The organism is Mesorhizobium sp. WSM4989, from assembly GCF_029625795.1.
GTDB lineage: Bacteria > Pseudomonadota > Alphaproteobacteria > Rhizobiales > Rhizobiaceae > Mesorhizobium.
In genome coordinates, this window is sequence record NZ_JARTVN010000001.1 from 2,329,329 (window position 1) to 2,441,496 (window position 112,168).

General features: G+C 64.4%; 108 protein-coding genes, 1 tRNA gene and 1 pseudogene (1 of these 110 running past the window's edge). 53 read left to right on the forward strand and 57 right to left on the reverse strand.

The annotated features are described in order from the left end of the window. Nucleotides 1–46: 46 nt before the first annotated feature. Both P9217_RS11245 and P9217_RS11250 read left to right on the forward strand, forming a co-directional pair. Nucleotides 47–1,732 carry a cyclic nucleotide-binding domain-containing thioredoxin-disulfide reductase gene (locus P9217_RS11245; protein WP_278086007.1) on the forward strand — a complete coding sequence of 562 codons (1,686 nt, stop codon included), beginning with the start codon at nt 47–49 and terminating at the stop codon, nt 1,730–1,732. Beyond that, the gene (locus tag P9217_RS11250) at nt 1,732–2,037 is read left to right on the forward strand and encodes a UBP-type zinc finger domain-containing protein (RefSeq protein ID WP_067003235.1); all 306 of its coding nucleotides are present in this window, start codon (nt 1,732–1,734) and stop codon (nt 2,035–2,037) included. Before P9217_RS11245 ends, P9217_RS11250 begins: the two co-directional genes overlap by 1 nt. A 36-nt stretch (nt 2,038–2,073) precedes the next feature. Here P9217_RS11250 and P9217_RS11255 read toward each other — a convergent pair whose 3' ends face one another. The 3 genes from P9217_RS11255 to P9217_RS11265 form a co-directional block, all read right to left on the reverse strand. Further along, nucleotides 2,074–2,256, reverse strand: a complete 183-nt coding sequence (locus tag P9217_RS11255) for a hypothetical protein (protein WP_278086975.1) — start codon at nt 2,254–2,256, stop codon at nt 2,074–2,076. Between the two features lie 101 nt (nt 2,257–2,357). Beyond that, a complete protein-coding gene (locus tag P9217_RS11260) occupies nt 2,358–3,179 on the reverse strand; it encodes an aspartate/glutamate racemase family protein (protein ID WP_278086006.1) in 822 nt (273 codons plus the stop codon). A gap of 38 nt (nt 3,180–3,217) precedes the next feature. Continuing rightward, complete coding sequence (locus P9217_RS11265; RefSeq protein WP_278086005.1) at nt 3,218–4,459, reverse strand: D-amino acid dehydrogenase; 1,242 nt, start codon at nt 4,457–4,459, stop codon at nt 3,218–3,220. Nucleotides 4,460–4,702: 243 nt separating this feature from the next. Here P9217_RS11265 and P9217_RS11270 point away from each other — a divergent pair, with 243 nt between their 5' ends. Further along, nucleotides 4,703–7,288 carry a TIR domain-containing protein gene (locus tag P9217_RS11270; RefSeq protein WP_278088281.1) on the forward strand — a complete coding sequence of 862 codons (2,586 nt, stop codon included), beginning with the start codon at nt 4,703–4,705 and terminating at the stop codon, nt 7,286–7,288. Between the two features lie 79 nt (nt 7,289–7,367). Here the strand turns inward: P9217_RS11270 and P9217_RS11275 are convergent, their stop codons facing one another. Together P9217_RS11275 and P9217_RS11280 are read right to left on the reverse strand one after the other, a co-directional pair. Next, nucleotides 7,368–8,546, reverse strand: a complete 1,179-nt coding sequence (locus P9217_RS11275; protein WP_278086003.1) for a PLP-dependent aspartate aminotransferase family protein — start codon at nt 8,544–8,546, stop codon at nt 7,368–7,370. Continuing rightward, nucleotides 8,543–9,979, reverse strand: a complete 1,437-nt coding sequence (locus P9217_RS11280) for a pyridoxal-phosphate dependent enzyme (RefSeq protein WP_278086002.1) — start codon at nt 9,977–9,979, stop codon at nt 8,543–8,545. The genes P9217_RS11275 and P9217_RS11280 overlap by 4 nt, the downstream gene beginning before the upstream one ends. Before the next feature lie 943 nt (nt 9,980–10,922). Between P9217_RS11280 and P9217_RS11285 the strand changes: the two genes are divergently transcribed. The 3 genes from P9217_RS11285 to P9217_RS11295 all read left to right on the forward strand — a co-directional run bounded on the left by P9217_RS11285 (nt 10,923) and on the right by P9217_RS11295 (nt 13,654). Beyond that, nucleotides 10,923–11,285 carry a septal ring lytic transglycosylase RlpA family protein gene (locus tag P9217_RS11285; protein WP_066991454.1) on the forward strand — a complete coding sequence of 121 codons (363 nt, stop codon included), beginning with the start codon at nt 10,923–10,925 and terminating at the stop codon, nt 11,283–11,285. Nucleotides 11,286–11,519: 234 nt separating this feature from the next. Then, complete coding sequence (locus tag P9217_RS11290; protein WP_066991457.1) at nt 11,520–12,797, forward strand: polyhydroxyalkanoate depolymerase; 1,278 nt, start codon at nt 11,520–11,522, stop codon at nt 12,795–12,797. 239 nt (nt 12,798–13,036) lie between these two features. Next, a complete protein-coding gene (locus P9217_RS11295; RefSeq protein WP_278086001.1) occupies nt 13,037–13,654 on the forward strand; it encodes a transglutaminase-like cysteine peptidase in 618 nt (205 codons plus the stop codon). Nucleotides 13,655–13,664: 10 nt separating this feature from the next. On the opposite strand, the gene P9217_RS11300 is transcribed toward P9217_RS11295, so the two are convergent. From P9217_RS11300 to P9217_RS11315, 4 genes are all read right to left on the reverse strand, one after another. Then, nucleotides 13,665–14,027 carry a helix-turn-helix transcriptional regulator gene (locus tag P9217_RS11300; protein WP_066991880.1) on the reverse strand — a complete coding sequence of 121 codons (363 nt, stop codon included), beginning with the start codon at nt 14,025–14,027 and terminating at the stop codon, nt 13,665–13,667. A gap of 25 nt (nt 14,028–14,052) precedes the next feature. Further along, complete coding sequence (locus P9217_RS11305) at nt 14,053–14,577, reverse strand: Smr/MutS family protein (protein ID WP_095799549.1); 525 nt, start codon at nt 14,575–14,577, stop codon at nt 14,053–14,055. Nucleotides 14,578–14,586: 9 nt separating this feature from the next. Beyond that, entirely contained in the window at nt 14,587–15,681 is a 1,095-nt protein-coding gene (locus P9217_RS11310; RefSeq protein ID WP_278086000.1) for a murein transglycosylase A, read from the reverse strand. Nucleotides 15,682–15,811: 130 nt separating this feature from the next. Further along, a complete protein-coding gene (locus P9217_RS11315) occupies nt 15,812–16,519 on the reverse strand; it encodes a Tim44/TimA family putative adaptor protein (protein WP_066991466.1) in 708 nt (235 codons plus the stop codon). Between the two features lie 203 nt (nt 16,520–16,722). Here P9217_RS11315 and P9217_RS11320 point away from each other — a divergent pair, with 203 nt between their 5' ends. Together P9217_RS11320 and secB are read left to right on the forward strand one after the other, a co-directional pair. Then, nucleotides 16,723–17,220 (forward strand): FxsA family protein, encoded by a 498-nt coding sequence (locus tag P9217_RS11320; protein ID WP_067323499.1) that lies wholly within the window; start codon nt 16,723–16,725, stop codon nt 17,218–17,220. Between the two features lie 167 nt (nt 17,221–17,387). Continuing rightward, the gene (gene secB / locus P9217_RS11325) at nt 17,388–17,888 is read left to right on the forward strand and encodes a protein-export chaperone SecB (protein ID WP_067323500.1); all 501 of its coding nucleotides are present in this window, start codon (nt 17,388–17,390) and stop codon (nt 17,886–17,888) included. Nucleotides 17,889–18,172: 284 nt separating this feature from the next. Here secB and dnaQ read toward each other — a convergent pair whose 3' ends face one another. The 5 genes from dnaQ to P9217_RS11350 form a co-directional block, all read right to left on the reverse strand. Continuing rightward, on the reverse strand, nt 18,173–18,880 hold the full coding sequence (dnaQ, locus tag P9217_RS11330) for a DNA polymerase III subunit epsilon (RefSeq protein ID WP_095825105.1): 708 nt from the start codon (nt 18,878–18,880) through the stop codon (nt 18,173–18,175). A gap of 74 nt (nt 18,881–18,954) precedes the next feature. Next, nucleotides 18,955–19,560, reverse strand: coding sequence for a dephospho-CoA kinase (coaE, locus tag P9217_RS11335; protein WP_127217282.1), 606 nt, complete (start codon nt 19,558–19,560; stop codon nt 18,955–18,957). A 1-nt stretch (nt 19,561) separates the two neighbouring features. Then, complete coding sequence (locus P9217_RS11340) at nt 19,562–20,395, reverse strand: shikimate dehydrogenase (protein WP_278085999.1); 834 nt, start codon at nt 20,393–20,395, stop codon at nt 19,562–19,564. Next, the gene (locus P9217_RS11345) at nt 20,388–20,987 is read right to left on the reverse strand and encodes a Maf-like protein (protein ID WP_278085998.1); all 600 of its coding nucleotides are present in this window, start codon (nt 20,985–20,987) and stop codon (nt 20,388–20,390) included. Before P9217_RS11345 ends, P9217_RS11340 begins: the two co-directional genes overlap by 8 nt. Nucleotides 20,988–21,093: 106 nt before the next feature. Then, nucleotides 21,094–21,915, reverse strand: a complete 822-nt coding sequence (locus P9217_RS11350; RefSeq protein ID WP_067323508.1) for a pyruvate, water dikinase regulatory protein — start codon at nt 21,913–21,915, stop codon at nt 21,094–21,096. A 402-nt stretch (nt 21,916–22,317) separates the two neighbouring features. On the opposite strand from P9217_RS11350, the gene hemE reads away from it, so the two are divergent. The 3 genes from hemE (at nt 22,318) to rho (ending at nt 25,312) form a co-directional block, all read left to right on the forward strand. Further along, complete coding sequence (hemE, locus tag P9217_RS11355) at nt 22,318–23,346, forward strand: uroporphyrinogen decarboxylase (RefSeq protein ID WP_278085997.1); 1,029 nt, start codon at nt 22,318–22,320, stop codon at nt 23,344–23,346. After that, nucleotides 23,343–23,879 carry a protoporphyrinogen oxidase HemJ gene (hemJ, locus tag P9217_RS11360; protein ID WP_066991492.1) on the forward strand — a complete coding sequence of 179 codons (537 nt, stop codon included), beginning with the start codon at nt 23,343–23,345 and terminating at the stop codon, nt 23,877–23,879. Before hemE ends, hemJ begins: the two co-directional genes overlap by 4 nt. A gap of 167 nt (nt 23,880–24,046) precedes the next feature. Further along, nucleotides 24,047–25,312: a transcription termination factor Rho gene (rho, locus tag P9217_RS11365; RefSeq protein WP_082953824.1), complete on the forward strand. Its 1,266-nt coding sequence runs from the start codon at nt 24,047–24,049 to the stop codon at nt 25,310–25,312. A 74-nt stretch (nt 25,313–25,386) separates the two neighbouring features. Here the strand turns inward: rho and P9217_RS11370 are convergent, their stop codons facing one another. Continuing rightward, complete coding sequence (locus P9217_RS11370; RefSeq protein WP_278085996.1) at nt 25,387–27,489, reverse strand: thioredoxin domain-containing protein; 2,103 nt, start codon at nt 27,487–27,489, stop codon at nt 25,387–25,389. A 110-nt stretch (nt 27,490–27,599) separates the two neighbouring features. On the opposite strand from P9217_RS11370, the gene mnmE reads away from it, so the two are divergent. The 5 genes from mnmE (at nt 27,600) to P9217_RS11395 (ending at nt 33,583) form a co-directional block, all read left to right on the forward strand. Beyond that, nucleotides 27,600–28,913, forward strand: coding sequence for a tRNA uridine-5-carboxymethylaminomethyl(34) synthesis GTPase MnmE (gene mnmE / locus P9217_RS11375; RefSeq protein WP_278085995.1), 1,314 nt, complete (start codon nt 27,600–27,602; stop codon nt 28,911–28,913). Nucleotides 28,914–29,300: 387 nt separating this feature from the next. Next, nucleotides 29,301–31,175, forward strand: coding sequence for a tRNA uridine-5-carboxymethylaminomethyl(34) synthesis enzyme MnmG (mnmG, locus tag P9217_RS11380; protein WP_278085994.1), 1,875 nt, complete (start codon nt 29,301–29,303; stop codon nt 31,173–31,175). After that, on the forward strand, nt 31,172–31,813 hold the full coding sequence (gene rsmG, locus P9217_RS11385) for a 16S rRNA (guanine(527)-N(7))-methyltransferase RsmG (protein ID WP_127240872.1): 642 nt from the start codon (nt 31,172–31,174) through the stop codon (nt 31,811–31,813). The genes mnmG and rsmG overlap by 4 nt, the downstream gene beginning before the upstream one ends. 17 nt (nt 31,814–31,830) lie before the next feature. Then, the gene (locus P9217_RS11390; RefSeq protein WP_278055172.1) at nt 31,831–32,628 is read left to right on the forward strand and encodes a ParA family protein; all 798 of its coding nucleotides are present in this window, start codon (nt 31,831–31,833) and stop codon (nt 32,626–32,628) included. 64 nt (nt 32,629–32,692) lie between these two features. Further along, nucleotides 32,693–33,583 carry a ParB/RepB/Spo0J family partition protein gene (locus P9217_RS11395; protein ID WP_278085993.1) on the forward strand — a complete coding sequence of 297 codons (891 nt, stop codon included), beginning with the start codon at nt 32,693–32,695 and terminating at the stop codon, nt 33,581–33,583. 184 nt (nt 33,584–33,767) lie between these two features. Here the strand turns inward: P9217_RS11395 and holA are convergent, their stop codons facing one another. Beyond that, the gene (gene holA, locus P9217_RS11400; RefSeq protein WP_127247390.1) at nt 33,768–34,811 is read right to left on the reverse strand and encodes a DNA polymerase III subunit delta; all 1,044 of its coding nucleotides are present in this window, start codon (nt 34,809–34,811) and stop codon (nt 33,768–33,770) included. A 528-nt stretch (nt 34,812–35,339) separates the two neighbouring features. On the opposite strand from holA, the gene P9217_RS11405 reads away from it, so the two are divergent. From P9217_RS11405 to P9217_RS11425, 5 genes and pseudogenes are all read left to right on the forward strand, one after another. Continuing rightward, the gene (locus P9217_RS11405) at nt 35,340–36,572 is read left to right on the forward strand and encodes a 3-methyl-2-oxobutanoate dehydrogenase (2-methylpropanoyl-transferring) subunit alpha (RefSeq protein WP_066991510.1); all 1,233 of its coding nucleotides are present in this window, start codon (nt 35,340–35,342) and stop codon (nt 36,570–36,572) included. A gap of 3 nt (nt 36,573–36,575) precedes the next feature. Beyond that, complete coding sequence (locus tag P9217_RS11410; RefSeq protein WP_127247389.1) at nt 36,576–37,589, forward strand: alpha-ketoacid dehydrogenase subunit beta; 1,014 nt, start codon at nt 36,576–36,578, stop codon at nt 37,587–37,589. Nucleotides 37,590–37,602: 13 nt separating this feature from the next. Then, the gene (locus tag P9217_RS11415; protein ID WP_278085992.1) at nt 37,603–38,916 is read left to right on the forward strand and encodes a dihydrolipoamide acetyltransferase family protein; all 1,314 of its coding nucleotides are present in this window, start codon (nt 37,603–37,605) and stop codon (nt 38,914–38,916) included. A gap of 276 nt (nt 38,917–39,192) precedes the next feature. Continuing rightward, nucleotides 39,193–40,590 (forward strand): dihydrolipoyl dehydrogenase, encoded by a 1,398-nt coding sequence (gene lpdA / locus P9217_RS11420; RefSeq protein ID WP_278085991.1) that lies wholly within the window; start codon nt 39,193–39,195, stop codon nt 40,588–40,590. A gap of 114 nt (nt 40,591–40,704) precedes the next feature. Beyond that, nucleotides 40,705–41,603, forward strand: a pseudogene (locus P9217_RS11425) (ISAs1 family transposase). 160 nt (nt 41,604–41,763) lie between these two features. On the opposite strand, the gene P9217_RS11430 reads toward P9217_RS11425, so the two are convergent. Further along, the gene (locus tag P9217_RS11430) at nt 41,764–42,867 is read right to left on the reverse strand and encodes a saccharopine dehydrogenase family protein (protein WP_127247386.1); all 1,104 of its coding nucleotides are present in this window, start codon (nt 42,865–42,867) and stop codon (nt 41,764–41,766) included. A 120-nt stretch (nt 42,868–42,987) separates the two neighbouring features. On the opposite strand from P9217_RS11430, the gene P9217_RS11435 reads away from it, so the two are divergent. Next, on the forward strand, nt 42,988–43,416 hold the full coding sequence (locus P9217_RS11435; RefSeq protein ID WP_066991894.1) for an Lrp/AsnC family transcriptional regulator: 429 nt from the start codon (nt 42,988–42,990) through the stop codon (nt 43,414–43,416). Between the two features lie 161 nt (nt 43,417–43,577). Here P9217_RS11435 and P9217_RS11440 read toward each other — a convergent pair whose 3' ends face one another. The 5 genes from P9217_RS11440 to P9217_RS11460 form a co-directional block, all read right to left on the reverse strand. Continuing rightward, nucleotides 43,578–45,605: an aldo/keto reductase gene (locus tag P9217_RS11440; RefSeq protein ID WP_278085990.1), complete on the reverse strand. Its 2,028-nt coding sequence runs from the start codon at nt 45,603–45,605 to the stop codon at nt 43,578–43,580. A 55-nt stretch (nt 45,606–45,660) separates the two neighbouring features. Next, nucleotides 45,661–46,746, reverse strand: a complete 1,086-nt coding sequence (ugpC, locus tag P9217_RS11445) for a sn-glycerol-3-phosphate ABC transporter ATP-binding protein UgpC (RefSeq protein ID WP_278085989.1) — start codon at nt 46,744–46,746, stop codon at nt 45,661–45,663. A gap of 12 nt (nt 46,747–46,758) precedes the next feature. Beyond that, nucleotides 46,759–47,595 carry a carbohydrate ABC transporter permease gene (locus P9217_RS11450; RefSeq protein WP_278085988.1) on the reverse strand — a complete coding sequence of 279 codons (837 nt, stop codon included), beginning with the start codon at nt 47,593–47,595 and terminating at the stop codon, nt 46,759–46,761. Beyond that, entirely contained in the window at nt 47,592–48,452 is an 861-nt protein-coding gene (locus P9217_RS11455) for a sugar ABC transporter permease (protein WP_067323545.1), read from the reverse strand. Before P9217_RS11455 ends, P9217_RS11450 begins: the two co-directional genes overlap by 4 nt. 267 nt (nt 48,453–48,719) lie before the next feature. Then, complete coding sequence (locus tag P9217_RS11460; protein WP_278085987.1) at nt 48,720–49,988, reverse strand: ABC transporter substrate-binding protein; 1,269 nt, start codon at nt 49,986–49,988, stop codon at nt 48,720–48,722. 106 nt (nt 49,989–50,094) lie between these two features. Here P9217_RS11460 and P9217_RS11465 point away from each other — a divergent pair, with 106 nt between their 5' ends. Next, the gene (locus tag P9217_RS11465) at nt 50,095–50,961 is read left to right on the forward strand and encodes a helix-turn-helix domain-containing protein (protein ID WP_067323547.1); all 867 of its coding nucleotides are present in this window, start codon (nt 50,095–50,097) and stop codon (nt 50,959–50,961) included. A gap of 10 nt (nt 50,962–50,971) precedes the next feature. Here P9217_RS11465 and P9217_RS11470 read toward each other — a convergent pair whose 3' ends face one another. The 3 genes from P9217_RS11470 to P9217_RS11480 are packed head-to-tail and all read right to left on the reverse strand — an operon-like array spanning nt 50,972 to nt 53,470. Continuing rightward, complete coding sequence (locus P9217_RS11470; protein ID WP_278085986.1) at nt 50,972–52,351, reverse strand: HAMP domain-containing sensor histidine kinase; 1,380 nt, start codon at nt 52,349–52,351, stop codon at nt 50,972–50,974. Between the two features lie 4 nt (nt 52,352–52,355). Continuing rightward, nucleotides 52,356–52,736 carry a YkvA family protein gene (locus tag P9217_RS11475; RefSeq protein WP_095799568.1) on the reverse strand — a complete coding sequence of 127 codons (381 nt, stop codon included), beginning with the start codon at nt 52,734–52,736 and terminating at the stop codon, nt 52,356–52,358. 56 nt (nt 52,737–52,792) lie between these two features. Next, nucleotides 52,793–53,470 carry a winged helix-turn-helix domain-containing protein gene (locus P9217_RS11480; RefSeq protein WP_278085985.1) on the reverse strand — a complete coding sequence of 226 codons (678 nt, stop codon included), beginning with the start codon at nt 53,468–53,470 and terminating at the stop codon, nt 52,793–52,795. 196 nt (nt 53,471–53,666) lie between these two features. Between P9217_RS11480 and P9217_RS11485 the strand changes: the two genes are divergently transcribed. Next, entirely contained in the window at nt 53,667–54,299 is a 633-nt protein-coding gene (locus P9217_RS11485) for an isoprenylcysteine carboxylmethyltransferase family protein (protein ID WP_095825125.1), read from the forward strand. Between the two features lie 131 nt (nt 54,300–54,430). Then, nucleotides 54,431–54,616, forward strand: coding sequence for a hypothetical protein (locus P9217_RS11490; RefSeq protein ID WP_278085984.1), 186 nt, complete (start codon nt 54,431–54,433; stop codon nt 54,614–54,616). A 43-nt stretch (nt 54,617–54,659) separates the two neighbouring features. Here P9217_RS11490 and P9217_RS11495 read toward each other — a convergent pair whose 3' ends face one another. Both P9217_RS11495 and P9217_RS11500 read right to left on the reverse strand, forming a co-directional pair. Further along, nucleotides 54,660–54,878, reverse strand: a complete 219-nt coding sequence (locus P9217_RS11495; RefSeq protein WP_278085983.1) for a hypothetical protein — start codon at nt 54,876–54,878, stop codon at nt 54,660–54,662. Between the two features lie 89 nt (nt 54,879–54,967). Next, a complete protein-coding gene (locus P9217_RS11500; protein WP_278085982.1) occupies nt 54,968–55,729 on the reverse strand; it encodes a COG4280 domain-containing protein in 762 nt (253 codons plus the stop codon). A gap of 204 nt (nt 55,730–55,933) precedes the next feature. On the opposite strand from P9217_RS11500, the gene P9217_RS11505 reads away from it, so the two are divergent. Then, complete coding sequence (locus P9217_RS11505) at nt 55,934–57,427, forward strand: aldehyde dehydrogenase family protein (RefSeq protein ID WP_278085981.1); 1,494 nt, start codon at nt 55,934–55,936, stop codon at nt 57,425–57,427. Between the two features lie 160 nt (nt 57,428–57,587). After that, nucleotides 57,588–58,607, forward strand: a complete 1,020-nt coding sequence (locus P9217_RS11510; RefSeq protein ID WP_067323561.1) for an LLM class flavin-dependent oxidoreductase — start codon at nt 57,588–57,590, stop codon at nt 58,605–58,607. Nucleotides 58,608–58,707: 100 nt separating this feature from the next. Here the strand turns inward: P9217_RS11510 and P9217_RS11515 are convergent, their stop codons facing one another. From P9217_RS11515 to P9217_RS11525, 3 genes are all read right to left on the reverse strand, one after another. Next, entirely contained in the window at nt 58,708–58,941 is a 234-nt protein-coding gene (locus tag P9217_RS11515) for a hypothetical protein (RefSeq protein ID WP_127403647.1), read from the reverse strand. 70 nt (nt 58,942–59,011) lie between these two features. Beyond that, complete coding sequence (locus tag P9217_RS11520; protein WP_067323564.1) at nt 59,012–59,455, reverse strand: carboxymuconolactone decarboxylase family protein; 444 nt, start codon at nt 59,453–59,455, stop codon at nt 59,012–59,014. Between the two features lie 114 nt (nt 59,456–59,569). Continuing rightward, nucleotides 59,570–60,646, reverse strand: a complete 1,077-nt coding sequence (locus tag P9217_RS11525) for a class I SAM-dependent methyltransferase (RefSeq protein WP_278085980.1) — start codon at nt 60,644–60,646, stop codon at nt 59,570–59,572. Between the two features lie 193 nt (nt 60,647–60,839). Here P9217_RS11525 and P9217_RS11530 point away from each other — a divergent pair, with 193 nt between their 5' ends. The 5 genes from P9217_RS11530 to P9217_RS11550 all read left to right on the forward strand — a co-directional run bounded on the left by P9217_RS11530 (nt 60,840) and on the right by P9217_RS11550 (nt 66,686). Continuing rightward, nucleotides 60,840–61,931 (forward strand): helix-turn-helix domain-containing protein, encoded by a 1,092-nt coding sequence (locus P9217_RS11530; protein ID WP_066991583.1) that lies wholly within the window; start codon nt 60,840–60,842, stop codon nt 61,929–61,931. Between the two features lie 144 nt (nt 61,932–62,075). Then, nucleotides 62,076–63,047: a sugar ABC transporter substrate-binding protein gene (locus tag P9217_RS11535; RefSeq protein ID WP_095799575.1), complete on the forward strand. Its 972-nt coding sequence runs from the start codon at nt 62,076–62,078 to the stop codon at nt 63,045–63,047. Between the two features lie 105 nt (nt 63,048–63,152). Further along, the gene (locus P9217_RS11540; RefSeq protein WP_278085979.1) at nt 63,153–64,655 is read left to right on the forward strand and encodes a sugar ABC transporter ATP-binding protein; all 1,503 of its coding nucleotides are present in this window, start codon (nt 63,153–63,155) and stop codon (nt 64,653–64,655) included. Further along, the gene (locus P9217_RS11545; RefSeq protein WP_095825133.1) at nt 64,652–65,668 is read left to right on the forward strand and encodes an ABC transporter permease; all 1,017 of its coding nucleotides are present in this window, start codon (nt 64,652–64,654) and stop codon (nt 65,666–65,668) included. Before P9217_RS11540 ends, P9217_RS11545 begins: the two co-directional genes overlap by 4 nt. A gap of 16 nt (nt 65,669–65,684) precedes the next feature. Further along, on the forward strand, nt 65,685–66,686 hold the full coding sequence (locus tag P9217_RS11550) for a substrate-binding domain-containing protein (protein WP_127239944.1): 1,002 nt from the start codon (nt 65,685–65,687) through the stop codon (nt 66,684–66,686). Nucleotides 66,687–66,855: 169 nt separating this feature from the next. Here the strand turns inward: P9217_RS11550 and P9217_RS11555 are convergent, their stop codons facing one another. Both P9217_RS11555 and rocF read right to left on the reverse strand, forming a co-directional pair. Further along, on the reverse strand, nt 66,856–67,914 hold the full coding sequence (locus P9217_RS11555; RefSeq protein ID WP_278085978.1) for an ornithine cyclodeaminase: 1,059 nt from the start codon (nt 67,912–67,914) through the stop codon (nt 66,856–66,858). A gap of 2 nt (nt 67,915–67,916) precedes the next feature. Further along, a complete protein-coding gene (rocF, locus tag P9217_RS11560) occupies nt 67,917–68,849 on the reverse strand; it encodes an arginase (protein ID WP_278085977.1) in 933 nt (310 codons plus the stop codon). Nucleotides 68,850–68,981: 132 nt separating this feature from the next. Between rocF and P9217_RS11565 the strand changes: the two genes are divergently transcribed. Further along, nucleotides 68,982–69,422, forward strand: coding sequence for an Lrp/AsnC family transcriptional regulator (locus tag P9217_RS11565; protein WP_066991897.1), 441 nt, complete (start codon nt 68,982–68,984; stop codon nt 69,420–69,422). Between the two features lie 228 nt (nt 69,423–69,650). Continuing rightward, complete coding sequence (locus tag P9217_RS11570; RefSeq protein ID WP_278085976.1) at nt 69,651–69,944, forward strand: hypothetical protein; 294 nt, start codon at nt 69,651–69,653, stop codon at nt 69,942–69,944. Nucleotides 69,945–70,011: 67 nt separating this feature from the next. Here the strand turns inward: P9217_RS11570 and P9217_RS11575 are convergent. Then, nucleotides 70,012–70,086 (reverse strand) — tRNA-Gly (locus P9217_RS11575). Between the two features lie 207 nt (nt 70,087–70,293). Between P9217_RS11575 and P9217_RS11580 the strand changes: the two genes are divergently transcribed. From P9217_RS11580 to P9217_RS11595, 4 genes are all read left to right on the forward strand, one after another. Continuing rightward, entirely contained in the window at nt 70,294–70,791 is a 498-nt protein-coding gene (locus P9217_RS11580) for a prolyl-tRNA synthetase associated domain-containing protein (protein WP_066991899.1), read from the forward strand. 86 nt (nt 70,792–70,877) lie between these two features. Next, on the forward strand, nt 70,878–71,873 hold the full coding sequence (gene trxA / locus P9217_RS11585) for a thioredoxin (protein ID WP_278085975.1): 996 nt from the start codon (nt 70,878–70,880) through the stop codon (nt 71,871–71,873). A 195-nt stretch (nt 71,874–72,068) separates the two neighbouring features. Continuing rightward, nucleotides 72,069–72,740: an LON peptidase substrate-binding domain-containing protein gene (locus tag P9217_RS11590; protein WP_067323587.1), complete on the forward strand. Its 672-nt coding sequence runs from the start codon at nt 72,069–72,071 to the stop codon at nt 72,738–72,740. A 79-nt stretch (nt 72,741–72,819) separates the two neighbouring features. Then, nucleotides 72,820–73,062 carry a Trm112 family protein gene (locus tag P9217_RS11595; protein WP_067323589.1) on the forward strand — a complete coding sequence of 81 codons (243 nt, stop codon included), beginning with the start codon at nt 72,820–72,822 and terminating at the stop codon, nt 73,060–73,062. Between the two features lie 23 nt (nt 73,063–73,085). On the opposite strand, the gene P9217_RS11600 is transcribed toward P9217_RS11595, so the two are convergent. Genes P9217_RS11600 through P9217_RS11610 form a run of 3 tightly spaced genes read right to left on the reverse strand, consistent with a single transcriptional unit; the run spans nt 73,086 to nt 78,932 of the window. Continuing rightward, the gene (locus P9217_RS11600) at nt 73,086–76,418 is read right to left on the reverse strand and encodes an error-prone DNA polymerase (protein WP_278085974.1); all 3,333 of its coding nucleotides are present in this window, start codon (nt 76,416–76,418) and stop codon (nt 73,086–73,088) included. Continuing rightward, complete coding sequence (locus P9217_RS11605) at nt 76,415–77,890, reverse strand: DUF6504 family protein (protein WP_095799585.1); 1,476 nt, start codon at nt 77,888–77,890, stop codon at nt 76,415–76,417. Before P9217_RS11605 ends, P9217_RS11600 begins: the two co-directional genes overlap by 4 nt. After that, nucleotides 77,832–78,932: a hypothetical protein gene (locus tag P9217_RS11610; RefSeq protein ID WP_278085973.1), complete on the reverse strand. Its 1,101-nt coding sequence runs from the start codon at nt 78,930–78,932 to the stop codon at nt 77,832–77,834. The genes P9217_RS11605 and P9217_RS11610 overlap by 59 nt, the downstream gene beginning before the upstream one ends. Nucleotides 78,933–79,115: 183 nt before the next feature. Here P9217_RS11610 and P9217_RS11615 point away from each other — a divergent pair, with 183 nt between their 5' ends. Continuing rightward, complete coding sequence (locus P9217_RS11615; protein WP_066991616.1) at nt 79,116–79,553, forward strand: metallopeptidase family protein; 438 nt, start codon at nt 79,116–79,118, stop codon at nt 79,551–79,553. A gap of 25 nt (nt 79,554–79,578) precedes the next feature. Here P9217_RS11615 and P9217_RS11620 read toward each other — a convergent pair whose 3' ends face one another. Together P9217_RS11620 and P9217_RS11625 are read right to left on the reverse strand one after the other, a co-directional pair. Next, a complete protein-coding gene (locus P9217_RS11620) occupies nt 79,579–79,785 on the reverse strand; it encodes a DUF1737 domain-containing protein (protein ID WP_095776719.1) in 207 nt (68 codons plus the stop codon). A gap of 56 nt (nt 79,786–79,841) precedes the next feature. Beyond that, nucleotides 79,842–80,723 (reverse strand): CoA ester lyase, encoded by an 882-nt coding sequence (locus P9217_RS11625; protein WP_164749198.1) that lies wholly within the window; start codon nt 80,721–80,723, stop codon nt 79,842–79,844. Nucleotides 80,724–81,361: 638 nt separating this feature from the next. Here P9217_RS11625 and P9217_RS11630 point away from each other — a divergent pair. From P9217_RS11630 to P9217_RS11640, 3 genes are read left to right on the forward strand one after another with little or no spacing between them, the layout of a single operon-like run. After that, the gene (locus tag P9217_RS11630; RefSeq protein WP_278085972.1) at nt 81,362–82,060 is read left to right on the forward strand and encodes a response regulator transcription factor; all 699 of its coding nucleotides are present in this window, start codon (nt 81,362–81,364) and stop codon (nt 82,058–82,060) included. Then, complete coding sequence (locus tag P9217_RS11635) at nt 82,048–83,619, forward strand: HAMP domain-containing sensor histidine kinase (RefSeq protein ID WP_127215298.1); 1,572 nt, start codon at nt 82,048–82,050, stop codon at nt 83,617–83,619. Before P9217_RS11630 ends, P9217_RS11635 begins: the two co-directional genes overlap by 13 nt. Nucleotides 83,620–83,642: 23 nt before the next feature. After that, a complete protein-coding gene (locus tag P9217_RS11640; RefSeq protein WP_127215299.1) occupies nt 83,643–84,809 on the forward strand; it encodes an FAD-binding oxidoreductase in 1,167 nt (388 codons plus the stop codon). On the opposite strand, the gene P9217_RS11645 is transcribed toward P9217_RS11640, so the two are convergent. The 5 genes from P9217_RS11645 to P9217_RS11665 form a co-directional block, all read right to left on the reverse strand. Next, on the reverse strand, nt 84,728–85,537 hold the full coding sequence (locus P9217_RS11645; protein WP_278085971.1) for a DUF72 domain-containing protein: 810 nt from the start codon (nt 85,535–85,537) through the stop codon (nt 84,728–84,730). The genes P9217_RS11640 and P9217_RS11645 overlap by 82 nt on opposite strands. Before the next feature lie 42 nt (nt 85,538–85,579). Beyond that, nucleotides 85,580–86,068 carry an SRPBCC domain-containing protein gene (locus P9217_RS11650; RefSeq protein WP_278051887.1) on the reverse strand — a complete coding sequence of 163 codons (489 nt, stop codon included), beginning with the start codon at nt 86,066–86,068 and terminating at the stop codon, nt 85,580–85,582. Nucleotides 86,069–86,102: 34 nt separating this feature from the next. Continuing rightward, the gene (locus P9217_RS11655; RefSeq protein WP_066991633.1) at nt 86,103–86,552 is read right to left on the reverse strand and encodes an SRPBCC family protein; all 450 of its coding nucleotides are present in this window, start codon (nt 86,550–86,552) and stop codon (nt 86,103–86,105) included. Next, nucleotides 86,549–86,869: a metalloregulator ArsR/SmtB family transcription factor gene (locus tag P9217_RS11660; RefSeq protein WP_095782759.1), complete on the reverse strand. Its 321-nt coding sequence runs from the start codon at nt 86,867–86,869 to the stop codon at nt 86,549–86,551. Before P9217_RS11660 ends, P9217_RS11655 begins: the two co-directional genes overlap by 4 nt. 75 nt (nt 86,870–86,944) lie before the next feature. After that, nucleotides 86,945–87,370, reverse strand: coding sequence for a GNAT family N-acetyltransferase (locus P9217_RS11665; RefSeq protein ID WP_067323604.1), 426 nt, complete (start codon nt 87,368–87,370; stop codon nt 86,945–86,947). Nucleotides 87,371–87,529: 159 nt separating this feature from the next. Here P9217_RS11665 and leuD point away from each other — a divergent pair, with 159 nt between their 5' ends. From leuD to P9217_RS11695, 6 genes are all read left to right on the forward strand, one after another. After that, complete coding sequence (leuD, locus tag P9217_RS11670; RefSeq protein WP_066991643.1) at nt 87,530–88,135, forward strand: 3-isopropylmalate dehydratase small subunit; 606 nt, start codon at nt 87,530–87,532, stop codon at nt 88,133–88,135. 73 nt (nt 88,136–88,208) lie between these two features. Next, a complete protein-coding gene (locus tag P9217_RS11675; protein ID WP_278051876.1) occupies nt 88,209–89,141 on the forward strand; it encodes a hypothetical protein in 933 nt (310 codons plus the stop codon). A 126-nt stretch (nt 89,142–89,267) separates the two neighbouring features. After that, the gene (locus tag P9217_RS11680; RefSeq protein ID WP_278085970.1) at nt 89,268–89,651 is read left to right on the forward strand and encodes a RidA family protein; all 384 of its coding nucleotides are present in this window, start codon (nt 89,268–89,270) and stop codon (nt 89,649–89,651) included. A gap of 62 nt (nt 89,652–89,713) precedes the next feature. Next, entirely contained in the window at nt 89,714–90,067 is a 354-nt protein-coding gene (locus P9217_RS11685) for a VOC family protein (RefSeq protein ID WP_278085969.1), read from the forward strand. Nucleotides 90,068–90,206: 139 nt separating this feature from the next. Then, on the forward strand, nt 90,207–91,310 hold the full coding sequence (gene leuB / locus P9217_RS11690) for a 3-isopropylmalate dehydrogenase (RefSeq protein WP_095799593.1): 1,104 nt from the start codon (nt 90,207–90,209) through the stop codon (nt 91,308–91,310). A 5-nt stretch (nt 91,311–91,315) separates the two neighbouring features. After that, nucleotides 91,316–91,813: a GNAT family N-acetyltransferase gene (locus P9217_RS11695; protein ID WP_127240947.1), complete on the forward strand. Its 498-nt coding sequence runs from the start codon at nt 91,316–91,318 to the stop codon at nt 91,811–91,813. Here the strand turns inward: P9217_RS11695 and P9217_RS11700 are convergent. Then, nucleotides 91,803–92,510, reverse strand: coding sequence for a DUF805 domain-containing protein (locus P9217_RS11700; RefSeq protein WP_278085968.1), 708 nt, complete (start codon nt 92,508–92,510; stop codon nt 91,803–91,805). The two genes, P9217_RS11695 and P9217_RS11700, sit on opposite strands and share 11 nt — an antisense overlap. Before the next feature lie 147 nt (nt 92,511–92,657). On the opposite strand from P9217_RS11700, the gene P9217_RS11705 reads away from it, so the two are divergent. Further along, the gene (locus tag P9217_RS11705) at nt 92,658–94,067 is read left to right on the forward strand and encodes a glycosyltransferase (protein ID WP_278085967.1); all 1,410 of its coding nucleotides are present in this window, start codon (nt 92,658–92,660) and stop codon (nt 94,065–94,067) included. Between the two features lie 285 nt (nt 94,068–94,352). Continuing rightward, nucleotides 94,353–95,387, forward strand: coding sequence for an aspartate-semialdehyde dehydrogenase (locus P9217_RS11710; protein ID WP_067323616.1), 1,035 nt, complete (start codon nt 94,353–94,355; stop codon nt 95,385–95,387). Nucleotides 95,388–95,733: 346 nt separating this feature from the next. Here the strand turns inward: P9217_RS11710 and P9217_RS11715 are convergent, their stop codons facing one another. Further along, nucleotides 95,734–96,141 carry an ACT domain-containing protein gene (locus tag P9217_RS11715; RefSeq protein ID WP_278085966.1) on the reverse strand — a complete coding sequence of 136 codons (408 nt, stop codon included), beginning with the start codon at nt 96,139–96,141 and terminating at the stop codon, nt 95,734–95,736. Nucleotides 96,142–96,282: 141 nt separating this feature from the next. Here P9217_RS11715 and P9217_RS11720 point away from each other — a divergent pair, with 141 nt between their 5' ends. Together P9217_RS11720 and P9217_RS11725 are read left to right on the forward strand one after the other, a co-directional pair. Further along, nucleotides 96,283–96,693, forward strand: coding sequence for a DoxX family protein (locus tag P9217_RS11720; protein WP_278085965.1), 411 nt, complete (start codon nt 96,283–96,285; stop codon nt 96,691–96,693). Between the two features lie 235 nt (nt 96,694–96,928). Further along, entirely contained in the window at nt 96,929–97,192 is a 264-nt protein-coding gene (locus P9217_RS11725; RefSeq protein WP_066991674.1) for a YMGG-like glycine zipper-containing protein, read from the forward strand. A 77-nt stretch (nt 97,193–97,269) separates the two neighbouring features. On the opposite strand, the gene rpsP is transcribed toward P9217_RS11725, so the two are convergent. The 5 genes from rpsP to P9217_RS11750 all read right to left on the reverse strand — a co-directional run bounded on the left by rpsP (nt 97,270) and on the right by P9217_RS11750 (nt 102,036). Then, the gene (gene rpsP, locus P9217_RS11730) at nt 97,270–97,671 is read right to left on the reverse strand and encodes a 30S ribosomal protein S16 (protein ID WP_278085964.1); all 402 of its coding nucleotides are present in this window, start codon (nt 97,669–97,671) and stop codon (nt 97,270–97,272) included. Between the two features lie 106 nt (nt 97,672–97,777). Further along, nucleotides 97,778–98,104: a chorismate mutase gene (locus tag P9217_RS11735; RefSeq protein ID WP_066991680.1), complete on the reverse strand. Its 327-nt coding sequence runs from the start codon at nt 98,102–98,104 to the stop codon at nt 97,778–97,780. Between the two features lie 6 nt (nt 98,105–98,110). Beyond that, nucleotides 98,111–99,700 carry a signal recognition particle protein gene (ffh, locus tag P9217_RS11740; protein WP_278085963.1) on the reverse strand — a complete coding sequence of 530 codons (1,590 nt, stop codon included), beginning with the start codon at nt 99,698–99,700 and terminating at the stop codon, nt 98,111–98,113. Between the two features lie 385 nt (nt 99,701–100,085). Beyond that, nucleotides 100,086–101,027, reverse strand: coding sequence for a glycosyltransferase (locus tag P9217_RS11745; RefSeq protein WP_127247365.1), 942 nt, complete (start codon nt 101,025–101,027; stop codon nt 100,086–100,088). 67 nt (nt 101,028–101,094) lie between these two features. Further along, a complete protein-coding gene (locus P9217_RS11750) occupies nt 101,095–102,036 on the reverse strand; it encodes a CPBP family intramembrane glutamic endopeptidase (protein ID WP_278085962.1) in 942 nt (313 codons plus the stop codon). Between the two features lie 258 nt (nt 102,037–102,294). Here P9217_RS11750 and P9217_RS11755 point away from each other — a divergent pair, with 258 nt between their 5' ends. After that, nucleotides 102,295–103,359: a TraB/GumN family protein gene (locus P9217_RS11755; RefSeq protein WP_067324628.1), complete on the forward strand. Its 1,065-nt coding sequence runs from the start codon at nt 102,295–102,297 to the stop codon at nt 103,357–103,359. Between the two features lie 545 nt (nt 103,360–103,904). On the opposite strand, the gene lpdA (P9217_RS11760) is transcribed toward P9217_RS11755, so the two are convergent. The 7 genes from lpdA (P9217_RS11760) to P9217_RS11790 all read right to left on the reverse strand — a co-directional run. Continuing rightward, complete coding sequence (lpdA, locus tag P9217_RS11760; protein WP_278085961.1) at nt 103,905–105,311, reverse strand: dihydrolipoyl dehydrogenase; 1,407 nt, start codon at nt 105,309–105,311, stop codon at nt 103,905–103,907. Nucleotides 105,312–105,335: 24 nt separating this feature from the next. Further along, nucleotides 105,336–106,091, reverse strand: coding sequence for an SDR family oxidoreductase (locus P9217_RS11765; RefSeq protein WP_278085960.1), 756 nt, complete (start codon nt 106,089–106,091; stop codon nt 105,336–105,338). After that, a complete protein-coding gene (locus tag P9217_RS11770; RefSeq protein ID WP_245307513.1) occupies nt 106,088–106,510 on the reverse strand; it encodes a hypothetical protein in 423 nt (140 codons plus the stop codon). The genes P9217_RS11765 and P9217_RS11770 overlap by 4 nt, the downstream gene beginning before the upstream one ends. A 124-nt stretch (nt 106,511–106,634) precedes the next feature. Beyond that, on the reverse strand, nt 106,635–107,921 hold the full coding sequence (gene odhB / locus P9217_RS11775; RefSeq protein WP_278085959.1) for a 2-oxoglutarate dehydrogenase complex dihydrolipoyllysine-residue succinyltransferase: 1,287 nt from the start codon (nt 107,919–107,921) through the stop codon (nt 106,635–106,637). A gap of 51 nt (nt 107,922–107,972) precedes the next feature. Further along, nucleotides 107,973–110,960 carry a 2-oxoglutarate dehydrogenase E1 component gene (locus P9217_RS11780; RefSeq protein ID WP_095782743.1) on the reverse strand — a complete coding sequence of 996 codons (2,988 nt, stop codon included), beginning with the start codon at nt 110,958–110,960 and terminating at the stop codon, nt 107,973–107,975. Between the two features lie 126 nt (nt 110,961–111,086). Then, entirely contained in the window at nt 111,087–111,989 is a 903-nt protein-coding gene (gene sucD, locus P9217_RS11785) for a succinate--CoA ligase subunit alpha (protein ID WP_067323640.1), read from the reverse strand. 12 nt (nt 111,990–112,001) lie between these two features. Next, nucleotides 112,002–112,168: the end of a DUF1579 family protein gene (locus tag P9217_RS11790; protein WP_278085958.1), read on the reverse strand. The gene runs 331 nt beyond the window's last position; only the last 167 of its 498 coding nucleotides appear in the window; the start codon falls outside the window, past its right edge; it ends in the stop codon at nt 112,002–112,004.

A 112,168-nucleotide genomic window follows, 5' to 3' on the forward strand; every position in this document is an offset into this window, starting at 1 on the left:
GAACAAACCGCTTCAAACCCGCTGCCGCGGACGCTACGGTCGGGTCATGGCCCCCTCCGTCAGCCCGACCATCGCCGCCCGCCGCGACCAGATGTTCCCCGTGCTCGCCAATGCGGACATCGAGCGCATGCGCCGCTTCGGCGTGCCAAGAGCCTACGGCGCCGGCGAGCATATCGTGACGGCCGGCACGGTCTCGCCCGGACTGGTCGTCATCCTGTCGGGCAAGGTCGACATCACGCAGGCCAGCGGTCTTGGCCCGCGCGAGGCGATCATCACCTATGGTCCGGGCAATTTCATCGGCGAGCTGGCGCAGCTTTCGAGCCGGCCGTCGCTGGTCAATGCCGAGGCGACCGAGCCGGTCGAAGCCATCGTCGTCCCCTCGCAGCGGCTGCGCGATCTGATGGTGCAGGAGGCGAATCTCGGCGAGCGCGTCATGCGCGCGCTGATCCTGCGCCGTGTCGGCCTGCTCGAGAGCGGCACCAGCGGGCCGATCGTCATCGGCCGTCCCAGCAATGGCGATGTGCTGCGGCTGCAGGGTTTCCTCACCCGCAGCGGCCTGCCGCACCGCGCGCTCGATTCCGACACCGATCCCTGCGCCAAGACGCTGATCGAGCGTTTTCATGTCGATCCGCACCATCTGCCGATCGTGCTCTGTCCCAACGGCAAGCTGCTGCACAATCCCGGCGAAAGCGATCTCGCCCGCTGCGTCGGGCTGCTGCGGCCGCTCGACGCCGGCAAGATCTACGACGTTGCCATCGTCGGCGCCGGGCCGGCGGGATTGGCGGCCGCGGTCTATGCGGCCTCCGAGGGGCTGTCGACCATCGTGCTCGACTGCCGCGCCTTCGGCGGGCAGGCGGGGGCATCCTCGCGCATCGAGAACTATCTCGGCTTTCCGACCGGCATTACGGGCATGGCGCTGATGGCGCGCGCCTACAACCAGGCGCAGAAGTTCGGGGTCGAGATGGTGATCCCCGATGAAGCCAAATTGCTCGGCGCCGCCGACAACATGGCCGGCTACCGGCTGGACGTTGGCGACGGCGAGACCCTGCGCGCGCGCACCGTGGTGATCGCCAGCGGCGCGCGCTACCGTCGCCTCGACATCGGCAATATCGCGCAGTTCGAGGGCACGTCCGTGCATTACTGGGCCTCGCCGATCGAAGCACGGCTCTGCCGGGACCAGGAAGTGGCGCTGGTCGGCGCCGGCAACTCGGCCGGCCAGGCGGCCGTCTTTCTCGCCAGCCAGGTGCGCAAGGTGACGCTGTTGGCGCGGCGCGACAGCCTTGACGCCACCATGTCGCGCTATCTGGTCGAGCGGATCGTGGCGCAGCCGAACATCGAGGTGCTGACGGAAACCGAGGTCGAGGCGCTCGACGGCCATGACGGCAACCTCGACCAGCTGTGCTGGCGCAACCGGGTCACCGGCGTGGCGACGACGCGGACCATCCACCACCTCTTCCTGTTCATCGGCGCCGACCCGAACACCGACTGGCTGGCGCGCTGCGACGTGGCGCTCGACGCTAAGGGCTTCGTGCGCACCGGACCGGATGTGGCGCCGGGACACGGCCCGATGGAGACGAGCCGCAGCGGCGTGTTCGCCATCGGCGATGTGCGCTGCGGCTCGACCAAGCGTGTCGCGGCCGCCGTCGGCGAAGGCGCTCAGGTGGTGGCGGCGCTGCATGCCTATCTTGCGCGCGACGGCGGGCGTGCTGCTCAGCCCGAAAGGAGACCCTGATGGACGAATGCAGGCATACGGACGACATAAAGGATGTGGTGCCGAGCGCCCTCGGCTGCGAGGAATGCCTGAAGAGCGGCTCCTGGTGGGTGCATCTCAGACTCTGCCGCACCTGCGGCCATGTCGGCTGCTGCGACGACTCGCCCAACCGCCACGCCACCAAGCATTTCCACGCCACTCAGCATCCGGTCATCGAAGGCTACGATCCGCCCGAAGGCTGGGGCTGGTGCTATGTCGACGAGGTGTTCATCGACCTCGGCGACCGCACGACGGCGCAGAACGGCCCGATCCCGCGCTTTGTCTAGCGTGCACGGAATACCGCGAGCCTCTTGCCGGGTCGCCTACTTCACCGAGCTGGTGACGGTCCGGTCGATGACGACGTGATAGCGGTCGTTGCCGGCAAGCGCGCCGATGATCAGCAGGCTGACGATGATCGGGACGAACAGGATCGCCACACGCGCCTGCACGTAGAAGATGGCGCGCCATTCATTGCGCTTTTCGGGGCTGTCGTTCATCGCGCTCACTCTGTCCTGCCTCCCGAAGCGGGACATAGTAGCGAAGCGTTAAGCAACCTTTTCCGCAAACGTTAACCGGCGGATTTCGAACAGGCCAACCGTCAATCGGATCAGGCAATCGGCAACGCGAACAGCCGGCCGCCGGAAGGCACGAGGTCGTCGATGCCGGCGAGCCGCAGGCAGTGCCAGGCCATGGCGTGGTTGGACGAGGTGACGGGAATGCCGATGCGCTGCTCCAGTTCCGCCACCGCCTCGGCGACGCGCAGGCTGGTGCAGGAGATGAAGATCGCGTCCACGCCGGGCGCCGCCGCCATGCGCTCGGCCGCGGCCTCGATCGAGGCGAGCGAGATGCGGGCCGCCTCGCGGTCGTCGCGCCGGTCGAAAGTGGCGACGGCGGCAATGTCGAGGCCGCGTCCGGTGAAATAGGTGACGAGGCCCTGGTTGATCTCGGGGGCATAAGGCGTCAGCAGGCCGATGCCCTTGGCGCCGAGCGCCTTGAAGGCGGCAAGCGCGCCCGTCACCGGCGTGGTGCAGGCGACGCCCGGCCGCGCCTTCCTGATCTCGGCGAAGACGGCTTCCTCGCCGAGCGTCATGGTGGCCGAGGTGCAGCCGAAGCCGACGACGTCGAGCGGGATGCTGGGCAGGATGAGGTCGACGGTGGGCGCGATGCGCGGGCCGATGGCGCGCAGCGTGTCGGGGGTGATGTCGTTGTCGTTGAACAGGCGGGCCTCGTAGAAGGCGACGCCCGGAATGCGCACCAACGCGCGGAACTCATGCTCCAGCGTCTGGTCGGTGGCGAGGATCGCAAGCCCGATCGCCGCGCGCGAGGCAAGGCCGCCGTCGAGTTCGGACGGAAGCACGCCCAGATCGACGGGCTTGGGATCGACCGGCCTCGAAGATTGAGGGCGGGTAGCAGCCGCGCTGATAGACATGGCATTCCCTTTCTTGGCCGATCCCCGGGATCATGCTCTCAATTCAAAAGACCGTCCATCGAGATGGCCGGTTTGCGGCCGGCGATCAGGTCAGCGGTGATGCGCGCCGAGCCATGCGACATGGTCCAGCCGATATGGCCGTGCCCGGTGTTGAGATAGAGGTTGCCGAGGCGGCGGCGCCCGAACTCGGGCAGATTGTTCGGCGTCATCGGCCTCAAGCCCGCCCACATCTCGGCGCGGTCATAGTCGGCGCCCTCGGGATAAAGCTCCTGCGTCACGCCCTTCATGAAGGCGAAATCGGCCGGCTTGTGGCTGGTGTCGTAGCCGGCGAATTCCGCCGTCGCGGTGACGCGCAGCCGGTCGCCGAAGCGCGACACGGCGACCAGATTGTGCTCGTCTATCGCCGCGATGGTCGGCGGCCGAGGCTGGTTGCCGATCGGAATGGTCAGCGAATAACCCTTGATCGGGTAGATCGGCAGGTTGATCCCGACCGTCTTCGCGATCAGCGGGCTGTAGGAGCCTAGCGCCAGCACATAGGCGTCGCCCTTGACGCTGCCCTTGTCGGTCAGCACCTGTGCGACGCGGTCGCCCGAGGTCTCGATGCCGGTGATGGTCGTGCCGGTACGGATCTCGCCGCCGCGCTCGGCGACCTTCGCGGCAAGCGCCCGGGTGAACTTCGCCGGGTCGCCGGTTTCGTCGGTCGGGCAATGGATGCCGCCGGCGATCTTTTCCCGCGCGGAAGCCAGCGACGGGTCGAGCGCGACGATGGCGTCGCGGTCAAGCACCTTGATCAGCTGGCCGTCTGATTCCAGCAGCCGCATGTGCTCGACGCCTTTATCGAGCGCCTGCTGGCTGCGATAGAAATAGAGAATGCCGCGACCGTTGCGGTCGTAGTCGATCTGCTCGTCGGCAATCACCTCGTGCAGCACGCTCTGCGAATAGACGGCAAGCCGATGCTTGAGCAGCGTGTTGCGCCTGGCCTTCTCGGCCGTGCATTCCATCAGGAACAGCCATGACCAGCTGTAAAGCCTCGGATCGGCCGACAGCTTGAAGCGCAGCGCCTGGTCCTTCAGCACCAGCGATTTCAACAGGATTAATGGCGCCCTGGGCGACGACCAGACGAAGGAATGTCCCGGCGCGATCATGCCGGCATTGCCCCAGCTGGTCTCGGCGGCGACTTGGCTCTGGCGCTCGAGGACGACCACCTCGTGCCCGTCCTTCTGCAGCTGATAGGCGGTGGTGACGCCGACAACGCCGCCACCCAACACGATCACGCGCATCACGCCTCCGGAGATCGCAAAGTGGTGGCAGTTTAGAGGGGATTCCGGATTTGCAAAGCTGGGAGTGTTGGGCCACTGCCCGACCCTCTTGCTACTAGGTCATACACCTGCCCGGCTTCTGTCGCTAATGGCGGTTCGACTAGGTAACGGCTTACCTTGGTAGACCATTGCCGCAGCAAATACGGCATCCACTATTGCTCACTGTCAACTGCCACGGCTAGAGTTGCGATATGACCATCTATGATGGCCACAACCCGCTTGGACTTTCGTCACGTTTGGGGGGCACCTTTGAAAGCGTTCTTATCTCATAGCAGCAAAGATAAAATCTTTGTTAATTCAGTTGCGACCTCGCTCGGTCTAATGCAGATCGAGCTAGACGAGAAAACGTTTGACTTTACCTTGAATGTCGCTGCGATACACGATGCCTTAAAACGTTGCGACCTATTTGTCTATTTTCTTTCCCGAGATTCTTCTACTTCAGGCTTCGTCAAAGAGGAACTTCGTTCAGCCCTTGAGAATCGCGGAAGCGGATTGATCAAGAGAATCGTCGTTTCTACACTCGACGAAAGCTCCTATCGCGACTTGCCTAATTGGCTGCAACAGCTCAATATCGCGCAGAAAATTTCGTCGCCCAAACTCTGTGCGCGACGAATTCAGGCACTGCTCCTTGAATTGGCTGCTCTTGACGATGCTGGCGTAGGCCTTTTCATAGGGCGCGACGCTGATCAGGCCGACTTAAGAAAAGCTGTTTCGGTACCCCCAAAGGATATTCCCCTCTCTATTCACGCCGTGGGACAATACGGCATCGGTCGGCGAACCTTCATAACCAATAGCCTAAAGTCACTCTTTCCCCGGCTCTTTAACACGTTTATCGAAGTGACAATTTCGCAATATGACGGACCGGAGGAATTTTATCGTCAGCTCTTCATTCTTAATACTATTTCTTCATTTGAGAACACTATAGGCGCGTTCGAGCTGTATGCTCGACTCGATACCCGCGAAAAGGCATCTGCTATCTGCACAATACTGCAAGAGATGGCCGACAACGGCGAGTTTATAATCGTGATCGATGAAGGCGGCGTCTACGATGACGATGGCCAGTTTCAGCCCTTTCTAGCCGAAACGATGAGGCAGCTTAGCGCTCTGGGGCGACCTGCTCTCGGTTTCGTGCAAGCTCGTATGATGCCGGCGAAATGGAAGCTTGTGAACGAGCGCTCCTACCACCGCTATTTAAAGCCCCTGCGTGACGAGGACATGAAGACTATACTCAGTCTGACATTGAACGAATTCTCGATCGAATACACCGAGGCCCAATTGTTACAGTTGATCTCTCATCTGGATGGCCATCCCTACAATATTAGATTTCTGCTACATTACGTTCTGAACTATGGCGTTCAATCTCTTATAGACGACCCACAAGACCTAGTCGAATGGAAGAACCGACGGGCAGCTGACTTTCTTAACAAAATCGTTTTTGATTCTGATGAAGTAAAGATAATGTCCATCCTGTCTGAGTATCACTACCTGGACCCGGAAACTCTCTTGGCTACGGTTGGTGGCTCGTTGGAGCAGATAACCGGAGCTATTCGAAGGCTTCAAGACTTTTGCTGCTTGGAGCGTAGAGAGCATTATCTTTATATACCAGGCCCGCTGCGCGATGGTGTACGCCGAGATGATCGGTTCAAACAGCCTGATAGCTGGAATCAAGATGTTGCACTCAAAATCTGTGAGTTGGTCTCGGAGTATGAAAACGAGGATCACGTCCCGCTGGCAATCATTGGTAGCGCGACGCTGGCTTCAGCTAAGGCAAAGAATCCGCCAGCCTTCCTTGCTCGACTCATATTGCCGTCTCATTTATTGAGAATCGCACGCGAACATTACGACGAAGGTCGAAGAACACTTTGTATGGAATTTTGTCAAAAAGCTTATGCCATGAAGGATCGGCTTCCTGACGATGCGCAGGTGGAGGTTTTGCGGCTTTGGGGGCTTTCGGCCATACGAGCAGGAGACACCACCGTGTATGAGGACGTTCTCGGGAAGCTGAGGGGCTATCACACGAAGGTTGCAAGGCGAATGGTCTTCTTTCTGGAAGGTTTTGCTTTGCGGCTGAAGGGTCAACTGGATCTCGCAGAAGACAAATTCATACAAGCCTGGAAGCTTGCACGCTCCAATCAGAGCATTAATCGGGAACTCGCTAGCCTTTACTGCAAGCAGAGACGATACGCTGAAGCGGAAGCTCATGCTCGGGCTGCGTTCGAGACAGCGCCGACGAATCCTTTCATCATTGATATTTTTGCAGAGACATTACTGGGCAAGGCAGCTGCGGGACTCGCTATTGACCAGCGTGAGTTGGACGAGATTATGAAGCAGCTTGAGGTGTATGGCGATGCACCTGGTTCGTCCTTCTTCCTGGTCAGAGAGGCTCAGTCTCGCTTGCGTAAAAGAGACTACATAAACGCCATCAAAGCTGCCACAAAGGCGATAGACCGAACTCCTCAATTGCTAGCGCCCTACTTCTTGAGAGCAGAAGTTTATTTAGCACAGGCAGACCCTGTCCGAGCGGAGAAGGATCTACAACAAGTTGATCGGATTCTGACCGAAGCCGGTGGTTTCTCCGAGGGAGATGAAGCTCGTGCCCATGAACTAGGGGTTCGGATAATGATCGAGCGCCGACAATTCAATCTTGCCAAAGACAAAATCGATCTAAATGCATTTCTGCCGCGAGCCGTGAAGAACCGCCTCTACAGGCAACTGGCCAAGGCTGTCGCCTTTGAGCCAGATCACGCATCTAAACCTCTGAAAGAATGGGCTCGCAGGTGGCAGGACTAGTGGTCGCCGGAAGATATCATGCAGTAGTTTGCTACAGCCGGCCCTGGATGGCTTGTTAGGTCGGCCCGTGCCGTCTTTTTTACCCCAGCGCCTGTTCCAGATCCGCGATCAGATCATCGCCGTCCTCGATCCCGCACGACAGCCGCACCAGCGAATCGGTGATGCCGATCGCGGCGCGCTTCTCCGCCGGGATCGAGCCGTGCGTCATCAGCGCGGGATGCTCGATCAGGCTTTCGACGCCGCCCAGGCTTTCGGCCAAAGTGAAGAGCTGGGTGCGTTCGAGGAAGCGTTTCGTGCCAGCCAGGTCGCGGTCGAGGTCGACCGAGATCATGCCGCCGAAGGCGTGCATCTGCTGGACGGCGATGGAATGCTGCGGGTGGCTGGCGAGGCCGGGATAGATGACGCGGCGGACATCCTTTCGCGTCTCCAGCCACTGCGCTATCTTCAGGCCGTTGGCCGAATGGCGCTCCATCCTCAGCGCCAGGGTCTTGATGCCGCGCAGCGCGAGAAAGCTGTCGAACGGGCCGGAAATGCCGCCGATGGCGTTCTGCAGGAATTTCAATTGGGCGGCGAGATCCTTGTTGTCGCCGACGACCGCGACGCCGCCGACCATGTCGGAATGGCCGTTGAGGTATTTCGTCACCGAATGGACGACGATGTCGATGCCGAGCTCCAGCGGCCGCTGGATATAGGGGCTGCAGAAGGTGTTGTCGGCAACGGTGAGCAGGCCCTTGCGCCTGGCCAAGGCCGCGACCGCTTCGAGATCGACGACGCGCAGCAGCGGGTTGGTCGGCGTCTCGACCCAGAGCAGTTTCGTTTCGGGCCGGATCGCCGCCTCGACCGCGGCGAGGTCGGTGAAGTCGGCAAAGCTCACCTCAAGGCCGGCGGAGCGCTTGCGCACGCGCTCCATCAAGCGGAACGAACCGCCATAGATGTCGTCGGTGGCGACGATATGGGCGCCGGCGTCGAGCAGTTCCAGCACCGTGCCGATCGCCGCCAGGCCGGAGGCGAAGGCGAAGGCGGCCGATCCGCTTTCGAGGTCGGCCACGGCGCGCTCGAAGGCGAAGCGCGTCGGGTTCTGGCTGCGGGCATATTCAAAACCCTTGTGCACGCCGGGCGACTGCTGGCCGTAGGTGGAGGTGGCGTAGATCGGCACCATCACCGCGCCGGTGAGCGGGTCGTGGCTCTGGCCGCCATGGATGGCGCGGGTGGAAAAGGCCAGGCGGTTCTTGCCCAATGCTGGTTTTGGCGAAGTCATTTTGCGCGGCGCCTCAAATGGTTGATCAGGTCGATACGGGTTATCAGGCCGACGAATTCCTCGCCATCGAAGACGATGGCGACCTCATTGCGGTCAAAGACAGGCAGGAGCGCGTCGAGCGTCTGGCTGGCCTGCAGCGTGTGCAGGTTCGAGGTCATGGCCGAGCGAACCGGACCGTTGAAGCGGTCCCAGCGGCCGTCATAGGGGCCGTCGACCTTGGCCAGGATGTCGCTCTCGTCGACGATGCCGATCAGCTTGCCATCGTCCAGCACCGGCAGCTGCGAAACGTCGGAGCGGCGCATGCGGCCATAGGCATTGAGCAGGCTCTCGTCCGGGCCGACGGTGACGATGTCGCCGGTGCGCGGCGAGCGCATGACGAGGTCGCGCAGATCGCCATGCTGCTCCTGGTCGGCAAGGCCCTGCTCGGCCAGCCAGATGTCGTCGAACACCTTCGACAGGTATTTGTTGCCGCTGTCGCAGACCAGGGTGAGGACGCGCTTGGGCACCGTCTGCTCGCGGCAATAGCGCAGCGCCGCCGACAACAGCGTGCCCGAGGACGAGCCGGCGAGGATACCTTCCTTGGACAAGAGATCGCGCACCGCCAGCATGCTCTGCTTGTCGGTGATGGAATAGGCCTTCTTCACCAGCGAGAGATCGGCATTGGGCGGCACGAAATCCTCGCCGATGCCTTCGACCGTCCAGCTGCCGGCCTCCTCCATCTTGCCGGTCTTGATGAGCGGCGCCAGCACCGAGCCGACCGGATCGGCAAGCACCATCTCGGTCTTGGGCGAATGCTTTGCGAAAAAGCGGCCGAGGCCGGTGAGCGTGCCGCCGGAGCCGACGCCGACCACCACCGCGTCGACATCGCCCTCGAGCTGCGAGAAGATTTCCGGGCCGGTCGTCGTCTCATGCGCCAGCGGGTTGGCGGGGTTGGCGAACTGGTTGGCATAGAAGGCGCCGGGCAATTCGGCGGCGATCTTCTCGGCCATGTCCTGGTAATATTCGGGATGGCCCTTGCCGACATCGGAGCGGGTCATGCGCACTTCGGCGCCCAAGGCGCGCAGATGCTGGATCTTCTCGCGCGACATCTTGTCGGGCACGACCAGGATGATGCGGTAGCCTTTCGGGATGCCGACCTGGGCGAGGCCGAGACCGGTGTTGCCGGCGGTGGCCTCGACGATCGTGCCGCCGCGCTTCAGCCTGCCATCCTTCTCGGCGGCCGCGATCATCGACAGCGCGATGCGGTCCTTGATCGAGCCACCGGGGTTCTGGCTCTCGAGCTTGATGAACAGCCGGCACTTGCCGGTATCGAATTTGGTGAGCTCGACCACCGGTGTCTGGCCGATCAGGTCGAGCACGGAGGCGTAAGGCGGACGCAACCGCGACAAAGCGCTTTCCGCGCCGTCCGGCGCCGCTTTCCTGTGCACGCTCATCTCGGACCCTCCATGGAAAGCAGTTCCGACGGGATCGGCCGTCACCAGTCTGCGCATGATGCCGCCGAACGCCATGCCGGGTTCGCAGATCACACGCTGTTGTCTTTTCCAGCCCTTTTCATCCGGAAAGAAGATAGATCGTGCCATTCCGGCGACGAGTGGCGGAATGGAATTTCACGGGCGGCGCAGCACACCGCCTCTAAATGTTGAAAGCCGGCGGGACAGCGCCCCCTCTGTCCTGCCGGACATCTCCGCCACAAGGGGGAGATTGGAGCTCGACCCTTGGCGCCCTTGCTTGCAAATGTTGGCGATTGGCGAAAGCCGACGCGACATCTGATCTCCCCACCTGTGGGGGAGATGGCCGGCAGGCCAGAGGGGGGCGCCGTAGAGCGCCGACCTCAGCAGAAATTTCACCCCAGCAACTGCTTGCTGAGCTTCGCGCGTTGCGCGCGGATGTCGGGATGGCGTCGATCTCGAAGAGGTGCCCGGCGTCAGCGGTCCGACGGCGGGAGTCTGCGCGCGTCGCTTCGACCGTCCAACCGGACGCGCGGCGCCATCTTGCCGGTCGGATCAAACGCGCGGGTGGTTTGCCCAACGGAGGCCGATCAGCGCCAGTAAATTCCTGATCAGTCGCATCGGCGAGATCCCCGCGCAAAGTCGATCCTTCACCGGAACGCGCGCGCAGTAAAGGAGCGGAAGGAAGCGAAGCAATCGCTTCCGCTTTTACTTGCGCCCCGAGGGCCGTTCCTACTCGCGACTTCCTGCGAAACCGGGTCGGTCTCCATGAAGAATACGCTGGCGCTCGCGGGAGATGTCATGACAAACTGTTTCGCGGCGACTCCAAACGTGTGCCTTTGCCATGGAACCGCCAGACGCTTGCCGCATTTCATGCCTCATTCGGCACTTACGGCGGGTTGTCTATAACGGAGCCCACCCCTAAAAGATGAATAAAACCAACCGCACCGCGCTTGTCGCGGCAACGATCGCGGCTGGCCTGATGGCTGGCGCCTCTTCCGCCTCTTCAGCCGCCGCACAATGCGGCCGCGCTTCCTGGTACGCGCTGCATTCCAGAACCGCCTCCGGCGAGCGCATGAACCCCGCCGCGCTGACTGCAGCGCACCGCAGCTTGCCGTTCGGCACCAAGCTCAGGGTCACCAACAAGAACAACGGCCGCAGCGTCGTCGTGCGCATCAACGATCGCGGCCCGTTCGTCCGGGGCCGCGTGCTCGACCTCTCCCGCGGCGCCGCCACCCAGCTCGGCTTCATCGGCTCGGGCCACACCGCGGTCTGCATGGCGCGCGTTTAAGATGTCGATGTCCGGCAAGAGGGAGCCGGACATATTTCCTACACATTGCGGCAGCGCACAGTGAGCCGGCTCCGCCATACGTGGCGAGTTTTCAACAGTTTGGACCAAAGCAGCATTCGTCACGGCAATTGACGTATTGCATCGCAACAATATCTTGTTAACCTCACTGCGAGACATTCAAGGCTCGGCGCTGCTCGTCGGCCCTTTGGTCGTCAGGCAGCAGCGGGGTTCTTGATGTTCTACCAGCTCTACGAACTGAACCATGCGGCGCTGCAGCCCGCCCGCCTTTACGCAGATGCGGTGCGGTTCTTCTATTCCAACCCGCTCAATCCGGTTTCGCATACGGCGCTCGGACGCTCGGTCGCGGCAGCCGCGGAACTCTTCGAGCGCACGACGCGCCGCTACGGCAAGCCTGAATTCGGCCTGACCAAGGCGGTGGTCGACTGGAAGAGCGTCGACGTCGCCGAACGAACCGTGTGGTCGAAGCCGTTCTGCAACCTCGTCCGCTTCGAGCGCCAGCTTCCCGCGGGCCGCAAGCCCGATCCGAAGCTACTGATCGTGGCGCCGATGTCCGGCCATTATGCGACGCTGCTGCGCGGCACGGTCGAGGCGATGCTTCCTCACGCCGACGTGCACATCACCGACTGGGTCGACGCCCGCATGGTCCCGCTGTCGCAGGGCAGCTTCGATCTCGACGACTATATCGACTATGTCATCGAGATGTTCCACGCGCTGGGTCCCGATACCCATGTGATGGCAGTCTGCCAGCCCTCGGTGCCGGTGCTGGCGGCGGTGGCGCTGATGGAAAAGCGCGGCGACCCCTTCGTGCCGTCGACCATGACGCTGATGGGCGGGCCGATCGACACCCGCCGCAATCCGACCGCGGTCAATCTGCTCGCCGGGGAAAAGGGCACCGACTGGTTCCGCGAGAACGTCATCATGCAGGCGCCCTGGCCGGTGCCCGGCTTCGGCCGCGATGTCTATCCCGGTTTCCTGCAGCTTTCGGGCTTCATGAGCATGAATCTCGATCGCCACATCATCGCCCACAAGGACTTCTTCATGCACCTTGTGAAAAACGACGGCGACAGCGCCGAGAAGCACCGTGACTTCTATGACGAATATCTGGCGGTGATGGACCTGACGGCGGAGTTCTACCTGCAGACGGTCGATACGGTGTTCGTCCGCCACGCCTTGCCGAAGGGCGAGATGACGCATCGCGGCGAGGCCGTCGATCCCCAGGCGATCCGCAATGTCGCGCTGTTCACCGTCGAGGGCGAGAACGACGACATTTCCGGGCTCGGCCAGACCCAGGCCGCGCATGAGCTTTGCGTGAACATTCCGGCCGACCGCCAAGCCCACTACATGCAGCCGGCCGTCGGCCATTACGGCGTCTTCAACGGCTCGCGGTTCCGATCGGAGATCGTGCCGCGCATTCTGGACTTCATCTCCAGCTACGGCCGCCAGACCCGCCTGGCGGCGAAGCCGAAGCTGGTCCGTTCCGCCAAGAGCTGAGCGGGAAGCGGACGCAACTCGGCGCCGCTCAAAGCGCGTGACCTTTCCGTGCAACCAATGTTCAGGGCTGACCGGCGACGGGCGGGTTCTTGAGTCGTCCCAGGCCGCTGTTGCCAAACTGCCGCTATGCGGGCCTGGCGGGTAACCATGCCACCAAACTAGCCGTTGTCTTCAATTGACACGGACTGTAAATCCCCCTTAACGTTTCGTTAATAAACAAGGGCGGACCCCGGGGGACAATGACTTCCTCACCGATGGCGCGGATGCTGCGTTTGTGTGCAGTCGCAGGGCTGGCGATCTCGGCCCACTGGGCGGTTCCGGCATGGGCTGCCAGCGCTATGACCACCGGCGGCCTGACCTCGCAGCCGATCGGACATTATGATTTCTGCAAGACGCATCCGAGCGAATGCAACATTCGCCCGGCCAATCTCGCGCCGGCCAAGCTGACCGATGCTCTGTGGCGCAAGCTGATCAACGTGACCGCCAAGGTCAACGCCGCCGTCAAGCCGATGAGCGATCTCGACAATTACGGCAAGGACGAGGTCTGGACCTATCCGGACAACGGCTTTGGCGACTGCGAGGACTATGTGCTGGAGAAGCGGCGCCAGCTCTACCGCATGGGCATCTCGCTTGCGGATCTCTTGATCACCGTAGTGCGCAAGCCCGACGGCGAAGGCCATTCCGTGCTGACGGTGCGCACCGATAAGGGTGACTACATCCTCGACAATTTGACCGATAAGGTCCAAGCCTGGGATGAGACCGGCTACCGTTATCTCAAGCGCCAGGCGATCGACAACACCGGCCGCTGGGTGTCGATCCGCGATGGCCAGCAGCTGCTGGTCGGCTCGGTGCAGTAGATCTCGGGACCTACCTTCTCAGCGCCGCACGAATCGACGCGCTGAGGCGGCGCAGCTCCGCCTCGTCCAGCTTCTCGATGCTCTCGGCCAGAAGATTGGCCAGTTCGGTCGCGGCCGGCGACAGGCCCGACGTATCGATCCTGACCCGTGGATGCGAGGTTTCGGCGAGGCGGGCAAGGTCCTCGGCGTCGTCCCAGATGATGTTGAAATAGCCGATGATCTTCTGGATCAGCGTCCAGGTCGGCGCGCCGCGGCGGCCATGCTCGAGCGCCGACAGATAGGCGGCGCTGACGCCGATGGCCTGCGCCATCGCCTTCTGGCTGACGCCGCGCTCGGCGCGCAGCGCCCTTAGCCTTTCGCCGAACGGGGTCACAGTTGCGTCCTCATGGCCGGCATCCTCATGCGCGCGTCCGCCTGAGCCGCACATAGAGCGCGCCCGAGCCGCCATGGTTGCGGGCGGCGTGATCGTGGCTCGAGACCAGGTGCCGGAAAGCCGGGGTCGACAGCCAGTGCGGCACCGAGCGGCGCAGGATGCCGTCGCCGCCGGACGATGAGCCCTTGCCGGTGATGACCAGCACATAGCGGATGCCGCCGGCATGGGCGCGGTGCAGGAAGGTGAGGAGCAGCGAATAGGCCTCGTCCTGCGTCATGCCGTGCAGATCGACTCTGCCCTCGATCGGCAGCCGGCCTTTTTTCAGTTTCTCGTGCGTCTGGTCGTCAAGCGAATGCGCGACGTGCTGCGGCTTCGGCTTGGCGGCAGCGGCGGGAACACCGTTGGCGGGCGTGGGCGCCGGCGCCGGCGTCGGCTCGACAATATCGGGAATCTCGACCGCGGCCTTGCCTTTGAGGGGCCGCGTCGTGCGCGCCACCAGGTTCCAGAGGATGCGATCGTCGTCGCTCAGCGTGTCATGGCGGCGGTTCACGCGTACCCCCTATCGACCAGCCCCGCGCGGAACCAGCGCATAGAAGTCGGCGGCGTTGCGCACGACGCCGGCGATCTCGCCCGCGGCATCGCCCGAGCCGGCGAAGAGATCGCCTCGCGCCGCTCCGGTGATGGCTGAGCCGGTGTCCTGCGCGATCATCAGCCGCCGGAACGGTTTTCCGCCGAAGGCGGTGAGCGTCGGCGCAACAATATAGAAGGGCGTGCCGAAGGTGTGCAGCAGCCGGTCGACGGCGACCGAGCGGCCGGGCGTCAGCGGCACCTTGGCGGCGGCAATGGGACCGAGCTCCGGGTCGTCGACCGGCGCCTCACGAAAGAAGATGTAGGAGCGGTTCTGCCAGAGGATCTCGTCGACCCGCTCAGGATGCGCCTTGAACCAGGCGCGGATCGACTGCATCGTCACTTTTTCCAGCGGGATTTCGCCGGTCTCGCTCAAGATCCTGCCCGGCCCGGTGAAGCGCTGGCCGGATTTTGCGGCATAGGTGACGCGGCAGAGCCGACCATCGGCCATCTTCAGCCGCGCCGCTCCCTGCACATGGATGAAGAAGGCATCGACCTTGTCGGCGAGCCAGGCAATCTCGAGGTTCCGCCCGGACAGCGCGCCGCGCTCGATGGCGCCGCGATCGAAATATTCGACCGGACCTGTCGTCGTCGCGCGCGCGAAGGCGCGATAGGGATCCATTCCGAGGGGGCGATTTTTATCGTCGATGTCGACCAGATCGGCGGGACGGGAGAGCAGCGGCACCGTGAACCGTTCCGTCCTCACCGGCGAGGCCTCGACCTCGGGCTCGTAGAAGCCGGTGACGAGGCCGGCGCCGCCGCTTTCGGCCGCCACCAAAGCCGGAGCGAAATGGCGCTCGAAGAAGGACCGCGCCTCCGACCGGTTCGCCGGCGAAACGGAGCGCGCCTCAGTATAGGCCTCGGCGAAAGCGGCGAACGCGACGCCGAGCGAGCCGGTTCGATAAGGCTTGGTCAGGACGTGGAAAGCCGAACGTTTGAACGCCGCGAAGGCGGCGAGGTGATCATCCTCGTCCCAGCCGGGCAGGTCGCCGAAGGATTTTTCCTTGAATGCCGAAGACAGCGACATGACAGCCGCCACTAGAGCCGGATGATTTCAGGCCGGATCGACCTGAAATCTGAATCCGGCTCCAAATTGAAGAGATGGAGCATGATGGCGTCCGAAAACCGCTCCACACTTTTCGGCATCATGCTCTAGGTCAATCTTCTTCTTCCGTGGCGACCAGCTTCCAGTTCGGATCACGCGACCGGGTATCGCGGAAGAAGGTCCAGACGTCCTTGACCTCGGCGACTTTTTCCGGATCGCCGTCGATGACGGCGCCGACCTTGTCGCGGGTCGCCGAGATCAGCTCGCTGACGATGCGCAGCGTGATATGCGCCTCGGTGCCCTTCATCTCGGCGGCGACGACATCGACCTTGTCGATGCCGACGAAGGAAGACTGGATCTTTTCCGCTTTCGCCTCGCGCTCGCCGATCGCGGCGACGAAGCTGTCATAGACCTCGCGCGACAACAGGTTCTTCAGCGTTTTGCGGTCGCCGTCGGCAAAGGCCATGACGATCATCTCGTAGGCCATCTTGGCGCCGTCGATAAAGGTCTTGGGATCGAAGGACGGATCGTTGTCCTTGATCGCGCGCAGGCCTTTGTTGAGATCGCTGTCCGGCTTGGCGAAAGCGTCGATCGCGGCATAGGTCTCCGCCGCCGGTTCCCCCGGCATGCGCTTGCGCGGCAGCGACACCACATTCTCGGACTTCTGCGCCGCATCCTGCTCGCGCGTGCGGCTTGCCGAATAAGGATCGAAGGGCGGGCGTTCGTTTCCGGTGCGACGGCCCAGCACGTTGCGAAGCTGGAAGAAGATCACAACCGCCGCAATCAAAAAGAAAATCGTGCCGAAGTCGAAGAAACCCATATCTTCCGCCAATTCGATCCCTGTCCAGGCCGGACCACCAGAGCCCCTAGAATGGCGGCGGTCGCATAGCGTTCATTACCCAAAGCATATAGAACGGCGGGCGCAATCATTCAAATCAAAGCCAGCCATACCTATCTAAAGGTCCCAGTGCCAGCGGCGATTTCCCGCGAGGCCCGCAAAAGAAGAAAGCGACCGGTCTCAATTTGCGCATTTCGTTCATTCCCCTGTTCCTGCTCCTGCTGCCGCTTCTGGAGATCGCCGGCTTCGTCATCGTCGGCCGTGAAGTCGGCGCTTTGGCGACGATCGGGCTCGTCATCCTCTCCACCATTGCCGGCAGCCTCCTGCTTCGGCACCAGGGATTCGGCGTGATGGCGCGGGTGCGGACGGAAATGGATGCCGGGCGCGATCCAAGCCGCCAACTCGCGCATGGCGCGATGATCGTGCTGGCGGCACTCCTGCTCATCATTCCGGGCTTCATCACCGACATTGTCGCCATCCTGCTGCTCCTGCCGCCGGTGCGCGATCTTGCCTGGCGCCTGCTCAAGAACCGCATCGTGATGGCGACCAGCTTCAGCAGCGGCTTTTCGGCCCGCCGCCGCGACAGGGTCATCGATCTCGATGACAGCGACTTTTCGCGCCAGGACGACTACAAGCGCGGGCCGGATCACAATTCCCCTTGGCGGCGGCTGAAAGACGACTAGCTCTCTTCAGGGTCCGCTCGAATAGCTGTCTCATGCGCGCCGTCGCCCCGAAACGGCTGCGCAGTTTCAGGCGGCGCGCAAAACTTGTCTTGTCCTGCCGAGCATGATAGCGAACCCCCGATTTCAATCCGGTCAGCAATGCTGCCCAGGCAAAAGGACAAAGGCTAATGGCCAGCAATGATGATGCCGCGGCAGCCGCCGCCAATGGCAACGGCAAACAGGAACAGCCCTCGCTCAACGTGCTTGCGCAATATGTGAAGGACCTGTCCTTCGAAAGCCCCGGCGCGCCGAATTCGCTGCGCGGCCGCGACAAGGCCCCGGGCATCGCCATCAATGTCAACGTCAACGCCAACCCGCTTTCGGACAAGCAGTTCGACGTCAATCTGACATTGAATGCCAAGGCCTCCTTCGACCAGGAAGTGCTGTTCAACGTCGAACTGGTCTATGGCGGCGTCTTCGCCATCAGCGGCTTCCCGCAGGAGCACATGCTGCCGATCCTGTTCATCGAATGCCCGCGGCTGCTCTTCCCCTTCGCGCGCCAGATCATCGCGGACGCCACCCGCAACGGCGGCTTCCCGCCGCTGATGCTCGACCCGATCGATTTCGCGCAGATGTTCCAGCAGCGCATCGCCGAGGACCAGGCCGCCAGCAAGGTCCAGGTGAGCTGAGGAGGCTCGCCACCCATCGTATCGAGAGCCCGGCTTCGCGCCGGGCTTTTTCTTGAGACGTCTGGATTAGCGACGACATTCGTTAGGTCGTCATTCTGGGCCGAGCAAGGAGCGGAGCGACGTTAGAACATATGCCGTGACGCTAAGGCGCTGCTGCGATTACAGAATTCTGCACCGTTGCGCTCCGCGGCAAGGGTCACGGCATGGATACTCGGGTCAAGCCCGGGTATGATGAAGGGATGGCGGTTCGGCCAATCGCGTCGGTTGGCGCCGGAGCGCCCCGCTCACCCTGCGGCCACCACCTTCAGCCACAACGCCTTTTCGCCGAGCGTGCCGACCAGCCCGGCATGCGCCGCCCGATCCGCCTCGGTGAGGCGCGGCGGCAGCGCGATCGGCCTTGCGCCGATCGAAATGTCGATATCGGCGACTTCGCCGCTGCCGTTCACCTGCACGGCCACGGTTTCCAGGACCAGTGCCGCCTGCTTGCCGCCGATGAGCTCGATATAGACCTCGGCCAGCAATTCGGAGTCGAGAAGCGCCCCGTGCTTGGTGCGGCGGGTGTTGTCGATGCCGTAGCGGCGGCAAAGCGCGTCCAGCGAGTTCGGACCCATCGGATGCTTGCGGCGCGCGATCGCCAGCGTGTCGACGATGCGGCCGGGATCGATGGCCGGATGACCGAGCCGGCTGTATTCGAGGTTCAGGAAGCCAAGGTCGAAAGTGGCGTTGTGGGCGATCAGCTTGGCGCCGTCGGTGAAGGCCAGCCATTCCTCGGCGATTTCGGCGAAGGTCGGCTTGCCGGCCAGATCCGCCGCGCTGATGCCATGCACGGCCTGCGCCTCGGCGTGAATGGCGCGGCCTTGCGGATTGATGAACTTGTGGAAGGTGCGGCCGGTCGGGAAACGGTTGACCAGCTCGACGCCGCCGAGCTCGATGATGCGGTCGTCGCGCAAATCGAGGCCGGTGGTTTCGGTATCGAAGATGATCTCACGCATTCGAATCAATCCGCTCTAAAGAGCAGAATCACAAACCGGAACAAAATGGCAATGGGGACTGCTGACAGCGGCCGTCAGGAAGCGTTTTTGCCGGACTTATCCCCGGTCAATTCGCTGACGATGGCTGCCACCGCCGCACGTGCGGCATCAAAACCCTGGCCGGTGTCGACGATGAAATCCGCCTGACGGCGTTTCTCGGCGTCAGGCACCTGCTTGGCGAGGATGGAAGCGAATTTATCTTCGCTCATCCCGGGCCTGGCGAGCACGCGGGCGCGCTGGATCTCGGCCGGCGCGGTGACGACCACGACCTTGTCGACGCGATTGCGGCCGCCGGTCTCGAACAGCAGCGGAATGTCGAGCACCGCAATCGGCGCCCCGGCCGCACGATGCCGAGCCAAAAATGCATCGGCGTCGGCCCGTACCAGCGGATGGATGATCGCCTCCAGCTTTTTCAGCGCGGCGGGATCGCCCAGCACTGTCTCGGCCAGCCTTGCGCGATCGACCACGCCCGCTTTTGTCGTGCCGGGAAAGGCTCGTTCGACCAGGGGTGCTGCCTTGCCGGCATAGAGGCGATGCACGGTCTCGTCGGAATCATGCACCGGAACGCCGGCCTCGGCGAACATCTTTGCCGTGGTCGACTTGCCCATCCCGATCGATCCGGTGAGGCCGAGCACGATCATGTCAATGCGCTTCGATGTCGGCGACGATCATGCGCCGCAATTGCGGCGTCACCTGCGGCCGCTTGCCGAACCAGCGCTCGAAGCCGGGCACGGCCTGGTGCAGCAGCATGCCGAGGCCATCGACCGTCTTCAGGCCGCGCGCCCTGGCGGCAGCAAGCAGCGGCGTCTCCAGCGGTACATAGACGATGTCGGTGACGATGGCATGGCCGGGCAGACCGGCCGGATCGGCGGCGAGGGTCTCGTTGCCATGCATGCCGAGCGCGGTGGTGTTGATGAGCAGGCCGGCGTCGGAAAGCAATTCGCCGACCGCGCCGGCGCCATGCGCCGAAACCCCGGCGCCGAACCGGTCGGCGAGTTCCTCAGCCCTTGCCAGCGTACGGTTGACGATGCGGATGTCGTTGAGACCTCGGTCCTTCAGGGCGTAGATGACGGCGCGGGAGGCACCGCCCGCGCCCAGCACCACGGCCGGACCATTCGCCGCCCAGCCGGGGGCGTGTTCATCGAGATTGCCGGCAAAGCCGAGAGCGTCGGTATTGCCGCCCCACAGCACGCCGTCTTCCAGCCACAGCGTGTTGACCGCGCCGATGGCTTCGGCGGCCTCGTCGCGGCGTTCGACCAAGGCGTAGGCTGCTTCCTTGTGCGGGATGGTGACATTGCCGCCGCAATAGCCATTCTCGTCCAGCGATTTCAGGAATGCTGCGAAATCCTCCGGCCGAACGTCGATAGCCTGGTAGCTGCCGTCGATGCCGTATTCCTCCAGCCAGTGGCGGTGGATCTTGGGCGAGCGCGAATGCGCGATCGGGTGGCCGGTGACGAAGGCCCGCTTCTCAACCATCGATCGCTCCCAATGCGCGCAGCTCCTTCAGCACCGGCAACAGCGGCAGGCCGACGATGGTGAAATAGTCGCCCTCGATCCTTTCGAAGAGCTGGATGCCCTCGGCCTCGATCTGGTAGGCGCCGACACTCGCCAGCGCCTTGGCGCCGACGCGCGCCAGGTGGCGGCCGATGAAGGCGGGATCGAGCTTGCGCATGGTGAGGCTGGCGATGCCGACATGGCGCCACAGCACTTCGCCATCGCGGCAGAGCACGGCGGCGCTGTTCAGCTGATGGGTCTTGCCCGACAAGGCCAGGAGATGCCTCCGCGCCCCTTCCATATCGGCCGGCTTGTGGAAGATTTCGTCGCCAAGCGACAGCGTCTGGTCGCAACCGAGCACCAGCGCGCCCGGCCGGCGCTCGCTGACCTCGGTCGCCTTGGCTTCGGCAAGGATCGAAGCGACATCCTCGGGAGACACGCCGCTGTCCTGCAAGGGCGCCTCGAGCGCGCGCTCGTCGACGTCTGCCGGCACCGCCTCGATGTCGAGCCCGGCATTGATAAGCATTGCCTTGCGGAACGGGCTGCCCGAAGCGAGGACGATTTTGCCGGCCATACTGGTTCACCAACGGTTGCGATCCGTCCAGCGCCCGTCACCCGTCTCGGCGCTATGCGCCGAGCCACCTTCTCTCAGGACGGAATGCTCACTTATATCGCCTGCCCTAGCGCGTCTTGCCCCGCAGGGCAACGATCGCCGCCGCGGTTTCCTCGATCGAGCGCCGGCTGACGTCGATCATCGGCCAGCCATGCCTGGTGCAGAGCTGACGCGCGTAGGCGAGCTCCTCGGCGATGGCGGCGCGGTCGACATAGTCGGTCGGCACGTAGTTGTTGCTGTTGCCGAGGATGCGGTTCTGGCGAACATGCGAGATGCGCTCGGCCGTGGCGACGAGGCCGACGATCAGCGGCGTCCTGGCGTTGATCAGGCTTTCCGGCAGCGGCACGCCGAGCACGATCGGAATGTTGGCGGTCTTGATTCCGCGATTGGCGAGATAGATGCTCGTCGGCGTCTTGGAGGTGCGCGAGATGCCGATCAGCACGACATCGGCATCGTCCATGTTGGCCGGCAACTGGCCGTCGTCATGCTCCATGGTGAAGTTCAGCGCATCGATGCGGCGGAAATATTCGGCGTCGAGCACATGCTGGGCGCCGACGCGCCGACCGGCCGGCGTGCCGAGATAGGACTGGAAGACGCTGAGCACGGGCTCCAGCACCGAAACGCAAGGCAGGCCCATGGCGGCGCAGCGCTCGTCGATGCTGCGCGCGAGCTTCTGGTCGACCACGGTGTAGAGAATGATGCCGGGCTCCTCCTCGATATCCTCGAACACCTTGGCGACCTGCTTTTCCGTGCGGATCAGCGGATAAATATGCTCGATGGCGCGTGCGTCCTTATATTGGGCGGAGGCGGCGCGGCCTGCCGCCAGCAGCGTCTCGCCGGTGGCGTCGGAAATCAGATGCAGATGGAAGAAGCTCTGGGGTTTGTTCACAAGAGTTGGTTCCAGACTGTGGGCAGATGTGGACAAGGTTGGACAGAAAGGTCGTGACGTCGAAGGCGACTGTATCAGATGCCACCTTGTCCACAATTCGCCCCGCTGTAGGCTTTGTCGGCGCGCTGGGGACAAAACCGGGGATCAACTTTTCTTGGCCGATATCATCCACAGCTCGAGGTCCGCAGCAGAAGAGCCAAGGCGCTGACTCGAAAGCCTGAATCCAGTTCGTCCCCAGATCGCTCCAAATTGAGAAAGCGGCTGCGCGACAATATGCTGACTGGCCTTTTCGAGCGGCAGGCGGGACAGGTCGCAACCACCACAACCAACAGACTCTTAGAATCAGAAGACTCTTTTAAAATAGATATTTGATTTAAGAGACCTGGAGAGGGCGAGCACTGGATGGCTGGGAAACGGATCGTGCTGGACGTCCTCAAGGGCGAGACGGTTTCACCGCCGCCGCTCTGGATGATGCGTCAGGCAGGGCGTTATCTGCCGGAGTATCGCGAGACCCGGAAGCGGGCCGGTTCTTTCCTCGATCTCTGCTATGATCCGGATCTTGCCGTCGAGGTGACGCTGCAGCCGATCGAGCGCTTCGGCTTCGATGCTTCGATCCTGTTCTCCGATATCCTGGTTGTGCCCGATGCGCTGGGACGAGATGTCCGCTTCGAAGAGGGATACGGGCCGATCCTCAAGCCGATTGCGGCAGCCGAAATCGAGGGCCTGGACGGCGAAACGTTTCACGTGAATCTCGAACCGGTCTACGAAACCGTCCGCCGTCTGCGTGAGAAGCTTCCGGTGGAAACGACCTTGATCGGCTTCTGCGGCGCGCCGTGGACGGTGGCGACCTATATGATTGCCGGCCACGGCACGCCGGATCAGGGACCGGCCAGGCTTTTTGCCTATCGCGAGCCGGAGGCCCTTGCGCGGCTCCTGAAGATACTGGCCGATCATTCGGCCGCCTATCTCATCCGCCAGATCGAGGCCGGCGCCGATGTGGTGCAGATTTTCGACTCCTGGTCGGGTGTTCTCGATGAAGCGTCCTTTGAGGCGTTTTGCATCGAGCCCGTTGCGGAGATTGTCCGGCAAGTGAAGGCCGCGCGTCCGGATGTTCCGGTGATCGGGTTCCCCAAGGGCGCCGGCGAGCGCTATCGCGATTACAGGAAGAAGACCGGGATCACCGGTCTCGGGATCGACTGGACCGTGCCGCTGTCGATGGCGCAGGAATTGCAACGCGAAGGCGCGGTGCAGGGCAATCTCGATCCGCTTCGCCTGGTTGCCGGCGGCAGGGCGCTGGCCGACGGCGTCGATGCCATCCTTAGCACGCTGGGCAACGGGCCGCTGATCTTCAATCTCGGCCACGGCATCACGCCGGAAACGCCGGTGGCGCATGTCGAGGCTATGGTGAAAATGGTGCGGAGCCATCGATGACCGAGACGACCAACGAGAACAGCGCCGGCCAGGCGATGAAGCGCATGTTGATCGGCATCGTCCTGCTGGTCGTCCTGACCGCCCTGCTCTTCCTTGTGGCCCCGGACAGCTTCTATCCCTGGGCGAAGGCAATCCATGTGATTGCCGTCATCGCCTGGATGGCCGGGATGCTCTATCTGCCCCGGCTCTTCGTCTATCATGTCGACGCCGAGAAAGGCTCCGTGCAGTCCGAGACCTTCAAGGTGATGGAGCGCCGGCTGCTGCGCGCCATCATCAACCCGGCGATGACCGTGACCTGGGTGTTCGGGCTTTGGCTCGCCTGGAAGGGCTTCGGTTTCCAGGGCGGCTGGCTGCACGCCAAGATCCTCGCCGTGCTGCTGCTTTCGGGTCTGCATGGCTATCTCGCCGGCGCGGTGAGAAAATTTGCCGAGGACAAGAACGAAAAGCCGGCGAGGCACTGGCGGATCGTCAATGAACTCCCCACATTGCTGATGATCGTCATCGTCATCCTGGTCATCGTGAAGCCGTTCTGAGGCTTCCCCACACCCGGCAAAAGGCGGCTTGCTCTTTCAGGCGACCGACGATAAAAGACGGGTCTTCCTTCCCGTCATGCGCCGCCCCTTTCTCGCTTTCGGCCGCGCCCGGCATTTGTCGCATCCAGCCGATTTTTTCTCCCCAAAGCCTACCCAGAGTCCATCTAATGCAAGAAATGAAACTCGCAGAGTTCAAGAATAAGAAGCCGCCGGAGCTGATCGCTTACGCCGAATCGCTCGAGGTGGAGAACGCCAGCGTCATGCGCAAGCAGGAGCTGATGTTCGCGATCCTGAAGAAGCTCGCCATCCAGGATGTCGAGATCATCGGCGAAGGCGTGGTCGAGGTACTGCAGGACGGTTTCGGCTTCCTGCGCTCGGCCAACGCCAATTACCTGCCAGGTCCCGACGATATCTATATTTCACCGTCGCAGATCAGGCGCTTTTCGCTGAAGACCGGCGACACGGTCGAAGGGCCGATCCGCAGCCCGAAGGAAGGCGAGCGTTATTTCGCGCTGCTCAAGGTCAACACCATCAATTTCGATGATCCGGAGAAGATCCGGCACAAGATCCACTTCGACAATCTGACGCCGCTCTACCCGACCTCGCGGCTGAAGATGGAGGTCGACAATCCCCCGACCAAGGACATCTCGCCGCGTGTGATCGACCTGGTGGCGCCGATCGGCAAGGGCCAGCGCGCGCTGATCAACGCTCAGCCGCGCACCGGTAAGACGGTGCTGTTGCAGAACATCGCGCACTCGATCACCGCGAACCATCCGGAATGCTACCTGATCGTTCTTCTGATCGACGAGCGTCCGGAGGAAGTCACCGACATGCAGCGCTCGGTCAAGGGCGAAGTCATTTCCTCGACCTTCGACGAACCGGCAGCGCGCCATGTGCAGGTCGCCGAAATGGTGATCGAGAAGGCCAAGCGCCTGGTCGAGCATGGGCGCGATGTCGTCATCCTGCTCGATTCGATCACCCGCCTCGGACGCGCCTACAACACCGTGGTGCCGTCATCCGGCAAGGTGTTGACCGGCGGTGTCGACGCCAACGCGCTGCAGCGTCCGAAGCGCTTCTTCGGCGCCGCCCGCAACATTGAGGAAGGCGGGTCGCTGACCATCATCGCCACCGCGCTGATCGACACCGGCAGCCGCATGGACGAAGTCATTTTCGAAGAGTTCAAGGGCACCGGTAACTGTGAAATTCAGCTCGACCGCAAGGTGGCCGACAAACGCATCTACCCGGCGATCGACATCCTCAAGTCCGGGACCCGCAAGGAGGACCTTCTGGTGCCGCGTTCGGATCTGCAGAAGATCTTCGTGCTGCGCCGGATCCTTGCGCCGATGGGAACGACCGATGCGATCGAATTCCTCATCGACAAGCTCAAGCAGACCAAGACCAACGCGGATTTCTTCGATTCGATGAATACCTGATCGGGCGCCGAGGGACCGGTCCTTTCTTCGGCATACAAGGCGGAGCAAGGAGCGAGGCGACGCTGCGCAGAACCCTAAGTCCATGCCGTTGTTTTTTGAGCTTTGCGGCGGTGCAGAATTCCGCACCGCCGCATTCGTCGGAAGCGCCGCGACATAGATCCTGGGTGCCGCAACAGCTTCTCCAGCTCGCCCGCATCCGTAACCGCCGGCAGGCATGTCTGTCCGCTGCAGAACCAGGCTCCCGGCTTATCCGTCGGCGGCAGCACGCCGCCCGGCAAAAGCGGTTGATTCGCTTCCGTACCGATGGGCAGTACGACATCGACCCGGCGTGGATCGGAACTCCGATTCGCCACCGGAACAAGGCTTGAGGAATCAAGCTTGTCTATGATGACGAGCTTCAGCGGTTCGAGCGCCAGCGCGCACGCGTTGATGATGCCGGCCTGGCCGTAGGCTTGCTGCGCGGCGCGACCCATGGCGTGTTCGGCTGTCGTCCATGCCTTTGCCCAAAGATCGTGATCGCCGGTAAGGGACGAGAGCCGGACCAGCGCCTCGACGATCTGGCCGGTGGCGGAGGGGATTGCCTCATCGACATCGCCGCGGATACGGATCGGCACATCGACGCTGTCGGACGCCGTCAGATAATAGCCGGTCTTTTCAGGATCCTGATGCCAGCGGTCGAGCCGATCGATGAACTGCCGGGCATGGTCCATATAGGCAGAACTGCCGGTTGCCTCGAACAGCGCGATCGCCGCGTTGGTCATGGCGGCATAGTCGCTCGACAGCGCCGGGAAAAGCTTCTTGTCGCCGAGCATCGAATGCGGCAGGCGGCCGTCCTTGCTGGCTTCGATGATGTGGGCGAAGGCCTTGACGGCGGCGTCCACCCAGTCGGCTCGCCCGAAGGAGCGGCCCGCTTCCGCGAGGGCCGCAATCATCAATCCGTTCCAATCGGTAAGCGCCTTGGCGTCGCGGCCGGGCCTGACGCGATTTTCTCTGGCAGCTAGCAATTTCGCCTTCAGCGCTGCGAGCTGAGCGTCATCGCTGATCCCCTGGCGCTGCTGTGCCTCGCTGTGGCGGATGATGGGCTTGCCTTCCCAGCCATGCGGAGCGGCGAGCTCGAAATATTGGAAGAAGCGAGCGGAATCAGCACCGAGTGCGGCTTCAACCTCTTCCCCGCTCCAGGTGTAGAACAACCCCTCCGCGCCTTCGCTATCGGCATCGAGGCTGGCGGCGAAGGCGCCGCCCTCGACGCGCATTTCCCGCAGCAGCCAGGCCACGGTTTCCTCGATTCGCTTCCGAAACAACTCATTGCCTGTTGCCGCGAAGGCCCAATTGCACATGCGGATGAGCTGGGCGTTGTCGTAAAGCATCTTCTCGAAATGCGGGACCAGCCATTCGGCATCGGTCGAGTAACGGCTGAGACCGCCGCCGACATGGTCGTAGATGCCGCCGGCGAGCATTTTTTCCAGGCTGATGAGCACGGCGTCGCGATGGGCGGTCTGGCCGTCGCGCAGCCAGGACAGCCACAGACTGTGCATGAAGGGCGCGTTGGGGAATTTCGGCGCGCCGCGCAAGCCGCCGAGATCGGGGTCGATCATGCCCTCGATGCGGCCGGCAAGATCGGCAAGCGTGCCGCGGTCGAGCACCGCCTTTCCCTTCGCGCCGGCCAGCCGCTGCTCGACATGGGTCGTCAGCGCGTCGGCGCTTTGGCCAAGGCTCTCCTGCTTCTCGCGCCAGGCCTTGTCGACCGCCTCCAGCACCTGGACAAAGCCCGGCCGTCCATAGCGCGCCTCGCGCGGAAAATAGGTGCCACCCCAGAAAGGCTTGCCATCGGGCGTGAGGAACATGGTCAGCGGCCAGCCGCCCTGCTCGCCCATGGCATGGAGTGCCGCCATGTAGATCTGGTCGATATCCGGGCGCTCCTCGCGATCGACCTTGATATTGACGAAGAGGCGGTTCATGACGGCGGCGACGGCATCGTTCTCGAAGCTTTCATGGGCCATGACATGGCACCAGTGGCAGGCGGCATAGCCGATGGACAGCAGGATCGGCCGTCCGAGTTCCTTCGCCTCGGCAAGGGCGGCCGGAGACCAGCCCCGCCAATGCACGGGATTGTCGCTGTGCTGCTGCAGATAGGGGCTGGCCTCTTCGGCAAGCAGGTTTCGCGCGGGCAAGGTCACAATGAGCGGCTCGGCTTGGTTGATGAGCAGGCAATTCCGGGAAAGCTACGGCTGACGTCCGGAACGGCGCCTGAAAGAAGATACCTAGGGTGGTTCGGCAGGTCGGGCAAATGGCAACTTCGAAGGAATCTATCGTAGCGCTGTCGAGCGGTCGCCTGCCCGCCGGCATCGCCGTAATTCGCATCTCCGGCCCCAAGACTCGATTCGTACTCGAAACGATTGTCGGTGGCGGTATTAAGGATCGCTTTACCACGTTGCGCAAGCTGATGGCAGCGGACGGTTCGGTCATCGATCACGGGCTTGTCGTGTTCTTTCCCGGACCTAGCAGCTTCACCGGCGAGGACGTTGGCGAGTTCCATGTACACGGCAGCCGCGCCGTTGCGGCAAAAATGCTGGAAACGCTCACCGGCTTTGCCGGCGTCAGACATGCCGAGCCTGGCGAATTCACGCGGCGCGCCTTTCTCAACGGCAAGCTCGATCTGGTCGAGACCGAGGCGCTGGCGGACCTCGTCAATGCCGAGACGGAGGCGCAGCGACGCTTTGCCGTGCGTAACGCCGAGGGCGCGCAGAGCGAGCTCTATTCGGGGTGGCGCCGGCGGTTGATCCATGCTCGAGCAATGATCGAGGCGGAAATCGACTTCGCTGAGGAGGAGGATGTGCCGGGTTCGGTCTCGAAGGCGGTCTGGACCGATGTGGCGGCGATGGCCGACGAGATCGAACGCCACATTCAGGGGTTCAAGGCGGCCGAGATCATTCGCGATGGCTTCGAGGTCGTCATCCTCGGCGCGCCGAATGCCGGCAAGTCCAGTCTGTTCAACGCCCTGGCCCAACGCGAGGCGGCAATCGTCACCGACGAGCCGGGCACCACGCGCGACCTGCTGGAGGTGGTGCTGGACCTCCACGGGATGAGAGTTCGGGTCGTCGATACGGCAGGCCTGCGCGAGGCCGCCGGCAAGGTGGAGACGATCGGCATCGAACGAGCGCGTGCCAAGGCCGGTGGCGCCGACCTGGTTTTGCTGCTGGAGGATATGGTCGATCCACAGCCCGTCGGCGCGGTTCCGACAGGTGTTCCGCTCCTGAGCATCGGGACCAAAACCGATCTCATGGGAGCGCGCGGAGGGGCCTATGATTTGGCCATCTCTTCCAAGGAAGGTACCGGAATTTCGGAACTGCTGGACGAGATTGCGGGTCGCGCCGCAGCCGCAGTCGGAGAGGCCGGTGATATCCTGCCGTCGAGGCTCCGCCATGTCGAGCTGCTGAGGGAGGCGAAGGATTTTCTTTTGGCGGCGCTGTCGGGGCAAAGCCTGGAGCTGCGCGCGGAAGAGTTGCGGGTGGCCACGGATCGGCTCGGGCGAATTATCGGCGCTGTCGATGTCGAGGATATGCTCGACGTCATCTTTTCACAGTTCTGCATTGGCAAGTGATTCACGTGAAACGCGGGCGACTATGCGCGCCGGATGATTCACGTGAAACAACGGCAGGATGCGGCGGATGGTGTTTCACGTGAAACGAGTCCGGGCTCCAGGGATACGTGGCCTGTTCGATCCAGCGCCAAACAGCGCTCCCCTCATTGCCTGCCCCGTAGAAGGCGAGGATGGCTGGCCACTAAAGCAACAGCGCTGATTCGCAGCGCTTGAGAGTGAAAATCGTCCGTGGGAGAAGCGCCTCTCTTCTATGCGGGACGAGGTTGGACAGGCAGACCACTGGCACGCAGCCCCATCCCCGGCGATCACCTCCGCAATGGACTGCATCCTTGACAGCGGAGGCTGGCGGGGACATGTGTCAAAGCATCTCTGAAACGGATTCTTGCAATGACCAATCACTATGACGTGGTGGTGGTGGGCGGCGGCCATGCCGGATGCGAAGCGGCGAGCGCGGCAGCGCGCGCCGGCGCCAGGACGACGCTGGTGACGCTGCGCTTCGAGACGATCGGCGTCATGTCCTGCAATCCGGCCATCGGCGGACTCGGCAAGGGTCATCTCGTGCGCGAGATCGACGCCATGGACGGGTTGATGGGCCGCATCGCGGATGCCGCCGGCATCCAATTCCGCCTGCTCAACCGCCGCAAGGGCCCGGCGGTGCGTGGGCCGCGGACCCAGGCCGACCGCAAGCTCTATCGCCTTGCCATGCAGGCGGCGCTCCGCGAGCAGGCCAATCTCGACGTGGTGGAAGGCGAAGTCCTGGACCTCGAGATCGAGGACGGTCGGGTTGCGGCCGTGCTGGTCTCCGGTGACAGGCGGTTCGCCTGCGGTTCCGTAGTGCTGACGACCGGCACATTCCTGCGCGGGCTGATCCATATCGGCGAGAAGAAAATCGTCGCCGGCCGGATGAACGAGCAGGCGAGTCATGGGCTTTCGGCGACGATGACGCGGGCCGGTTTCAAGCTCGGGCGGCTGAAGACCGGGACGCCCCCTCGCCTCGACGGCCGCACCATCGATTGGGACTCGCTGGAAAGCCAGGCCGCAGACGATCAGCCGGTGCCGTTCTCGCTGATGACAGACCGCATCGCGAACCCGCAGATCAACTGCGGTATCACACGCACTACGCAAGCGACACATGAGTTGATTCGCCTCAATTTGAAGCGTTCGGCGATGTATTCCGGCTCGATCGAAGGCGTTGGGCCGCGCTACTGTCCCTCGATCGAGGACAAGATCGTCAAGTTCGGCGACCGCGAGGGTCACCAGATCTTCCTAGAGCCGGAGGGCCTCGACGACGACACCGTCTATCCGAACGGCATCTCGACCTCGCTGCCGGAAGAGGTGCAGCTCGACATGTTGAAGACGATCCCCGGCCTGGAACGGGCGACGATGCTGCAGCCGGGATACGCCATCGAATATGACCATGTCGACCCGCGCGAGCTCAAGCCGACGCTGGAGACGAAACGCGTCGCCGGGCTTTTTTTGGCGGGGCAGGTCAACGGCACCACCGGCTACGAGGAAGCCGGCGCGCAGGGCCTGCTTGCCGGCATCAACGCCGCGCGCAGGGCATCGTCAAGCGAGTCAGTCGTGCTCAGCCGCACCGAAGCCTATGTCGGCGTGATGATCGACGACCTCACCAGCCGCGGCATCGCCGAACCCTATCGCATGTTCACTTCGCGGGCGGAGTTCCGGCTTTCGCTGCGCGCCGACAATGCCGACGAGCGGCTGACGCCGCTGGCCGACCGCTTGCGGATCGTCTCCTCCGAGCGGATGCAACGTTTCGGCGCGATCAGTGTGAAGCTCGACGCTGCCCGCTCGCTGGCAAAGTCGATCGCCTTCACGCCGAATGAAGCCGCGCGGCATGGACTGGAGATCAACCGGGACGGCGTTCGGCGTTCGGCCTACGACCTTCTCGCCTATCCCGGCGTCGACATGGCCTGGCTGACGCGGATCGAGCCACGGTTTGGCGAACTCGACCCCAACACGGCAGAGCGGCTTGAGACCGAGGCGAAATATTCCGTCTATCTCGAGCGCCAACAGGCTGACGTGGCGCAGATCAGGCACGAGGAATCGCGGCTCATTCCGGAGACCATCGACTTCGCGGACGTGCCAGGCCTTTCCAATGAGCTGAAGCAGAAGATGAAGGCACGCCGGCCGCGCTCGATTGCCGACGCGCAGCGCATGGAAGGGATGACGCCAGCGGCTCTGGCGATCATTGTCGCGCATGTTCGCAATGCCGAGCTGGCTGCACGAAGGTCGGTCGCGTGAGTGGCGATGCCTGGGCGGACCTGCAGAAGGCAGCGGGTCCGGTTTCACGTGAAACATTCGAGCGGCTGCAGGCCTTCGAGCGGCATTTTCAAAAATGGAACCGCAGCATCAATCTGGCGGCGCCATCGACGCTAGACGACGTCTGGCGCCGCCACATCCTGGACAGCGCCCAGCTTGCGCGAATCGCGCCGACCGCAATGCGCTGGGTCGACCTCGGCTCGGGCGGCGGCTTTCCCGGATTGGTACTCGGTTTTCTGCTTGCAGAGCGGCCGGGCGCCACGATCGATCTGGTTGAAAGCAACCGCAAGAAGGCGTCGTTCCTGCAATCGGTCGTCGGCCAATTCGGCCTACCGGCGCGCGTGCTGGCGCGACGCATCGATGACAGCTATCCACTTGTTTCTGCACCGGAAGTCGTTACCGCGCGGGCATTGACGGCGCTTCCGGACCTGCTCGATCTTGCCGCACCCTGGCTGACCAAGGGCGCGCGTTCGCTTTTTCACAAAGGCCGGGATTACCGGGCCGAAGTGGAAGAAAGCGCTCACCGCTGGACCTTCGATCTGGTAGAACATCCAAGCATGACAGACGCTCATGGCGTCATTCTGGAAATCACCGATCTGCACCCGGCGACCCCGCAATGAATCACTGGCATCGACCCATGAAAACTGGACCGCGTATCATCACCGTTGCCAACCAGAAGGGTGGCGTCGGCAAGACGACCACGGCGATCAATCTGGCGACGGCGCTGGCCGCGATCGGCGAGCGCGTGCTGATCGTCGACCTCGATCCGCAGGGCAATGCCAGTACCGGGCTCGGCATCGGACGCAAGGATCGCACCGTCTCGTCCTACGACGTGCTGATCGGCGAACTCGAGCTGGAGGCGGCCGCGGTGCCGACGGCGGTGCCGGGTTTGTCCATCGTGCCCTCAACCCTCGATCTGCTCGGCATCGAAATGGAGATCGCCTCGGCGCCAGACCGGGTGCTGCGCCTGCGCAATGCGCTGCGTGCGGCAGCCGCGCGCGCGGCGCCGTTCGGCTATGTGCTGATCGACTGCCCGCCGTCGCTCAATCTTTTGACTTTGAATTCAATGGCGGCGGCCGATTCCGTTCTGGTGCCGCTGCAATGCGAGTTCTTCGCGCTGGAAGGCCTTAGCCAATTGCTCGAAACGGTCGAGCAGGTGCGCGGCACGATCAATCCGGACCTCACCATCCAGGGCATCGTGCTCACCATGTTCGATGGCCGCAACAACCTCGCCAACCAGGTGGTGCAGGATGTGCGCGCGCATATGGGCGACAAGGTCTACGAGACGATCATCCCGCGCAACGTGCGCGTTTCCGAAGCGCCGTCCTACGGCAAGCCGGCAATCCTTTACGATCTCAAATGTTCCGGCAGCCAGGCCTATCTGCAGCTTGCCTCGGAAGTGATCCGCCGCGAGCGCAAGCTGCGCGCCGCCTGAATAGCGCAGGCCGAATTTCACTAATCAGTAGCCGATTCGACTCCGAAACGATCTGGACGGAATAATGAGCGAAGACCAATCGAGAAAAAGACTGGGCCGCGGCCTCGCGGCGCTGATCGGCGAGATCGATCGTCCCGTCGCGCCCGAAAAGCCGAGCGCGGTCGCGGCGGATGGCAAGGTGCCGATCGAGTTCGTCAGTCCGAACCCGAAGAACCCGCGCCGGCATTTCGGCGACGCCGAACTCACCGACCTCGCCCAGTCGATCCGAGAGCATGGCGTGGTGCAGCCGGTGGTGGCGCGGCCCTCGCCGTCGCAGCCCGGCCGCTACGACATCATCGCCGGCGAGCGGCGCTGGCGCGCCGCGCAGCGCGCAGGGCTGACCGAAATCCCGCTCATCGTGCGCGACGTCAACGACCGCACCGCGCTGGAGCTCGCAATCATCGAGAACGTGCAGCGCGCCGATCTCAATCCGGTCGAAGAAGCGCAGGGCTATCAGCAGCTGATCGACGAGCATGGCTACACGCAGGCCGATCTCGGCCAGGTGATCGGCAAGAGCCGCAGTCATGTCGCCAACACGCTGAGGCTCCTGAAGCTGCCTGACGTCATCCGCGACATGCTGGTCGACGGCGCGTTGTCGGCCGGCCATGCCCGCACGCTGGTCACAGCCGGCGATCCGGCGGGGCTCGCCAAGCGCATCGTCGAGGAGGGGCTTTCGGTGCGCCAGGCCGAGGCGTTGGCGCAAATGCCCGCGGGACCGACACCCGCCAAAGTAAGGTCCGCGCCGAGCGCGCCGGAAAAGGATCCCGACACGCTGGCCTTGGAAAAGCTGATGACCGACACGATCGGCATGATTGTCTCGATCGAGCATAAGGCCAAGGGCGGCACGCTGCGGGTCGACTACCGGTCGCTGGATCAACTCGATGAGTTGTGCCGGCGGCTGAAGGACGACCGATAAATTGCTGATTTACATGAAATTAGCCGACTAATAAAGTTCTCGATTAAGTTTAGATCTCGGCTGATATATTGGTGATAGGCACAACAAGGGGGCCGGCCGCTGCGCCGGCCTCTTCTTTTTTGCGGCGCCCGCGATAGCCGAAGGCGCCGGCCAATCGCCTCACAGGGGGAGGTTGGCTGATCGCCTACCTCTGCGCCAATCTCGCGCTTTCCACCGCGATGCCGAGCAGCGCCTGACGGGCCAGCGCCTCCGACAGGTCGGGCCGCTTGCGCGTCTGCAGCACAGCCGTCTGCAGCCGGTTCAGCGCGCGGCCGAGGGCTTCGCTGTTCCAGCGCTCGAGCGTCTTTTCCACCAGCTTGCGGCGCGAGAAGAAGACCGGCGGGCGCGCTCCCGCCACGACCGAGGCGGCATTGCGGCCGCCGGATTCCATCTGGCCGCGCATGACCTGGATCGCCTGCAATTGCCGCATCGCCGAGGACAGCACCAGGAAAGGATGGCCGCCGGACGCACAATGCCTGGTGAAGGCAATGTCGAAATCTCCGACCTTGCCGTCGAGCATCGCGTCGACCGCGCCGTCGAAGGAGGCGCCGGAGACATCGCCGGACAAGCCATTGACGTCGTCGAGGTCGATCTCCTTCTTGCCATGGGCGTAGAGCACCAGCTTGTCGATCTCGCCGCGCGAGGCCAGACGGTCGCCGCCGAGATTGCGGCGCAGCGCCTGGCGGGCGTCGAGCGTCATCGACATGCCGGCCTTGCGCAGCTCGTCGTCGATCACCGTGTCGAGATCGCGGGCCTCGTCGGCATAGCAGGGCAAGGCGATGGCGTTCCCGGCTGCCTCGACGATGGCCCGCAGGCCAGTGCCCTTCTTCAGGTCGCCCGCCTCGATGAGGATGAGAGCATCCGGCGCCGGCTCCGCCGTCAGCGCCTTGATGTCGTCGGCCAGCGCCTTCTGGCCGCTGGCGTTGCGGACCCAAAGCAGCCGCCGGTCGGAAAACATCGGCACGGTGCGCGCCTCGTCGAGCAGACGGCCTTCGTCGCGATCGACTTCCGCGCCATCCAGCTTGACCACTGAGAAAGGGTCGTCGAGCGGCAGCCCGGTCTTCAACGCGAAGGTCTTGGCCCGCTCGGCGACCAGGCCACGATCGGGGCCGTAAAGCAGGACGATGGCCATGGCCGGGTCCGGCCGCGCCAGCCACGAATCGACCTCGTATCCCTTCTTCTGTGCCATGCGGGGTGAGTTAGCATGAGGCGGAGACGGAGTGAACGGAGAAGCGGCCGGCCTCTCTTCATCCTCGGGCTTGACCCGAGGATCCATGCCGTGACTTTTGCCGGGGAGCGCCGGGGTGCAGAATATTCTCCAACCGCCGCAACGCGTCAACGTCGCGGCATGGATTCCAGGGTCTGCGCGCGTCGCTCCGCTCCTTGCTCCGCCCTGGAATGACGACCCTGAAGCAGAGTCTGTCACGCCCCTCTGCCCTGCCGAGCAACTCCCCACGAGGGTGGAGATTAGCTGCGTCGGCCGGCGCGCATGCCTTAATTGTCTTTTGTGGCGGCAAACGCTCCGCAAACTTCCGCCAAATTGCGCGACGCTTGCAAACATCGACAAGAAATTTCTGCGCCATATCTGCATCTTGTCGGCCATGTGCCGCATCGGCTCGACGAGGCTGATGACCGGGAGGACGGCCGCCATCTCGCCCGATGAAATGGCGGCGCGGATGTGCAAGTATCGCACCGGCAACATTGGAGGACGAAGGTCATGGCCGATGCTGGAATGTTGCGCTTTCATGTCCCCGAGCCCGAGGTTCGGCCGGGCGGCACGCCCGACTTCTCGAATGTGACCATTCCCAAAGCGGGGTCCGTGCCGCGGCCGGAGGTCGATGTCGATCCGCGCACCATCCGCGACATGGCCTTCTCCATCATCCGCGTACTTAACCGCGCCGGCGAAGCGGTCGGGCCATGGGCCGGGCTGCTCACCGACGAGGAGCTGCTCGAAGGCCTGCGCCATATGATGACGCTCAGGACCTTCGATGCGCGCATGCAGATGGCGCAGCGCCAAGGCAAGACCTCTTTCTACATGCAGCATCTGGGCGAAGAGGCGGTGAGCTGCGCCTTCCGCAAGGCACTCAAGCCTGGCGACATGAATTTCCCGACCTATCGGCAAGCCGGCCTGCTCATCGCCGACGGCTATCCGATGGTTGCGATGATGAACCAGATCTATTCCAACGAGGCCGATCCGCTGAAGGGCCGGCAGCTGCCGATCATGTACTCCTCGAAGGAGCACGGCTTCTTCTCGATCTCCGGCAATCTGGCGACGCAGTACATCCAGGCGGTCGGCTGGGCGATGGCCTCGGCGATCTCCAACGATTCCCGCATCGCCGCGGCCTGGATCGGCGACGGCTCGACCGCGGAGTCCGATTTCCATGCGGCGCTGGTCTTCGCCTCGACCTACAAGGCCCCGGTCGTGCTCAATGTCGTCAACAACCAGTGGGCCATCTCGACCTTCCAGGGCATTGCCCGCGGCGGCTCGGGCACTTTCGCCGCGCGCGGTCTCGGTTTCGGCATCCCGTCGCTGCGGGTCGACGGCAACGACTATCTCGCCGTCCATGCGGTAGCCAAATGGGCGATCGAGCGGGCGCGTCGCAATCTCGGGCCGACCCTGGTCGAATATGTCACCTATCGCGTCGGCGCGCATTCGAGCTCGGACGATCCGTCGGCCTACCGGCCGAAGGCGGAATCGGACGCCTGGCCGCTCGGCGACCCGATCATCCGGCTGAAGAACCATCTCATCCACAAGCAAGTCTGGACGGAACAGCGCCACATCCAGGCGGAAGCCGAGATCCTCGAAACCGTGATCGCGGCGCAGAAGGAAGCCGAAAGCCACGGCACGCTGCATGCCGGCGGCAAGCCGTCGACGCGCGACATGTTCGAGGGCGTCTATGCCGAAACACCGCCGCATCTCAGGCGTCAACGCCAGCAGGCGGGGGTCTGATCGATGCCCAGACGCACCATGATCGAGGCGATCCGCGACGCCATGGATGTCTCGATGGCGCGAGACGAGCGCGTCATCGTCTATGGCGAGGATGTCGGCTTCTTCGGCGGCGTGTTCCGCTGCACGCAGGGCCTGCAGGCCAAATACGGCAAGAACCGCTGCTTCGATGCGCCGATCAGCGAATCCGGCATTGTCGGCTCGGCCATCGGCATGGCCGCCTATGGGCTGCGGCCCTGCGTCGAGGTGCAGTTCGCCGACTATGTCTATCCGGCTTACGACCAGATCGTCTCGGAGGCGGCGCGGCTGCGCTATCGCTCCAACAACGATTTCACCTGCCCGATCGTCGTCAGGATGCCGACCGGCGGTGGCATCTTCGGCGGCCAGACGCACAGCCAGAGCCCGGAAGCGCTGTTCACGCATGTCTCCGGTCTCAAGACGGTGGTGCCGTCCAACCCGCATGACGCCAAGGGGCTATTGATCGCCGCGATTGAGGATCCGGACCCGGTGATCTTCCTGGAACCGAAGCGGCTCTACAACGGCCCCTTCGACGGCCATCACGACAACCCGGTGACGCCTTGGTCGAAGCACGAGCTCGGCGAGGTGGCGGATGGCCATTACACCATACCGCTCGGCAAGGCGGCGATCCGCCGGCAAGGCTCGGCGGTCACCGTGCTCGCCTACGGCACCATGGTCTATGTCGCGCAGGCCGCGGCCGCGGAAACCGGCATCGATGCCGAAATCATCGACCTGAGGACGCTCCTGCCGCTCGACCTCGACACGATCGTCACCTCGGTGAAGAAGACCGGGCGCTGCGTCGTCGTGCATGAGGCGACGCTGACCTCCGGCTTCGGCGCCGAGCTCGCGGCGCTGGTGCAGGAGAACTGCTTCTACCATCTGGAGGCGCCAGTGGCGCGGGTCGCCGGCTGGGACACGCCCTATCCGCATGCGCAGGAGTGGGAGTATTTCCCCGGCCCCGCGCGGGTCGGGCGCGCGCTCGTCGAGACCATGGAAGCCTGAGGGGGGCCGGACGATGGGCGAATATGTCATCAAGCTTCCCGATGTCGGCGAAGGCGTCGCCGAGGCCGAGCTTGTCGAATGGCATGTCAAGATCGGCGACCTGGTGCGCGAGGATGCGGTGCTGGCGGCCGTCATGACCGACAAGGCGACCGTCGAGATCCCCTCGCCGGTCGATGGCGAGATCCTCTGGCTCGGCGCCGAGATCGGCGACACGGTGGCGATCGGCTCGCCGATCGTGCGGCTTAAAATAGCCGGCGAAGGCAATGTGAAAGCAGGCAGCGGTGCCAAGGCCGCGCCGAAGGCAGAAGCGCCGGCCGAGCCCGTGGAGGCAAAGTCCCAACCGCTGTCGGACGCCTCGAAAGCGGCGCCGAAACCGGCACAGATCCCGGCCCAGCCTTCCGTCGCGGCACCGAAGGCTGGGCGCCCGGCGTCCGTCATCGGCGCGCCGCGCGCGGAAGGCGAAAAGCCGCTGGCTTCCCCTGCCGTCCGACTGCGCGCCAAGGAAGCCGGCATCGATCTGCGCCAGGTTGCGGGCAGCGGTCCGGCCGGGCGCATCAGCCATGAGGACATCGAGGCCTTCCTGGCGCGCGGCCCGCAGCTTGCCCGCGCGACCGGCCTTGCCCGCAAGGAGGGCATCGAGGACATCAAGGTCGTCGGGCTGCGGCGCAAGATCGCCGAGAAGATGGCGCTCGCCAAGTCGCACATTCCCCATATAACCTATGTCGAGGAGATCGACGTCACGGCGCTGGAAGAACTGCGCGCGGCGCTCAACAAAGAGAAGCGGCAAGACCGGCCGAAGCTGACGCTGCTGCCGTTCCTGATGCGGGCAATGGTCAAGGCGATCGCCGACCAGCCGAACCTCAACGCGCTGTTCGACGACGAGGCCGGCGTTATCCACCAACACGCGGGCATCCATGTCGGGATCGCCGCCCAGACGCCGACCGGGCTCGTCGTGCCGGTGGTCAAGCATGCCGAGGCCCGCGACCTCTGGGAAAGCGCCGCCGAGATCAACCGGCTTGCCGACGCGGCCAAGTCCGGCACGGCGACGCGCGATGAGCTTTCCGGCTCGACCATCACCATCACCTCGCTCGGGGCGATGGGCGGCGTGGCGACCACGCCGGTCATCAATTATCCGGAAGTGGCGATCGTCGGCGTCAACAAGATCATGGTTCGGCCGGTATGGGACGGCACGCAGTTCCTTCCGCGCAAGATGATGAACCTGTCGTCCAGCTTCGACCATCGCGTCATCGACGGCTGGGACGCCGCGGTTTTCGTGCAGCGAATCAAGGCGTTGCTTGAGACGCCGGCGCTGATCTTCGTGGAATAGTCGTATGGATACGGACGACGTTGCCCCCTCGTCATCCTCGGGCTTGACCCGAGGATCCATGCCGCGACCTCGCCCGAAGGGCGCGGCGGACCAGAATTCTGGAGCGTTGCAACGCCTTCACGTCACGGCATGGATCCTGGGGTCTACGCGCGTCACTACGCTCCTTGCTCCGCCCCAGGATCACGAGATTCCACGGATATCGGCCAATCGCCACGGCCTGCGTTCGCCAGGCCCTAACCCTCTGCCAAAATCCCCGTGCTCAGCAACGAGAAGCCCATGAAAGAGATCTCCTGCAAGCTGCTCGTCATCGGCGCCGGTCCGGGCGGCTATGTCTGCGCCATCCGCGCCGGGCAGCTCGGCGTCGACACGGTGATCGTCGAGTTCGGCAAGCCGGGCGGCACCTGCCTCAATGTCGGCTGCATCCCGTCCAAGGCGCTGATCCATGCGGCGGAAGAGTTCGAGAAGATCGCGCACATCGCCGGCGGCAAGGGGCCGCTCGGCATCGCGGTCGCCCCGCCGACGCTCGACCTGACCAAGACGGTCGCATGGAAGGACGGCATCGTTAGCCGGCTGAACAGCGGCGTCGCTGGCCTGCTGAAGAAAGCCAAGGTCAAGACCGTGCAGGGCTGGGCGACGTTCCGCGACGGCAAGACCGTCGAGGTCGAGACCGAGACGGGAAGCCAGGTGATCCGCGCCGAGGCGGTGGTGATCGCCAGCGGCTCGGTGCCGGCCGAACTGCCGTTCCTGCCCTTCGGCGGCCCGGTCATCTCGTCGACCGAAGCGCTGGCGCTGAGCGAGGTGCCGGACAAGCTCGCCGTCGTCGGCGGCGGCTATATCGGGCTCGAGCTCGGCATGGCCTTCGCCAAGATGGGCGCCAAGGTCGCCGTGGTCGAAGCCCTGCCGCGCGTGCTTGCGCAATATGATGCCGAGCTGACGCGGCCGGTGCTGAAGCGGCTCGGCGAGCTCGGCATCGAGGTGATGCTTGGTGCCAAGGCCAAGGGGCTGTCGACCAAGGGCGATGCGCTGCTGGTCGAGACGGCAGATGGCAAGAACGCCAAGATCGCCGCCGACAAGGTCCTGGTCACGGTGGGGCGCAAGCCGCTCACCGAGGGCTGGGGGCTGGAGCAGATCGACCTCGACATGGTCGGAAGATTCATCCGCATCGACGACCAGTGCCGCACCTCGATGCGGGGCATCTACGCTATCGGCGATGTCACCGGAGAGCCGATGCTGGCGCACCGGGCGATGGCGCAGGGCGAGATGGTGGCCGAGATCGTCGCCGGCCACAAGCGAGGCTGGGACAAGCGCGCGATCCCGGCGATCTGCTTCACCGATCCCGAGCTGGTCACCGCCGGCCTGTCGCCGGACGAGGCGAAGGCGCTCGCCGGCGAGATCAAGATCGGACATTTTCCGTTCGCCGCCAACGGCCGCGCCATGACCAGGCAAGGCGAGGACGGGTTCGTGCGCATCGTCGCCCGCGCGGACAACCATCTGGTGCTGGGCATCCAGGCGGTCGGGCAGGGCGTTTCGGAACTGGCCGCGGCCTTTGGCCTGGCGCTCGAAATGGGCGCGCGGCTGGAGGATATAGCAGGCACCATTCATGCGCATCCGACCCAGGGCGAGGGCTTCCAGGAAGCGGCGCTGAAGGCGCTCGGGCACGCGCTGCATGTTTAGAGGGAGCGGGATCTCCCCCCTTGAGGCAGGGGAATCGCAGATAAGTTGATTGGCTATTGCCAAGCCGCAAAAGAAGGATTCTTGAGAGGCTTTCTCGTAGCAGAGGAGGCCCGAGTGCGGCTTGTTTTGTCGATCCTGCAAGCAGTTCGCGATCCGCGCGACATCAACGCGCGGCATGATCTTGCTGAACTTCTGTTTCTGGCGCTGGCGACGCTGTGCGGGGCCAAAAGCTGTGTGGATATTGCGGAGTTCGCAGAGGGGCGCGAGGAGGAGCTGAAAGAGTTCATCGAGCTGAAGCATGGGTGTCCGAGCCACGACACCTTCAGCCGGGTGTTTCGGCTTCTTGATCCGCAGGAGTTGTCGGATGCGCTAAGCGCCTTCATGGCGGCATTGCGGCGTGAGCTTGGGCTCGGCCCACCGCGTGGCGTGGTGGCCGTCGACGGCAAGGCGCTGAGGCGCGGTTATGAGAAGGGCCGCGCCTTCATGCCGCCGCTGATGGTCAGTGCCTGGGATGCCGAGACGCGGCTGGCGATTGCGGCAACGCGGGCGCCGGCCTCCGACGAGGTTGCAGCGACGCTGGCGCTGCTGAAGAGAGCACCGAAGTGCGCCGCGCCAGCGTGCTGCCGCTTGCCAGGCTCAAGGACGCGCCCGCCTTCCCCGGCCTCAAGGCCATTGGCCGCATCGAGGCCCTGCGCACCACTGCCGACGGCAAGACGACCACATCGGTCCGCTATATCGCCCTCTCCAAGGTGCTGACGCCCAACAAATTGGCTGAGACGGTTCGTGCCCACTGGACGATCGAGAACCAGTTGCACTGGAGCCTTGATGTTGTCTTCCACGAGGATGACGCCCGCACCCGAAAGGACAACGCGCCACAAAACCTGGCCGTCATCCGCAGGCTCGCCCAAAACATCTCGGCTGCCCATCCGCTCGACAAACCAATCGCCAGCAAGATGCGCAGGGCCAACTGGAGCAAAGACTTCTTCTATGAACTCTTTACTCATATGCGATAGCCCTGCCCTTGAGGGGGAGATGGCCGGCAGGCCAGAGGGGGTCGCCGCGCGTGAAGCGCCGACTTCCGTCTTTGGCTTTCACATGCGCTGCACTGGTTGAGAGGACCCCCCTCTGTCGCCTTTGGCGACATCTCCCCCTCAAGGGGGGAGATCACAAAGCTCAGCCCGCCAGGCGGCTCGCCGTCTCGTGCTGGGCGTAGGCGCGGCCGAAGCGGTTGGCCAGAAATGCGTCGAGCGCGATGTCTTCCTGCCGGACGAAACCTTTCGCCGGCAGCGTGCCGTCGGCCAGCATGTCGAGCACGGCGCAGATGCCGGAGGCGGTGGTGATCTGGATGGCGCTGCGCACGACGTTGCCGACGCGGTGCGAATAGATCTTGTTGGCGTAGGTCTCCTGCAGCAGGCGGCCGTTGCGGCGGCCCGAGACGGTGACGAAGACGATGACGACATCCTGCAGCGTCGCCGGTAGGGCGCTCTCGAAAATGTCCTTCAGCACGTCGCGGCGGTGGCGCAGCCCGAGGTCGTTGAGCAGCGCCTTCATGATGGCGGCATGACCGGGATAGCGGATGGTGCGGTAGTTCAGCGTCCGCACCTTGCCTTTCAGCGTCTCGGCCAGAGTGCCGAGTCCGCCGGAGGTGTTGAAGGCCTCGTAGGTGACGCCGTCGAGCGAGAATTCCTCGCGCTCCTCCAGCGGGGGCACCTCGACCAGCTCGCCCTCGACGATCGCCTCGCAAGGCTCGCAATATTCGTTGATGACGCCGTCGGTGCTCCAGGTGAGGTTGTAGTTCAAAGCGTTCGACGGATATTGCGGCAGCGCGCCGACGCGCATGCGCACGCTTTCCAGCGTGTCGAAGCGGCTGGCCAGATCGTTGGCGACGATCGAAATGAAGCCCGGCGCCAGGCCGCATTGCGGGATGAAGGCGCTCTTGCCCTCGCGCGCCAGCTCCTTGACCCGACGGGTGCTGGCGACGTCCTCGGTGAGGTCGAGATAATGCACGCCCGCCTTCGCCGCAGCCTCGGCGATGCGGGTGGTGAGGTGGAAGGGCGCGGCGCTCAGCACGGCGAATTTGCCGGCAAGCGCTGCCTCAAGCGCGCCGGGCACGGCGATGTCGAGCTCCTTGCTCTCGACGCCGGCCGGCAATTCGGCTGCGGCGAGCTGGGCCGCCGAGCGGTCGACCACCGTGACGCGGTAGTCTCCCGTGGTGGTAAGCATTTCAGCGATGGTCGAGCCGATCTTGCCGGCGCCGACGACAACAATGTTTTTCATGACGATACCCCTGCCAGTTCGAATTGGCAGGAATCATCGCAGCTTGCCTGTCGAAAGGAAGCTCGGAATCTGGCAAAGTGAAGCTGAACATAGCGCAATTTGCCGAAGGGTTTCGTCGAAATGATCAGTGAAGCTGAACAGGCCCTGCTGACGCTGCTGCGCGCCAACGCGCGCGCCTCCACCGCCGAGCTGGCGAGAAAGCTCGGCGTGTCGCGCACCACGGTGCAGAGCCGGATCGAGCGGCTGGAGCAGCGCGGCATCATCGCCGGCTACGGCGTCAGGCTGTCGCCCGACTATGAGCAGGGTCTGGTCAAGGCGCATGTGCTGCTCACCGTCACGCCGAAACTCGCCGACAAGGTGGTGCGTAGCCTGGAGGCGATGCCGCCGGTCCGGACGGTGCATTCGGTGAGCGGCAATTTCGACATGATCGTCATCGTCGACGCGCCGTCGATCCGCGATCTCGACGCGCTGCTCGATCAGATCGGGGCAATGGAGGGAGTAGAGCGGACGTCGTCGTCGATTATTTTGTCGACGCGGGTTGATCGGTGAGGGCAGCGAAACTAGTGATCTCCCCCCTTGCGGGGCAGGCCACAGGGGATCGCCTCGCGTGGAGCGCCAACCTCCATCTGCCGCAGCAGGCCGAGCCCAGTCGGACCGACCCCCCTCTGGCCGCTTTGCGGCCATCTCCCCCTCGAGGGGGGAGATTGGCGCTACGCCCTCCGTCTCTCCGGCCCGTTGTCCAGCCACTCCAGATCGTCCGGCGACAGGGCGATATCCAGCGCCTTGAGGCTGTCCTCCAGCTCGTCCAGCGTGCGCGGGCCGATCAGCGGAACGGACGGGAAGGGCTGCGCCAGGACATAGGCGAGCGCGACATGGATCGGGCTTTTGCCGAGCCTGCTTGCAAGTTCGATGGCGCGGTCGCGGCGGCCGAAGTTCTTTTCCGAATACCAGACCCGCACCAGCTCTTCATTGTCGGTGCGGTCGCGGCCGGCGCGGTCGGTGAAGAAGCCGCGGCCCTGGCTCGACCAGGCGAAGTTGGGCATCTGCCGCGCCGTCAGCCAAGCTTTCCAATCGTCGGTGGAAGAGGTGATGCAGCCGGCCCAGATCGGCTCCAGCATCTCGGCCAGCGAAAAATTGTTGGAAAGCGCGCCGGGCTTCTGCTTGCCGGTGCGTTCGGCATAGGCGATCGCCGCGTCCATACGCTCCATCGTCCAGTTGGAGCCGCCGAACAGGCCGCGGATGCGGCCGGCCTTGACCTCGCGGTCCATGGCATCGACGAACTCGCCGACCGGCACGTCCGGGTTGTCGCGATGCATGAAATAAATGTCGACATGGTCGGTCTGCAGCCGGTCGAGCGTCTGGGCGAGCTGCTTGCCGATCACATCGGGATAGCAGAGCGGCGTGTGCGCGCCCTTGGCGATGATGACCGACTGCTGGCGCACGCCGCGATTGCTCAGCCATTGCCCAAGCAGCGTCTCGGTGTAGCCGGCGCCATAGACGAAGCCGGTGTCGAACAGGTTGCCGCCGGCTTCGAAATACGCGTCGAGCAGGATCGAGCCCGAGGAGAAGGTGCGGAAATCCTCGAAGCCGAGCGCCAGGCGCGAGACGGGCTTCGGCAGGCCCGGAATCGCGCGTTTGCCGATGGCTGTGCCGTTAGCGCCGAGCGGCCGGCCGGAGATGGTGTTGACGCGCTTAGCCGGCCTTTCAATCTCGTATTCCAGCCCGACGGCGGCGCGCCATTTGTCGAGAACGCGCAACGTGCCCAGGCTGTCGGTCCAGCCCATGCCCGGCCAGGCGAATTCCTGGCGGCCGGCCAGGATCGCTTCGCCGGCGGCGTCAACCTCGAAGGAATAGAGGTGGCGGGTCTCGTTGACACTGATCACCTCGCGCATGCCGCCGGACCGGATCAGTTCGATCCGGCCCGGTCCGACATCGCGGTTGCCACCGGCGAACCAGAAGTCCGGCACCTCGATTTGGCCGTTGGTGCCGAAAATGCGCAGGACATTGTCCTGGTTGAGCGAGATGCTGCAGGAAACCTCGGCGACGATGCCGCCGGGGAAATGGAGCAGCGCCGAGGCCCATTCATCGACGCCGGACTGGCCGAGATGGGCCGCACCGACGACCTTGTCCGGCTCGAGGAAAGGTTTTCCCGCCGCGGCGCCGGCAATCAGCCGCGCCATCGAGACCGGATAGCCGCCGACGTCGAGGATGCCGCCGCCGGCCAGCTCGTTGGCGTAGAGCCGGTGCTCCGGCATGAAGCCCGGCATAGCGAAGCCGAAGCTCGACTTGATCATGCGGACCTCGCCGATGGCGCCCGATTTGATCAGCTCGACCAGCTGCAGCGTCTGCGGATGCAGCCGGTACATGAACGCTTCGCCCAGGAAGGTGCCCGCTATTCGCGCCGCATGCATCATGGCGTCGGCCTCGAAGGCGGTGAGCGCCAGCGGCTTTTCGCACAGCACATGCTTGCCGGCTTCTGCCGCCTTGATCGCCCATTCGGCATGGCCTGGATGCGGGATCGAAATATAGATCGCATCGACGTCCTCGTCGGCAAGCAGCGCGTCATAGCCGTCGAGGATGCGCGCGCCCGGAAACGTCTCGGCAAGGCCCGGCTTGCCGGGATTGCGAGCGCCGAGCGCGACCAGTTCGCCGGTGCGCGACTGCGCCAGGCCGCCGGCAAAGGATTTGGCGATGCTGCCGGGTCCGAGGATGCCCCAGCGAATTTTTCCGGATGTCATGTCCAATTCTCCATGCGGTCGCCGCCACGCCTTCGCGATCGGGCAGAAAGGAAAGTCAGCGAATCCTGGCGCCTGTCTTGTCGAAGAGCAGCGAGCGCTCGGCCTTGATCGAGACGGTGAAGTGGTCGCTGCCGGCGCGCTGGCGCCTGGCCTCGCGCTCGATGATCAGCTCCTCCGGCCCGGCATCGGCGTAGACATAGCTGACCGAGCCCAGATGCTCGGCGACGTCGGCCTTGACCGAAATGTCGCAGTCGCCCTCGCCGGCCTCGAAGAAATGCTCCGGCCTGACGCCGAGCACGACTTCCGCGCCGGGCGCCGGCAAGGGGCCGCAGAGCGGCTTGCGCAGCTTGGCGCCGCCATGATTGACGAGCTCGATGGTCGCGGCGCTGTTGGACAAATCGACGACCTTCGCCGCGATGAAATTCATCTTCGGGGAACCGATGAAGCCGGCGACGAAACGGTTGGCCGGATCGTCGTAAAGGTCGAGCGGGGCGCCGATCTGCTCGACATTGCCGGCCTTGAGCACGACGATGCGGTCGGCGAGCGTCATCGCCTCGGTCTGGTCGTGCGTCACATAGATCATGGTGACGCCGAGCTCCTTGTGCAGGCGCGAGATCTCGACCCGCATCTGCACCCGCAGTTCGGCGTCGAGATTCGAAAGCGGCTCGTCGAACAGGAAGACCTGCGGCTCGCGCACGATGGCGCGGCCGATGGCGACGCGCTGGCGCTGGCCGCCGGACAATTGCTTCGGCCGACGCTGCATCAGCTCGTCTATGCAAAGAATTTCGGCGGCGCGCTTGACCCGCCGTTCGGTGTCGGCCTTCGGATTGCCGTTCATGCGCAGGCCGAAGCTTAGATTCTGCTCCACCGTCATGTGCGGATAGAGCGCGTAAGACTGGAACACCATGGCGATGCCGCGGTCGGCCGGCTCGACATCGTTCACCACCTTGCCGCCGATGGCGATCTCGCCGCCGCTGATGTCCTCCAGCCCGGCGACCATGCGAAGAAGCGTGGACTTGCCGCATCCCGACGGGCCGACGAAGACGACGAACTCGCCATCGGTAATGTCGATATTGGCGCCATGGACGACCTCGAACGTGCCGAAACGCTTGACGACATTGGTGAGGGTGACGGCGGCCATCTCGTTCCTATCCTATTTGACCGCGCCGGCGGCGATGCCGGCGATGAAATGGCGCTGCAGCAGCACGAAGACGATCAGCATCGGCACGGTCAGCATGACGGCGCCGGCCATGATGCCGCCCCAGGACACCTTGGTCAGGCCGATCAGGGTGCCGAGCGCCACCGGCGCCGTCATCGCGCCGGGCTGGCTGTTGATCAAAAGCGGCCAGAGATAGTTATTCCACGAGGCGAGGAAGAGAATGATGGCGAGGGCCGCCAGCATCGGCCGCGCCAAAGGCAGCGCCACGAACAGAAAGATGCGCCATTCCTTCACGCCTTCGACCCTCGCCGCGTCGAACAGCTCGGCCGGCATCATCGAAAAGGCCTGGCGCATGAAGAGCACGCCGAGCGAATTGAACAGCGGCGGCACGATCAGCGCGATCCAGGTGTTGGCGAGCTGGAAGTCGCGCGCCACCATGATGAATTGCGGGATCAGCACCACGGCGTAGGGAAGCGTGATGGTGCCGAAGATGATCGCCACCACCATGCCCTTGCCGAGGAAGTCGTAGCGCGCCAGCGCCCAGCCGGCCATCGAGGTGAGCAGCACCGAGAGAAAAGTGTAGGTCACAGCCACCGAGACCGAGATGCCGATCGCGCCGACGAAATTGGTGTCGCGCTGCAGATTGTTGAAATTGTCGAGGAAGCTGTCATGCGGCAGAAGCTCGACGCCGGGGCTGAAGATGCCGTTGTCGGGCATGGTGGAGAACACCACCATCATCCACAGCGGGAACAGCCAGATCAGCGCCAGCGGCGTCAGGACGAGATGCAGCAGGATGCTGCGTCCGAGCCGCCTTTGCGAGCGCGAGGTCATTTCGGCTCCCTCGTCAGCCAGAGCTGCACCAAAGTGATGGCGATGGCGAGGCCCGCCATGGTGTAGGCGATCGCCGAGGCATAGCCGAAATTGAGCGAGCGGAAGCCCTGGCGGTAAAGCAGGAGGCCAAGGGTTTCGGTGCCGCCGCCCGGCCCGCCGCGTTCGGTGATCAGGAAGGGTTCGGTGAAGAGCTGCATGGTGCCGATGATCGACAGCACGGCGCAAAAGACGATGACCGGCTTCAACAGCGGCAGGGTGATGTAAAAGAACTGCTTCACCTTGCTGACGCGGTCGAGCGTGGCGGCCTCGTAGACGTCATCGGGAATGGATTGCAGGCCGGCAAGAATGATGATGGCGTTGTAGCCGGCCCAGCGCCAGGTCACCGCGATCATGATCAGCGCCATGGCCGGCGTGACGTTGGAGAACCAGTCGATCTTCTCCAGGCCGACGCTGTTCAAGAGCTTGTTGACGATGCCGAAATCGAGGCTGAACATCAGCCGGAACACCGCCGAATAGGCGACCTCGCCGACCACGACCGGGGCGAAGAACGCAAAGCGGTAGAGGCCGCGCGCCTTGAGCAGCGGCGAATTCAAAAGCACCGCCATCACGACCGCCAGCGAGATCATCACCGGAACCTGGATGACGAGGATAAGCAGCGTGTTCTTCAGCGCGTTGAAGAAGGCGGGGTCGCCGATCAGGCGGCCCCAGTTGAAGGTCGGCGCGAAGCGCCACGGCACGGTGCGGGTCGCCTGGAAGGAGATCAGGAAGGAGCTGATGATCGGCCAGATCCAGAAGATGGCGAAGATCAGGAGATAAGGCGTGAGGAAGCGATACGCGGCGGCGTTGCGGTAGCGCATCGTGTTCCTCCTCCTTCCAGTTTCGGGTCGCGCCTTCCTAGCGGGCGCGGTGTTGATCATGTGTTGAATTGCTGGAGCAGTGCCAATGGTCGATGCAGGCGCTGCCCTGTCTTGCCTTCTCCTCTTGTGGGAGAGGGTGGCCGCGAAGCGGCCGGATGAGGGGTGTTCCAGCTTGGCAACGACGGCAATCCGTCCAACACCCCTCATCCGTCTTGGCGCTACGCGCCAATCCACCTTCTCCCACAAGGGGAGAAGGAAAAGCGACGCTCACTTGACCGGCAGGCCCGTCGCAGAGGCGATCTGGCTGGCGGCGTCGTCGAGTGCGGCCTTGGCATCGGGATAGCCGCCGGCAAGATACTTGGTCTGCACGGCCCGCACGATGATCTCGGCATCGCTCTGGAACTGCGTGCCGCGGCTCGGCACGACCTTCGGCAGCGTGGCGAGGATATCCTTCCAGACCGCCTGGCCGCCCCAATAGGGCTGGCCCTGCGCGACGTAAGGATCGTCGAGCGCGGAAATCAGCGACGGCACCAGGCCGAAATCCTTCAGCATGGTGATCTGGCCTTCATTGGTCTCCAGCGTGTATTTCAGATAGGCGTAGGCCGCTTCCTTGTTCTTGCTGGCCGAGGTGATGGCCAAAGAGGAGCCGCCGAGATTGGCGGCGCGCGGGCCGTCGGCGGTCAGGCTCGGCATCAGGTAGACGCCCCATTTGCCGCTCTCCTTCGGCGATTCGGTGCGGATGGTGCCCTCATACCAGCCGCCATAGACCTGGGTGGCGACGGTGCCGGCCGTGTTGTTGGTGATCTTGGTCGACCAGTCGGCGGAAGAAACGATGCCGGCGACCTTCATTTCCTTGACCTTGGTCATGGCGTCGACGCATTTCGGCTGGTTGACCGTGATCGACTGGCCGTCCTCGGCGAAATAGGCGCAGCCCTGCTCGTTGGAGATCATGCGGAAGAATTCGGTATCGCCGTTGAAGTCGGCGTTGGTCATTGTGACGCCGGGGTTGGCGGCCTGGATCTTCTTGCCGGCGGCGATGAAATCATCCCAGGTCTTGATCGATGCGGGGTCGACACCGGCCTTCTCGTAGAAGTCGCGGCGGTAGAAGACGGCGACCGGGCCGGAATCCCAGGGCATGGCATAGGCCTTGTCGCCAACCTCGAGCTCGGTGCGCTTGAAATCGGGGAATTTCTTCTGGTCTTCCGCGCTGTAGCCCAGCGTGTGCAGGTCGACGAAGCAGTCCGGGAACTGGCTCCAATAGTTCTCGGCCTCGCCGTTCTCGATCGAGACGATGTCGGGCAGGCCGACACCACCGGCGGCGCAGCCGGCGATCGACTTGTCATAGGTCGGCTGGTTGCCGAGGTCCTGAACGGTGACCTTGATGTCGGGGTACTTCTTGTTGAAGCCCTCGACGGTGGCCTTCAGCGACGAAGCGGCGATGTTCCAGCTCCAGATCGTGAGTTCGCCGGATTGCGCCAAAGCGGGGCCGGAGCCCAGGGCAAGCAAAAGCGCGGCGCAGGTCAGTGTGGTGCGCATTGAAATCCTCCCATTTCGTTTGCTCTCTCACCGTGAGCCTGGCTAGATTATGCGGCGCGGAAGGCTTGTCCCCGACAAAGGGAATAAGAAATTGGCGGAAAGTAAGATGCCGGAGCGTCCGTTCTACCAGCCAGGCGCGAGCAGCGTCGAAGGCCTGCCGCTGGCCTTGCAGATGTTCCACAACCAGCCGTTGGTGATGCTGAAGCCGCATTGGCACGCCCAGGTCGAGGTCAACTTCATCGTGCGCGGCAGCGTGCACTACCGCATGGCCGAGCATGAGATCGCGCTCTCTGCCGGTGAGATGTGCCTGTTCTGGGGCGGGCTGCCGCACCAGATGGATGATCTCACCGATGACGCGATCTATGCCGGCGCGCATCTGCCGCTGGTGCATTTCTTCAGGCTGCATCTGCCGGCCGATGTCCGGCACCGGCTGATGACGGGCGCGACGCTGGTGACGAATGCCACCGACCAGTCCGACAACGACAATTTCAAGCGCTGGAACGAGTATGCGCGCTCGGGCGATGCGGCCAAGGCCGAACACGCCGTCAACGAGCTGCTCTTGCGGTTGGAGCGGGTGCGCTTCGAGCCGTACCGGCTGGTGCCGGCAACCGCGTCCGGCCACGGCGCCGGCAGCGCCTTCGACCAGCAGTCCTCGCGCAATGTCGGGCGCATGTGCGATTTCATCGCCGAGAATTTCCTCTACGACATCGACTGCGTGAACATCGCGGCGGCGGCCGACATCCATCCGAAATACGCCATGAGCCTGTTCAAGAAATCGACCGGCATGACGCTCAACGAATATGTCAATCTGCTGCGGCTGAGCTATGCCCAGGCGCTTTTGATGCATGAGGGCGCCAATGTGCTGAAGGTCGCTATGGACTCGGGCTTCGGCTCGCTCAGCGCCTTCAACAAGTCGTTCCGCAAGCTTGCCGGCATGTCGCCCTCCGATTTCCGCAGGGCGGGCGTGCGCTGAAGCCTGCCCGTCAGGCGGCGGGCTCCCTCACCGCGGGGAAGTCGACGATGACGGCGAGCCCTGGATGATTGTCCTCCAGCGTGATTGACGCGCCATGCAGGTCGGCGACCGCCTTGACGAGGCTCAAGCCAAGGCCGCTGCCCGGCGTCGTGCGGCTGGAATCCAGCCGGTAAAGCCGCTGAAAGACCTTTTCGCGCTCGCCGGCCGGAATGCCGGGTCCATCGTCGCGGACATGGACGAGGACACGGTCGCCCTGCGTTGTCACCGACAGCTCGATCGCTGTGCGCGGTGGACAATGCCTGAGCGCGTTCTCGACCAGGTTGGCGAGCATCTGCATCAGCAGGTCGCGGTCACCGTGGACGTACCGTTTCGTCTCCGGAACGAGGTCTGTCGACAAGGACTTCCCGTCATCCTCGGCGACGTCGGCATAGACCTCGCCGATGGTGTCGACGACACTGCCGACGTCGAGATCGACGAAGCGCGCCCTGCGCGCGCCGGCCTCGATCTGGGCGATGCGCAGCAGCGCATCGAAGGTGTCGTTGATCTGCCGGCTTTCGCTGCGCGCATCGGCCAGCTCGGCCGAAACGGTCTCGCCGGAGGCGGTCTTGTCGGCGGCCTGCTCCAGGATCATCTGCAGGCGGTTGAGCGGCGTCTTCAGGTCGTGCGCTATGTTGGCGCTCACCTCCCGCATGCCGTCGACCAGGCCCGACAAGCGGTCGAGGGCTGCGTTCACCTGGATGGAAACGGCGTCGATGTCGTCGCCATTGCCGGTCAACGGGATGCGCGCGTCGAGCCGTCCGTGCGAGACGTCGACCATGGTGGCGGCAATGCCGTCGAGCCGCCGCTGGACGCGCGAGGCGAGCAGGGCGCCGCCGGCAATGGCGAGCCCGGTGATGACCAGCGTGCCCCAGCCGAAGCTCATCAGCACGATGGTCTTCAGCTCGTCCGTCTCGGCGAGCGAGAAGGCGACCGTCAGATTGTTGCCGCCGACCTCGCCGGTATAGGCGCGGTACATCGTGTCGGGCGGCACACCCGGCAATCTGGCGGCGAACATCGAGAAACCGTCGGGCAGGCCGGAGGCGGTGAAATTGCCCGCCAGACGGTTGCCGGCGCGGTCGGTCAGCGAGAAAAGCTGGTCCTTGTCGGGGCTGAGGTCGGCGTTGTTGTTGACCGAGGCGACAAGATCTTCCTTGTCGTTGGCGGCATAGGTCAGGGCAACGACCGAATAGGTTTCCTTGATGGACTTATCGAGCCGTCTCGCCAGATCGGCGCTCATCAACTGATAGACGACCGCGCCGGACAGGATGAAGGCGAGCACGAACAGGAAGGCAAAGGTAAGCGCCAGGCGGAACGGCGTGCTGCGCAGCAGGCTGGGGCGTGCTTCCTTCATCGTTTCAGGCGGGGCTCGGCCAGAACAGCCATAGCAGGGCCAGGGCCGCCACGATCCAGACGGCAATCATGAAGATCAGACCGGTCAGGCTGACCGGCCGGGTGCTGCGCGTGGCGGTGTCGCGGAATTCCCGCATGAGCCCGGCCGGAACCAGCTTTACCGCAAGCAGGATGCCGAGCGGAACGATTACAAGATCGTCCAGATAGCCGATGATCGGAATGAAATCCGGAATGAGGTCGACAGGGCTCAGCGCATAGGCCGCGACCGCGCCGGCCACGACCTTTGCGTACCAGGGGACGCGTGGATCGCGGGCGGCAAGCCAGAGCGCCACGACGTCGCGCTTCATGCGAAGCGCCCATTGCCTTGTGGAGTCCAGCATCGCCATGTCGCTTATATACGGACAGCCGGCCGGAGGCGCGAGATGCGATCAGGCATGGATCGTCAACCCTGCGCGTGCAGGCTGTAGCCGGTGTTGCGCACGGTATGGATGAGCGGCACGTCGAACGGCCTGTCGACCTTGGCCCTGAGCCGGCTGATATGGGTTTCGACGACGCTGGTCTTGGGGTCGAAATGGAAGTCCCAGACGCGCTCCAGAAGCATGGTGCGGGTAATCACCCGGCCCTCGCCGCGCATCAGCACTTCGAGCAGGCTGAACTCCCGGGGCTGCAGGTCGATGGTCCTGCCCTGCCTGGTCACGCGCCGCATGATCAGGTCCATTTCGAGGTCGGCAACACGAAGGCTGGTCTTCTGCTCCTGCGCCGCCGGCCTCCGGCCGAGCGCGTTGATGCGGGCAAGCAGTTCGGAAAAGGCGAAGGGCTTGACCAGATAGTCGTCGCCGCCGGCCTCCAGCCCTTCCACCCGGTCGTCGACGCCGCCGATCGAGGTCAGGAATATCGCCGGCGTCTTGATGCCCGCCGCTCGCACCGCCTTGATCATCGACAGGCCGTCGAGACCGGGGACCATACGGTCGGCAACGATGACGTCATAGGCATTGAAGGTTGCCGCGGCGAGCGCTTCGTGGCCATTGCGCAGGAGATCGCAGGCGTGCCCGGCCTCGCTCAGTCCCCTGACGATGTAGTCGGCAGTCCTTGGGTCATCCTCAACCAGCAGCAGTCGCATCTTGGCCTATCGTCCGGTGTCGAGTTCAAGCGGCACGGTAGCATCGGCGAGGCCCCATTCCCACAAGCCGGACTTACGCAGGCCTGTCCGGGTCCTTACAAATTCGTAAGAATGATCGAAAATAATGGGAAGACCTCGCCGCCGGGCGCGAGAAAGGTTAGGGGAGCGCTGGCCCGGCCGGAGTGACTCAAATCGAATGGCTTACACATCGCTCAAGTCAGCGCCAAAGGCCTTCGACCAGCACAAGCGCCTGATCGTCGTCCAGGTCGCCGCAGTGACGGCCATAGTCTTGCTGCTGTTTGCCAAGCCGTTCCTCAGCGAGGGCTCGAGCGGACACGAGCTGATGGAGACGGCCGGCTTCGGCTTCGTGCTCGTCTGCTTTCTCGGCCGGCTGTGGAGCATTCTTTATGTCGGCGGCAGGAAGAACGACGAGCTGGTCGTCTCCGGTCCGTTCTCGATGAGCCGCAATCCGCTCTATTTCTTCTCGATCATCGGAGCGGTGGGTATCGGGCTGATGTTCGGATCGGTGCTGGCCGCGGCGATGCTTGGGCTTGCAAGCTTCCTCGTCTTCCGGTTCACCGCCGGCCGGGAGGCCGAGTTCCTGTCCGGCAAGTTCGGCGCCGCCTACACGGCCTATGCCGAGCGGACGCCGCGTTTCTGGCCGAATCCGATGCTCTACCGCGACGAGGACCACTGGGTCTTTTCCACCAGCGCGCTGAAAAGCACGTTCCGGGACGGCCTATATTTTCTGGCCTTCTTTCCGCTTATCGAGGCGGTCGAGCATTTTCGTATGATCGGCATGCTGCCGACCTTGTTCACAATCTACTGATTGCGATTGGGCGTTTCGCTGCCCGAGCTAAAAAGCCCGGCGATTGCACCCAAAAGAAGTCAGGGGCAATGCCTTGAGTCCGAGCTGGCGAAGCATATCCCTCTTTATGACTTGGGCTGTTGGGCTGCGTGATGGAAATTCGCACGTCGAAACACGATACGCTCGGACGGTTGTCGGTGTTTGAACTCGACGCGTTGCGGGAAGCTTTCAAGCGATCGGTTCGCGAGAACAACGTCACAGAAATCCAGTGGGCCGAGCACGCCGAGCTTTTCGTCAAACGCGCGATCGGCAAGAAAAGTCGCGCCCTCCGAGCCTAAAGCGCGTCGCGTCGAATTGGCCCGCGCCACCCATCAGGCCGGCTTAGCCTTTGCCTCCGCCGTGCGCGCCGCGCCTCGTGCTTTCCAAAAGGATCGCCAGGCAGCCGATCAGGATCAGGACAGCGCCGAGGAGCGGCGGCAGCGCCAGAAGCTTCACGGCGCCGGCGACCAAAGCGATCAGAAGCAGCGCCAGAAGCGCAAGGCTGCCGTCGTCGACGAACATGCCGACGAGCTCCTTCAGGACGAGGCGGACGATTTTCATCGGGCAATTCCCTTCGAGCGGTTCACCATTTCAGGGAAACGGCAAGCCGCTCTGTTTCTTTTGACCGCAATTCCGGACGGAAAACCGTTTCACACTTTTCCTGGAATTGCTTTGGTAGCCGCCACGTGGGCGTTGCGCAGCCAGCGCACCATGGCGAAGGATGCCGCGGCGATGACGACGAAGATGGCAAGCAGCGCAAAATCCTCGCCCGGCCATTCGGCGCCGAGGCCTTCGCCTGTCCAGAACACGCCGAAACTGGTCAGCATCAGGCCGACCACGAATTTGAGCGCATTTTCCGGCACACGCGCCAGCGGCCGGTGCACGGCGAGGCCGATCAGCATTACAAGCACGAATGCGGCCAGCGCTCCGAGACCGGCATAGAGCGTCTGGCCATGCGCGGTCCCGACCGCAATGACGATGAACACCACCTCGACTCCTTCGAGCAGCACCGCCTTGAAGGCCGCCACGCCGGCCAGATAGCCGGCGCGACGGTCGTTGGCCTGGCGGGTCAGCGCGTCGGTTTCCCTGGAAAAGGCTGCCTCTTCGTCGCGGAGCGCGATGATCCCGGCGCTGCGCAGGATCGCCTTGCGCAGCCAGCGCATGCCGAACAGGATAAGAAGCACGCCGACCACGAATTGCAGGAGTGAGATCGGGATCAGCTGCAGCAGCGGTCCGAAAGCCAGCACCAGCGCCGCCAGCACGGCGAGCGCCGAGACGGCGCCTGTCAGCGCCGGCCGCCAGCCGCGCGTCACGCCGACGGCCAGCACGATGGTGAAGGCTTCGACCACCTCGACAAAGGACGCCAGGAACGAAGCGGCCACGGTGGAGAGAACGGGGGTCAGTTCATGCATGAATGGGCACCGAGGTCTGTGTTTCGCCGCCCTTTTGGGAAGGCGGTGCCGGTTCAGCCTTGTTCAACAGGCGATGACGCACAAAGTATGGCGGATGGACAAATCAGCCGTCGCCGGCTGCACATTCTCGACCGCGGCGGCGAACTTGCGCCCGTGCGCAGGCCGGTGGCATAAGGCCATGCTCATCAGAGGAAGCGGCTTCAGATGACGTTATCGGTGAGAGACCTTCCCCTGCGCACGCCGATCGACGGCCGGCACCGGCAGATGATGATCGACGGTGAGTGGCGCGATGCGGTGAGCGGCCGGACTTTCGAGACGCGCAACCCCGCCACCGGCGCGGTGCTGGGCACCGTGCCGCTTGCGGATTCCGAGGACGTCGACCTGGCGGTGGCCGCCGCGCGGCGCGCCTTCGAGGGACCGTGGAGCCGCTTCAAGCCCTATGAGCGCCAGCTGCTGCTGTTGAAGATCGCCGATCTCATGGAACGGCATTGGGAAGAGTTGGCGCTTTCCGACACCACCGACATGGGCATGCCGATCACCCGCACTTTGGCCAACCGCAACCGCGTGCTCGGCATGCTGCGCTTCTATGCCGGCATGGCGACGTCGATCCACGGCCAGACGATCGGCAATTCGCTGCCCGGCGAGATCGTCTCCTACACGCGCAAGGAGCCGGTCGGCGTGGTCGGCGCGATCATTCCGTGGAATGCGCCCACCGCCGCCTCGATCTGGAAGATCGGCCCAGCCCTGGCCACCGGCTGCACCATCGTGCTGAAACCGTCGGAAGAGGCACCGCTGACGCCGCTTCTGATCGCCGACCTGATGCAGGAGGCCGGCGTGCCGCCGGGCGTCGTCAACGTCGTGACCGGCACGGGCGCGGAAGCCGGTGCGCCGCTCGCGGCGCATATGCATGTCGACAAGGTGGTCTTCACCGGCTCGACCGCCACCGGCCAGGCGATTCTGCGCGCCTCGGCCGCCAACATGAAGCGTGTGTCGCTGGAGCTGGGCGGCAAATCGCCGGTAATCGTGCTCGCCGATGCCGACATCGAGCGCGCCGTGCCGGTGGCGGCCATGTCGGTCTTCGCGAATTCCGGCCAGGTCTGCATCGCCGGCTCCCGGCTCTTCGTCGAACGGCCGATCTATGACGAATTCGTCGAACGCGTCGCGGCCTTCGCGGCAAAGCTGCGGATCGGCGACGGCGCCGACCCCGAGACCCAGATCGGACCGCTGATCTCGCCAAGACAGCTCGAGCGCGTCTCAGGCTTCATCGCGGACGGCGCGCGCGAGGGCGCGCGGCTGGTGACAGGTGGTGAGCGCATCACCAAGGGCGCGCTGGCCGCAGGCAATTTCATGACGCCCGGCGTGTTTTCCGGCGTCACCGACGGCATGCGCATCGCGCGCGAGGAAATCTTCGGGCCGATCATCTCGGCGCTGCCCTTCGACACGCTGGACGAAGCGGTGCGGCGCGGCAACGACACGCCCTACGGTCTCGGCGCCGGCGTGTTCACCAAGGATGTCGGCAAGGCGCACCAGCTCGCCAACCGGCTGCGCGCCGGCTCGGTCTGGGTCAACACCTATCACGCGATCGACCCGGCCGTGCCGTTCGGCGGCTACAAGATGAGCGGTTACGGCCGCGAGGGCGGCGCCGAGCATCTCGACGAATATCTCAACACCAAGGGCGTTTGGATCCGGATCGATTGACGGTCTGTATCCGGTCGCGTTTCGTTGAATAGCCGCACGGCTTCAACTATTTGCGTTGTTCCGAAGCGGAAAGCCATCGCATGTTTTTTGCTGGTATTGCGCTGGAGCTACACAAGAACACGAGCGGTTCAGCGGGCCGCTCTGACTCGGAACGGAGCGCATGAAGAAGATCGGGTTTCTGTCGTTCGGGCACTGGTCGCCCGCCCCGCAATCGGGCACGCGCTCGGGCGCCGACGCGTTGCTGCAGTCGATCGACCTTGCAGTCGCGGCCGAGGAGCTCGGCGCCGACGGCGCCTATTTCCGCGTCCACCATTTCGCCCGCCAGCTCGCCTCGCCGTTTCCGCTGCTTGCCGCGGCCGGCGCGAAGACCAAGCGTATCGAGCTCGGCACCGCCGTCATCGACATGCGATACGAGAACCCGCTCTACATGGCCGAAGATGCGGGTGCGGCCGACCTCATCGCCGGCGGCCGGCTGCAGCTCGGTATCAGCCGCGGCTCGCCCGAGCAGGTGATCGATGGCTGGCGCTATTTCGGCTACGTGCCGGAAGAGGGCAAGACCGATGCCGACATGGCGCGCCGCCACGCCGAGATCCTCCTCGATCTGTTGCGCGGCGAAGGCTTCGCCCAGCCCAATCCGCGGCCGATGTTTCCCAATCCCCCTGGGCTGCTCAGGCTCGAGCCGTTCTCGGCCGGCCTGCGCGAACGGATCTGGTGGGGCGCGGCCACCAACGCCACCGCCGAATGGGCGGCCAAGCTCGGCATGAACCTGCAGAGCTCGACGCTGAAATTCGACGAGGGCGGCCAGCCGCTGCACATCCAGCAGGCTGAGCAGATAAGAGCCTTCCGCGCCGCCTGGAAGGAAGCCGGCCATGCGCGCGAGCCGCGCGTGTCGGTGAGCCGCAGCATCTTCGCCTTGGTCAACGATATGGACCGCGCCTATTTCGGCGGCAGCGAGGGCGAGGATCATTTTGGCTATATCGAGCCGGAAAAGCGCGCCGTTTTCGGCCGTACCTACGCCGCCGAGCCGGATGTGCTGGTTGAGCAGCTCAGGCAAGACGAGGCGATCGCCGAGGCCGACACGCTGCTTCTCACCGTGCCGAACCAGCTCGGCGTCGACTACAACGCCCATGTCATCGAGGCGATCCTGAAGCACGTCGCGCCGGCACTCGGCTGGCGGTGATCAATCGAGCGATTCGACGGCCGCGAGGCGAGACCAAACTCGATTTCGGGGCCATGATCGAATCGGCGCACCCGATGCTTTGAGGCACTGCCACCGGCAATCAGGTCGCTGCGCCAGTGTACCGCTCGCGCACGATCCGGGTGATGTGGACCACGTTCAGGCCGATGAAGAAGACGTTCCATGCAACGACGTTCAACATCGGGACGGGCTGGCAGTAGAAGTATACTGCGAGGCAGGTTGCCGCCGTCAGGGTGAGCATTCGCAGGCGCAGCATGTCCATTGTGAAGTAGGCAATCACGTAAAGAATGTTCGCCGCGTTGATGAGCAGTTCCATGAGAGTTCCCATGTGGTGGGGCGTGCAGGAAGGGGCGGTGCCCGGTTGAAACGCCGGGCACCGCCTGCCGTCAGTCGCCGCCAAATTCGGTCTTGAAGGTTTCGAAGTCGATCTGCAGGCCATTCAGCACGGCGCTCCAGTGCCGGACGTAGCCGGCATGGGCCACGGCTTCGGCGACCTCCTCGTCGGTGGCGCCGCGGTCCTTGGCCATCTTGGTTTCCAGCCAGATGCAGTAACGGCACGGAATCTGCGCCGCCACCGCGACGTTGATGAGCGACTTTACCTTCGGTTCGAGAGCGTTGTTCTTGGGTTGAAGCTCGAGACCCTTGAACATCGCCCAAGCGCCGGCGACTGCCGACTTTGGATAGGCCTTGATATGGCTCGGCACGATGCCGAGCGTCGCCTCGATTTCCTTGTAGGTCTGCTCGGCCGCCGGCAGTTCCTGCGCAACGGCGAGCGGTGCGGCAAGTACGATAGCGATGGCGAAGCCTATGCCTGTGAGAATGTTTTTCATGATCAGTCTCCTGTTTGTTGGGATCGAAGGGATTGCCGCCCGCCCCGCGCCCCCTTTGCGCGCCGCGAGGCCGGAAGTCGTCCGCTGCGACCGACCGGTGTTAGCTTTCGAAGGTCAGAGCCGGGCCTCGAGGACCAAGTTGAAGGGCGTCTCGAAGGCACGACGGAAACGGGTAAACCCGGCCTTGCGGAACACTTCCGCCAGCCGTGCCTCGCCGGCCTGGGCGCCCAGCACGAGGCGGCCGCCGTCCGAAATAGCGTGGGCGCAGCAGATGGTGGTGGAGGCCGCGTAATACATTCTCGCCACCGGCGAGATGTTGTCCTCGACCCGGTCATTGGCGAAAGGCTCGACCAGCATCACCGTCCCGTCCGGCGCCAGCGCCTTTGATGCATGCACTGCCGCGGCGACAGGATCGCCCATGTCATGCAGGGCATCAAAGAAGCAGATCAGATCGTAGCCGCTGCCCGGGTAGTCGTCGGCCCGCGCCTTTTCGAACGCCACGCGCCCTTCCAAGCTCTGCTTGGCGGCGCCGCGACGGGCCTCTACCAGCGAGTCTTCGTGATTGTCGAAGCCATGGAAGCGGGAAGCCGGAAAGGCCTTTGCCATGAGCGCCGTCGAATGGCCGTGGCCGCACCCGATGTCGGCAACAAGCGCACCAGTCCTGAGCTTCTCGACGACGCCCTCCAGGGATGGCAGCCATTCGCTGACGAGACTGGCCTTGTAGCCGTTCCGGTAAAAGGCGGCCACGCCGCAGGCCAGGCGTCCGTCATGATCTCCCCAGGCGATGCCCTTGCCGGTGCGGAAAGCCTCTACGGCCTTCTCTTCGTCGGCCCACATCGAAGCGGGCACCGCCCAAGCGTTGGGAATGAAGACGGCGCTGTCCTCGTCGGCGAGCACGACTTCCTGTTCGGGTGTCAACTCGTAGGTGTCGCTGACCGGGTGGTAGACGATATAGCCGCCCGCCACTTGGGAATTGAGCCATTCGCGTACATAACGTTCGGCGCAGCCGGCCCGCCCCGCGAGCGCGCGGGCACTGAGGGGTCCGAGGCCCGCCATGGTCTTGTAAAGACCGAGACGGTGGCCGAGGCTGATCATGACTCCGCCGTAGCCGGCCGAAATATCACCGATCGCGCGCGCGACGAGCGCATCGAGTTTTGCCGGATCGATCTTATGGTTGTGGGTATGCTCCATGTCCAAGTCTCCTGTCCAAGCGCTCGGGCAACCCCCGAGGCAGCGGCTGAATCGCAGGAACAGGGAAGAAACGGGAGAGCGCGACTCTCCAGAATCGGGCCATTTGTGCCACTGGCCCGTCGTCAGGAGAGACACTGGCGGCCGCGCGCGCCGGGCGCTATGGTTGGGGCACCTGCGACATGGATTAGCCGACATGCATCGTCACTTCACCACTGCCGCATCCGAGCCGCTTCACGTGAGTCTAGTGGCCATTCCAGAGGCCGTGGTGTCCACGTTGTCGGGCATCTTCGACGTGATGAATGCCTTCAAAATAATGCCGCTGCCGGGCAGCGAGCCGCGCCAGGCTCCGCCCTTCGAGATTGAGATCGTCGGCCTAGAAACGGGCGCTCTGGAACTGGCCAGCCGCGTGCCGGTCATGGTTCAGCGAAGTGTGGCGGAGGTGGATATGACCGACATCGTCATTGTTCCTTCGATCCTGCTTGGGCCGAACGGCTGGCGAAAGGACCTGCATCCGGAACTGATCGAGTGGTTCCGCGCCATGCATGGCCGCGGCGCGCTCTTGTGCTCGGCGTGCTCAGGCATCTTCCTGCTTGCCGAAACCGGTCTGTTCGATGGCGTGGACGCGACCGTGCATTATGGCTACGCCGGCGACTTCGGCCGGACGTTTCCACAAGTGCCTATCCACCCGGATCGTGTGCTGGTGGTGTCGGGCAAGCGAGAGGAGCTCATCTCCTCGGGTGCTTCCATGACCTGGCATGATCTGGTGTTGTACCTGATCGCCCGACACGCCGGCGCGACCGCAGCCCAGGCCGTGGCGCGCTCATTCGCGCTGCAGTGGCATCAGGACGGTCTTGCGCCCTACATCATCTTTGAGGGTCGCAAGGATCATGGCGATCTTGCCGTTCAGGCGGCGCAGGACTTGATCGCCACCCGATTTTCGGTCGCCAATCCCATAGAAGAGATGATCCGCTGCGCCCAGCTCACGGAGCGCACCTTCAAACGCCGTTTCACGAGTGCGACCGGCCTGAGCCCGATCGCCTATGTACAGCGCTTGAGGATCGAGGACGCCAAGCGCCGACTGGAGCGCACCGACGCGTCAATCGACGACGTCAGCTGGCAGGTCGGGTACGAAGAGCCTGCGTTCTTCCGTCGCTTGTTCAAACGTGTGACGGGGCTGGCGCCCGGCGCATACCGCAAGCGGTTCAAGATCCCCGCCTATGCGCAAAGGCATTTGCCCGACGAGAGCGTCGAACTCCGGCTGGGAAATAGCCAGCGGCAGACCTAAGCCGGGCCGACGCTGCGATATCCGCCCGGCAGGCCGCTCGGGTACGCTTCCTCCGCGAGCGTGTTGACATCCGACGAAGACAAGCAGTAGTTTTTTGCGTAATCGGTTACGTAACCGATTACGCCCATTCAGGAGGAGGAAAGTATGAGCAAGGTTTCAAATACCCGCAGGCTCGACCTGGGATCGTTCTCGCGTCGTCGGTTCCTCAAGACAAGCGCGCTGGCGGCCGGCGCGCTTGCGCTGCCGTTCGGTCCGGCGTTTGCGGCCGACAAGCCGAAGGTAGGCCTGGTCATGAAGTCTTTGGCCAACGAGTTCTTCAAGCAGATGCAGGCCGGCGCGGAGGACTATGCGGCCAAGAACAAGGACAAGTTCGATTTCGCCGCCGTCGGCATGAAGGACGAGCGCGATTTCGCCGCGCAAGTCGATGCGATCGAGAACTTCATCACCCAGAACTACAACATCATCGTCGTGGCGCCGGCCGATTCGAAGGCGATGGTCACGCCGATCGCCAAGGCGCTGAAGGCCGGCATCAAGGTCATCAACATCGACGTCGCGCTCGACGATGAGGCCAAGAAGAAGGCCGGCATCGACCTTGCCTTCTTCGGGCCGGACAACCGCGCCGGCGCCAAGCTCGCCGGCGACGCGCTCGGCAAGGCGCTGGGCAAGGGCGGCAAGGTCGTCATCCTCGAAGGCAATCCGGAAGCCGACAACGCCAAGCAGCGCAAGCTCGGCTTCGACGATTCGGTGAAGGAGCACGGCCTCGACCTGCTCGATTCGAAGACCGCGCATTGGGAGACCGAGGAAGCCAACACGCTGATGACCAACTTCCTCACCCAGCACCCGGACATCCAGGGCGTGATGGCGGCGAACGACTCGATGGCGCTCGGCGTGGTCAAGGCGATCGACGCGGCCGGCAAGTCGGGTCAGATCAAGGTGGTCGGCTTCGACAACATTCCGGCCGTCGGCCCGCTGCTCAAGGAAGGCAAGATGCTCGCCACGGTCGAGCAGTATGGCGCGCAGATGGCGGCCATGGGCATCGACTACGGCCTGCGCGAGCTTGCCGGCGAGAAGTTCTCGGGCTGGGTCAAGACCGACGTCAAGCTGATCACCGCCTGAGGCGAGCACAGGCGCCGGGACTCCCTCTGGCGCCATCCATTCGCTTGTCTCATCATCGCCGCCGGCAAGCAGCCGGCGGCGATGAGCGCCATTCAGGATTGCTGCATGGACGATGTGGTTCTTTCCCTTGAAGGGGTAGGAAAAATCTTTCCCGGCGTGGTCGCGCTGAGCGACGTCTCGCTGTCGTTCGCGCGCGGCGAGACGCATATCGTCCTCGGTGAGAACGGCGCCGGCAAATCGACGCTGATCAAGCTCTTGGCCGGCATTTACCAGCCGGACAATGGCACGATCGCCTTCAACGGCCAGCCCTATCAGCCGAAGACGCCGCATGACGCGCAGCTAAGCGGCATCCGCATCGTGCACCAGGAGCTGAACCTACTGCCCTATCTCAGCATCGCCGAGAACCTGATGCTGGAAAACCTGCCGCGCCGCGCCTTCGGCATCGTCGACCGCAAGGCGCTCAACCGGCGCGCCGTCGCGCTGCTCAAGGAAGTCGGGCTCGATGTCGATCCGAGGACGCGGGTCGAAGCGCTTGGCGTCGCGCAGATGCAGCTGGTCGAGATCGCCAAGGCGCTGAGCTACGACAGCAAGCTGCTGGTGCTCGACGAGCCGACGGCGACGCTGACGCCGCCGGAGATCGGGCGGCTGTTCGCTATCATCAAGCGGCTGAAGGCCAGGGGCGTCACCATCATCTACATCTCGCACCGGCTGCACGAAGTGTTCGAGATCGGCGACCGGGTGACAATCTTGCGCAACGGCAGGCTGGTCGCGACCCGCGACCTCCACGGCCTCAGCGTGCCGGATGTCGTGCGCATGATGATCGGCCGCGACATCGCCGACGAATTCGGCTTCGACGCCTCGATCGTGCCGGGCAAGGTCGCGCTCAGCGTCACCAATCTGAAGCGCAGCGCCGTGACGCCCGAAATTTCCTTCAACGTCCGCCACGGCGAGATCTTGGGCGTGGCCGGTCTGGTCGGCAGCGGCCGGACCGAAGCCATGCGGGCCCTGTTCGGCGCCGATCCGAGGCTCGACGGCGTCGTCGAGATCGACGGCAAGCCGGTGGCGATCACGGCGCCCAAGGATGCCGTGCGGCATGGGCTCAGCCTGCTTACCGAGGATCGCAAAGGCCAGGGCCTGCTGCTCGATCTGGCCGTGGACAAGAACATCACCATCACCGATCTCGGCAAGGTGTCGCGCCACGGGCTGGTCAACCGCCGGGCCGAAGCTGCGGCAGCGAACGATCTCATCGGCCAGCTGCGCGTCAAGGCAAGCTCGATCGAGCAGGCGGTGCGCAACCTCTCGGGCGGCAACCAGCAGAAGGTGGTACTGGCCAAGTGGCTGTTCCGCGGCACCTCGACGCTGATCCTCGACGAGCCGACGCGCGGCGTCGACATCGGCGCGCGGCGCGAGATCTACCAGCTTCTGTGGATGCTGGCGGCGGCTCAAAAAGGCATCATCATGGTGTCTTCCGACCTGCCGGAGCTGATGGGCATGTGCCACCGCATCATCGTCTTTTCCAAGAACAAAATCGTCGGCGAGGTGCCGCGAGCCGAATTCGACCAGGAGCGCATCCTGTCGCTCGCCTACCAGGAGTATGTGCGACCATGAGCGAGACGTCCGAAACCCTCGTGTCGGCGCCTGTTTCTCCCGGCAAGGCGAAGTTCCTGCGCGTCCTGATCCGCGACGCCGGCGTGCTTCTGGCGCTGGTGCTGATCACGCTGTTCTTCTCGCTCACAGCGCCTTACTTCGCCACGCCCGGCAACGCGCTGAAGATCTTCGTGCAGATCGCCATAAACACCGTGCTCGCCGCCGGCATGACCTTCGTCATTCTCACCGGCGGCATCGACCTTTCGGTCGGCTCGGTGCTGGCGCTCTGCACCGTGGTCGGCGCCACCGTCATGATCGACGAAAGCCTGTCGCCGGCCGTCGCGATCACTTTGGCGCTGCTCGCCTGCATGGCGACCGGTGCTGCCTGCGGCTTCCTCAACGGCTGGATCTCGACGCGCTGGAAGATCCCTTCCTTCATCGTCACGCTCGGCATGCTCAACATGGCGGCGGGCGCCGCTCGCGTGGTCAGCGACAATTCGACCATCACCGGCCTGCCGCAGAGTTTCGTCGATTTCGGCAATCTGATCATCGGCGGCTTCCTGCCGTCGATCTTCCTGGTCGCGGTGCTGGTGATCGCGGCCGGCTGGTTCGTGCTGCGCTTCACCGTGTTCGGCCGCATGATCTTCGCCGTCGGCACCAATGACGAGGCGGTGCGCCTCTCCGGGCACAATCCGGACTTCTACAAGGTCGCGGCCTTCACCATCAGCGGGCTGACGGCCGGCATCGCGGCCATGGTCTATCTGCTGCGCTTGAACATCGGCAGCCCGATCGCCGGCGTCGGCTACGAGCTCAATGCAATCGCCGCCGTCATCATCGGCGGCACCAGCCTCAGCGGCGGCAAGGGCTCGATCATCGGCACGCTGGTCGGCGCCTGCATCCTGCAGGTGCTCAGCACCGGGCTGCAGCTGCTCGGCGTCGGCGACAATTTCAAACCGATCGTGATTGGCCTTGTCATCGTGCTCGCCGTCATCCTAGACGCTTATCGGGAGAGGCTGTTGCGGAGGATCCGCTAGGGGGTCAGAGGGAACCATGACCACAATTGCCGATGTCGCGCGCTATGCGGGGGTGTCCGTCGCAACGGTCTCGCATGTGATGAACCGCACGCGCCATGTCGAGCCGGAGACGGCCGAGCGCGTGCGCGCCGCGATCACCGCCCTGCGCTACAGCCCGAACTCGCTGGCGCGGAGCCTGAGACGCGGGGAGACCAAGACCATCGGCCTGCTGCTCCCGGACAATTCCAACCCGTTCTTCGCCAGCGTGGCGCGCCAGATCGAGGATGCCGGCTTCGTGGCCGGCTATACGGTGATCCTGTGCAACTCGGATGGCAGCGCCGAGAAGGAAGAGCGCTATCTGTCGGTGTTGATGGCAAAGCAGATCGACGGGCTGATCTTCGCCGGTTCGTCCGACCATGCGCGGGTGTTCTCGCACCTGTCCGCCGCCCTGCCGGCGGTGCTGCTCGACCGCGAGATCCATTCTGTCCATGTCGATTCCGTGCTGGTCGACCACGATCACGGCGGCTATCTCGCCGGGCGCCATCTGGTCGGGCTCGGCCACAGCAAAATCGGCGTCATCGGCGGTCCGCGCGATTCGAGCTCCAGCCCGGCCCGCCTGCGCGGTTTTACCCGGGCACTCGCGGAGGCAGGTATCGACCTGCCCGCTTCGTCGGTGGTCGATTCCGACTATCATTTCGCCGGCGGACGCCTGGCGATGGAGCGGCTGATGACGCAGGCGCCGGAGATCACGGCGGTGTTCGCCTGCAACGATTTGATGGCCATGGGCGCCATCACCGCGTTGCGCACGCGCGGCTTGCGGGTGCCCGACGACATGTCGCTGATCGGTTTCGACGACATCCCCTATGCGGTCACCACATGGCCGCCGCTGACGACGATCGCGCAGCCGGTCGAAAAGATCGGAACGCGGGCGGTCAGCCTGCTGCTCGAGCGCGTCGGCGAGCCCGAGGCGCCGTCGCGCCGCGAGGTGCTGGCGCCAGTGCTGGTGGAGAGGGAAAGCTGCGCGGCGGTGCAGAAGTAGCGTGTAATCTCCCCCCTTGAGGGGGAGATGTCGCCGAAGGCGACAGAGGGGTCGGTCCGACTGGGCTCGGCCTGCTGCGGCAGATGGAGGTTGGCGCTCCACGCGAGGCGACCCCCTCTGGCCTGCCGGCCATCTCCCCCGCAAGGGGGGAGATCACGCGCTCATTCCCTCACGCGGCAGGTTGCATGGCGGCCCTCAGCAGCATGCCGAATAGGTCGCGCGGCTCGTCGGGGTCGGCGAGCAGGTCGAGCTCCTCGTAGAGGCCGGTCGCCTGGAGCTGGTCGCGGACATAGCGCAGCGCGGAAAAATCCTCCGTTGCAAAGCCGACGGAATCGAACAGCGTGATCTGCTCCTTCGTCTTGCGGCCCTCGGCCTGGCCGGTCATGACCTGCCACAGCTCGGTGACCGGATGATCGGCGTCGAGCTGCTGGATCTCGCCCTCGATGCGCGTCTGCGGCGGAAACTCGACGAAGATGTCGGAGCGCAAAAGGATATCGCGGTGCAGCTCGGTCTTGCCGGGACAGTCGCCGCCGACGGCGTTGATGTGGACTCCGGAACCGACCATGTTGTCGGTGAGGATGGTGGCGTACTGCTTGTCGGCGGTCACCGTGGTGATGACGTCGACGCCTTCCACCGCGTCCTGCCCGGTCGAACAGATGGTGATGTCGAAGCCCTTGCCGGCGAGGTTGCGGGCGCATTTTTCGGAAGCAGAGCGGTCGATGTCGTAGAGCCGCAGCCGGTCGATGCCGAGCAGCGCCTTGAACGCGACGGCCTGGAACTCGGACTGGGCGCCGTTGCCGATGATGGCCATGGCGCGCGACCCTTTCGGTGCCAGATATTTGGCGGCAACCGCCGAGGTCGCGGCGGTGCGCAGCGCCGTCAGGATCGTCATCTCGGTCAAGAGCATCGGATAGCCGGAGCCGACATCGGCGAGCACGCCGAAGGCGGTGACGGTCTGGCGGCCTTCGCGCATGTTCTTCGGGTGGCCGTTGACATATTTGAAGCCGTAGAGGCGGCCGTCGCTGGTCGGCATCAGCTCGATGACGCCGTCATGGCTGTGCGAGGCGACGCGCGGCGTCTTGTCGAACAGCTCCCAGCGGCGGAAATCCTCCTCGATATAGCCGGCAAGCTCGGTGAGGAAGCGCTCGAGGCCGATGGCGAGTACAAGCTTCATCATGCGGTCGACGCTGACGAAGGGGACGATGGCAAGGCGGGACGGCTGGGTCATGATCAGAGGCTTCCGGAATGGCTGCGGGTCGGGCGGTCCATGATGCGGCGGCCCATCAGGCTGGCGGTAAGGTCGACCATCAGGGTCGCGGTACGGCCGCGTTCGTCGAGGAACGGGTTGAGTTCGACCAGGTCGAGGCTGGAGACCAGGCCGCCGTCGGAGAGCATCTCCATCACCAGATGCGCCTCGCGGAAGGTGGCGCCGCCCGGCACGGTGGTGCCGACGGCCGGCGCGATCGAGGGGTCGAGGAAGTCGACGTCAAGGCTGACATGCAGCAGCCCGTTTGCCTCTTCGATCCTGGCCAGGAAAGCGCGCAGCAGCGGGGCGATGCCGTGCTCGTCGATGGCGCGCATGTCATGCACGGTCACGCCCGCGTCCTTCAGCGCGCGGCGCTCGGCCGGATCGACGCTGCGCAGGCCCATGGTGCAGACGCGGGCCGGGTCGACTGCGGCGGGCAGGTCGGGGAAATAGCCGTTGAAGCCGGGGCGGCCGCTGGCATAGGCGAGCGGCACGCCGTGAAGATTGCCGCTGGTGGTGGTGTCGAGCGTGTGGAAGTCCGGGTGGGCGTCGAGCCACAGCACGAAGAGCGGCCGGCCGCGTTCGGCGGCGCGGCGCGCCACGCCGGAGACGGTGCCGGCGGAGATCGAGTGGTCGCCGCCGAGGAAGATCGGCATGGCATCCCTCGAAGCCGCGTAGGCGGTCTCGGAAATCGCCGCCGTCCAGGCGGAGATTTCGGGCAGCGCCTTCAAGGCGAGATTGCCATGAGCGACAGGGCGCGCCGCCGCCTTCTCAACCGCGCCCCAGTCCTCGACCTCATGGCCGAGCTCCGACAGCACCGCGACAAGCCCCGCGGTGCGCAGCGCGCTCGGCCCCATCTCGCATCCCATCCTGCCCGCGCCGTCCTGCACCGGCGCGCCGACGATCCTGCAGCGCATCACTTCTTTCCGCTTTTGCGTTTGATTTGCCGAAGTGAACCACCGCTGCCTGGCGGTTTGAACAGGGTAAATTGGCATTTCGAAAAGGTCGATTTATCATAGTGGGCATATCGGCTGCTCGAAATGGTCAAAATGGACGCGCTCGACGAGAGACTGGTGACGCTTCTGAGGCACGATGCGCGGCGCAGCGTCTCCGATCTTGCGCTCGATCTCGGCGTCTCTCGCGCGACGGTCAGGGCGCGGATGGAGCGGCTGGAAAAGTCCGGTGAGATCATCGGCTACACGGTGGTGCTGCGCGCCGACGCGGTTGACCAGAGGATACGCGGCGTGATGATGATCGAGATCGAGGGCCATGCCGCGGACCGCGTGATCAGGGCGCTCGGCGGCTTTCCCGAGGTGTCGACCATCCACACCACCAACGGCCGCTGGGACCTGGTGGTCGAGCTCGGCACCGCCTCACTCACGGACTTCGACGCCGTGCTGCGTCGCATCCGGCTGATCCCCGGGATCACCGGCAGCGAGACGAGCCTGCTGTTGGCGACGCCGAGGACGACGAGGGCGAGGCTTGGGTAGAGCGGTTCGTTTTATGGAAACGCCGAACCGCTCGACTTCCTTTTTTGCGCAATTCCGGACTGAAGGCTTCGGCGAGGAGGACGAGCCGTTAGGGACTTTCCTGAATTTGTTCCAGCAAAGGCGGCAACCCGTCAGGATCAGGCGGCAGGGCGCTTCCTTTCCGTCGCGACGTTCCTCTATTTTGCCCGGCCAGCATGGGCCGAGCAACAAATCGCGGAGAGCAGCGTCATGCTGAAGACAATCGCGGCCGGCGTCGGCCTGGGCCTTGTCGGGTTCCTCATCGCGCTTTTCACGATGGGCGCAGGGCACGGAACGAACGTTCCCGGTTTCGTCGTGGTCCCCTGGATGATGCTGCTGATGATGGCGGGCGCTGGCGCTTTGCCCGGGTTGCTCGCGGCATGCGCCCAATTCACGATCTATATCCTTCTGATCCGCTCCAAGCCGTTGCTCGCGCTGCCGATCGGGATCGTTCACTGCGCCGCCGCGGTATGGGGGACGGCGGGGAACGGAATCTTGTTCTGAAGGCTACAAACGCGAAAAAGCCGCGGAAAACCGCGGCTTTTCGTTTGCTTGATCCCCTGAAGGAAACTGGAGCGGGTGAGGCGATTCGAACGCCCGACCCCAACCTTGGCAAGGTTGTGCTCTACCCCTGAGCTACACCCGCTCGCGCGGCCTTGGGCCGCAAGCCGCGCCTATATGGCCGAAGAGCGCGGCGATTGCAACAGGGAAATGACGGTCTTTGGAGCTAGCTCTTCATAAAGCGAGGGGTGCGTTTCGACCAGGCGAATTCGTTTGGCTCAAGCGGGCGATCTTGCCCCAAGGGCATCGTTGGCCGTAAACGGCACAAGCTTTCCAGATGATGCGAGGACCGATGCCGAAGACCGAAGCCGAGCTTTACGCATTTCTTGCCGATCTCGGCATTTCCGTCTCTACGGTGCGCCACCCGCCCTTGTTCACGGTCGCCGATTCGCAGGCGCTGCGCGGAGAGATCCCGGGCGGCCACACCAAGAACCTCTTCCTCAAGGACAAGAAGGACAATTACTTTCTCGTCACCGTCGGCGAGGAGGCCGTGGTGGACCTCAAGCAGATCCACCACCTGATCGGCGCCGCCAGCCGCGTCTCCTTCGGCAAGCCGGAAATGCTGATGGAGCTGCTCGGCGTCATTCCCGGCGCGGTTACCATCTTCGGCCTGATCAACGACACGGCCGGGCGGATCAAGGTGGTTCTGGACCAGGAATTGATGAGCCACGAGGTCATCAACGGCCATCCGCTGACCAATGAAGCGACGACGGCCATCGCCGCTGCCGATCTCGTCAAATTCGTCGAGGCAACCGGCCACGATCCTGTTATCTTGAAAGTCTCGGGCTGATCGCCACATGGATGGCGAAACCGAAATCCGACAATAACGCGCCGCACCCCCGAAGCCGGCGACGACGCGACCGAAAGGGCGACGACATGAGTGACAACAATCCGTTCAGCGGCTCATTTGGCGGCAATGCCGGCCAGTACGCCCAATCCGTGCAATATGGCGGGGCGGACCGCGGCAAGGTCTCGCTCGGCGAGGCGCCTGCGGCCACGGATCTCGTCAAGGACACGACGACCGCGACGTTCGCAGCCGACGTCATCCAGGAATCGCGCCGCCAGCCGGTGCTGGTCGACTTCTGGGCGCCCTGGTGCGGCCCGTGCAAGCAGCTGACGCCGCAGCTCGAAAAGGCGGTCAAGGCTGCCGGCGGCAAGGTCAAGCTGGTCAAGATGAACATCGACGACCATCCCTCGGTCGCCGGCCAGCTCGGCATCCAGTCGATTCCCGCGGTCATCGCCTTCAAGGACGGCCAGCCGGTCGACGGCTTCATGGGCGCCATTCCGGAAAGCCAGATCACGCAGTTCATCCAGAAGGTCGGCGGCAAGGGCGGAGGCGGCGCGCCGCAGATCACCGAAGCGCTGGCCGCGGCCGCCGAGGCGCGCGAGGCGGGCGACACCCAGACCGCGGCCGACATCTATGATGCGATCCTCGAGCAGTCGCCCGAAACCATCGAGGCCATCGCCGGGCTCGGCGAGATCCTGTTCGAGGCCGGCGACAGCCAAGGCGCCGAGGCGGTGCTTGCCAGGGCGCCGGAGGACAAGAAGGACGCGCCGGCGCTTGCCGCGCTGCGCGCCAAGATGACGCTCGCGGCGGAAGCCGCCGCGCTCGGCAATCCGGCCGAGTTCGAACGCCGGCTCGCCGCCAATCCGAACGATCACCAGGCGCGGTTCGACCTGGCGATGGTGCAGAATGCGCGCGGCGAGCGGATGCAGGCCGCCGACAACCTGCTGGCGATCGTCAGGGCCGACCGGACGTGGAACGACGATGGCGCGCGTGCGCAGCTCTTGAAGTTCTTCGAGGCATGGGGGATGACCGACGAGGCGACGCTGTCGGCGCGGCGCAAGCTGTCGTCGCTGTTGTTCTCCTGAGCTTTTTGCCGGCTTTGCTGCTGGCCCCTTTTGCCAGGAGGTCTTGCGCAAGGCGCCAACTGCGCCAGATAGGCGGCAGCAGCTTGCCCCTGCCGGTTGAGGGTTTAAACAGGCTGGGTTGCGTAAGAGGAGATCGCAGATTGATACGCTGCCCGGCGACGCTTTCGAGAGTTGAAGCGCAGGCGGAGGGTTGAGGTGCAGGTCGGAAACGCCCGCTACCGGCTCGCGAGGGATCTGCCGTCGAGGATCCCGGTGTTTCCGCTCGCCGGGGCGCTGCTGCTGCCCGGCGGCCGCATGCCGCTCAACATTTTCGAGCCGCGCTACCTGGAGATGATCGATGAGGCGATGGCCGGGCCGCGGTTGATCGGAATGATCCAGCCCAGCCTCGACGGCGCGTTGCGCCACGACGGCGAGCCCGAGCTTTGCAGCGTCGGCTGTGCCGGGCGCATCATCTCGCTTGCCGAGACCGGCGACGGGCGCTACCTGATCTCGCTGCAAGGCGTCTGCCGCTTCCGCGTCACGGATGAGCTGGCGGTCAAGACGCCGTTCAGGCAATGCCGGATGGCACCCTTCCTCGCCGATCTCGAGGAGGATCCGGCCGGTGCCGAGGTCGACCGCCCTGCCCTGCTCAAGGCGTTCCGCGCCTATCTGCAGGCCAACGACCTCGAGGCCGACTGGGAAAGCGTGAGCCGCGCCGAGAACGCCATGCTGGTCAACGCGCTGTCGATGATGGCGCCCTATGGGCCGGCCGAGAAGCAGGCCCTGCTCGAGGCGGCGGACCTGAAGACGCGCGCCGAGACGCTGATCGCCATCACCGAAATTACGCTGGCGCGCGAGGATGAGGATTTTGGCTCGAGCCTGCAGTAAGCGCAATGATTCAGGTGAAATCGGCCTGACCTGAATCTCAACACTTAGGCCGGCGGCAGTTGGACAATGGAAAAGCGAGATGGCGGACGGACGTGACGGGCGCAAAGCCACGGTCGACCCGAAATTGCTGGAACTGCTCGCCTGCCCGCTTACCAAAGGACCGTTGACGTGGGACGCCGAGCGCAGCGAACTGATCTCGCGCGTGGCGAAGCTTGCCTATCCGGTGCGTGACGGCATCCCGATCATGCTGCCTTCGGAAGCGCGCACGATCTCGGCCGAAGACGCTCTCAAGCCGCCGCCGCGGCTCGGCGGTCCGTCGTGAATGCGCCGGCGGGCCGGTTGCCGCTACTGGAAATTGCGCCCCTTGGGCATGACCTGTTGCGCCGCGCCCGACAGGGCGTCGACATGCTGCCGCACCGGCAGGCCGCGGTTCGCGGAGCGCTCCGGTCCATTCGATGACCCGGCGGGCTGATGCTCGATGGTGGGCGGCTCCTGCAGGAGGACGCTCAGCCAGGGCGTCAAATCCTCGATCCTGTCGGCGACGATGTGGATGACATCCGATTCCTGCTGCAGCTTGCCGGTGACGCGGATGAAGCGTGCGCCCATCACGATAGAGCGGAAGCGGTCGAAGACGCGCGGCCAGATGATGACATTGGCGATCGCCTTTTCGTCCTCCAGCGTTAGGAAGATCGCATTGCCCTTGCCGGGGCGCTGGCGCACCAGCACCAGGCCGGCGACGGTGACGCGGCGGCCGTCGCGCACCGACGGCAGGCGGACATTAGGGGTGATGCCGGCGCGGTCAAGCCGCTCGCGCAGGAAGGCGACGGGATGTTCCTTCAGCGACAGGCCGAGCGAGCGATAGTCGTGGACGACATGCTCGCCGAGCGGCATTTTCGGCAGCTTCGTCTCGGGCTCCAGCTCGCGCAGGCGGAGCGTGGGCTGGTCGAACAGCGGCAGTTTCTCGGCTGCGCTCCTGCCGTCCAGCGCGCGCACCTCCCAGAGCGCCGCGCGGCGGTCGAGGCCGAGCGAGCGGAAGGCGTCTGCCTGGGCCAGCCTTTCGATCTCGCCGACATCGAGGCCCGAACGCAGCCAGACATCCCTGACCGATCGATAGCCGTCGCCGCGCCGGGCGACGGCGGCCTCCATCCCTTCCTCCGAAAGCCCCTTGATCTGACGGAAGCCGAGCCGCACCGCATGAGCCGTCTCGATGACGCCGCGCATCGAGGCATGGCGTTCGAGGATGCGCGAAGGATCGAAACGGGCCCCCTCCAGCCTGCAATCCCAGACGGAATGGTTGATATCGACCTCGCGCACCTCCACGCCATGGTCGCGCGCGTCGCGAACGAGCTGGGCCGGCTGATAGAACCCCATCGGCTGCGAGTTCAAAATCGCGGCGCAGAAGACGTCGGGATAGAAGGTCTTGAACCAGCAGGAGGCATAGACCAGCAGCGCGAAGGAGGCGGCATGGCTTTCCGGAAAGCCATATTCGCCAAAGCCTTCGATCTGCTTGAAGCAACGTTCGGCGAATTCCTTTTGGTAGCCCTTGTCGACCATGCCGTCGATCATGCGCTGGCGGTAGTTGCCGATCGTGCCGGTGCGTTTGAAGGTGGCCATTGCGCGCCGCAGCTCATCGGCCTCGCCCGGCTGGAAGCCGCCGGCAACGATGGCGATCTTCATCGCCTGCTCCTGGAACAGCGGCACGCCCAGCGTCTTGCCGAGAATCTCCTTCAATTCCGGCTTCGGGTATTCGGCTTTCTCTTTGCCCTGCCGTCTACGCAGATAGGGGTGCACCATGTCGCCCTGGATCGGGCCGGGCCGCACGATAGCCACCTCGATGACCAGATCGTAGAATTCACGCGGTTGAAGCCGCGGCAGCATCGACATCTGGGCGCGTGACTCGATCTGGAAGACGCCCAGCGTGTCGGCCCGGCAGATCATGTCGTAGACGCGAGGGTGCTCCGGTGGCAGCGAGCTCAACTGATGCGGCCGGCCGTATTTGTCACGCGCCTTCGGATAATGATGCGTGAGCAAGGTCAGGGCTCGCTTCAGGCAGGTCAGCATGCCGAGCGCCAGCACATCCACCTTGAGGATCTTGACCGCGTCGAGATCGTCCTTGTCCCACTCGACCATCTTGCGCTCTTCCATCGCCGTCTTGACGATGGGCACGACCTCGTCGAGCCGGTCGCGGGTGATGACGAAGCCGCCGACATGCTGGGAGAGATGGCGGGGGAAGCCGATGATCTCGTTGGCGCGTTCCAGCACCTGCCGCGACAGCGGATCGGCGCGGTCGAGGCCGCCGGCATTGGCTTCCCTTTCGCCGAGCTCCGAGGTCGACCAGCCCCAGATGGTGCTCGACAGAGCGCTCCGGACGTCTTCGGACAAGCCCATGGCCTTCGCCACCTCGCGCAGGGCGGAGCGGCCGCGATAGCTGATGACGGCGGCGGCCAGCGCCGTGCGCTTGGCGCTGTATTTCTCGTAAATATAAGCGATGACCTCGTCGCGCCGTTCATGCTCGAAGTCGACGTCGATGTCGGGAGGCTCGTTACGTTTCTCGGAGATGAAGCGCTCGAAGAGGGCATCGATCCGGTCAGGGCCGACCTCGGTGATGCCGATGCAGAAGCAAATGACCGAATTGGCGGCCGAGCCGCGTCCCTGGCAAAGGATGCCCTTGCTGCGGGCGAATTTCACGATGTCATAGACGGTCAGGAAATAGCGCGCATAGTTCAGCCGCTCGATCAGAGCGAGCTCGCTGCCGATGCGCCGCAGCACTTCTTCCGGGACCCCGGCCGGATAGCGCACGGCCGCTCCTTCCCGCGCCAGGCGTTCGAGCTCGGCCTGCGGTCCGAGGCCGGATTCCGTCGGCTCGTCCGGATAATTGTATTCGAGGTCGCTGAGCGAGAAGGTGAGCTCGTCGGCGAAGCGCAGCGTCTCCGCCAGCGCTTCAGGGTGTCGGCGGAAAAGCCGCGCCATCTCCAGCGGCGTCTTCAGATGACGCTCGGCATTTGCCGTCAGCTCCAGCCCGACCTCGGAAACCGGCGTGTTGAGGCGGATCGCGGTCAGCACGTCCTGCAGCGGGCGGCGGTCGGCGGCATGATAGAGCACGTCGTTGGTCGCCATCAGCGGGATGTGCAGATGTTGGGCCATCGCCGCCGCCTGCTCGATACGGAAGCGGTCGTTGCCGCCGTAATCAGGCGCCACGGCAAGCCGAAGCGCGGCGCCGAAACGATCTTTAAGCCGGCTAATGAGCGTCAGATTGTCTTCCGCGCCTCCCGACAGGTTGGGCAGGATCGCCAGCGACATCAGATCGCCCCATTCGAGAAGGTCGTTGAGTTCGAGCAGCGTCGCGCCCTTCTCGTTCTCGTCGCGCAGATTGGCCTGCGTCAGCATGCGGCAGAGATGTCCCCAGCCCTTGCGGTCGCGGGGGTAAGCCAGAATGTCCGGCGTGCCGTCGCAAAAAACCAGGCGGCAACCGGGATGATAGGGCAGCTTCTCGACCCTGGCCTGCTGCCAGGCCCGCACGACGCCGGCGACCGTGTTGCGGTCGGCAAGGCCGATCGAGGAAAAGCCGTGGAATTTCGCCGTGACCACCAGCTCCTCGGGCTTGGAGGCGCCGCGCAGGAAGGAAAAGTTCGACTGGATGCCGAACTCGGCATAGGGGATGGCGGTCAGCGCGTTCATGCGAAGACGCCGTGCATGAACCAGCGCGGCGCGGCCTGCGAGGCGCTGCTGTAGAGGCCCTGGCGGTAGAGCCAGTAGCGGCGCCCCTCGCTGTCCTCGATGCGGTAATAGTCGCGCGTCGGCGCCTCTTCCTCGCCGGGCAGCTGCCGCCACCATTCGGCGGCGATGCGCTCCGGCCCTTCGGCGCGGGCGACGCGATAAAGCGCGCGCCGCCAGCGGAAATTCATCGGCGGGCCCTCGGGGATCTCGGTCGCCGGCACCTCGATCGGCTCGGGCGAGCGGAACAGCCGTACCGGCCGCTCCGGCGGGAAGATGGTCATCGGAGGTGCTGTCCGGTCGGGCTTCGGCGGCATGCGCCTTTGCGGCGCCTCTGCGAAAGGAACCGTGGTAACGGCGCGCTCCGGCAGGTGGCTATCGACGATGACCGGCTTCAGCACGGCGGCTTCGCCGAGACGGGCACGCACGCGGTCGGCGAATAAAGCGATGTCGGCGTCATCGTCGCTTGTCTCGCCGGCAAGGTCGCCCTGGAGCATGTCGAAGGCGGCGACCGAAAGCACCGACAGCCGCACGAGGTCGAAGCCGAAGCCGGCATCGATGGTCTGTTCCAGCGCGGTCAGCCGTTCGTGAAACAGCTTTCGGATCAGCTGCGGCTCGCGCATGGGGCGCGAGGTGCCGACCGCGATGCGGCTGACGAGGCCGTCGACGCGAAAGAGGAGAAGGGCGAGCGCCCGCGCGCCTTCGCCGCGGCGCTCGAGGTCGGCCTTCAAGGCCACGGCAAGCCGGCTCACCAGCCGCTCGATGTCGTCGGTGAGCACGATCGGCTCGGCAAGATGGCGCTCGACCGAGAGCGGCGCCACGGGAAGGCGCGGCGACACCGCCTCGTCGAGCCGGCCGAGCGCCTGGTCGAGGCGCAGAAGCAAGGTGGCGCCGAAGCGGCGGGCGAGCGGCGCGCGGGGTGCGGCCATCACCGCGCCCGCCGTGCGCAGGCCGACGCTTTCCAGGCTGGCGCGGGTTTCGGGCGCGATGCGCAGCGCCGAAAGCGGCAGGGGCGAAAGCAGCGCCGCCTCCTCGCCGCCGGCCACAATGCGGTCGCCGTGGAAGCGCGCCGCCGCCCAGGCAGCGCCCGGCGTCGAGGCGAGGCCGGCGCGAACATCGAAACCCTGCTGGAAGAAACGGGTGAGGATCTCGTCCTGCATGGCCCGCTCGCCACCAAACAGGTGCGTGCAGCCGGTGACGTCGAGAAACAGCCCGTCCTCGCCGTCGATCGCCACCAGCGGCGTGTAGCGGTCGCACCAGTCGGCGAGGCCTTCGAGCAGGCGGCGGTCGGCCTCCGGGTCGGCCTCCACCACATCGATCGACGGATGCATGGCGCGCGCGTCGGCAATGCCCATGCCGCGCTTCAGCTTCAGCGCCTCAGCCCGCTCGTCGAGGGCTGCGATGCGCTGGGCGTTGCTGTCGCGATGGCTGATCACAAGCGGTGGGTAAGATGGGGGCAGGGGATGCGAGGGCCGGGAACGCCAGGACCGCCCCAGACGCTGGCGCAGGATCCGCTCCGCGCAAAGGTAGGGGAACCACAGCGACAGAATTCGTTGCCCGCTCTTCCTCGGGCCTTCTTTCGGCAAAAGCGTGCTCATCGGGGTTCCACTCCAGTGTGAATTGTCCGGGCAGGGCCGTGCGGCTCTTGCCGATATCGACGGTGAAGGCGGGGCGGTTGATCGAGCCGGCCAGCGCGCCGGCGAGCGTTTCGCGGCTCGCCGCGGGCGCTGCCGAAACAATGAGGCGCACGGGCGCCGCGGTGGGCTCGGCCTGGCCGGCCTGACGCAGCAAAAATACTGGCCGGCCGGCGCTCTGGGCGCGGGCGTGCAGCCGCCGCGTCGCGGTAAGGTCGAGAAGCCGGGGGCTGCCGCGGATCTCGAGGATGACGGCGGCGAAGGCCGTCATGCGGGCGGCCTCCTCGGCGATCCACAGCGCGTCGACCAGTTTCGGCGCTTCGGAAAACAGCAATTGTTCGGGCTCGATGCCGAAGAAGGCGTGGAGGCCCCTGGCATAGGGAAAGCCGGCCTCGCGGAAAATCTCCGCCGTTCCGATCCAGAGGACCGGCAGGCCCTGCTTCTGTTTGAGGATCAGGCTGGCGAGCGACAGCGCAAAGCCGGCCACGGCGCCGGCATCGCGGGTCTCCAACCCATGGATTTCACTGAGCGCCGCCTTGGGCACGCCGCCGCCGAGGGCAGTATCGAGGCGTTCTATGCCGGTATGCAGGAAGGCATCCGGCGAGGCCACAGCGAGGCTGCGCCGGACGATGGTGATTTCGGGGGTGACATCCGATCCCGCGGCATCGCCAGCTATTTGTTTTTTTGCAAGTCCGGACGGAAAACCGCTTCGCACTGTTCCTGGAATCGCTTTTGGCGCGCCGGAAGCCGGCGCTTCCAGGCGCTCGGGCAGCGTTCCCTCGATCTTCGCGATCTGGCGGCGCAGGGCAAAAACAGTTTCCCGCGCCACGACGCTTATCGCCATGACGTTCACTTCCGGCAGTAGTTGTTCCTGTTATGTTCTTATAGATTCCAGAGGGGCCTGGAAGAGTCAAGCGGAGTCGCAAGGAATTTATTCCTTCTGCTTTTCAGCTTCCAAGATCCAGCCAGCCGGCCCATTTGCCTCGACAGGCGCGAAAGCCTATATGCCGAGGTCAAAGGAAACCTCATGGCCCGCATCTACAAGACCCGCATCTGGCATGACCAACTCTCGCCATCGATGGATGAGATGGAACTTCTGGCGCTGGAGGCCTACGCCCATCTGCCGGAGGAGTTCCGCAAGCTCACCGGCGAGATCATCATCCAGATCGCCGATTTTCCGACCGACGAGATCATGGACGACCTGTCGCTGGAGACGCCCTTCGATCTGCTTGGCCTGTTCGAGGGGCGCGGCATCGCCGAGCGCTGGAACCCGCAAACCGGCGAGGGGCCGAACCGCATCACGCTCTACCGCCGCGCCATCCTCGACTATTGGGCCGAGAACGAGGAGACGCTGGGCGACATCGTCACCCACGTGCTGATCCACGAAATCGGCCACCATTTCGGCCTGTCGGACGACGACATGGAGCGGATCGAGGAAGCGGCCGAGCAGGCAGCGGCGGGGTGACGAATGAGAGGGCTGCCGTCCTTTCCTACCAATCGCTGAGCTTGGTGTCCGAGGTGTATTCCTGGCCCTCGATATCCTTCACCACGGCCTGGCCGCAGCGCATCGACTTGGTCGTCTTGTCATAGGCATAGGTCGGCGAGCCGAACAGGTGCCAGCCTTTGTTCAGGGCCGCCGTCACCTTATGGCAGAAAGTGGAATCGTCCGGACCGGACAGAAAGCGGTAGAGTTTCATTTTCGACCCTGTCGTGACCAATGCTTGTCTATCTTTCCTGGAATCGCTCGAGCGCATCATGCGCCGATGATTGCGGCCTTCGCCAGAAGTTTCTCGGCATCCGCCAGATGCAGCCGCTCGACCATGCGGCCGTCCAGCGCAATGACGCTTTTGCCGGCATTTTCGGGCCGTGAGAACGCCTCCCTGATCGCCCGCGCCCTGGCCAGCGCCTCCGGCGCGGGCGCAAAGGCGCGGTTCGCGGGCTCGATCTGGGCGGGGTGGATCAGCGATTTGCCGTCAAAACCCATGGCGGCCGCCTCGGCGCATTCCCGCGCGAGGGCGTCGAGGTCGCGAAAATCGTTGGCGACGCCGTCGATCACGTCGAGGCCGCCGGCGCGGGCGGCGAGCACAAGCTGCAGCAGCCAGGGCGTGAGATAGCGCCGGTCGGGCGTTGCCGAAATGCCAGTTGCCTTCACCAGATCGTTCGTTCCGGCGACGAAACAAGCGAGGCGGGAAGAGGGATCGCGGCCAAGCTCGGCGATGGCGCCGACGTTGAGCAGCGCCTTGGGCGTCTCGATCATCGCCCAGAGTTTCACGGTATCTGGGGCGAAATTGTCGTCGAGCAGGTCGCCGGCCTCGAGGATGTCGCGCGGCGTGCCGATCTTGGGCAAAAGAATGCCGTCGGGCTCTGCCTTGGCGACGGTCAACAGGTCGTCGATGCCCCATTCACTGCCGAGCGGATTGATGCGCACCACCATCTCGCAGCGGCGCGCCGGCCGCGCGGCGAGGATGCCGGTAAGCTTGTCGCGGGCGGAAACCTTGTCGGCCAGCGCCACGCCATCCTCGAGGTCGATGATGACGGTATCGCAGGCGAGCGAGGCGATCTTGGCCAGCGCCTTGTCGTTTGAGGCGGGCACGTAGAGCACGGAGCGGCGCGGGCGGTAGGTGTCAGAGGTCATGGCCGATCTATGCCGGCCTGCAGCGGGCGAGGCAAGGCGCGGCACCATAGAACTCATTTGCGTTCTGGCTAATTGTCGAAGCCGGCGCCGCCCCTCATTGCCCTGCCGGGCATTTCTCCCCGTATAGTGACGGGGAGAAAGGGCCTGGCCGCGATGTCGGCTCCTGCAATGCTGGCGATTGGCGAAGCCGGCGATGGCAGCGCCCCTCTCCCCGTCACTATACGGGGAGAGGATGCCGGCAGGCAGGTGAGAGGCGGCGCCAGCCTGAAACGACTTTGCTCCTGCACGAAATCTGCAAATCCTTGCGGAAAACCTCCTCCAATCCGCCGCGCGCTTTCCGCAGCCGCCGGCGAAACAGGCGGCATGCGAACACATCACAGATCCCGCTGGTCCCTGCCCCGGCGCCTCCGCAACGAAGGCTGGTGGTTGGTCGAGCCGCAGAGGCCGCGCATAACGGCGGTCATGCTTCCTTTCATCCCAAGATCACGGCTGCGACATGCCATGCGAGCGGCGGCGCTCGGGACGGTTCGGTCTTGACGCCAGCTTTCACGACTGGCGGCCTTTGCGCGCTCTCGACAAGCACGGCCCGCTTGCTAATCCTGTCATGACAAAACCGTATTCAGCGAGCTGCCGATTCCATGCCGCACAACATCCTCGTCGCCGACGACGATCCGCATATCCGCGAGATCATCTGCTTCGCGCTGGAAAAGGCCGGCATGAAGACGGCCGCCGTCGCCGACGGCGCCGCCGCGCTGCAAGCGGTCGAACGCCGCGCGCCCGACCTCATCGTGCTCGACATCGGCATGCCGGAGATGGACGGGCTGGAGGTCTGCCGCAGGCTGCGGCAGCGCTCCGACGTGCCGGTGCTGTTCCTGTCGGCCCGCGATGCAGAAATCGACCGTATCCTCGGCCTTGAAATGGGCGGCGACGACTATGTGACGAAACCGTTCAGCCCACGCGAGCTGGTTGCCCGCGTCAACGTCATCCTGCGGCGGGCGCGCCCGGCGGTGGTGGAGGAAGACGCCGACGACGGTCAGTTCGCGCATGGCAAGCTCGTGCTGGTTCCGGCAAGTCATGCTGCGAGCTTTGAAGGCAAGCCGCTCACCCTAACAGCGATCGAGTTCGCGATTCTGAAAGGTTTTCTTGGCCGCCCGCAGCATGTGCTTGGCCGCGATGCGGTGATGGCCAATGCCTACCAATCCAACATCCATGTCTCGGAACGCACGGTCGACAGCCATATCCGCAACATCCGCGCCAAGTTGGCGGCGGTCGGCTGTTCGGATGCGATCGCGACCGTGCATGGCGTCGGCTTCCGGCTCGGCCGATGCGGTGGCTGAGCAAGGAGAAATGGCGGCCCAGGCTCGCCACCGTGGTCGTCGCCATCCTGATCGTGGTGATGGCGCTGCCGCTGGTCGGCCTGTTCTTCTTCCGGCTCTATGAAAACCAGCTGATCCGCCAGACCGAGGGCGAGCTCATCGCACAGGGCGCGGTGATTGCCGCCGTCTATGCCGATGCGGTGCGCGCGGCCGGCATTGCACCGGAACGGTTGGGAACGCCGATCTCGGCGGATCCGGCAAGGGACAATAATTACCCCTATCAGCCGATCGAGCCGCAGCTCGACCTTGCCTCCGACAATGTCATGCCGTCGCGACCGGCGGCCGTTCCCGCCACCGCCGATCCGGACTTCGCGGCCATAGGCGCAAAGCTCGACGGCATTCTGGACGAGGCGCAGAAGACAACGCTTGCCGGCTTCCGGCTGCTCGATCCGCATGGCGTGGTGATTGCCGGCGGCGGTGAGGTCGGACAGTCTTTCGTTGCGGTCGAGGAGGTGCGGCAGGCGCTCGCAGGCGCCTATGCAAGCGAGCTTCGCCTGCGGATCCCCGACCAGCCGCCGCCGCCGCTCTATTCGGTGAGTCGCGGCACCAAGGTGCGCGTCTTCGTCGCCTTGCCGGTCGAGCTCGACGGCAGGGTCGCCGGCGTGGTCTATATGTCGCGGACGCCGAACAACATCGTGAAACATCTCTATGGCGAGCGCGGCAAGGTCACGCTCGCGGCGATCGCGATTCTCGGCGGCACGCTGCTGATCGCGCTGGTGTTCATCCGCACCGTCAGCCGGCCGATCTACGCGCTGATCGAGCGCACCAAACGCATCGCCGCCGGCGACCGCGAGGCAATGCGGCCGCTCGCCCATCACGGCACGCGCGAGATGGCGGCGCTGTCGGCCGCCTTCCTCGACATGGCGCAAAAACTCCAGGCGCGCTCCGACAGCATCCAGACCTTCGCCACCCATGTCTCGCATGAGCTGAAATCGCCGCTGACGGCGATCCAGGGCGCGGCCGAGCTGCTCAGGGATTCCGGCGGGACGATGGACGAGGACGAGCGACGGCGTTTTTCCAACAACATCGTCACCGATGCCGGGAGGCTCAATCTCTTGGTGCGCCGGCTGCTCGAACTGGCGCGCGCGGAAAACCTGGCGCCGAGCGGCGAAAGCACGACAATCGGCGCGGCGCTGGCGCTGCTGCCGGTCGACGCCAGGCTGGAGGTACGCGTCGAATCGGGCAGCGATATCGGCCTCGGCATCTCGGGCGAGAATCTCGCGATCGTGCTCGCCAACCTCGTCGACAATTCCGCACGGCACGGCGCGAAGCAGGTGACGGTCGGCGCCGAAAAGGCGGGCGAAAGGGTGGCCCTCCACGTCGACGACGACGGCGGCGGCATTTCGGCGGCCAATCGCGCAAGAATATTCGAGCCGTTCTTCACCACAAGACGCGAGGCCGGCGGCACCGGCATGGGCCTCGGCATCGTGCTGGCCCTCCTGAAAGCGCATGATGGCACGATAACGCTGGTTGACTCCGAACGCGGCGCGCGCTTCGAGATCAATTTGCCGGTCGCGTGAGGACCGGTGAATCGGAGAACAAAGTGCGTTACGACATCGTCATCATCGGCGGCGCCATCGTCGGGTCCTCGGTCGCCTACTATCTGCGCGAAGAAGGTTTTACCGGCTCCATCGCGCTGATCGAGCGCGATCCGCAATTCTCGCAAGCGGCGACGACGCTGTCCCTGGCCTCGATCCGCCAGCAATTTTCCATTCCTGAAAACATCCGCCTGTCGCAATTCACGCTGAAGCTGTTCCGGCGACTGAAAGAGACTTTCGGCGCCGATGCCGATATCGGCTTTCGCGAGGGCGGCTATCTGATCCTCGCCGGCGAGGCGGGGCTGCCGATCCTCAAGGCCAATCACGAGGCGCAGATCGCCGAAGGCGCCGATATCGTGCTGGAGGATGCTGGCCAGCTCGCCCGCCGCTTCTCCTGGCTTTCAACCGAAGGCATTTCCGCGGGCGCCTATGGCCGCGGCGGCGAGGGCTGGTTCGACGCGCATGCGCTGCTGATGCTGTTCCGTAAGGCGCTGCGCGAGAGGAGGATCGACTTTATCACCGCGTCGGTCACCGGTATCGCGCGCGAGGGCAGTCGCGTCACCGGCGTCGCCCTCGACAATGGCGAGACGCTGGAGGCGGGTATCATCGTCAATGCCGCCGGTCCGAACGCCGGCAAGGTGGCCGCCCTTGCGGGGCTCGCGCTGCCGGTCGAGCCGCGCAAGCGCAACGTCTTCGTCTTCGAGGCACGGGAAAAATATGCCGACATGCCGCTGCTGGTCGATCCCTCCGGCATCTATGTGCGGCCGGAAGGCTCGGTCTATCTCACCGGCGGCGCCGAGCCGGAGGAAGGCGACCATGCACCCGATCCAAACGATTTCGAGGTCGAGTGGCCGCTGTTCGAGGACGTGATCTGGCCGACTTTAGCCACCCGCGTCCCAGCCTTCGAGGCGATCAAGCCGACGCGCGCCTGGGTCGGGCATTATGATTACAACACGCTCGACCAGAACGCGGTTATCGGGCCGCATCCGGAGGTGGAAAACTTCCTCTTCGCCAACGGCTTCTCCGGCCATGGCCTGCAGCAGGCGCCGGCGGTGGGCAAGGCGCTCTCGGAACTCATCGTGCATGGCGGCTATCGGACGATCGATTGCACGGCGTTCGGATATGAGCGCGTCGCGGCGGGGCGGGCGTTCAGGGAATTGAACGTCATCTGACGCATAATCGCATCGACCGCCAGCGCGTTGCCGAGCGCATGCCCGCGCGCCGTATTGTCGAAAATGCACCACACCTCGGTGGCTGAGGCGCCCGCGTCGGCGAGCTGGGCGCTGATTTCCAGCAGCCGGCCGGCGTCGTAGTCCGAAAAATAGACATGCGGCGCGCCGTGAAAGCGGAAATAGGCGAGCTCATGCCAGCCGCCGGGCGCGGAAGCGGCGGGAACTGAGGCAGGGTCCGCCGCCACGCGCCCGACGCAGAGGCGGCTCAGCAAAGCGTCTGCTCCCGGCTCGAACCAACTGGCGTGACGCGGTTCGCAGACCAAGCGGCAGTCGGTCTTGTCGTGCAACAAAGCGAAGAACTTTTTGGCTATCTGCCTGTCGAATTGCAGACTGGGCGGCAGCTGGACCAAGAGGGCGGACAGCTTCTCACCGAGACCTCCGACCTCGCCCATGAAAGCATCCAGAAGATCATGGCAATCTATGAGGCGGCGCTCATGAGTCGCGGCTTTGGGCACTTTAACGGAGAACCGAAAATGATCCGGGACCGAGCACGCCCAGCGCTCATAGGTTTCGCGCTGATGCGGTTTGTAGAAGGAGGAGTTGATCTCCACGACAGGAAGACGCGAAGCGTAACGCTCCAATTGCGAGCCCGTCGCCGGAACAGAGGACCTGTGCGCTGCCGGTATGGTCCATCCGGCTGTTCCGACAAAAGGTTTGTTTTCGGCCATGTCGACAATCTGGACAGGCGCGCCTGCAGGTCAAGGTGGGGCTCAGGCGGCGAGGCGGCAGCCCAGATGTGCCTGTAGCCAGCCGAGCACGCGCGCCCAGCCTTCGGCGTGCTCCGCCGCGGCGTCCGGGAAGCCGGCGAAGCCGCCATGGCAGACGGTGAGCCGCGTGCCGGCAGAGGTCGGTTCCAGCAGATAGGCAACTGTCGTTTCGTGACGGCCGAGCGTCGGGTGATCCCAATCGTAGCGCCTCGTCTGCACGACCCTGCGCCCCGTCTCGATCTCGAGGAAGCTGCCGCTGGCGGGCAGGGTCCTGCCGTCGGCCGTCCTCACGATGACGCGCCACGATCCGCCGACGCGCAGATCGGCGGCCCAGCCGATCACCCGGTAGGTCTCGGCCGACCCCCACCAGCGCTCGACGTCGCTGGTGAGAAGCGCGGTGACGACTTGTTGCGGCGAAGCGGGAAGTTCCGCCGAAGCCATGACCGTCTCGGTGTTCGCCATGGCGCGCGGCCAGCCATGCGGCAGTATCATTGCCAACCTCCTCCGCGGCCGTTCAATACCTGATTCAGACCTTCGATGGCGGGCGCTCGAAACCCTTGCCGGTCTCCAGCAGGCTCTTGAGGCTCGCCAGCACCAGCGGCCAGCCCTTGGACACGTTCGGAATCAGCCGGTGCGGGCCGTCGGCCTCGTGGGTGACGGCAAGCTTCATCAGCTCGCCGTCCTTTTCGATGGTGAAGGTACAGCGCGTGTAGCCGTCTTCCTTCACCTCGGGCAGCCATTCGTTGCGCCATTTGATGACCAGACGCCGGGGCGGATCGATCTCGAGGATCTCGCCCGAGTCGGCCACGCGGCCGTCCGGGAAGATCAGCTTCCAGCTCGAACCCACCTTCCAGTCGCTCTCCTGGTAGGAGCAGAGGAAGAACTGCCGGTTGAACTCCGGATCGGTCAGCGCCGTCCAAAGCTTTTCGGGCGTGGTGCGGATGTAGGTGACGTAGACGAAAGTGTTGTCGCTCACGGCTCTTCCCTTTCAAGTCGTTTCTTCAGGTCGCTCAAGGCATCCAGCCGATGGCGCTCGAATTTGCCGATCCAGCGCTCGGCGATCTCGTTGATCGGCACGGGGTTGAGGTAATGCTCCTTCTCGCGGCCGCGGCGAACGGTGGCGACAAGGTTCGCCTCCTCGAGAATTGCCAGGTGTTTGGTCACCGCCTGGCGCGTCATGTCCATCCGTTCGCAGAGCGCGTTCAGCGTCTGTCCGTTCCTGGCATAGAGGCTGTCCAGCAATTGCCGGCGGGTCGGGTCGGCCAAGGCGCGAAAGACGGCATCCATGCTCATGACTTTAATATGCAACCAACTGGTTGCATGTCAAGCGTTGCGACAGGTCGAGCGATCACTTGCCGGTGAATGGCGTCAGCGCTTGCGGGAGAACCAGAAGGCGTCGGGCATGCGTTTCATGCCGATGCGCTCGTAGAAGCCGACGGCGTCGGGCATCGAGATCAGGCTGATGGCGACGGACGTGCCGAGCTGGCGGCGTGCCTCGTCCATCAGGCCTTTGCCGATGCCGAGCCCCTGCGCCGAAGCCGATACGGCGAGCTCGGAGATATAACACACCCAGGAGAAGTCCGTGACGCCGCGCGCGACGCCGAGAAGCGGCCTGCCGTCGACATCGAGCCGTGCCGTCAGCACCAGATTGGCATTGCCGAGCATCGCCTTCAGTCGAGCTTCGTCGTCGACCGGCCGTGTTTCGCCGAGGCCGGATTCCACCAGCACGCGGCGGAATTCGCCGACATCGAGCGTGGGCTCGCTTGCGTAAAGGACCTTCGAAGTCGGCGTCATGCAGCCAAGGTGCCCGATCGGCCGGGATTTTGAAAGCAGCCGATCCCGATCTTGTGTTCGATCGCCCAAGCCACACGACAACAGTTGCCTTTCATTTGCCGCCGGCTTTGTGTAAAGCCGTGCGCAAAATTCCCCGCAGAGAGAAGACGGGTAAGGACCATGGACAAATTCACCAAGCTCACCGGCGTCGCGGCGCCCATGCCGATCGTCAACGTCGATACCGACATGATCATCCCGAAGGATTATCTGAAGACGATCAAGCGCACCGGGCTTGGCACCGGCCTGTTCGCCGAGATGCGCTACAAGGACGACGGCTCGGAGAACCCGGATTTCGTGCTCAACAAGCCGGCCTATCGCAAGGCGCAGATCCTGGTCGCCGGCGACAATTTCGGCTGCGGCTCGAGCCGCGAGCACGCGCCCTGGGCGCTGCTCGATTTCGGCATTCGCTGCGTCATCTCGACGTCGTTCGCCGATATTTTCTACAACAATTGCTTCAAGAACGGCATCCTGCCGATCACGGTCAGCCCGGAAGACCTCGACAAGCTGATGGACGACGCCTCGCGCGGTTCCAACGCCACGCTGTCGATCGACCTCGAAGCCAAGGAGATCCGCGGCCCGGATGGCGGCGTGGTCAAGTTCGATCTCGACGACTTCAAGCGTCACTGCCTCTTGAACGGCCTCGACGATATCGGGCTGACCATGGAGAAGGCCGGCGCCATCGCGTCCTTCGAGAAGAAGAACGCCGAGCTGCGCCCCTGGGCCTGAACGGCTGAGGCACTTGTGATAGATAGCCCGGCCGCAAGCGGCCGGGTTCGTGTGGCTGAACGGAGGGACAGTCATGACACGCCCGCTTCTGGCCGGCGCCTGCGCCTTGGCGGCGATCCTTCTGGCGGTGTCCAGGGCGACCGCGGCGCCGCAGGCGCCCGCGCCTTCCGACCAGCCCGCCGCCGATCAAGGGGCGGCCGATCAAGGCGCATCGAGCACTTCTGACGCCGCTCCCGCCGACACCGACAAACAGGCGCCGATCCCGTTCGAGGACGGCCAGCTCACCATCACGCAGCCGGAGCAGGACGGCGAGAAGATGCTCGCCTATGACGGCAAGCAGCTGGCCAGCAATTACGACGTCTCCTTCGACAGGATCGTCAAGATCGGCGACGTCAACGTGGCGCTGGTCGATGTCGGCGACGGCGGCAACCAGTGCGGCCCGGCCAAGGTCATCGTCTGGAAACCGAAGGACGGCGAGATCCGGACCACGACGGTCGAGCAGGACGAATGCGGCGCGCCGCCGGCCGCGGTTTCCGACGACGCCATCTATTTTGTGCCTTTCCTGCTGCCCGGAGCAACCAAGCCGGCCTTGCAATGGTCGCCGACCGAGGGGCTGACGACCTCCGGAAACCTGACCTACACGCCGGAACCCGGCACCGACTGGAAGGACGTCGATGCGTCGAAATACGACAACATCATCGACGCGTTCCATAACGAAGCGGTCTACAAGGCGGCGCAGGCGCTGCTGGGCGACGATATGCCCGACATGGCGACCAGCCTGCTGGTCGGCGGCGGCACCGAAAAGACCGCTTCCGGCGCCTTCTATGCCACCGGCTGCGTGCCGCATGACTGCGGCGGCAATGACGGCTTCATGGCGGTCGACCCGGTCAAGCACAAGGTCTATTTCGCCCGCCGCGGCGACAATGGGGAGCCGAATGCCTGGCCGCCGGTGAAGGACTGGCCGGCGGATATCAAGAAGGCGTATGACGACACGCAGGGGAATTAGCCCGAGCGTCAATTGCCAGCTTGCGTCCTTCGCGCCTCCCCTCTGTCCCGCCAGCATCGCGTTGTCTGGCTCACGACTGGGCTGTGGATGCGTTTCAGAATGACCTAACAAATCCTGCGAGGCCCCATGCGCAAGCTGATCTCCACCGGTTCCCTCTTCGAGAAAACCGCCGGCTATTCGCGCGCGGTGGTGCAGGGCGACTGGTGTTTCGTCTCCGGAACGACCGGCTACGACTATGCCACGATGACGATGCCCGACACGGTCGAGGCGCAGACGCGCAATTGTCTTGCCACCATCGCCAAGGCCCTTGCCGACGGCGGCTTCGACATGGCCGATGTGGTGCGGGCGCATTACTATATTACCGACCAGGCCTATGTTGACGTGGTCTTCCCGATACTCGGCGAGGCGTTCGGGGACATCCGCCCGGCGGCGACGATGATCGTCTGCCAGCTCAACAAGCCGGAGATGAAGATCGAGATCGAGGTGACGGCGCTCAGGCGCACTGTCTGATGCCTGTCGCCCAGGCTGCGAAGCGGCTGGGCACAACGACGGCGTGGAGCGAGGAGCGGCCCATGGTCAAGGTCAGACGCATCGTCGCGAATATCGAAACGCCCGACATTGCGGCGGCAAAGCCCTTCTATCAGGGCGTGCTTGGCCTCGATCAGCTCATGGATATGGGCTGGATTGCCACGTACGGCTCCCAGCAGACCATGGCCGTCCAGATCAGCTTCATGTCGCAAGGCGGGTCGGGCACGCCGGTGCCGGACCTCTCGATCGAGGTCGACGATGTCGATGATGCGCTGGACCGCATGCGCAAGGCTGGCTTTGCCGTCGAATACGGCCCGGCCGACGAGCCCTGGGGCGTGCGGCGCTTCTATGTGCGCGATCCGTTCGGGCGGCTGGTGAATATCCTGTCGCATCGGTGATGGCGCGCGTACCGGCCTCTTGCGAGATGCTGGCAGGGCAGAGGGGGGTGTGAAGGAACTCGAGGCTCGTCCCCTTGCGCGCAGCCCGCCCGGCGTTTAGCAAGACCGCGGTTCAATTCTCTCCCCAGGACGGTTCTCCATGGCTTCGAAAAATCTCTTCCTGCTCGCCGGCGACGGCATCGGCCCCGAGGCCATGGCCGAAGTGAAGAAGTTGATCGCGGCCATGAACGCGAAGCTCGGCAGCGGGTTTGCCACCGACGAGGGGCTGGTCGGCGGATGCGCTTACGACGCGCATGGCGCGGCGATCTCCGATGCCGACATGGAAAAGGCTGTTGCTGCGGATGCCGTGCTGTTCGGCGCCGTCGGCGGGCCGAAATGGGACAAGGTGCCCTACGAGGTGCGCCCCGAGGCCGGCCTGCTGCGCCTGCGCAAGGACATGGAGCTGTTCGCCAACCTGCGTCCGGCGATCTGCTATCCGGCTTTGGCCGCCTCCTCCTCGCTCAAGCAGGAGGTGGTCGAGGGCCTCGACATATTGATCGTGCGCGAGCTGACCGGCGGCGTCTATTTCGGCGAGCCGAAGCAGATCATCGACCTCGGCAACGGCCAGAAGCGCGGCATCGACACCCAGGTCTACGACACGTTCGAGATCGAGCGTATCTCCGGCGTCGCTTTCGAGCTGGCACGCACGCGCAAGAACCATGTCACCTCGATGGAAAAGCGCAACGTCATGAAGTCGGGCGTGCTGTGGAACGAGGTGGTCACCCAGACGCATCAGGCGAAATATGCCGACGTCAAGCTCGACCACATGCTGGCCGATGCCGGCGGCATGCAGCTGGTGCGCTGGCCAAAACAGTTCGACGTCATCGTCACCGACAATCTGTTCGGCGACATGCTCTCGGACATCGCCGCCATGCTCACCGGCTCGATCGGCATGCTGCCGTCGGCCTCGCTCGGCGCGCCGGACGTCAAGACCAAGAAGCGCAAGGCGCTCTACGAGCCGGTGCACGGCTCGGCGCCCGACATCGCCGGCAAGGGCGTCGCCAATCCGATCGCCATGATCGCCTCCTTCGCCATGTGCCTGCGCTATTCCTTCGGCATGACGGTGGAAGCCGACAAGCTCGAAGCGGCGATCGCCGCCGTGCTCGACGACGGCCTGCGCACCAAGGACATCATGTCCGAGGGCATGACCGAGGTCGGCACCACCGAAATGGGCGATGCCATCATCGCCAAGTTCCTGGGCTGATCCCCATGGCAGAGGCGGCGGTCGACGTCCGCTGGGCGACGACCGAGGACGCCGAGGCGCTCGCCACCGTGCTTTGCGCAATGGCGGCGCACTATCGGCAGTCGCCGCTCGACCACGCCCGGGCGACGGCCACGGCAAGGCGGTGGCTCGGCGAGGAAAGCCCGGGCTATCCGCATTTCGCGCTGGCCTTCGCGGGTGGCGAGGTGGCCGGCCTGGCTTCGGTCGCGATCGTGCATCCCGGCATCGATCTCGAGCGGCTGATGTTCTTGAAAGACTTGTTCGTGCGTCAAGAGGCTCGAAACGCGGGAGTGGGTGAGGCACTGATCGGCTTTCTCGCCGGCTATTGCCTCGACAAGCGCATTGGCCGCATCGACCTCACCGCCGAGGACTGGAACGAGGGTGCGCTGCGCTTCTACGAGCGGCTCGGCGCCGAACGCCACGGCCAGAAGATCTTCCTCAGGCTGTCGGGCGAGGCACTAAGGACGGCGGCCGCTAGAATCTGACTCCGCTCGGCACCGGCCCCCACTTGTTGTCGCCGGCCTGGGTCGGGATCAGGCCGAACACCAGGGTGGCGAGCCAGCCGACATAAGGCACGAAGCAGAGGATGGCGAGCCAGCCGGTCAGGCCGAGATCATGCAAGCGGCGCACGACGAGCGCGACCCACGGCAGGAACGTGAGCAGGACGTAAAGACCGAGCAGGCCGAACATGACGACCGGCTCATCGCCGCCGCCCTCGACGTTGCCGCGCGACAGGTCTGCGGAGAAGCCGACGCCGATGGCGACGACAAGACCGATCGTCCAGAACAGGCAAAAGCCCCAGAACTCCTTGCGCCGGGCGCGGCCGGAGAAGTTGACGTAGTTCGTCGTCACGCCACGCCAGAAATAGCTCCAGAGGCCGGTCGATTCCACCGTTTCGGCCTCGGCGTTGCGGCCGAAATGCGGCTGCCCCGCAGGCGAGCTGCCCGGCAGCGGACGGGCAGGAACTGGAACGGCGTTGTCAACCGGATCGATCATCCGGCCGCGGACCGAGAAGACATTGCCGGCACGTTCGCCGTTCGGCTGGAACTCGACCTGGGCTCCCCTGGCAAGCGTTGTCTCGCGACGCAGGTCCTCGCGCGCGAAACTGTAGCGCCTGCCGTCGGCGCCGCTGATGAAGCCGAAGCCCTGGTGCTCGTCATAGTGAAGAACTTCGCCACGCATCAGATCCCCCCGAGCGTCGAATTCTTTCCCTTTGCTCGATTTGACATGAGCGCCGGCCGGCGGGCAAGAGCCATGGCGTTCAGCCGGCTATCGCAGAGGCGGCAAATCGGGATAGAAGCCGCAAGTCGCCTAATAGACCGCGAAGCAATGGCCCAGAAGGACTCGACACTGCTGCCAGAAGCGGCCGACGCTCCCCGCGGCCAAAGACGGAAAATCTGCATCGACGCCACCGGCCTGCTCGCCTGGCGCGGCGCGCTGGCCGGCATCCAGCGGCTGGAAGACTTCATGGTCAGGGCAGCGCTCGCCGATCCCGACCCGGATGTCGAGGTGGTGACGCTCGATCTCTCCAGCCATCGTTTCCGGGCGCTCGAAAAATTCGAGATGGAGCAGTTGGGTGTCAGCGAGATCGCGCCGTTCCGGCAGCGGCCGCGACCGCAAGCCGCTGCCGCGTTGCGGCAGGGGTTCCAATCGGTGCGGCGCCATCCAATGGCCAAGAGTGAAGCCGATCGCCAGCTTGCGGGAATGGTGACGAACGGCCGTCCCGGCTTCACCTTCACGGTGTCGAAGCTGTTGCTGCGGGCCTATCGCTTCTCTAGGCGAGCCGGTCTCCGGGCGGGTTTGCTTCGGGGCGATGCGGCGCAGCCGACGAAGAATGTCGATCGTCGAACGGTGCTGATCAGCAATCAGCTGCTGGTCGGCGAAAAGTTAGCGGCGGTTTGCGCCGGCCCCGACAACATAGCCTTTCTTTGCCACGACATGATCCCGACCATGCGGCCCGACCTTGTCGCAAAGAACAGATGGCAGGCCGCCTTCGGGCCCAATCTCGAACGGCTGGTGCGGTCCGGCGCGGCGGCCTTCTGCACCTCCGAGACCGCGGCGACGATGCTAGGCGATCACATGCGCAAGGCCGGAATAGATCTGCCGGTCGTCCATCGCTTCCCAATGCCGTCGCTGCTGCATGAGAGGGCCGCGCGGCTGAGGATGACGTCGCGGCTCGAGGCTGGCGAGCCCTACATCCTTTATTGCTCGACCATAGAGATCCGGAAGAACCACATCATGCTCGCCCGCATCTGGCAGCAGGCGCTCGACGAAGGCGTTCGGCTGCCGAAGCTCGTCTGCGTCGGCCGCTGGGGCTGGATGGTCGAGGAGCTCAGCGCCTATCTCAAGGCTCATCCGGGGCTGAAAGAAAAGATCGTCTTCGCGGGTCCGGTCAGCGACGAGGAGCTTATCGGCTATTATCGAAGTGCCAGCTTCGGCGTTTTTCCCTCGCATATCGAGGGCTGGGGCTATGCCGCTTCGGAGTGTCTGGATTTCGGAGTCCCGGTCATCGTCTCGACCACGCCGTCGCTGATCGAAGCGACCGGCGGCCTGATGCCCGCTGTCGGTTCGACCGACCAGATCGGCTGGTATCGCGCAATCCGACGGATGACAGACGACGGTGCCTGGCGCGATTTGCTGGCCGGCCGTATCGCCGAAGAGCACAGGCCGACATCGCCTGCCGAAAGCTGGGCGGCGATAAAGGCCGGGCTCAAGGCGGCAGCAGCCTGCGCCAATTGACTCTTTACGCAAAGCGCGTAAAAGCCGGCAGCGAACGGGATCGTCTTCAATGCGCGGCCATTTGGCTCTTCTGGCATTCGATGCCCCCAGCCACGATGCACAGCATCGGGCCGGGCGTTTCGACGCGTCCGTCCGTTCTCGCAAAACTACGGCCAAAACCACCACCAAAACGGTGTGATTCCCTTGGCCTAACCACCCTCTCCCGGGTTCGGCCTGGGGGACAGAACCCGCATGAGGCCGGCGGGTTTTCTCCAACAACCAAGCGGGGAGGGACAGGAGATTTCGATGAGTTTCAAGGTTGCGGTAGTCGGCGCCACGGGCAATGTGGGCCGCGAAATGCTCAACATTCTGGACGAGCGCGGCTTCCCGGCGAGCGAAGTGGTGGCATTGGCCTCGCGCCGCAGCCAGGGCACCGAAGTGTCCTTCGGCGACCGCACGCTGAAGGTCAAGGCGCTCGACACCTACGATTTTTCCGACACCGACATCTGCGTCATGTCGGCCGGCGGCAATGTCTCCAAGGAGTGGTCGCCCAAGATCGGCAAGCAGGGCTGCGTCGTCATCGATAATTCCTCGGCCTTCCGTTACGACCCTGACGTGCCGCTGATCGTGCCGGAGGTGAATCCGGACGCGGTCGAACTCTTCTCGCGCAAGAACATCATCGCCAATCCGAACTGCTCGACGGCGCAGCTCGTCGTGGCGCTGAAGCCGCTGCACGATGTCGCCACCATCAAGCGCGTCGTCGTCGCCACCTACCAGTCGGTCTCCGGCGCCGGCAAGGAAGGCATGGACGAGCTGTTCACGCAGACCCGCGCGGTCTTCGTCGCCGACCAGGTCGACGTCAAGAAGTTCACCAAGCGCATCGCCTTCAACGTCATCCCGCATATCGACGTCTTCCTCGACGACGGCTTCACCAAAGAAGAGTGGAAGATGGTCGCCGAGACCAAGAAGATGCTCGATCCTAAGATCAAGCTGACGGCGACCTGCGTGCGCGTGCCGGTGTTCATCGGCCACTCGGAAGCCGTCAACATCGAGTTCGAGAAGCCGATCACCGCCGACGAGGCGCGCGAGATCCTGCGCGAGGCTCCCGGCTGCCAGGTCTTGGACAAACGCGAGAACGGCGGCTACATCACGCCGCTCGAGTCGGCCGGCGAGGACGCCACCTTCATCTCGCGCATCCGCGAGGATTCGACCGTCGATAACGGCCTGTCGATGTGGGTCGTCTCCGACAATCTGCGCAAGGGCGCGGCGCTCAACGCCGTCCAGATCGCCGAGTTGTTGGTCGAGCGGGGCCTGATCCAGCCGAAGAAGAAGGCGGCTTAGTTCCGCTCACGGGCCGCACCGCCGCTTCGCGGCTGGCCCTCCGCGAGGGCGCCGGACGACCGGCGGCCCGCGGTCGCGGGCTCGGCCTTCGGCCGTTTTGTTTTCGCTCACGGGCCGCACCGCCGCTTCGCGGCTGGGCCTCCGCGAGGGCGCCGGACGACCGGCGGCCCGCGGTCGCGGGCTCGGCCTTCGGCCGTTGGGCTCTCGCTCACGGGCCGCGCGTCGCGGGCGGCCTTCCGCCGATAGCTCTCTTTTCCCGTTCACGGGAAAGGTCGCGGCAGGAGGATGAGGGTGGCGCCGCAATGGGTGTGACGAGCGATGCCCGCTGCTTCCATGTGCTGAGGCGCTAGCCACTGCTCTCCGCAGCCAGCTGCCGCAGGAGGCCGAGCGCCTCGTCCGCCCGCTCCGCCGGGACGAACAGATGGTCATGGTAAAAGGCCGAAACCGGATTGACGCCCATGCCGGCAGCGGCGAGCCGCGTCGTGATCGCGGCCAGAAAGCCGACGGCGTCGAGCGACGAATGGATGTCGAGCGTGATCATCCGGCAGCGGAACGTGCCGGCGAGGCCGGCTACCTTCGCTTGGTACTCCGACACGATCAACGTCAGACCTTCCCGCTCGCGAAACTGCATGACCGGATCAAGACCGTCCGGTACGGCTGTACCGGGCGCCAGCGTCGCGAAAACATGGACATCGGGGAGCAGTTGCGGCGTCATCGACGCCAGTAGTCTTTGGAGATTGGTCTCGCCGGTCATTCTCTCTCCTTCGGGCATGCATTCTCACTCAATCATGCGTTCGAAAAAAGCGCACCGGCCCTTGTCGGATCGCCGCCCTGCCCGCCGTCCTTGGCTCGAAGCTGGCAAAACAGCCAGGCTCCAACCAAGGAGGGAACACCAATGAGCATTTCAGAAACCGCTCCCGTCTCGAACGGCGCCTTGTGGACCGGGCGCGCGCTTAGCGCCATTGTCATCCTTTTCATGATCTTCGACGGCGTCATCAAGCTGCCGCCGTTGCAGATCGTCACCGAGACGATGGCGCAGCTCGGCTGGCCGGAGGACCCAAACACCGCGCGGCTGCTCGGCATCGTCGGCCTGATCTCGACTGTGCTTTATGCGCTGCCGCGCACGTCCGTGCTCGGCGCCATCCTGCTCACCGCCTATATGGGCGGCGCAATTTCCACGCATGTGCGCATCGGCAACCCGCTGCTTTCGCACACGCTTTTCGGCGTCTATCTCGCTGTTGTCCTGTGGGGCGGGCTCTATCTGCGCGACCCCAGAGTGCACGCGCTGATCCCGTTCAGCCGCTGAGCCGGTTCGTTCTGGTGATTCCACCGGCTGCGGCGACCGCAAGGCTTCGAAGCCGGGTTGCCAAGCTGCGTTACCGAACGCTAATTCGTGAGCACTCTCAATGCTGTCGAGGCCGGTTGGCGCAACCCGCGCCTGCCTTCGAAACAGCAATATTCGTTCCCTTCGGGATCAAATTAGCCGTTTGCGAGTTAAAGCTTGGCGGCGAGGACGGCGATCCCGTGAGAGAGGAACTGAAATGAAGAAAGCGATTACCATTCTGGTGCTGACGGTGGCGCTGGGCGCCTGTTCGCAGACGGAAAAAGGAGCGGCGATCGGCGGCTTGGGCGGTGCTGCGGTCGGAGCGGCCGTCGCCAATGACCCGGTCGAGGGCGCAGTGGTCGGTGGCGCTGTCGGCGCCGTGGCAGGCGCGTTGATCGGCCGTGCCAGCGAAAGCGGCAAGTGCCGTTATCGGGACCGCTACGGGCGCGTTTATATTGCTCGTTGCCCGTCGGGATATTGAGGTATCAACAGGCCTGACCAAAAGAACGGCGGGGTTGGCCCGCCGTTCTTTTGACCTGTTTTGACCGGGGGCCGAGACTACTCGGCGGTCGCGGCTTCCGCCTCGGCGGGTGCTGCGGACGCGGCCGCAACGGCAGCGGCGGCGTCTTCCTGGGCCTTCTTCAGCAGGGCTGCGCGCTCCTGGGCCTTCTTGCCCGGCAGGGCCTTGTTCGGGTTCGAGCGGGCCGGACGCTTGGCGATGCCGGCCTCGTCGAGGAAGCGCAGCACGCGGTCGGTCGGCTGGGCGCCGTGCGAGAGCCAGTGCTTGACGCGGTCGACGTCGACCTTCACGCGTTCGCCGTCCTTCGGCAGCAGCGGGTTCCACGAGCCGAGCGCCTCGATGAAACGGCCGTCGCGCGGCGAACGGGCGTCGGCGACGACGACGTGGTAATAGGGACGCTTCTTCGAGCCCGCACGGGCCAGTCTGATCTTCAGTGCCATTCTTTATCTCCTAACAAGCTCTGAGTTCGTTGATTGGGTTGCGGCTTTGGCGTTGTGCAAGTCGTAATCCCAAGACCGCTGCGCAGTTGGGCGACATGCACCAGCTTCAGCCGGTTTTCGTCACGCCGTTGTTAGCGGCGATCTGTTCGTGATGCCGGATAACTTCGCGGATGACGAAGTTCAGAAATTTCTCCGCGAAATCCGGATCGAGATGCGCATCCTTCGCCAGTTGGCGCAGGCGGGCGATCTGCTGCTGCTCGCGCGCCGGGTCGGCCGGCGGCAGGCCATGCTCGGCCTTCAGCACGCCGACCGCCTTGGTGCAGCGGAAGCGCTCAGCCAGCATATGAATGAGGGCGGCGTCGATGTTGTCGATCGAAGCACGGTAGCCCGCCAGAACGGCGCGTGCCTCGGCCATGTCCTTCTCCTCGTTCATCGCCCCTCACTTCTTCTTGCCAAGGCCAGGCAGCCCGCCGCCGCCGAGACCGGGAAGGCCCGGCAGTTTCATGCCGCCGGGCAGGCCCGGCAACCCGCCGCCGGGAAGTCCGCCGGGCAGCCCGCCCGGCAGGCCTTTGCCGAGACCGGCAGCCTGGGCCTGCTTCTGCAAGGCCTCCAGCTGCTTCGGGTCCATCTTGGAAAGGTCGGGCATGCCGCCGCCGGGCATCATGCCGCCAAGGCCCATCTTCGAGGCAAGGCCGCCCATCATGCCGCGCATCATGCCGCCGCCTTTGCCCTTGCCGCCCATCGCCTTCATCATGTCGGCCATGCCGCGATGCATCTTCAAGAGCTTGTTGATCTCGGCCGCGTCGGTGCCGGAGCCGGCGGCGATGCGCTTCTTGCGCGAGTGCTTCAAGATATCGGGGCTGGCGCGCTCGGCCTTGGTCATCGAGGAGATGATGGCGAGCTGCCGGCGGAACATCTTGTCGTCGAAGCCGGCCGCGGCGAGCTGGTCCTTCATCTTGCCCATGCCCGGCATCATGCCCATGATGCCGCCCATGCCGCCCATTTTCGACATCTGCTGAAGCTGCGCGGCAAGGTCGTTCAGGTCGAACTTGCCTGACTGCATCTTCTTGGCCATCGCCGCCGCCTGCTCGGCGTCGATGGTCTCGGCGGCCTTCTCGACCAGCGAGACGATGTCGCCCATGCCGAGGATGCGGTCGGCGATGCGCTTGGGGTGGAATTCCTCCAGCCCGTCCATCTTTTCGCCGGTGCCGATCAGCTTGATCGGCTTGCCGGTGACGGCGCGCATCGAAAGCGCGGCGCCGCCGCGGCCGTCGCCGTCCATGCGGGTCAGCACCAGGCCGGTGATGCCGACGCGCTCGTCGAAGCTTTTCGCTAGGTTGACGGCGTCCTGGCCGGTCAGCGAGTCGGCGACCAGCAGGATTTCGTGCGGCCACGACACCTTCTTGATGTCGGCCATCTCGACCATCAGCGGCTCGTCGATATGGGTGCGGCCGGCCGTGTCGAGGATGACGACGTCGTGGCCGCCGAGCTTTGCCGCCTGCACGGCGCGCTTGGCGATATCGACCGGGCTTTGGCCGGCGATGATCGGCAGCGTGGCGACCTTGGTCTGCTCGCCGAGCTGGCGCAGCTGCTCCTGCGCGGCCGGACGCCGCGTGTCGAGCGAGGCCATCAGAATTTTCTTGTTCTGACGCTCGGTAAGGCGCTTGGCGATTTTGGCCGAGGTCGTCGTCTTGCCGGAACCCTGCAGGCCGACCATCATGACGACGACGGGCGCGGGCGCGTTGAGGTCGAGAGCGACGCCCTCGGCACCGAGCATATCGACCAGCTCGTCATGGACGATCTTGACGACCATCTGTCCGGGCTTGATCGACTTCAGCACCGCGGCGCCGACCGCCTTCTCGCGCACCTTGTCGGTGAAAGAGCGAACCACCTCGAGCGCCACATCGGCCTCAAGCAGTGCCCGGCGCACCTCGCGCAGCGCCGCAGAGACGTCCGCCTCCGACAGCGCACCGCGGCCGGTCAGGCCGTTCAGGATGGAGCCAAGGCGCTCTTGCAGGGACTCAAACATTGATCAGACCGCCGTGCGAGAGCGCCTTGGATTCATGCCGATCCCTGTCGGGCCTGCGGCCCTCCACGCCTCTTGTGCGCTCCTGCAGTGATTCAAACATCTTGCTTCCTTCGATCTCGGTTCATTCGACCCGAGAGGTAGTGCGTTCGCGCCGGGTCGCCAAGCAAAAGCGCAAAGCCAAAAAGCACCCGGGGGCGCATCGCGCTGCCGGGTGTTGGCCTCCAGGATCGGTTTACAGCTCTCGCCTCAAAGAGGCTTCGGCGTCCTGGTCGGCTTTCGCGGAGAGGGTCTCGTCGCGGAATTCGTGCGCGTCTAGACAGGAAATCGGCGGCGGAGTCAAGGCTGGGGTCGTTTTGAAGAGCAAGACACCGCGCCCAAAGGCGGTTCAGGGCAGCTTTTCGCCGTCCAGGATGCGCGTATAGAGATCGAGATAGCCGTTTGCCGTCTTGGCGATGGGAAATCGCGCGGCGGCGGATGCACGGCACTGCTCAGGGGACAAGCCGGCGATGTCGGCCAAGGCCTTGGCGAACTCGGCATCGGTGTCGAAGAGGCGACCGGTGGCGCCGTCGACGATTTCGGGCAGCGCGCCGCGCCGTGTCGTCAACACCGGCGTGCCGCAGAGCATCGCTTCGACCGGCGCCATGCCGAACGGCTCTTCCCAGGCGATCGGGTTGAGAAAAGCTCTGGCTTCTCCCAGCAGGCGCAGCTTCTCGTCGCCGTCGACGACGCCGTGGTAGCGGAAGCGGCGGCCGAGGCTCTTGAAGAAGACACCCTGGCGTCGAACCTTGGTGCGCTGCAGGAGCTGCCAGCGCGAGCCGCCGGCGATATCGAGCTGGAAATCGAAGGCACGGGCGAGATCGACAGCCCGGTTGAGGTTCTTGCCGGCGCGGGCGATGCCGGCCAGAAACAGGAGCCTGCCCGTCTTGCGGGCGGACAGCCGATAGGCGTCGACCGGAAAGCCGTTGTGGACGAAGGTTTCCCGCCCATGGTTGCGCGCATGGCTGGCGCTGACGAAGTTCCAGTTTGGCCTGTTTTGCGTGAATTCCGGGTCGAAGCCGTGCATCGTATAGAGCGCCGGTCGCGAAATCTCGATGTACCAGCCATTGAAATGCACGATGTCGGTGTCGGCCGGGATCGCAGCGCGGCATTCAGCGGCCGAAGAGGCCTGCCGCACTTCGCACAGCGGATGGCTCGAGCCGCGAGCGGCGATCAGGACCACCTTGTGGCCGAGACGCGAAAGCTCTGTTGCCAGCCAGTCGACCTGCCGCTCAGTGCCGCCATAGCCTTTGCAGGGAATGGTGCGTTCCGCCACCAGCGTGATGCGCATCAGGCGAGCCCATCGGTTTTCTGGTTGACCACGGTTTGATCAAGAAACCGGTTTCCGCTTTTTTGGATCATGGCTCGTCCGGCCCGACCTTCAGGGGGGAGCGGCGATGCAGAAGCAGGAGCATCGTCAGCAGCGTGCTTACGATGCCGATCGCGGCGATGAGAACGGCGTCCCAATTGGTCCAGCCGGGGCCTTCCAGCGGCTTGGCGTTGAACAGGGCGAAGGAATTGTAGCTCTGCTGGTGCGAGATCAGCAGGAAGCCGATCAGATTGTTGCCGAGATGGGCGCCGAATGCAGCGCCGAGATTGCCGGTCACATAGACCAGCAGCGTCAGCAGCAGCGCGAAGGCGGCGATCGAGACCAGCACGCTGGCATTGATGGCAAGCGTCGAGGCCGGGCTCCAATGCAACGCGGTGAACAGAAGCCCCGGCAGCGCGGCCCAGATCAGCGGGCTGCCAAAGCGGCTGGCGAGGCCACGCAGCAGATAGCCACGGAACAGAGCCTCCTCCGATGAGGTCTGCAGAAAGGCGAGCGGCACGATCGCGAGAAGCAAGAGCAGCCAGGACGAGAACGCGATCGATCCGCGGACGATCTCCGGCTGCAGCCAATAGAGCAGCACCTCGGAGAACAAGGAGGTTGTCAGAACCGCGACCAGGCCTTTGAGAAACCCGCCGCGCGAGGTGCGGCGGTCTGGGCCGATGAGCGCCGAGAGCGGCTCGCCATGAACGAAGCGCATCGCGGCCCAAAGACCGATCCAGATGCCGGCAAAGGACGCCAGCGCGGTGAGGATGCCGGCGGGAGAGGCAAGGAAATCCTGGATCGGCTGTCCGGTCGCCGGGCCCGGGAGGCGCAAGACGATGAAGGCGGCGGTGCCGGCGACGAGCACGACCAGCGTCACGGCGAGCCAGAAGAGAACGACGATCGCCGTTCCGAGCAGGAGCCGGAGCAGGGTGGTTTTCTCGTTCGGCGAGCGCCGGTAGCGCTCGAAGGCGGCGTTGTCGATGATCACACGGGGTCCCCTGCCGGGCGCTTTACGGTCGCATGATCTAGGGGATCGGCGTTTTCGGCGCAATCTCTCCCGTCAGATCCAGCAACCAGTTGGGCCGCTCGACCGCGGGGATCATCGAAACTGGCGGCAGATCAGCCACGGCCTTCCATCGGCGCCGGGCCACCCGTCTAACGCTGCCGCCGGGAATCCGAGCCGGTCGACAACAATTTCGGCTCTCGATTAACCGTTTTGCCGCTTTTTGCCCTTAAGAAGCTTGCCATGAAACGCGTTATCGCCATCGCCGACCGCGCGGCCCTCGTCTCGTTGAAGCTGCTCGCAGCGCTCAACCTGCTGTTTTTCCTTTCGTTCCTGCTCGTGCTGCTGCTGGCCGGCCGCGCGCATGCCGAAGCGCCCGCCTGCGGCGGCAGCGACCTGCTGGCGGGTCTTGCAAAGAGCGATCCCGCCGCCTTCAAGAAGGTCGAGACCGAAGCCGCCGCCGTTCCAAACGGCCGGGGGCTGTTGTGGAAGCTCGAGAAACCAGGCGAGGAGCCGTCCTATCTCTTCGGCACCATGCACATGACGGACGCGCGCGTCACCACGCTGCCTGCCGCGGCCCAAAAAGCCTATGAAGGCGCCGACACCATCATCATCGAAACCACCGACGCCCTCGACAAGGCCAAGATGATGGCCGCCATGGCCGCCGAGCCTGGCCTGATGATGTTCACGGACAACACGACGCTGTCCTCGCTGCTGTCGCCCGAGGATGCGGCAGTACTGAACAAGGGGCTCGATGCACGCGGCATTCCGCCTCTGACGGTGGCCAAGATGAAGCCGTGGATCCTGTCGGCCATGGTGGCGCTGCCGGCCTGCGAGGTGGCGCGCCAGAGCGCCGGCGCGCCGGTGCTGGACGTCAAGCTGGCCGCCGACGCCAAAGCGTCCGGCAAGGACGTCGAGGGGTTGGAAACCGCCGTCGACCAACTGCGCGCCATGGCTTCGCTGCCGCTCGCCTACCACATGAAGGGGTTGGTCGAGACGCTGAAGCTCGGCGACAAGGTGAACGACGTCAACGAAACCATGATCGTGCTCTACCAACGCGGCGAGGTCGGCATGTTCTGGCCGCTGTTTCGCACCGTGCTGCCCGACACGGCGGACGACCAGGCCGGCTATGCCGCCTTTGAGCAGACCATGATCACCAGCCGCAACAAGGTCATGGTCGCGCATGCCATGCCGATTCTGGCCAGGGGCAATGCCTTCATGGCGGTCGGCGCGCTGCATCTGCCCGGCCCTGACGGACTGGTCGAAGATTTCCGCAAAGCGGGGTATAGTGTTACCGCCGTCAACTGAGTCGTCTGGCGGCTGGGGAGCGGAAAATGCCGGTTTTTCAGCGCTTTCCGTCCGCCTGCGTGAAACCCATTAGGGGATCCGCGCGTTGATGGCTGCTATTTGATGCCTTTCATTCCAAGGAGGACACGTTTCATGGCGAACCCTAACGACCCCTACACCCCGTCGAGCACGCCGCCCTCGAGGGGCGGTGGTGGCGGCAGCGGGTGGCTGATCGCCCTAGTTGTCATTATCCTGGCCATTGTTGCGTATTATGTTTTTGGCAGAACCGGTGGCGAGCACGCCCCCGCGACTTCCGAGCCGCCGGCCGCGACGACGCCGGCCCCGGCGCCTGCAACGCCTGAACCTGCGCCCTCAACGCCTGCTCCAGCTCCGACGCCAGCCCCGGCACCCGCGCCCACTCCGACGCCTGCCCCGGCTCCGGCACCTGCGCCGTCTCCGTGATCAGGCTATAGCTCCACGACGAACGGCCCGCCGAAAGGCGGGCCGTTTTTGTTTAACTACACCTTTGCCATCCTCGGGCGTTCGGCGCCGGCCGTGACGAGCACCTAAATATGGATCGGCTTGAAGAACGTGGCCAGCGCCGCTTCCTTGACCGCCTCCGACATGGTCGGGTGGGCATGGCAGGTGCGGGCGAGGTCTTCCGAGGAGCCGCCGAACTCCATCAGCACCGCCGCCTCGTGGATCATCTCGCCGGCGCCGAAGCCGACGATATGAACGCCGAGCACGCGGTCGTTCGCCTTGTCGGCGAGGATCTTCACGAAGCCGTCGGTGTGCAGCATGGCCCGCGCGCGGCCATTGGCGCTGAAAGGGAACTTGCCGACCTTGTAGTCGATGCCGGCCTTTTTCAGCTCCTCTTCGGTCTTGCCGACCGAGGCGATTTCGGGACTGGTGTAGACGACGCTCGGGATAACGTCGTAGTTCACATGACCGGCCTGGCCGGCGATCGTCTCGGCTACCGCCACGCCCTCGTCCTCGGCCTTGTGCGCCAGCATCGGCCCGGCAATGACGTCGCCGATGGCATAGATGCCGGGCACGTTGGTCCTCAGATGCCCGTCGGACTTGACCCGGCCGCGCTCGTCCATCTCGACGCCGGCTTCTTTCAATCCAAGGCTGTCGGCATAGGGGCGGCGTCCGGTCGCGACCAGCACGACATCGGCCTCGATCGTTTCCGCCGCGCCGCCCTTGACCGGCTCGAACGTCACGCTGGCGCCCTTCTTGGATTTGGCGACGCCGGTGACCTTGGCGCCGAGCTTGAACTCGAAGCCCTGCTTGGACAGCAGCCGCTGGAATTGCTTCGAGACCTCGCCATCCATGCCGCCGAGGATGGTGTCGAGGAACTCGACAACCGTGACCTTGGCGCCGAGCCTGGCCCAGACCGAGCCGAGCTCGAGCCCGATGACGCCGCCGCCGACCACCACAAGACTGCCCGGCACCTTGGCCAGCGACAGCGCGCCGGTCGAGGACACGATCACCTTCTCGTCGAAGTCGACCTTGACACCCGGAATGCCGGCGACGTCGGAACCGGTGGCGATGACGATGTTCTTGGTTTCGATCTCCTCGACCTTGCCGCCCTCGCCGGTGACCGACACCTTGCCGGCGCCGATCACCTTGCCGGTGCCGCGGAACGAGTCGATCTTGTTCTTCTTGAAGAGAAAAGCGACGCCGTTGACGTTGGAGGCCACGGTCGCATCCTTGTGCGCCAGCATCTTCTTCAGATTGAGTTTTGGCGCGCCGACCTCGATGCCGAGCATATCGAAGGCATGACCGGCTTCGGCGAACATCTCGGAGGCGTGGAGCAGGGCTTTCGACGGGATGCAGCCGATATTGAGGCAGGTGCCGCCGAAGGTGGCGTTCTTCTCGACCACCGCTGTCTTCAGGCCGAGCTGTGCCGCCTTGATGGCGCAGACATAGCCGCCCGGTCCCGATCCGATGATTACGACGTCATAAGCCATGATGGTGTCCTTCTGGTCTGGCCTTCAGCGGCCGCCGCTCACATTCAGGATCGCGCCCGTTATATAGGAGGCCGCGTCCGACAAAAGGTAGAGAACCGCGCTCGCGACCTCGTCGGCCGTGCCCGCGCGCTTCAGCGGCAGCAGATCCTGCATCCGCGCCACGCGCTCGGGCTGGCCGCCGGAGGCATGGATGTCGGTTTCGGTGATGCCTGGACTGACGGCATTGACGCGGATGCCTTCCAGCGCCACCTCGCGCGCCAGACCAACGGTCAGCGTGTCGATCGCGCCCTTGGAAGCGGCGTAGTCGACATATTCGCCGGGCGAGCCCATTCGTGCCGCCGCCGAGGACAGATTGACGATGGCGCCGCCCTTGCCGCAGTGACGGGTCGACATGCGCTTGACGGCCTCGCGGGCGCAGAGGAAGGAGCCGACGACGTTGATGCGCATCATGCGCTCGATCCGCTCGGCGCTCATCTCATCGACACGCGCCTTGACGTCGACGATGCCGGCATTGTTGACGAAGGCGTCGAGCCGGCCGAAGGCCCGGTCCACCGCCTCGAACATCGCCACCACATCGGCCTCGTTGCCGACATCGCCCCTGACCGCGAAGGCCTCGCCGCCCGCGGCTTCGAGCTCGGCGACGAGCGCCTCGGCGGCGGCCCGGTTGGAGACATAGTTGATCGCCACCCCATAGCCTGCCCGACTGGCCTGCCGGCATATGGCAGCGCCGATGCCGCGGCTGCCGCCGGTGACCAGCAGCGTCTTCTTGTCGGCATTCATTCCTGGCAGCCTTTCAGGGCAAAGACGTCCCACGGTACTTTTGAGAAGCCCGCCGGACCATAAGCGGCTGACATTTCGAGCGACGGTCCGAGATCGGGAAAGATCAGGCTCTTCGGCGCATCCGCGCCCTCGGCCGGCAGCAGACCCACGACGCCCTTCTCATCGGCGCTATAGATCACGCCTTCCCAGACCGTGCAGGCGGCGAGCTCCTCGCCGGTGACGTCGCCGGTCGGGCATTTGTACATCAGCGAGCCGTGCGGCCGCCCGGCGGAGCCCTCGGTCCACATGGCGATGCCATCGAGCACGGTATTGTTGTCGAGTATCATGCGGAATGTGTTGGCGATCGTCGCCGAGGTACCCGTCGGGCTGAAATCGATCTCGGCGCCGCTTTTCGCCTCGCCATAGGCGGCAAGCTGGATCGGGCAAGCGGCCTGGGCATCGGCTGCTACGAGAGCCGCACCGGCGGCAAGCGCGACCGGCCTCGCGGTGCTGAGCCAACGGGCCTTCACTCGCCGCCCCGCCCGCGAGCCTTCATGCTCCACCTCAGAGATCGAGCACCAGCCGCTCGGGATCCTCCAGGCTTTCCTTGACGCGGACGAGGAAGGTCACCGCTTCCTTGCCGTCGACGATGCGGTGGTCGTAGCTGAGCGCCAGATACATCATCGGGCGGATGACGATCTGGCCGCCGACCACCACCGGCCGCTCCTGGATCTTGTGCATGCCGAGGATACCGGACTGCGGCGCATTGAGGATCGGCGTCGACATCAGCGATCCGTAGACGCCGCCGTTGGAGATCGTAAAGGTGCCGCCCTGCATGTCGGCAACCGAAAGCTTGCCGTCGCGCGCGGCGAGGCCCAGCCGGCCGATCTCCTTCTCGATCTCGGCGATGGACATCTGGTCGGCATCGCGCACGACCGGGACCACCAGGCCCTTGTCGGTGCCGACGGCGACGCCGACATGCGCAAAGTTCTTGTAGATGATGTCGGCGCCGTCGATCTCGGCATTGACCGCCGGGATCTCCTTCAGCGCATGGGTGACGGCCTTGGTGAAGAAGCCCATGAAGCCGAGCTTCACGCCATGCTTCTTCTCGAACACGTCCTTATACTTGGCCCTCAGCGCCATCACCGCGCTCATATCCACCTCGTTGAAGGTGGTGAGCATGGCGGCGGTCGACTGCGCCTCCTTGAGCCGGCGCGCGATGGTCTGGCGCAGCTTGGTCATGCGCACGCGCTCCTCGCGCGAAGCATCGTCGGCCGTCGACGGCGCGCGGGCCGCGACCGGTGCGGGAGCAGGAGCCGCTTTCGGCGTCTCGGCCGGCTGCGAGGGCGCGCCCTTGGCGATGGCATCGAGGACGTCGCCCTTCAGCACCTGGCCGCGCTTGCCGGAGCCCGTCAGTTGCTCGACCGAGAGATTGTGCTCGGCGATCAGTTTGGCCGCGGCCGGCGCCGGCGGCATGGTGCGCGGCTCGACCGGCCCGGCGTCGCCGGCCATCTTGGCGGTTTCGGCGGCGGCCTGCTTGGTCGTGGATGCGGCGTCCGGACTGGAGGCCTGCGCCACCGCCTGCGGCTTGGTGGCGGGAGCGGCGGCTGCGCCGCCGGCCGAAATCGAGCCGAGCAGCGCCCCGACATTGACCGTCTCGCCTTCCTTGACGGTGATCTCGGAGAGCGTCCCGGCGCCCGCGGCGGGCACCTCCACCGTCACCTTGTCGGTTTCGAGCTCGACCAGCGGTTCGTCGGCGGCGATCGCGTCGCCGACCTTCTTGAACCACTTGCCGACGGTCGCCTCGGTGACGGATTCGCCGAGAGTGGGGACGCGGATTTCGGTAGCCATTGTGCCTGTCCGTTCTCTTGTCTTCTTGAGGTCAGTTTGGTCCGGGTCTGCTTATTCGCCCAGCGCGTCGTCGAGCAGGGCGGAAAGCTGGCTGAGATGCTTCGACATCAGCCCGGTGGCCGGCGAGGCCGAGGCCGGCCGGCCGGTATAGCGCACCCGCTGATGCTTGGCGTCGATATGCGCCAGCACCCATTCGAGATAAGGATCGATGAACGACCAGGCGCCCATATTCTTGGGCTCCTCCTGGCACCACACCATCTCGGCGTTGCGGAAACGCGACAGCTCGGTGATCAGCGCCTTGGCCGGGAACGGGTAGAGCTGCTCGACGCGCAGCAGGTAGATGTCGGTGATGCCGCGCTTCTCGCGCTCCTCATAGAGGTCGTAATAGACCTTGCCGGAGCAGAGCACGACGCGGCGGATCTTGGAATCCTTCACTAGCTTGATCGGCTGGTCGGCCAACAGCTGCGCATCGTCCCACAACAGGCGGTGGAACGAGCTTTCGCCCGCCATCTCCGACAGCGTCGACACCGCCCGCTTGTGGCGCAGCAGCGACTTCGGCGTCATCAGGATCAGCGGCTTGCGGAAGTCGCGCTTCAGTTGCCGGCGCAAGATGTGGAAATAGTTAGCCGGCGTCGTGACGTTCGCCACCTGCATGTTGTCCTCGGCGCAGAGCTGCAGGAAGCGTTCGAGGCGGGCCGAGGAATGCTCCGGCCCCTGGCCTTCATAGCCGTGCGGCAGGAGGCAGACGAGGCCCGACATTCTCAGCCACTTGCGCTCGCCGGACGAGATGAACTGGTCGAACACCACCTGGGCGCCGTTGGCGAAATCGCCGAACTGCGCTTCCCAAAGCGTCAGCGCCTTGGGCTCGGCAAGGCTGTAGCCATATTCGAAGCCGAGCACCGCCTCTTCCGAGAGCATCGAGTTGATGACTTCGTAGCCGGCCTGGGCCGCAGATAGATTGTTGAGTGGAATGTAGCGCGTCTCGTCACGCTGGTCGTAGAGCACGGAATGGCGCTGCGAGAAGGTGCCGCGCTCCGAATCCTGGCCGGAGAGCCGGATCGGATTGCCGTCGAGCAGGATGGCGCCGAAGGCCAGCGCCTCGGCGGTCGACCAGTCGATGCCGTCGCCGGACTCGATCGCCTGGCGGCGGTTCTCGAGGAAGCGCAGGATCGTCTTGTGCGCCTCGAAATCCTTCGGCACCTCGGTCAGCTTCTTGCCGATTTCCTTCAGCGTGCGGACCGGCACCGCGGTCTTGCCGCGCCGCTGTTCGTCCTGGTTGTCGGCCGTGCGCAGGCCGGACCAGGCGCCGTCAAGCCAGTCGGCCTTGTTCGGCTTGTAGGACTGGCCGACTTCCCACTCCTGTTCCAGATGCGCGCGCCAGTCGGCCCGCATCTTGTCGACCTCGGCCTGGGTGATGTGACCCTCGGCGATCAGCCGGTCGGCATAGACCTGCACAACCGTCTTATGGCTGCGGATGTTGCGGTACATGATCGGCTGCGTGAAGGACGGCTCGTCGCCTTCATTATGGCCGAAGCGGCGGTAGCAGAACATGTCCACCACCACCGGCTTGTGGAACTTCATGCGGAATTCCGTCGCCACCTTCGCGGCATGCACCACCGCTTCCGGATCGTCGCCGTTGACGTGGAAGATCGGCGCCTCAATCATCTTCGCCACATCCGACGGATAGGGCGACGAACGCGAGAAGCGCGGATTGGTGGTGAAGCCGATCTGGTTGTTGATGATGAAATGCAGCGTGCCGGCGACGCGGTGGCCGCGCAGGCCGGAGAGCCCGAACATCTCCGCGATCACGCCCTGGCCGGCGAACGCCGCGTCGCCATGCAGCAGCAGCGGCATCACCTTGGCTCGCTCGGACAGCGGCACGATCTCGCCGCGCTCGCGGCCGGCGAGCTGGTCCTGCTTGGCGCGCGCCTTGCCCATCACCACCGGGTCGACGATTTCCAGGTGCGAGGGGTTGGCGGTCAGCGACAGGTGCACCTTGTTGCCGTCGAACTCGCGGTCCGAGGAGGCGCCGAGATGGTACTTCACGTCGCCCGAGCCCTCGACATCGTCGGGAGCGGCCGAGCCGCCCTTGAACTCATGGAAGATGGCGCGGTGCGGCTTGGCCATGACCTGCGAAAGCACGTTGAGGCGGCCGCGATGGGCCATGCCGAGCACGGCCTCCTTCAGGCCGAGCTGGCCGCCGCGCTTGATGATCTGCTCCAGCGCCGGGATCAGCGACTCGCCGCCGTCGAGGCCGAAGCGCTTGGTGCCCTTGTACTTGACGTCGATAAATTGCTCGAAGCCTTCGGCCTCGACCAGCTTCGACAGGATCGCCTTCTTGCCGGTGGCGGTGAAGGTGATCTCCTTGTCGGCGCCCTCGATGCGCGCCTGGATCCAGGCCTTCTCCTCGGGGTCGGAGATGTGCATGAACTCGACGCCAAGCGTCGAGCAATAGGTGCGGGTGAGGATATCCAGCATCTGCCGGATGGTGCCGAACTCGAGCCCCAGCACATTGTCGAGGAAGATCGGCCGGTCGTAGTCGGCTTCGGTGAAGCCGTAATTCTCCGGCGACAGCTCGTTATAGTCCTCAAGCGGCTTGGCGATGCCCAGCGGGTCGAGATTGGCGTGCAGGTGGCCGCGCATGCGAAAGGCGCGGATCATCATGATGGCACGCACGGAATCGCGCGTCGCCTGGTGAACGTCCGCATCGGAAAGGGCCGCGCCGTTGACGACCGCCTTTTCCTTCACCTTCTTTTCGATGTGCTTTTCGACCAGGCCCCAATTGCCGTCGAGCGCCGAAACCAGCTCACCATTGGCCTGCATCGGCCAGGACGGCTTCGCCCAGGAAGCGCCCTTGGCGTTCTTGCGCACGTCGCCCGCATCGTCCTTCAGCGCGGCGAAGAAGTCCTGCCATTCCGGATCGACGGAGCCGGGGTTGTCCTCATAGGCGGCATAGAGCGCGTCGATATAGTCGGCATTGCCGCCATAAAGGAACGAGGTGAGCGAGAATTGGTCGTTGGCCTGATCTTGTCTTGCCATTTTCGTCTGCGGAGCCTGGCTCCGTCTCCTTTTATGGAAGGGAGTAGGGGAGTAAGGCAGTAGGGGAGTAGGGCATTTTTGCCGCTGATCTTTCCCTGCTGCCCTATTCGCTTACTCCCTACGCCCTTAACCTTTGATCGCCTCGACCAGCGTCGTGCCGAGCCGCGCCGGTGACGGCGAAACCTTGATGCCGGCCGATTCCATCGCCGCGATCTTGTCTTCCGCGCCGCCCTTGCCGCCGGAGATCACCGCGCCCGCATGGCCCATGGTGCGGCCGGCGGGCGCCGTGCGCCCGGCAATGAAGCCCGCCATCGGTTTCTTGCGGCCGCGCTTTGCCTCGTCCTTCAAGAACTGCGCGGCGTCTTCCTCGGCCGAGCCGCCGATCTCGCCGATCATGATGATCGACTTGGTCTCGTCGTCGGCGAGGAACATCTCGAGCACGTCGATGAACTCGGTGCCCTTGACCGGGTCGCCGCCGATGCCGACAGCAGTGGTCTGGCCGAGGCCGACATTGCTGGTCTGGAAGACCGCTTCATAGGTAAGCGTTCCCGAGCGGGAAACAACGCCGACCGAGCCCTTGCGGAAGATGTTGCCGGGCATGATGCCGATCTTGCATTCGTCGGGGGTCAAAACTCCCGGGCAGTTCGGGCCGATCAGCCGCGAGGAGGAGCGGTCGAGCCGCGCCTTGACCTTGACCATGTCCATAACCGGGATGCCCTCGGTGATGCAGACGATCAGCGGGATCTCGGCCTCGATCGCCTCGATGATCGCTTCGCCCGCGCCTGCCGGCGGCACATAGATGACGGAGGCGGTGGCGCCGGTCTTCTCCTTGCCCTCGGCGACGGTGGCGAAGATCGGCAGGGTCTCTCCCTTCGCGCCGGTCCAGGTCTCGCCGCCCTTCTTCGGATGGACGCCGCCAACCATCTTGGTGGCGTGATAGGCCAGCGCCTGCTCGGTATGGAAGGTGCCGGTCTTGCCGGTCAGGCCCTGCACCAGCACCTTGGTATTCTTGTCGACGAGAATGGACATCGCGCCCCTTTTCTAAAAACCGTTGATCGAGGAAGGCGAAACGCGCCGGTAGAGGCCGCTCACCATGTCTTGCCAGGCGTCGCTGCCGGCGGGCTTGAAGTGCAATCGCATGCGGTAAGTATCAGTGCCGTCAAAGCTGTAAGTCACGCGAGCCGAGCCGCGCGGCGACGACCGTTCCA

Coding starts and splice junctions, on each gene's coding strand:
- P9217_RS11680 (WP_278085970.1), top strand. CDS start 89,268: ATGCGCAAGCTGATCTCCACCGGTTCCCTCTTCGAGAAAACCGCCGGC.
- P9217_RS11390 (WP_278055172.1), top strand. CDS start 31,831: ATGAAAACTGGACCGCGTATCATCACCGTTGCCAACCAGAAGGGTGGC.
- P9217_RS11755 (WP_067324628.1), top strand. CDS start 102,295: ATGAAACGCGTTATCGCCATCGCCGACCGCGCGGCCCTCGTCTCGTTG.
- ffh (WP_278085963.1), bottom strand. CDS start 99,700: ATGTTTGAGTCCCTGCAAGAGCGCCTTGGCTCCATCCTGAACGGCCTG.
- hemE (WP_278085997.1), top strand. CDS start 22,318: ATGGCTGGGAAACGGATCGTGCTGGACGTCCTCAAGGGCGAGACGGTT.
- P9217_RS11500 (WP_278085982.1), bottom strand. CDS start 55,729: ATGCATGAACTGACCCCCGTTCTCTCCACCGTGGCCGCTTCGTTCCTG.
- lpdA (WP_278085961.1), bottom strand. CDS start 105,311: ATGGCTTATGACGTCGTAATCATCGGATCGGGACCGGGCGGCTATGTC.
- rpsP (WP_278085964.1), bottom strand. CDS start 97,671: ATGGCACTGAAGATCAGACTGGCCCGTGCGGGCTCGAAGAAGCGTCCC.
- P9217_RS11440 (WP_278085990.1), bottom strand. CDS start 45,605: ATGACATCCGGAAAAATTCGCTGGGGCATCCTCGGACCCGGCAGCATC.
- P9217_RS11725 (WP_066991674.1), top strand. CDS start 96,929: ATGAAGAAAGCGATTACCATTCTGGTGCTGACGGTGGCGCTGGGCGCC.
- P9217_RS11550 (WP_127239944.1), top strand. CDS start 65,685: ATGACCACAATTGCCGATGTCGCGCGCTATGCGGGGGTGTCCGTCGCA.
- P9217_RS11720 (WP_278085965.1), top strand. CDS start 96,283: ATGAGCATTTCAGAAACCGCTCCCGTCTCGAACGGCGCCTTGTGGACC.
- P9217_RS11520 (WP_067323564.1), bottom strand. CDS start 59,455: ATGAAAAACATTCTCACAGGCATAGGCTTCGCCATCGCTATCGTACTT.
- P9217_RS11710 (WP_067323616.1), top strand. CDS start 94,353: ATGAGTTTCAAGGTTGCGGTAGTCGGCGCCACGGGCAATGTGGGCCGC.
- leuD (WP_066991643.1), top strand. CDS start 87,530: ATGGACAAATTCACCAAGCTCACCGGCGTCGCGGCGCCCATGCCGATC.
- P9217_RS11345 (WP_278085998.1), bottom strand. CDS start 20,987: ATGGCCGGCAAAATCGTCCTCGCTTCGGGCAGCCCGTTCCGCAAGGCA.
- lpdA (WP_278085991.1), top strand. CDS start 39,193: ATGAAAGAGATCTCCTGCAAGCTGCTCGTCATCGGCGCCGGTCCGGGC.
- rho (WP_082953824.1), top strand. CDS start 24,047: ATGCAAGAAATGAAACTCGCAGAGTTCAAGAATAAGAAGCCGCCGGAG.
- P9217_RS11410 (WP_127247389.1), top strand. CDS start 36,576: ATGCCCAGACGCACCATGATCGAGGCGATCCGCGACGCCATGGATGTC.
- P9217_RS11275 (WP_278086003.1), bottom strand. CDS start 8,546: ATGACTTCGCCAAAACCAGCATTGGGCAAGAACCGCCTGGCCTTTTCC.
- P9217_RS11635 (WP_127215298.1), top strand. CDS start 82,048: ATGCGGTGGCTGAGCAAGGAGAAATGGCGGCCCAGGCTCGCCACCGTG.
- P9217_RS11460 (WP_278085987.1), bottom strand. CDS start 49,988: ATGCGCACCACACTGACCTGCGCCGCGCTTTTGCTTGCCCTGGGCTCC.
- P9217_RS11580 (WP_066991899.1), top strand. CDS start 70,294: ATGCCGAAGACCGAAGCCGAGCTTTACGCATTTCTTGCCGATCTCGGC.
- P9217_RS11470 (WP_278085986.1), bottom strand. CDS start 52,351: ATGAAGGAAGCACGCCCCAGCCTGCTGCGCAGCACGCCGTTCCGCCTG.
- P9217_RS11280 (WP_278086002.1), bottom strand. CDS start 9,979: ATGAGCGTGCACAGGAAAGCGGCGCCGGACGGCGCGGAAAGCGCTTTG.
- P9217_RS11545 (WP_095825133.1), top strand. CDS start 64,652: ATGAGCGAGACGTCCGAAACCCTCGTGTCGGCGCCTGTTTCTCCCGGC.
- secB (WP_067323500.1), top strand. CDS start 17,388: ATGGCCAGCAATGATGATGCCGCGGCAGCCGCCGCCAATGGCAACGGC.
- P9217_RS11510 (WP_067323561.1), top strand. CDS start 57,588: ATGAAGAAGATCGGGTTTCTGTCGTTCGGGCACTGGTCGCCCGCCCCG.
- P9217_RS11625 (WP_164749198.1), bottom strand. CDS start 80,723: ATGACCTCTGACACCTACCGCCCGCGCCGCTCCGTGCTCTACGTGCCC.
- P9217_RS11650 (WP_278051887.1), bottom strand. CDS start 86,068: ATGATACTGCCGCATGGCTGGCCGCGCGCCATGGCGAACACCGAGACG.
- P9217_RS11715 (WP_278085966.1), bottom strand. CDS start 96,141: ATGACCGGCGAGACCAATCTCCAAAGACTACTGGCGTCGATGACGCCG.
- P9217_RS11705 (WP_278085967.1), top strand. CDS start 92,658: ATGGCCCAGAAGGACTCGACACTGCTGCCAGAAGCGGCCGACGCTCCC.
- P9217_RS11395 (WP_278085993.1), top strand. CDS start 32,693: ATGAGCGAAGACCAATCGAGAAAAAGACTGGGCCGCGGCCTCGCGGCG.
- trxA (WP_278085975.1), top strand. CDS start 70,878: ATGAGTGACAACAATCCGTTCAGCGGCTCATTTGGCGGCAATGCCGGC.
- P9217_RS11340 (WP_278085999.1), bottom strand. CDS start 20,395: ATGGTTGAGAAGCGGGCCTTCGTCACCGGCCACCCGATCGCGCATTCG.
- P9217_RS11435 (WP_066991894.1), top strand. CDS start 42,988: ATGATCAGTGAAGCTGAACAGGCCCTGCTGACGCTGCTGCGCGCCAAC.
- P9217_RS11535 (WP_095799575.1), top strand. CDS start 62,076: ATGAGCAAGGTTTCAAATACCCGCAGGCTCGACCTGGGATCGTTCTCG.
- P9217_RS11595 (WP_067323589.1), top strand. CDS start 72,820: ATGGCGGACGGACGTGACGGGCGCAAAGCCACGGTCGACCCGAAATTG.
- P9217_RS11570 (WP_278085976.1), top strand. CDS start 69,651: ATGCTGAAGACAATCGCGGCCGGCGTCGGCCTGGGCCTTGTCGGGTTC.
- P9217_RS11525 (WP_278085980.1), bottom strand. CDS start 60,646: ATGGAGCATACCCACAACCATAAGATCGATCCGGCAAAACTCGATGCG.
- odhB (WP_278085959.1), bottom strand. CDS start 107,921: ATGGCTACCGAAATCCGCGTCCCCACTCTCGGCGAATCCGTCACCGAG.
- P9217_RS11265 (WP_278086005.1), bottom strand. CDS start 4,459: ATGCGCGTGATCGTGTTGGGTGGCGGCGTTGTCGGCGTCACCACCGCC.
- P9217_RS11485 (WP_095825125.1), top strand. CDS start 53,667: ATGGCTTACACATCGCTCAAGTCAGCGCCAAAGGCCTTCGACCAGCAC.
- P9217_RS11480 (WP_278085985.1), bottom strand. CDS start 53,470: ATGCGACTGCTGCTGGTTGAGGATGACCCAAGGACTGCCGACTACATC.
- ugpC (WP_278085989.1), bottom strand. CDS start 46,746: ATGGCCGCCGTCACCCTCACCAATGTCGTCAAGCGTTTCGGCACGTTC.
- P9217_RS11540 (WP_278085979.1), top strand. CDS start 63,153: ATGGACGATGTGGTTCTTTCCCTTGAAGGGGTAGGAAAAATCTTTCCC.
- P9217_RS11430 (WP_127247386.1), bottom strand. CDS start 42,867: ATGAAAAACATTGTTGTCGTCGGCGCCGGCAAGATCGGCTCGACCATC.
- mnmE (WP_278085995.1), top strand. CDS start 27,600: ATGGCAACTTCGAAGGAATCTATCGTAGCGCTGTCGAGCGGTCGCCTG.
- P9217_RS11310 (WP_278086000.1), bottom strand. CDS start 15,681: ATGTCGCTGTCTTCGGCATTCAAGGAAAAATCCTTCGGCGACCTGCCC.
- P9217_RS11505 (WP_278085981.1), top strand. CDS start 55,934: ATGACGTTATCGGTGAGAGACCTTCCCCTGCGCACGCCGATCGACGGC.
- P9217_RS11685 (WP_278085969.1), top strand. CDS start 89,714: ATGGTCAAGGTCAGACGCATCGTCGCGAATATCGAAACGCCCGACATT.
- P9217_RS11495 (WP_278085983.1), bottom strand. CDS start 54,878: ATGAAAATCGTCCGCCTCGTCCTGAAGGAGCTCGTCGGCATGTTCGTC.
- P9217_RS11660 (WP_095782759.1), bottom strand. CDS start 86,869: ATGAGCATGGATGCCGTCTTTCGCGCCTTGGCCGACCCGACCCGCCGG.
- P9217_RS11415 (WP_278085992.1), top strand. CDS start 37,603: ATGGGCGAATATGTCATCAAGCTTCCCGATGTCGGCGAAGGCGTCGCC.
- sucD (WP_067323640.1), bottom strand. CDS start 111,989: ATGTCCATTCTCGTCGACAAGAATACCAAGGTGCTGGTGCAGGGCCTG.
- P9217_RS11630 (WP_278085972.1), top strand. CDS start 81,362: ATGCCGCACAACATCCTCGTCGCCGACGACGATCCGCATATCCGCGAG.
- leuB (WP_095799593.1), top strand. CDS start 90,207: ATGGCTTCGAAAAATCTCTTCCTGCTCGCCGGCGACGGCATCGGCCCC.
- rocF (WP_278085977.1), bottom strand. CDS start 68,849: ATGCGCTGCAGGATCGTCGGCGCGCCGGTGCAGGACGGCGCGGGCAGG.
- mnmG (WP_278085994.1), top strand. CDS start 29,301: ATGACCAATCACTATGACGTGGTGGTGGTGGGCGGCGGCCATGCCGGA.
- holA (WP_127247390.1), bottom strand. CDS start 34,811: ATGGCACAGAAGAAGGGATACGAGGTCGATTCGTGGCTGGCGCGGCCG.
- P9217_RS11515 (WP_127403647.1), bottom strand. CDS start 58,941: ATGGAACTGCTCATCAACGCGGCGAACATTCTTTACGTGATTGCCTAC.
- P9217_RS11405 (WP_066991510.1), top strand. CDS start 35,340: ATGGCCGATGCTGGAATGTTGCGCTTTCATGTCCCCGAGCCCGAGGTT.
- P9217_RS11780 (WP_095782743.1), bottom strand. CDS start 110,960: ATGGCAAGACAAGATCAGGCCAACGACCAATTCTCGCTCACCTCGTTC.
- P9217_RS11555 (WP_278085978.1), bottom strand. CDS start 67,914: ATGACCCAGCCGTCCCGCCTTGCCATCGTCCCCTTCGTCAGCGTCGAC.
- P9217_RS11695 (WP_127240947.1), top strand. CDS start 91,316: ATGGCAGAGGCGGCGGTCGACGTCCGCTGGGCGACGACCGAGGACGCC.
- P9217_RS11455 (WP_067323545.1), bottom strand. CDS start 48,452: ATGCGCTACCGCAACGCCGCCGCGTATCGCTTCCTCACGCCTTATCTC.
- P9217_RS11675 (WP_278051876.1), top strand. CDS start 88,209: ATGACACGCCCGCTTCTGGCCGGCGCCTGCGCCTTGGCGGCGATCCTT.
- P9217_RS11295 (WP_278086001.1), top strand. CDS start 13,037: ATGACTTCCTCACCGATGGCGCGGATGCTGCGTTTGTGTGCAGTCGCA.
- P9217_RS11465 (WP_067323547.1), top strand. CDS start 50,095: ATGCCGGAGCGTCCGTTCTACCAGCCAGGCGCGAGCAGCGTCGAAGGC.
- P9217_RS11290 (WP_066991457.1), top strand. CDS start 11,520: ATGTTCTACCAGCTCTACGAACTGAACCATGCGGCGCTGCAGCCCGCC.
- P9217_RS11245 (WP_278086007.1), top strand. CDS start 47: ATGGCCCCCTCCGTCAGCCCGACCATCGCCGCCCGCCGCGACCAGATG.
- P9217_RS11490 (WP_278085984.1), top strand. CDS start 54,431: ATGGAAATTCGCACGTCGAAACACGATACGCTCGGACGGTTGTCGGTG.
- P9217_RS11250 (WP_067003235.1), top strand. CDS start 1,732: ATGGACGAATGCAGGCATACGGACGACATAAAGGATGTGGTGCCGAGC.
- dnaQ (WP_095825105.1), bottom strand. CDS start 18,880: ATGCGTGAGATCATCTTCGATACCGAAACCACCGGCCTCGATTTGCGC.
- P9217_RS11765 (WP_278085960.1), bottom strand. CDS start 106,091: ATGAATGCCGACAAGAAGACGCTGCTGGTCACCGGCGGCAGCCGCGGC.
- coaE (WP_127217282.1), bottom strand. CDS start 19,560: ATGATCGTGCTCGGCCTCACCGGATCGATCGGGATGGGCAAGTCGACC.
- P9217_RS11450 (WP_278085988.1), bottom strand. CDS start 47,595: ATGACCTCGCGCTCGCAAAGGCGGCTCGGACGCAGCATCCTGCTGCAT.
- P9217_RS11745 (WP_127247365.1), bottom strand. CDS start 101,027: ATGCGCATCACGCTGGTGGCGGAACGCACCATTCCCTGCAAAGGCTAT.
- P9217_RS11315 (WP_066991466.1), bottom strand. CDS start 16,519: ATGGGTTTCTTCGACTTCGGCACGATTTTCTTTTTGATTGCGGCGGTT.
- P9217_RS11620 (WP_095776719.1), bottom strand. CDS start 79,785: ATGAAACTCTACCGCTTTCTGTCCGGTCCGGACGATTCCACTTTCTGC.
- P9217_RS11530 (WP_066991583.1), top strand. CDS start 60,840: ATGCATCGTCACTTCACCACTGCCGCATCCGAGCCGCTTCACGTGAGT.
- P9217_RS11475 (WP_095799568.1), bottom strand. CDS start 52,736: ATGGCGATGCTGGACTCCACAAGGCAATGGGCGCTTCGCATGAAGCGC.
- P9217_RS11565 (WP_066991897.1), top strand. CDS start 68,982: ATGGACGCGCTCGACGAGAGACTGGTGACGCTTCTGAGGCACGATGCG.
- P9217_RS11270 (WP_278088281.1), top strand. CDS start 4,703: ATGGCCACAACCCGCTTGGACTTTCGTCACGTTTGGGGGGCACCTTTG.
- P9217_RS11645 (WP_278085971.1), bottom strand. CDS start 85,537: ATGGCCGAAAACAAACCTTTTGTCGGAACAGCCGGATGGACCATACCG.
- P9217_RS11615 (WP_066991616.1), top strand. CDS start 79,116: ATGGCCCGCATCTACAAGACCCGCATCTGGCATGACCAACTCTCGCCA.
- P9217_RS11610 (WP_278085973.1), bottom strand. CDS start 78,932: ATGGCGATAAGCGTCGTGGCGCGGGAAACTGTTTTTGCCCTGCGCCGC.
- P9217_RS11700 (WP_278085968.1), bottom strand. CDS start 92,510: ATGCGTGGCGAAGTTCTTCACTATGACGAGCACCAGGGCTTCGGCTTC.
- P9217_RS11600 (WP_278085974.1), bottom strand. CDS start 76,418: ATGAACGCGCTGACCGCCATCCCCTATGCCGAGTTCGGCATCCAGTCG.
- P9217_RS11735 (WP_066991680.1), bottom strand. CDS start 98,104: ATGAACGAGGAGAAGGACATGGCCGAGGCACGCGCCGTTCTGGCGGGC.
- hemJ (WP_066991492.1), top strand. CDS start 23,343: ATGACCGAGACGACCAACGAGAACAGCGCCGGCCAGGCGATGAAGCGC.
- P9217_RS11260 (WP_278086006.1), bottom strand. CDS start 3,179: ATGTCTATCAGCGCGGCTGCTACCCGCCCTCAATCTTCGAGGCCGGTC.
- P9217_RS11285 (WP_066991454.1), top strand. CDS start 10,923: ATGAATAAAACCAACCGCACCGCGCTTGTCGCGGCAACGATCGCGGCT.
- P9217_RS11665 (WP_067323604.1), bottom strand. CDS start 87,370: ATGACGCCGACTTCGAAGGTCCTTTACGCAAGCGAGCCCACGCTCGAT.